The sequence below is a fragment of the Agrobacterium vaccinii genome (genome assembly GCF_021310995.1).
In the GTDB taxonomy this organism is placed as follows: domain Bacteria; phylum Pseudomonadota; class Alphaproteobacteria; order Rhizobiales; family Rhizobiaceae; genus Agrobacterium; species Agrobacterium vaccinii.
Window position 1 is genome coordinate 1,244,926 of the sequence record NZ_CP054150.1, and the last position, 115,343, is coordinate 1,360,268.

102 protein-coding genes and 1 tRNA gene (2 of these 103 only partly in view) are annotated in these 115,343 nt (G+C 58.2%); 70 read left to right on the forward strand and 33 right to left on the reverse strand.

Translation table 11 applies throughout. From position 1 onward, the window contains the following. Positions 1 to 1,713 carry the beginning of a vitamin B12-dependent ribonucleotide reductase gene (locus tag HRR99_RS06370; protein WP_233123164.1) on the reverse strand. Its footprint begins 2,088 nt before the window's first position, so the window shows 1,713 of its 3,801 coding nt (coding positions 1-1,713); the start codon lies at positions 1,711 to 1,713; its stop codon lies off the left edge, out of view. A gap of 878 nt (positions 1,714 to 2,591) precedes the next feature. On the opposite strand from HRR99_RS06370, the gene HRR99_RS06375 reads away from it, so the two are divergent. Continuing rightward, the gene (locus HRR99_RS06375; protein WP_233123165.1) at positions 2,592 to 3,458 is read left to right on the forward strand and encodes a hypothetical protein; all 867 of its coding nucleotides are present in this window, start codon (positions 2,592 to 2,594) and stop codon (positions 3,456 to 3,458) included. Positions 3,459 to 3,641: 183 nt separating this feature from the next. Continuing rightward, positions 3,642 to 4,226 (forward strand): class I SAM-dependent methyltransferase, encoded by a 585-nt coding sequence (locus HRR99_RS06380; protein WP_233123166.1) that lies wholly within the window; start codon positions 3,642 to 3,644, stop codon positions 4,224 to 4,226. A gap of 215 nt (positions 4,227 to 4,441) precedes the next feature. Here the strand turns inward: HRR99_RS06380 and gpt are convergent, their stop codons facing one another. Both gpt and HRR99_RS06390 read right to left on the reverse strand, forming a co-directional pair. After that, complete coding sequence (gene gpt / locus HRR99_RS06385) at positions 4,442 to 4,939, reverse strand: xanthine phosphoribosyltransferase (protein WP_111839032.1); 498 nt, start codon at positions 4,937 to 4,939, stop codon at positions 4,442 to 4,444. Between the two features lie 131 nt (positions 4,940 to 5,070). Further along, complete coding sequence (locus tag HRR99_RS06390) at positions 5,071 to 5,928, reverse strand: GGDEF domain-containing protein (protein WP_233123167.1); 858 nt, start codon at positions 5,926 to 5,928, stop codon at positions 5,071 to 5,073. A 569-nt stretch (positions 5,929 to 6,497) separates the two neighbouring features. Between HRR99_RS06390 and HRR99_RS06395 the strand changes: the two genes are divergently transcribed. From HRR99_RS06395 to HRR99_RS06405, 3 genes are all read left to right on the forward strand, one after another. Further along, positions 6,498 to 6,572, forward strand: a tRNA-Glu gene (locus HRR99_RS06395). Positions 6,573 to 6,730: 158 nt separating this feature from the next. Continuing rightward, positions 6,731 to 7,174 carry a VOC family protein gene (locus HRR99_RS06400; protein WP_233123168.1) on the forward strand — a complete coding sequence of 148 codons (444 nt, stop codon included), beginning with the start codon at positions 6,731 to 6,733 and terminating at the stop codon, positions 7,172 to 7,174. A 94-nt stretch (positions 7,175 to 7,268) separates the two neighbouring features. Continuing rightward, entirely contained in the window at positions 7,269 to 7,799 is a 531-nt protein-coding gene (locus HRR99_RS06405) for a lipocalin family protein (protein WP_338422840.1), read from the forward strand. Between the two features lie 41 nt (positions 7,800 to 7,840). Here the strand turns inward: HRR99_RS06405 and HRR99_RS06410 are convergent, their stop codons facing one another. After that, positions 7,841 to 9,028 carry a cystathionine beta-lyase gene (locus HRR99_RS06410; RefSeq protein ID WP_233123169.1) on the reverse strand — a complete coding sequence of 396 codons (1,188 nt, stop codon included), beginning with the start codon at positions 9,026 to 9,028 and terminating at the stop codon, positions 7,841 to 7,843. Between the two features lie 434 nt (positions 9,029 to 9,462). On the opposite strand from HRR99_RS06410, the gene HRR99_RS06415 reads away from it, so the two are divergent. The 4 genes from HRR99_RS06415 (at position 9,463) to HRR99_RS06430 (ending at position 13,777) form a co-directional block, all read left to right on the forward strand. Continuing rightward, positions 9,463 to 10,485, forward strand: coding sequence for an amino acid ABC transporter substrate-binding protein (locus HRR99_RS06415; RefSeq protein ID WP_111839036.1), 1,023 nt, complete (start codon positions 9,463 to 9,465; stop codon positions 10,483 to 10,485). Positions 10,486 to 10,640: 155 nt separating this feature from the next. Then, on the forward strand, positions 10,641 to 11,834 hold the full coding sequence (locus HRR99_RS06420) for an amino acid ABC transporter permease (RefSeq protein WP_233123170.1): 1,194 nt from the start codon (positions 10,641 to 10,643) through the stop codon (positions 11,832 to 11,834). Position 11,835: 1 nt separating this feature from the next. Next, positions 11,836 to 12,993, forward strand: coding sequence for an amino acid ABC transporter permease (locus tag HRR99_RS06425; protein WP_422387296.1), 1,158 nt, complete (start codon positions 11,836 to 11,838; stop codon positions 12,991 to 12,993). 10 nt (positions 12,994 to 13,003) lie between these two features. After that, the gene (locus tag HRR99_RS06430; RefSeq protein WP_062449574.1) at positions 13,004 to 13,777 is read left to right on the forward strand and encodes an amino acid ABC transporter ATP-binding protein; all 774 of its coding nucleotides are present in this window, start codon (positions 13,004 to 13,006) and stop codon (positions 13,775 to 13,777) included. 430 nt (positions 13,778 to 14,207) lie between these two features. Here the strand turns inward: HRR99_RS06430 and xth are convergent, their stop codons facing one another. Then, positions 14,208 to 15,005 (reverse strand): exodeoxyribonuclease III, encoded by a 798-nt coding sequence (gene xth / locus HRR99_RS06435; RefSeq protein ID WP_233123171.1) that lies wholly within the window; start codon positions 15,003 to 15,005, stop codon positions 14,208 to 14,210. A 96-nt stretch (positions 15,006 to 15,101) separates the two neighbouring features. Continuing rightward, on the reverse strand, positions 15,102 to 15,431 hold the full coding sequence (erpA, locus tag HRR99_RS06440; protein WP_233123172.1) for an iron-sulfur cluster insertion protein ErpA: 330 nt from the start codon (positions 15,429 to 15,431) through the stop codon (positions 15,102 to 15,104). A gap of 176 nt (positions 15,432 to 15,607) precedes the next feature. On the opposite strand from erpA, the gene HRR99_RS06445 reads away from it, so the two are divergent. The 13 genes from HRR99_RS06445 (at position 15,608) to HRR99_RS06505 (ending at position 31,541) form a co-directional block, all read left to right on the forward strand. Further along, on the forward strand, positions 15,608 to 16,825 hold the full coding sequence (locus tag HRR99_RS06445; protein WP_233123173.1) for a deoxyguanosinetriphosphate triphosphohydrolase: 1,218 nt from the start codon (positions 15,608 to 15,610) through the stop codon (positions 16,823 to 16,825). 72 nt (positions 16,826 to 16,897) lie between these two features. Beyond that, positions 16,898 to 18,655: an arginine--tRNA ligase gene (gene argS / locus HRR99_RS06450; protein WP_233123174.1), complete on the forward strand. Its 1,758-nt coding sequence runs from the start codon at positions 16,898 to 16,900 to the stop codon at positions 18,653 to 18,655. 66 nt (positions 18,656 to 18,721) lie between these two features. Continuing rightward, a complete protein-coding gene (locus HRR99_RS06455) occupies positions 18,722 to 21,682 on the forward strand; it encodes an SPOR domain-containing protein (RefSeq protein WP_233123175.1) in 2,961 nt (986 codons plus the stop codon). A 247-nt stretch (positions 21,683 to 21,929) separates the two neighbouring features. Next, the gene (gene nagZ, locus HRR99_RS06460; RefSeq protein WP_233123176.1) at positions 21,930 to 22,946 is read left to right on the forward strand and encodes a beta-N-acetylhexosaminidase; all 1,017 of its coding nucleotides are present in this window, start codon (positions 21,930 to 21,932) and stop codon (positions 22,944 to 22,946) included. A 51-nt stretch (positions 22,947 to 22,997) separates the two neighbouring features. Beyond that, positions 22,998 to 23,843 carry a segregation and condensation protein A gene (locus HRR99_RS06465; protein ID WP_233123177.1) on the forward strand — a complete coding sequence of 282 codons (846 nt, stop codon included), beginning with the start codon at positions 22,998 to 23,000 and terminating at the stop codon, positions 23,841 to 23,843. Next, on the forward strand, positions 23,830 to 24,564 hold the full coding sequence (gene scpB / locus HRR99_RS06470) for an SMC-Scp complex subunit ScpB (RefSeq protein ID WP_233123178.1): 735 nt from the start codon (positions 23,830 to 23,832) through the stop codon (positions 24,562 to 24,564). Before HRR99_RS06465 ends, scpB begins: the two co-directional genes overlap by 14 nt. A 157-nt stretch (positions 24,565 to 24,721) precedes the next feature. Then, entirely contained in the window at positions 24,722 to 24,958 is a 237-nt protein-coding gene (locus HRR99_RS06475) for a twin-arginine translocase TatA/TatE family subunit (RefSeq protein WP_111839046.1), read from the forward strand. A 62-nt stretch (positions 24,959 to 25,020) separates the two neighbouring features. Next, the gene (tatB, locus tag HRR99_RS06480; RefSeq protein WP_233123438.1) at positions 25,021 to 25,866 is read left to right on the forward strand and encodes a Sec-independent protein translocase protein TatB; all 846 of its coding nucleotides are present in this window, start codon (positions 25,021 to 25,023) and stop codon (positions 25,864 to 25,866) included. Beyond that, on the forward strand, positions 25,863 to 26,675 hold the full coding sequence (gene tatC, locus HRR99_RS06485; protein ID WP_111839047.1) for a twin-arginine translocase subunit TatC: 813 nt from the start codon (positions 25,863 to 25,865) through the stop codon (positions 26,673 to 26,675). Before tatB ends, tatC begins: the two co-directional genes overlap by 4 nt. A 92-nt stretch (positions 26,676 to 26,767) precedes the next feature. Then, positions 26,768 to 28,048 (forward strand): serine--tRNA ligase, encoded by a 1,281-nt coding sequence (gene serS, locus HRR99_RS06490; protein WP_233123179.1) that lies wholly within the window; start codon positions 26,768 to 26,770, stop codon positions 28,046 to 28,048. Positions 28,049 to 28,217: 169 nt separating this feature from the next. After that, positions 28,218 to 28,994: a 5'/3'-nucleotidase SurE gene (gene surE / locus HRR99_RS06495; protein WP_233123180.1), complete on the forward strand. Its 777-nt coding sequence runs from the start codon at positions 28,218 to 28,220 to the stop codon at positions 28,992 to 28,994. After that, positions 28,991 to 29,644 (forward strand): protein-L-isoaspartate(D-aspartate) O-methyltransferase, encoded by a 654-nt coding sequence (locus tag HRR99_RS06500; RefSeq protein ID WP_162694474.1) that lies wholly within the window; start codon positions 28,991 to 28,993, stop codon positions 29,642 to 29,644. Before surE ends, HRR99_RS06500 begins: the two co-directional genes overlap by 4 nt. Before the next feature lie 343 nt (positions 29,645 to 29,987). Beyond that, the gene (locus HRR99_RS06505; RefSeq protein WP_233123440.1) at positions 29,988 to 31,541 is read left to right on the forward strand and encodes a peptidoglycan DD-metalloendopeptidase family protein; all 1,554 of its coding nucleotides are present in this window, start codon (positions 29,988 to 29,990) and stop codon (positions 31,539 to 31,541) included. Positions 31,542 to 31,595: 54 nt separating this feature from the next. On the opposite strand, the gene mobB is transcribed toward HRR99_RS06505, so the two are convergent. The 5 genes from mobB to moaA all read right to left on the reverse strand — a co-directional run bounded on the left by mobB (position 31,596) and on the right by moaA (position 35,986). Further along, positions 31,596 to 32,108 (reverse strand): molybdopterin-guanine dinucleotide biosynthesis protein B, encoded by a 513-nt coding sequence (gene mobB, locus HRR99_RS06510; RefSeq protein ID WP_233123181.1) that lies wholly within the window; start codon positions 32,106 to 32,108, stop codon positions 31,596 to 31,598. Then, complete coding sequence (mobA, locus tag HRR99_RS06515) at positions 32,105 to 32,731, reverse strand: molybdenum cofactor guanylyltransferase MobA (protein ID WP_233123182.1); 627 nt, start codon at positions 32,729 to 32,731, stop codon at positions 32,105 to 32,107. The genes mobB and mobA overlap by 4 nt, the downstream gene beginning before the upstream one ends. Continuing rightward, a complete protein-coding gene (locus HRR99_RS06520; protein WP_233123183.1) occupies positions 32,731 to 33,945 on the reverse strand; it encodes a multidrug effflux MFS transporter in 1,215 nt (404 codons plus the stop codon). Before HRR99_RS06520 ends, mobA begins: the two co-directional genes overlap by 1 nt. Further along, complete coding sequence (locus tag HRR99_RS06525; RefSeq protein ID WP_111839054.1) at positions 33,942 to 34,844, reverse strand: DMT family transporter; 903 nt, start codon at positions 34,842 to 34,844, stop codon at positions 33,942 to 33,944. Before HRR99_RS06525 ends, HRR99_RS06520 begins: the two co-directional genes overlap by 4 nt. 134 nt (positions 34,845 to 34,978) lie before the next feature. Continuing rightward, a complete protein-coding gene (gene moaA, locus HRR99_RS06530; RefSeq protein ID WP_233123441.1) occupies positions 34,979 to 35,986 on the reverse strand; it encodes a GTP 3',8-cyclase MoaA in 1,008 nt (335 codons plus the stop codon). Between the two features lie 162 nt (positions 35,987 to 36,148). Here moaA and HRR99_RS06535 point away from each other — a divergent pair, with 162 nt between their 5' ends. Genes HRR99_RS06535 through HRR99_RS06545 form a run of 3 tightly spaced genes read left to right on the forward strand, consistent with a single transcriptional unit; the run spans position 36,149 to position 39,030 of the window. Beyond that, on the forward strand, positions 36,149 to 36,517 hold the full coding sequence (locus HRR99_RS06535; RefSeq protein ID WP_233123184.1) for a gamma-butyrobetaine hydroxylase family protein: 369 nt from the start codon (positions 36,149 to 36,151) through the stop codon (positions 36,515 to 36,517). Positions 36,518 to 36,556: 39 nt separating this feature from the next. Continuing rightward, the gene (locus tag HRR99_RS06540) at positions 36,557 to 38,374 is read left to right on the forward strand and encodes a monovalent cation:proton antiporter-2 (CPA2) family protein (RefSeq protein ID WP_233123185.1); all 1,818 of its coding nucleotides are present in this window, start codon (positions 36,557 to 36,559) and stop codon (positions 38,372 to 38,374) included. Between the two features lie 47 nt (positions 38,375 to 38,421). Beyond that, complete coding sequence (locus HRR99_RS06545) at positions 38,422 to 39,030, forward strand: pyridoxamine 5'-phosphate oxidase family protein (protein WP_233123186.1); 609 nt, start codon at positions 38,422 to 38,424, stop codon at positions 39,028 to 39,030. A 28-nt stretch (positions 39,031 to 39,058) separates the two neighbouring features. On the opposite strand, the gene HRR99_RS06550 is transcribed toward HRR99_RS06545, so the two are convergent. Both HRR99_RS06550 and fumC read right to left on the reverse strand, forming a co-directional pair. Then, positions 39,059 to 40,123 (reverse strand): GGDEF domain-containing protein, encoded by a 1,065-nt coding sequence (locus tag HRR99_RS06550; protein WP_233123187.1) that lies wholly within the window; start codon positions 40,121 to 40,123, stop codon positions 39,059 to 39,061. A 310-nt stretch (positions 40,124 to 40,433) separates the two neighbouring features. Continuing rightward, positions 40,434 to 41,852 (reverse strand): class II fumarate hydratase, encoded by a 1,419-nt coding sequence (fumC, locus tag HRR99_RS06555; RefSeq protein ID WP_233123188.1) that lies wholly within the window; start codon positions 41,850 to 41,852, stop codon positions 40,434 to 40,436. A 394-nt stretch (positions 41,853 to 42,246) separates the two neighbouring features. Here fumC and HRR99_RS06560 point away from each other — a divergent pair, with 394 nt between their 5' ends. The 5 genes from HRR99_RS06560 (at position 42,247) to HRR99_RS06580 (ending at position 47,946) form a co-directional block, all read left to right on the forward strand. Then, on the forward strand, positions 42,247 to 44,151 hold the full coding sequence (locus tag HRR99_RS06560; RefSeq protein WP_479683815.1) for a L,D-transpeptidase family protein: 1,905 nt from the start codon (positions 42,247 to 42,249) through the stop codon (positions 44,149 to 44,151). 194 nt (positions 44,152 to 44,345) lie between these two features. Then, a complete protein-coding gene (locus HRR99_RS06565; protein WP_045230563.1) occupies positions 44,346 to 45,275 on the forward strand; it encodes a glutaminase in 930 nt (309 codons plus the stop codon). 67 nt (positions 45,276 to 45,342) lie between these two features. Next, on the forward strand, positions 45,343 to 46,221 hold the full coding sequence (gene ttcA, locus HRR99_RS06570; protein ID WP_045230562.1) for a tRNA 2-thiocytidine(32) synthetase TtcA: 879 nt from the start codon (positions 45,343 to 45,345) through the stop codon (positions 46,219 to 46,221). Between the two features lie 48 nt (positions 46,222 to 46,269). Beyond that, complete coding sequence (locus HRR99_RS06575) at positions 46,270 to 47,097, forward strand: inositol monophosphatase family protein (RefSeq protein WP_233123189.1); 828 nt, start codon at positions 46,270 to 46,272, stop codon at positions 47,095 to 47,097. Positions 47,098 to 47,121: 24 nt separating this feature from the next. Beyond that, positions 47,122 to 47,946 carry an inositol monophosphatase family protein gene (locus HRR99_RS06580; RefSeq protein WP_233123190.1) on the forward strand — a complete coding sequence of 275 codons (825 nt, stop codon included), beginning with the start codon at positions 47,122 to 47,124 and terminating at the stop codon, positions 47,944 to 47,946. Positions 47,947 to 48,018: 72 nt separating this feature from the next. Here HRR99_RS06580 and HRR99_RS06585 read toward each other — a convergent pair whose 3' ends face one another. The 4 genes from HRR99_RS06585 to parE form a co-directional block, all read right to left on the reverse strand. After that, positions 48,019 to 49,227, reverse strand: a complete 1,209-nt coding sequence (locus HRR99_RS06585) for a multidrug effflux MFS transporter (protein ID WP_233123446.1) — start codon at positions 49,225 to 49,227, stop codon at positions 48,019 to 48,021. Between the two features lie 135 nt (positions 49,228 to 49,362). After that, positions 49,363 to 49,695 carry a Grx4 family monothiol glutaredoxin gene (gene grxD / locus HRR99_RS06590; protein ID WP_045230640.1) on the reverse strand — a complete coding sequence of 111 codons (333 nt, stop codon included), beginning with the start codon at positions 49,693 to 49,695 and terminating at the stop codon, positions 49,363 to 49,365. Between the two features lie 158 nt (positions 49,696 to 49,853). After that, positions 49,854 to 50,108 (reverse strand): BrnA antitoxin family protein, encoded by a 255-nt coding sequence (locus HRR99_RS06595; RefSeq protein WP_111839065.1) that lies wholly within the window; start codon positions 50,106 to 50,108, stop codon positions 49,854 to 49,856. A 292-nt stretch (positions 50,109 to 50,400) separates the two neighbouring features. Further along, entirely contained in the window at positions 50,401 to 52,467 is a 2,067-nt protein-coding gene (gene parE, locus HRR99_RS06600) for a DNA topoisomerase IV subunit B (protein ID WP_233123191.1), read from the reverse strand. A gap of 173 nt (positions 52,468 to 52,640) precedes the next feature. Here parE and HRR99_RS06605 point away from each other — a divergent pair, with 173 nt between their 5' ends. The 5 genes from HRR99_RS06605 (at position 52,641) to HRR99_RS06625 (ending at position 57,702) form a co-directional block, all read left to right on the forward strand. Continuing rightward, the gene (locus HRR99_RS06605; protein ID WP_233123192.1) at positions 52,641 to 53,522 is read left to right on the forward strand and encodes an alpha/beta hydrolase; all 882 of its coding nucleotides are present in this window, start codon (positions 52,641 to 52,643) and stop codon (positions 53,520 to 53,522) included. Positions 53,523 to 53,707: 185 nt separating this feature from the next. Beyond that, a complete protein-coding gene (gene tpiA, locus HRR99_RS06610) occupies positions 53,708 to 54,478 on the forward strand; it encodes a triose-phosphate isomerase (protein WP_233123193.1) in 771 nt (256 codons plus the stop codon). 118 nt (positions 54,479 to 54,596) lie between these two features. After that, positions 54,597 to 55,058, forward strand: coding sequence for a preprotein translocase subunit SecG (gene secG / locus HRR99_RS06615; RefSeq protein ID WP_111839108.1), 462 nt, complete (start codon positions 54,597 to 54,599; stop codon positions 55,056 to 55,058). Positions 55,059 to 55,214: 156 nt separating this feature from the next. Beyond that, entirely contained in the window at positions 55,215 to 56,843 is a 1,629-nt protein-coding gene (locus tag HRR99_RS06620; protein ID WP_111839069.1) for a CTP synthase, read from the forward strand. Between the two features lie 277 nt (positions 56,844 to 57,120). Next, positions 57,121 to 57,702: a DUF1349 domain-containing protein gene (locus HRR99_RS06625; protein WP_233123194.1), complete on the forward strand. Its 582-nt coding sequence runs from the start codon at positions 57,121 to 57,123 to the stop codon at positions 57,700 to 57,702. A 675-nt stretch (positions 57,703 to 58,377) separates the two neighbouring features. On the opposite strand, the gene HRR99_RS06630 is transcribed toward HRR99_RS06625, so the two are convergent. From HRR99_RS06630 to HRR99_RS06655, 6 genes are all read right to left on the reverse strand, one after another. Then, positions 58,378 to 59,595: a molybdopterin molybdotransferase MoeA gene (locus HRR99_RS06630; protein ID WP_233123447.1), complete on the reverse strand. Its 1,218-nt coding sequence runs from the start codon at positions 59,593 to 59,595 to the stop codon at positions 58,378 to 58,380. A gap of 55 nt (positions 59,596 to 59,650) precedes the next feature. Continuing rightward, positions 59,651 to 60,133 (reverse strand): cyclic pyranopterin monophosphate synthase MoaC, encoded by a 483-nt coding sequence (gene moaC / locus HRR99_RS06635; RefSeq protein WP_233123195.1) that lies wholly within the window; start codon positions 60,131 to 60,133, stop codon positions 59,651 to 59,653. Continuing rightward, positions 60,130 to 60,945, reverse strand: coding sequence for an indole-3-glycerol phosphate synthase TrpC (trpC, locus tag HRR99_RS06640; RefSeq protein WP_233123196.1), 816 nt, complete (start codon positions 60,943 to 60,945; stop codon positions 60,130 to 60,132). Before trpC ends, moaC begins: the two co-directional genes overlap by 4 nt. A gap of 9 nt (positions 60,946 to 60,954) precedes the next feature. Further along, positions 60,955 to 61,968, reverse strand: a complete 1,014-nt coding sequence (gene trpD / locus HRR99_RS06645; RefSeq protein WP_233123197.1) for an anthranilate phosphoribosyltransferase — start codon at positions 61,966 to 61,968, stop codon at positions 60,955 to 60,957. 22 nt (positions 61,969 to 61,990) lie between these two features. Continuing rightward, positions 61,991 to 63,883 (reverse strand): peptidylprolyl isomerase, encoded by a 1,893-nt coding sequence (locus tag HRR99_RS06650; protein WP_233123198.1) that lies wholly within the window; start codon positions 63,881 to 63,883, stop codon positions 61,991 to 61,993. Positions 63,884 to 64,302: 419 nt separating this feature from the next. Beyond that, positions 64,303 to 64,482: a hypothetical protein gene (locus HRR99_RS06655; protein WP_111839076.1), complete on the reverse strand. Its 180-nt coding sequence runs from the start codon at positions 64,480 to 64,482 to the stop codon at positions 64,303 to 64,305. Positions 64,483 to 64,901: 419 nt separating this feature from the next. Here HRR99_RS06655 and coaD point away from each other — a divergent pair, with 419 nt between their 5' ends. From coaD to HRR99_RS06685, 6 genes are all read left to right on the forward strand, one after another. After that, the gene (gene coaD / locus HRR99_RS06660) at positions 64,902 to 65,396 is read left to right on the forward strand and encodes a pantetheine-phosphate adenylyltransferase (protein WP_233123199.1); all 495 of its coding nucleotides are present in this window, start codon (positions 64,902 to 64,904) and stop codon (positions 65,394 to 65,396) included. A gap of 28 nt (positions 65,397 to 65,424) precedes the next feature. After that, on the forward strand, positions 65,425 to 65,994 hold the full coding sequence (locus tag HRR99_RS06665) for a peptidylprolyl isomerase (protein ID WP_045230545.1): 570 nt from the start codon (positions 65,425 to 65,427) through the stop codon (positions 65,992 to 65,994). A 35-nt stretch (positions 65,995 to 66,029) separates the two neighbouring features. Next, positions 66,030 to 66,539 (forward strand): peptidylprolyl isomerase, encoded by a 510-nt coding sequence (locus HRR99_RS06670; RefSeq protein ID WP_111839078.1) that lies wholly within the window; start codon positions 66,030 to 66,032, stop codon positions 66,537 to 66,539. A gap of 245 nt (positions 66,540 to 66,784) precedes the next feature. Next, positions 66,785 to 67,867 carry a tRNA preQ1(34) S-adenosylmethionine ribosyltransferase-isomerase QueA gene (gene queA, locus HRR99_RS06675; RefSeq protein ID WP_233123200.1) on the forward strand — a complete coding sequence of 361 codons (1,083 nt, stop codon included), beginning with the start codon at positions 66,785 to 66,787 and terminating at the stop codon, positions 67,865 to 67,867. Continuing rightward, positions 67,867 to 68,997: a tRNA guanosine(34) transglycosylase Tgt gene (tgt, locus tag HRR99_RS06680; protein WP_233123201.1), complete on the forward strand. Its 1,131-nt coding sequence runs from the start codon at positions 67,867 to 67,869 to the stop codon at positions 68,995 to 68,997. Before queA ends, tgt begins: the two co-directional genes overlap by 1 nt. A 42-nt stretch (positions 68,998 to 69,039) precedes the next feature. Beyond that, positions 69,040 to 70,185: an aminodeoxychorismate synthase component I gene (locus HRR99_RS06685; protein ID WP_233123202.1), complete on the forward strand. Its 1,146-nt coding sequence runs from the start codon at positions 69,040 to 69,042 to the stop codon at positions 70,183 to 70,185. Between the two features lie 295 nt (positions 70,186 to 70,480). Here the strand turns inward: HRR99_RS06685 and fnrN are convergent, their stop codons facing one another. Continuing rightward, entirely contained in the window at positions 70,481 to 71,206 is a 726-nt protein-coding gene (gene fnrN, locus HRR99_RS06690) for a transcriptional regulator FnrN (RefSeq protein WP_233123203.1), read from the reverse strand. A 184-nt stretch (positions 71,207 to 71,390) separates the two neighbouring features. Here fnrN and hemN point away from each other — a divergent pair, with 184 nt between their 5' ends. From hemN to HRR99_RS06735, 9 genes are all read left to right on the forward strand, one after another. Continuing rightward, positions 71,391 to 72,761: an oxygen-independent coproporphyrinogen III oxidase gene (gene hemN / locus HRR99_RS06695; protein WP_422387297.1), complete on the forward strand. Its 1,371-nt coding sequence runs from the start codon at positions 71,391 to 71,393 to the stop codon at positions 72,759 to 72,761. Positions 72,762 to 72,865: 104 nt separating this feature from the next. Further along, positions 72,866 to 73,150, forward strand: a complete 285-nt coding sequence (locus HRR99_RS06700; protein ID WP_103088466.1) for an acyl carrier protein — start codon at positions 72,866 to 72,868, stop codon at positions 73,148 to 73,150. Between the two features lie 264 nt (positions 73,151 to 73,414). After that, entirely contained in the window at positions 73,415 to 73,894 is a 480-nt protein-coding gene (locus HRR99_RS06705; protein ID WP_045230345.1) for a 3-hydroxyacyl-ACP dehydratase FabZ family protein, read from the forward strand. A gap of 406 nt (positions 73,895 to 74,300) precedes the next feature. Beyond that, complete coding sequence (locus HRR99_RS06710; RefSeq protein WP_233123205.1) at positions 74,301 to 75,497, forward strand: beta-ketoacyl-ACP synthase; 1,197 nt, start codon at positions 74,301 to 74,303, stop codon at positions 75,495 to 75,497. Between the two features lie 12 nt (positions 75,498 to 75,509). Continuing rightward, a complete protein-coding gene (locus HRR99_RS06715) occupies positions 75,510 to 76,796 on the forward strand; it encodes a beta-ketoacyl-ACP synthase (protein ID WP_233123206.1) in 1,287 nt (428 codons plus the stop codon). 53 nt (positions 76,797 to 76,849) lie between these two features. Next, a complete protein-coding gene (locus tag HRR99_RS06720; RefSeq protein ID WP_233123207.1) occupies positions 76,850 to 77,878 on the forward strand; it encodes a zinc-binding dehydrogenase in 1,029 nt (342 codons plus the stop codon). An 11-nt stretch (positions 77,879 to 77,889) separates the two neighbouring features. Continuing rightward, on the forward strand, positions 77,890 to 78,819 hold the full coding sequence (locus HRR99_RS06725; RefSeq protein ID WP_422387310.1) for a lipid A biosynthesis lauroyl acyltransferase: 930 nt from the start codon (positions 77,890 to 77,892) through the stop codon (positions 78,817 to 78,819). A gap of 338 nt (positions 78,820 to 79,157) precedes the next feature. After that, positions 79,158 to 79,850 carry a hypothetical protein gene (locus HRR99_RS06730; protein ID WP_111839084.1) on the forward strand — a complete coding sequence of 231 codons (693 nt, stop codon included), beginning with the start codon at positions 79,158 to 79,160 and terminating at the stop codon, positions 79,848 to 79,850. Positions 79,851 to 80,415: 565 nt separating this feature from the next. Then, entirely contained in the window at positions 80,416 to 81,129 is a 714-nt protein-coding gene (locus HRR99_RS06735) for a PAS domain-containing protein (RefSeq protein ID WP_233123208.1), read from the forward strand. A gap of 4 nt (positions 81,130 to 81,133) precedes the next feature. Here the strand turns inward: HRR99_RS06735 and HRR99_RS06740 are convergent, their stop codons facing one another. Next, complete coding sequence (locus HRR99_RS06740; protein WP_233123209.1) at positions 81,134 to 81,937, reverse strand: TSUP family transporter; 804 nt, start codon at positions 81,935 to 81,937, stop codon at positions 81,134 to 81,136. 195 nt (positions 81,938 to 82,132) lie between these two features. On the opposite strand from HRR99_RS06740, the gene HRR99_RS06745 reads away from it, so the two are divergent. The 8 genes from HRR99_RS06745 to ccoP all read left to right on the forward strand — a co-directional run bounded on the left by HRR99_RS06745 (position 82,133) and on the right by ccoP (position 92,657). Further along, complete coding sequence (locus HRR99_RS06745; RefSeq protein WP_233123210.1) at positions 82,133 to 83,092, forward strand: nucleoside hydrolase; 960 nt, start codon at positions 82,133 to 82,135, stop codon at positions 83,090 to 83,092. A gap of 237 nt (positions 83,093 to 83,329) precedes the next feature. Next, entirely contained in the window at positions 83,330 to 84,550 is a 1,221-nt protein-coding gene (locus HRR99_RS06750) for an LL-diaminopimelate aminotransferase (protein WP_111839087.1), read from the forward strand. Between the two features lie 64 nt (positions 84,551 to 84,614). After that, on the forward strand, positions 84,615 to 85,925 hold the full coding sequence (locus HRR99_RS06755; RefSeq protein ID WP_111839088.1) for a homoserine dehydrogenase: 1,311 nt from the start codon (positions 84,615 to 84,617) through the stop codon (positions 85,923 to 85,925). A gap of 469 nt (positions 85,926 to 86,394) precedes the next feature. Continuing rightward, a complete protein-coding gene (locus HRR99_RS06760) occupies positions 86,395 to 87,324 on the forward strand; it encodes an IS110 family RNA-guided transposase (RefSeq protein ID WP_233122183.1) in 930 nt (309 codons plus the stop codon). A 1,936-nt stretch (positions 87,325 to 89,260) separates the two neighbouring features. Then, a complete protein-coding gene (gene ccoN, locus HRR99_RS06765) occupies positions 89,261 to 90,883 on the forward strand; it encodes a cytochrome-c oxidase, cbb3-type subunit I (RefSeq protein ID WP_233123211.1) in 1,623 nt (540 codons plus the stop codon). 12 nt (positions 90,884 to 90,895) lie between these two features. Further along, positions 90,896 to 91,627, forward strand: a complete 732-nt coding sequence (gene ccoO / locus HRR99_RS06770) for a cytochrome-c oxidase, cbb3-type subunit II (protein ID WP_233123212.1) — start codon at positions 90,896 to 90,898, stop codon at positions 91,625 to 91,627. An 11-nt stretch (positions 91,628 to 91,638) separates the two neighbouring features. Continuing rightward, positions 91,639 to 91,791 carry a cbb3-type cytochrome c oxidase subunit 3 gene (locus HRR99_RS06775; protein WP_111838372.1) on the forward strand — a complete coding sequence of 51 codons (153 nt, stop codon included), beginning with the start codon at positions 91,639 to 91,641 and terminating at the stop codon, positions 91,789 to 91,791. 2 nt (positions 91,792 to 91,793) lie between these two features. Beyond that, positions 91,794 to 92,657: a cytochrome-c oxidase, cbb3-type subunit III gene (ccoP, locus tag HRR99_RS06780; RefSeq protein ID WP_233123213.1), complete on the forward strand. Its 864-nt coding sequence runs from the start codon at positions 91,794 to 91,796 to the stop codon at positions 92,655 to 92,657. Positions 92,658 to 92,810: 153 nt separating this feature from the next. Here the strand turns inward: ccoP and HRR99_RS06785 are convergent, their stop codons facing one another. Further along, positions 92,811 to 93,212: an SRPBCC family protein gene (locus HRR99_RS06785; protein ID WP_233123214.1), complete on the reverse strand. Its 402-nt coding sequence runs from the start codon at positions 93,210 to 93,212 to the stop codon at positions 92,811 to 92,813. Positions 93,213 to 93,332: 120 nt separating this feature from the next. On the opposite strand from HRR99_RS06785, the gene ccoG reads away from it, so the two are divergent. From ccoG to gndA, 5 genes are all read left to right on the forward strand, one after another. Further along, the gene (ccoG, locus tag HRR99_RS06790; RefSeq protein ID WP_233123448.1) at positions 93,333 to 94,919 is read left to right on the forward strand and encodes a cytochrome c oxidase accessory protein CcoG; all 1,587 of its coding nucleotides are present in this window, start codon (positions 93,333 to 93,335) and stop codon (positions 94,917 to 94,919) included. Beyond that, positions 94,916 to 95,416, forward strand: a complete 501-nt coding sequence (locus HRR99_RS06795; RefSeq protein WP_233123215.1) for a FixH family protein — start codon at positions 94,916 to 94,918, stop codon at positions 95,414 to 95,416. Before ccoG ends, HRR99_RS06795 begins: the two co-directional genes overlap by 4 nt. Beyond that, a complete protein-coding gene (locus tag HRR99_RS06800) occupies positions 95,413 to 97,695 on the forward strand; it encodes a cation-translocating P-type ATPase (RefSeq protein ID WP_233123216.1) in 2,283 nt (760 codons plus the stop codon). The genes HRR99_RS06795 and HRR99_RS06800 overlap by 4 nt, the downstream gene beginning before the upstream one ends. Further along, positions 97,692 to 97,847: a cbb3-type cytochrome oxidase assembly protein CcoS gene (gene ccoS / locus HRR99_RS06805; protein ID WP_112499988.1), complete on the forward strand. Its 156-nt coding sequence runs from the start codon at positions 97,692 to 97,694 to the stop codon at positions 97,845 to 97,847. The genes HRR99_RS06800 and ccoS overlap by 4 nt, the downstream gene beginning before the upstream one ends. Before the next feature lie 134 nt (positions 97,848 to 97,981). Then, positions 97,982 to 99,418 (forward strand): NADP-dependent phosphogluconate dehydrogenase, encoded by a 1,437-nt coding sequence (gene gndA, locus HRR99_RS06810; protein WP_233123217.1) that lies wholly within the window; start codon positions 97,982 to 97,984, stop codon positions 99,416 to 99,418. 32 nt (positions 99,419 to 99,450) lie between these two features. Here the strand turns inward: gndA and HRR99_RS06815 are convergent, their stop codons facing one another. Beyond that, a complete protein-coding gene (locus tag HRR99_RS06815; protein WP_233123218.1) occupies positions 99,451 to 100,512 on the reverse strand; it encodes a LacI family transcriptional regulator in 1,062 nt (353 codons plus the stop codon). Between the two features lie 443 nt (positions 100,513 to 100,955). Here HRR99_RS06815 and HRR99_RS06820 point away from each other — a divergent pair, with 443 nt between their 5' ends. The 3 genes from HRR99_RS06820 (at position 100,956) to HRR99_RS06830 (ending at position 105,051) form a co-directional block, all read left to right on the forward strand. Further along, positions 100,956 to 103,418: a beta-mannosidase gene (locus HRR99_RS06820; protein WP_422387298.1), complete on the forward strand. Its 2,463-nt coding sequence runs from the start codon at positions 100,956 to 100,958 to the stop codon at positions 103,416 to 103,418. Positions 103,419 to 103,511: 93 nt separating this feature from the next. Then, positions 103,512 to 104,546 carry an L-glyceraldehyde 3-phosphate reductase gene (gene mgrA / locus HRR99_RS06825; protein WP_233123220.1) on the forward strand — a complete coding sequence of 345 codons (1,035 nt, stop codon included), beginning with the start codon at positions 103,512 to 103,514 and terminating at the stop codon, positions 104,544 to 104,546. Positions 104,547 to 104,721: 175 nt separating this feature from the next. After that, positions 104,722 to 105,051 (forward strand): RcnB family protein, encoded by a 330-nt coding sequence (locus tag HRR99_RS06830; protein ID WP_233123221.1) that lies wholly within the window; start codon positions 104,722 to 104,724, stop codon positions 105,049 to 105,051. Between the two features lie 116 nt (positions 105,052 to 105,167). Here the strand turns inward: HRR99_RS06830 and zigA are convergent, their stop codons facing one another. Then, on the reverse strand, positions 105,168 to 106,373 hold the full coding sequence (zigA, locus tag HRR99_RS06835; protein WP_233123222.1) for a zinc metallochaperone GTPase ZigA: 1,206 nt from the start codon (positions 106,371 to 106,373) through the stop codon (positions 105,168 to 105,170). Positions 106,374 to 106,451: 78 nt separating this feature from the next. Then, positions 106,452 to 107,444 carry a zinc ABC transporter substrate-binding protein ZnuA gene (gene znuA, locus HRR99_RS06840; protein WP_233123223.1) on the reverse strand — a complete coding sequence of 331 codons (993 nt, stop codon included), beginning with the start codon at positions 107,442 to 107,444 and terminating at the stop codon, positions 106,452 to 106,454. Between the two features lie 103 nt (positions 107,445 to 107,547). Between znuA and znuC the strand changes: the two genes are divergently transcribed. The 3 genes from znuC to HRR99_RS06855 are packed head-to-tail and all read left to right on the forward strand — an operon-like array spanning position 107,548 to position 109,677. Then, positions 107,548 to 108,465: a zinc ABC transporter ATP-binding protein ZnuC gene (gene znuC, locus HRR99_RS06845; RefSeq protein ID WP_233123224.1), complete on the forward strand. Its 918-nt coding sequence runs from the start codon at positions 107,548 to 107,550 to the stop codon at positions 108,463 to 108,465. After that, complete coding sequence (znuB, locus tag HRR99_RS06850) at positions 108,458 to 109,276, forward strand: zinc ABC transporter permease subunit ZnuB (protein WP_233123225.1); 819 nt, start codon at positions 108,458 to 108,460, stop codon at positions 109,274 to 109,276. Before znuC ends, znuB begins: the two co-directional genes overlap by 8 nt. Beyond that, complete coding sequence (locus tag HRR99_RS06855; RefSeq protein WP_111838361.1) at positions 109,273 to 109,677, forward strand: Fur family transcriptional regulator; 405 nt, start codon at positions 109,273 to 109,275, stop codon at positions 109,675 to 109,677. The genes znuB and HRR99_RS06855 overlap by 4 nt, the downstream gene beginning before the upstream one ends. Here HRR99_RS06855 and HRR99_RS06860 read toward each other — a convergent pair. Next, the gene (locus tag HRR99_RS06860; RefSeq protein WP_233123226.1) at positions 109,674 to 110,201 is read right to left on the reverse strand and encodes a gamma carbonic anhydrase family protein; all 528 of its coding nucleotides are present in this window, start codon (positions 110,199 to 110,201) and stop codon (positions 109,674 to 109,676) included. The two genes, HRR99_RS06855 and HRR99_RS06860, sit on opposite strands and share 4 nt — an antisense overlap. A 15-nt stretch (positions 110,202 to 110,216) precedes the next feature. After that, positions 110,217 to 110,906 (reverse strand): fumarylacetoacetate hydrolase family protein, encoded by a 690-nt coding sequence (locus tag HRR99_RS06865; protein WP_233123227.1) that lies wholly within the window; start codon positions 110,904 to 110,906, stop codon positions 110,217 to 110,219. Between the two features lie 136 nt (positions 110,907 to 111,042). Here HRR99_RS06865 and dusA point away from each other — a divergent pair, with 136 nt between their 5' ends. Further along, positions 111,043 to 112,053 (forward strand): tRNA dihydrouridine(20/20a) synthase DusA, encoded by a 1,011-nt coding sequence (gene dusA / locus HRR99_RS06870; protein ID WP_233123228.1) that lies wholly within the window; start codon positions 111,043 to 111,045, stop codon positions 112,051 to 112,053. 25 nt (positions 112,054 to 112,078) lie between these two features. Here the strand turns inward: dusA and HRR99_RS06875 are convergent, their stop codons facing one another. Beyond that, positions 112,079 to 112,879 carry a DUF72 domain-containing protein gene (locus HRR99_RS06875; RefSeq protein WP_233123229.1) on the reverse strand — a complete coding sequence of 267 codons (801 nt, stop codon included), beginning with the start codon at positions 112,877 to 112,879 and terminating at the stop codon, positions 112,079 to 112,081. 42 nt (positions 112,880 to 112,921) lie between these two features. Then, positions 112,922 to 115,343 carry the 3' portion of an excinuclease ABC subunit UvrA gene (uvrA, locus tag HRR99_RS06880; RefSeq protein ID WP_233123230.1) on the reverse strand. 500 nt of this gene lie beyond the right edge of the window, so 2,422 of the gene's 2,922 nt are visible here — the last part of the coding sequence; its start codon lies beyond the right edge, outside the window; it ends in the stop codon at positions 112,922 to 112,924.

Consider the following 115,343-nt stretch of genomic DNA (forward strand, 5'->3'; position numbering starts at 1 on the left):
AATTGCACGGCCTTCATCGCTGTCGTAAGGAATGCCGGAGGACATCAGCAGGCCGCCGATGTTGGCGTAGCCGAGGCCGAGTGTGCGGTATTCGTAGGAGCGTTCGGCAATTTCCTTGGACGGGAACTGCGCCATCATGACGGAGACTTCGAGAACGACAGTCCACAGACGAACGGCGTGTTCGTAATCGGCAATGTCGATGTTCTTGGTCGTGGCGTCCTTGAACTGAAGCAGGTTCAGCGAGGCAAGGTTGCAGGCCGTGTCATCCAGGAACATATATTCCGAGCAAGGGTTGGATGCGCGGATGGGACCTGCGGCTGGCGATGTATGCCAGTCGTTCATGGTGGTGTTGAAGTGCAGGCCGGGGTCAGCCGATGCCCATGCGGCGTGGGAAATCTTTTCCCAGAGATCGCGGGCTTTCAGCGTCTTCATGACCTTGCCGTCCTTGCGGGCGGTGAGGTTCCAGTCGCCATTGTCTTCCACGGCGCGCAGGAAATCGTCCTTCAGCGAGACCGAGTTGTTGGAGTTCTGGCCAGACACCGTGAGGTAGGCTTCCGAATCCCAATCGGTGTCGTAGGTCTTGAACTCGATGTCCTTGTAGCCCTGCTGGGCGAACTGGATGACGCGCTTGACGTAGTTTTCAGGAACCATGTCCTTCTTGGCAGCGCGGATTTCGCGCTTCAGGGCCGGGTTCTTGGCAGGGTCGAAGCAATCGCCGTTATCGGCCTCGCAATTGACGCAGGCCTTCATGATGGCCTTCAAGTGCTTGGCGACGATCTTGGAACCGGTCACAAGAGCGGCAACCTTCTGCTCTTCGTTTACCTTCCAGTCGATGTAGGCTTCGATATCGGGGTGATCGGCATCGACGACGACCATCTTGGCCGCACGGCGGGTGGTGCCGCCGGACTTGATGGCGCCAGCTGCGCGGTCACCGATCTTGAGGAAGCTCATGAGGCCGCTTGAGCGTCCGCCGCCCGACAGCTTTTCGCCTTCGCCGCGCAGATAGGAGAAGTTGGAGCCGGTGCCGGAGCCGTATTTGAACAGGCGTGCTTCACGCACCCACAGGTCCATGATGCCGCCTTCATTGACCAGATCGTCGGCGACGGACTGGATGAAGCAGGCATGTGGCTGCGGGTGTTCGTAAGACGACTTGGACTTGGTCAGCTTGCCGGTGAAGGGGTCGACATAGAAGTGGCCCTGGCCGGGACCATCGATGCCATAGGCCCAGTGCAGGCCGGTGTTGAACCACTGTGGAGAGTTCGGTGCTACGCGCTGGGTGGCCAGCATGTAGGCAAGCTCATCCTTGAAGGCGGACGCATCTTCTTCGGTCGAGAAATATTTGCCCTTCCAGCCCCAGTAAGCCCATGTACCGGCCAGACGGTCGAAAACCTGACGCGCATCGATTTCAGAACCGTAACGCTCGTCTTCGGGAATGTCCTTCATCGCCTTTTCATCGGCAACGGAACGCCAGAGGAAGGAAGGAACGTCGTTTTCCTCGACCTTCTTCAAGCGGGCAGGAACGCCTGCCTTGCGGAAATATTTCTGCGCCAGAACGTCTGTCGCGACTTGGGAAAACTGCGCGGGAACATCGATGTCCGCCAGCCGGAAAACGATGGAGCCATCCGGGTTCTTGATCTCGCTCACGGCCTTGCGGAATTCGATTTCCGCATAGGCAGACTGGCCGGGCTTCGTGAAGCGGCGTTCGATGCGCATTGTCTTTGTTCCTCGTCCTTGGGCGCCTATGGGCAGGGCGCAAAAAATCGCTCCAGCGTCGCACGTTATCGCGCGCCGCCGGTCTGTGGTGTTGCCGGTGAAACCATCATCCGTTGGATGACGCTTCCTCTATCTCGTGGTGATTTCGGCTGCAAGCATACTATATATAGTATTAACAGTTTGTTGTCGCCATATATCCCGCATTTTGTTTTGGCAGTAAAGCCAGCTCACAGACAGCCGATTGCGCTCCACCCCCTCATGGCCGGAACGCAAGACAAACGCGTGAACTGAAACTGATGAGAACCGAAGGTGGAACACCTGATTCCGTTGCCGCCGCAACATGAGCATTACCTTGCGGATATGTGGTGATTCCGTCAAGGCCTAGTTTGCAAGCGTTTGTTAACCACAAGATATTGTGTGGGGCGGCTGTGGAAAACGGGGAAAGAAAAAGCCCCTATAAAATTCAGGCACTTGGATGAATTTTAGAAAGTTCGATGCCGACTACCTTACGTTACGGATGGCAGATTTATCGCGTTTTTTTCGTTTTTTTCGGTGTGGTGTACAAGCAACAGAACCTGATTTCCACAATTGGCGGTGCATCAGCAGATAGGCCTTTACAAACCTAAAAGGGCCGTTCGCGGGCCGGGCTTAGACCTGAAATATGGCATGCTTTCCGTTGCAAATATCGGTCGTGGGGGTTCTCATTTTTCGCGAAGACTAGGAAAATTCGCGACAGCGCGTCCGCTTTGCGCCATTTGCGGTCATTGCACGTTATCGCTACACTGCGTATTCTGCGACGGAGCAGAACTCAGGAAAACAAGTGTCGCTCTCATCGGTTATTTTACAATACACGATCAGATTTGGGTAGGTACCACTTCATGAGTTATGACTTGATGGTTTTCGAATCAAAAGATGCGCCAAAAGATAAAGAGGCGTTTCTCGATTGGTATCATGTGCAAACACAGTGGTCAGAAGGGCATTCTTACGATGACCCATCCGCAACAACAACAAATCTGTCGGCATGGTACGAGGACGTGCGCCTGAGCTTCCCGAACTTGAATGGTCCTGACGCCTACGAATTTGCAGATGACGACGACAATCCCAACGTGACTGAATATTCCATAGGCAGATCAGTGATCTACGCCAGCTTTCGATGGTCAGAGGCAGAAACTGCATATGCAGTTGTCCGAGCAATGGCTGTTAAGCACGGGGTTGGCTTTTTCAACGTTAGCGCCGAAGATGGCGAAATCTGGTTTCCGCCAACGGAGCACACGTCAGATATAACGGGGATTCTCGACTTTACATTAAGCCTGGAAGGTCAACAGGCTTTCAAGGCACCATCCCTAGCCTTGATTGAGGCTGCCGTCGATTGGCTTCAGCCTAACCGTGGAACAGGCTTTCTTCTTCTTAGCAAAGACAGCGGTGGAGATTACGCTCAAGTAGGGGGAGGGAATGAGTTTTGTGCCGTCGAATGGCGAGAGTATTCGAACGGGAGTTTCCGGCACTGGGTTGCAGGGCTCCCGGATCATGATGCTGAAACAAATATTTCAATCCCCGGAAATGGGACGTATTTCTTGGTAGAAGCGAACGAGCGACTTTCGAATGACAATGTAAAGGTGATCTTGCGCGCTTTCGCCGATGACAAACCAAAACCGCAAGATTTTGTCTGGCGGGACATCACAGTAAAATTCAACGCCGCAAGCTCCTCCAACGCTTCGAAGCCATGGTGGCAATTCTGGCGCTAGCCGTCCGTTCACATGCTTTGTCGCAAAACTCAGAGTTTCGCGGCCAATTTTTGCGACGGCCGACGTCCGCAACGGGCCAAGAGCCGTCACGTAGTAGCGGCTGCTTTGCGCCAACAGCGGCCATTGCACGTATTTTACATTTGCCGCAATTATGTCGGTCGTAGATTGGGAGGACGAACGGTCATGAACGATACGACCCTAAACTTTTACGAGGCAAACTCGGAGGAATATACGGCCGACAAAAGTGCGCCCAATCCGAGATTGTTCACCTTTCTCAACCAGTGCAAACCGAATGGTAGGGTGCTCGAATTAGGTACTGGTGGTGGCGTCGATGCTGCAGCTATCATTGAGAATGGCTTCAAGCTCGATGCCACAGACGGATCATCGGAACTTGCGGCCATCGCTTCACTTCGCATCGGACAGCCTGTCAAAACGATGTTGTTTAACGAGCTGGATGCCAATGGTATTTATGACGGGGTTTACGCCTGCGCTTCTCTGACACATGTACCTCGACACGAACTTGGTGAGGTAATCAGCAGAATTCACCGTGCGATGACTGAGAGTGCTGTGGTTTGGGCTAGTTTCAAGGCTGGTGCTAAAGAGGGTTCAGATGCGCTGGGCCGCTATTACAACTATTTTCAGCAAGATCAGTTGATATCGCTTTGGCAAGTATCAGCATCTTGGCGGAAGATTGAAGCCGAGGCTTGGACAGGCAGCGCATATGACCGCAAGCCGACTGATTGGCTCGCTATCACAGCGATGAAATGAAGTCCGCTTCGGGCCAAAAGCGGACTTTCACCTCGACGCAACCCCAATCAAATCTACAGTTTCTCGACGTCGTAGATTTCAAAGGTTCGCGACATATGAGTGCGTATAATGCGTCTCAAACACATCTACAGCGAGATGGATTTAACGCTAGAATCTAATTCGAGTTAAGGGCCACAATCAGGCAGCCCTTTCAAATCCATAAAGCGTCCGCAACCTCAGCCCGGTGCGCCCTTGGCGATGGGTTCTTGATAGGTGAAGCCGAGGTCCCAGGGGAAGTAGATCCATGTGTCCTGGCTGACTTCGGTGATGAAGGTATCGATGGTGGGGACGCCGGTGGGCTTGGCGTAGACGCAGGCAAAATGGGCTTTTGGCAGCATTTCACGCACTTCGAGCGCCGTCTTGCCGGTATCGGTCAGGTCGTCCACGACGAGGATGCCTTCGCCCTGTCTTTCCATCAGTTCCGGCGAGATGCCTTTGAGCAGCAGCGTATCGCCCTGATTGACGTAGTCATGGCGCGTGGCGATGCAGACGGTGTCGATGAGGCGGATGTTGAGTTCGCGCGAGATGATGGCTGCCGGAACGAGGCCGCCGCGGGTAATGCAGACGATGGCCTTGAACTCCTGGTTCAGGCCGGCCAGACGCCATGCAAGCGCGCGGGCATCACGGTGGAATTGATCCCAGGAGACGGGAAAGGCTTTATCGGGAAGGGACATGAGGTGTCTACCATCTGGTCAAAATTGTTGATGGCTTTGGCTAATAGCGGGAAGAAAGCGTGGAACGCAAGCAAATCACGCCATTCTTCCTGCGGTTTCTGGGGCAGGGGCCTCAAGACCCCGGCGCCTGATCAGCCATTGCTACCAAGAAACGAGCCGATGACCCGGTTGCGGCCTGCATCCTTGGCGCGGTAGAGCGCGGTATCGGCACGGCGCAGCAATTGTTGCAAACGCTCGCCTTGGCCCGCCTGTACCACGCCGAAGCTGCAGGTTATGCGACCCTTGGGCAGGGGATCGAGGTAGCTTGCCTCGAAGGCGGCGCGCAGACGTTCGGCAATGGTGAGGGCATCTTCGCCCGAGGTGCGTGGCAGGACGATGCAGAATTCCTCGCCGCCGATACGGGCCGCCAGATCATAAGGCCGCAGGGAATCTTTCACGATCTCGCCGACGATCATCAGGACGTTGTCACCGACATCATGGCCGTAATCGTCATTGATCAGCTTGAAATTATCGAGGTCGAACAGAACGATCGAGATGGGTTCTCCGGCGCGCTCCGCTTGGGACTGCATGGCAGGCACCTGCTCGCTCAGCCGACGACGGTTGGCAAGTCCGGTCAGGAAGTCTGTGGTGGCCTGATGCTTCAGCTGTTTTGCCAGTTCTTCGACCTGCGACAGCATCGACTTGGTGGCATCCGTGACGATGGCGATCTCGTCATTGCCGGTCGATTGAAGCTTTAGCACGCTCTTGTCCCGCGGATAGCGTTGCAGCGCTCCGGCCAGGTGATGCAGCGGGCGAATGAAGTGCCAGATGGAATAAAGGCACGCGGCGGTGCCGAGGAGCGTGGCCACGAGGATAAGGGTGAACACCGGCACCGGCCCGGTATCGAAGCCGAACAGCAGAAAAACGATCAGAGCGATCAGAGGGACATGCACGCTGAGAAAGGAGACGAGGAAAATCTTCGCGATCAGGGACCGCCGAAAATTCGGCATGACGGGTCTTCTTTCATTCGGCATTCTATAACCTTCTCCGGTCTTTCTCACAGTCTGTCCCATCCTTGCCGCTGGTTGGCCGCAAATGGCAACATCACAATTTTCGCCAGCCCAGCCACAATTTTTGAGCGCGCTGTAGGGCATTATTTTAGTATGAGATAAAATCTCCCGGGAAAAACAGCAATTCCGTGACCATGCCAGTAATTTTCAGTGTTTTGGTCCGGTATTTTCAATTCCAGATATCAAATCGGGCCGCATGCAGGGTTTTTCTGTGGTTTGCTACTGGGGCGAGTGCTCGAAATTCCTTCTCATGACGACAACGGGGGCCGTGCTTGCATATCCACCATGCCCAAGACTGTTTCGCCAGATTCGTTGCCTCGCAACGTATCTGTGCCCCATCCACGCACCGCCAGCAGTTTCCACAGGCAAAATAACCCTCTGTTTTGAATAGGGAATCCTTGTTTTACAGGTGCTTTGGGCTGGTCCGTCATTTTTTTGTCAAAAGGCGCATTTTCTCGCTTGCGGTATCGAAAACCTCTGACTATAAGGGCGCCACACTACAAGTGTACGCGCCCTTCGTCTATCGGTTAGGACGTCAGATTTTCATTCTGAAAAGAGGGGTTCGACTCCCCTAGGGCGTACCACTTGAGTGTTTTCCCCCCGTATTAAATCATAATCCAGACATCGCGATATCTCGTGCTCGCCACATAATGTCTCCAGGATATTGACCCCCAACTTTGCGGGTTGATTGTTTGCGTGGATCGATGAAGCTGGCCTCTGTAAGCCTCGGGAGGAGATATCAGTGACATCTAGCGTACCATTTTCACTTGTCGGGATAGATCACGTCGTTCTGTTGGTGGACGATATGGAGAAGGCGTTGCGGTTCTATCATGATGTGATGGGCTGCCGACCCGGTTATACCTATCCGGCGTTGGGCATGGAGCAGGTGTGGTGCGGTGCTTCGCTGATCGTTTTGTGGGATATCACCCATCCGGGTGGGCACAAGGCGGCGCCGCCGGTGGCGGGGGGACGAAATGTGGACCATATCTGCATCGCGACCGGGCCCTTCGAGCATGACGCGTTGCGGGCGCATCTGGAACGCCACGGCGTGGAAATCCACCGCGAGGCGTTGCATGGCGGGGCGCGGGGAATGGGGCACTCCTTCTATATATACGACCCCTTCGGCAACATGCTGGAAATCAAGGGACCGGCAGAATATCCCGACGGTCGATCTGTGACGGGCTAAGCCCGCCGCCGAACACGGTTTCATGATACCAGGCCATGCAACCGGGAAGCTGGAATGGCGTTGTTCTGAAAACAGAATTAACGGAGCATTAACCATGACCAGTTTCCTTCGCCCGCTTGCAGCCACGCTGGCGTTTTGCGGGCTGAGTGCCTGCCTTATCGAAGAAGCCAAGGCGGAGGCACCCGTGGTGCAAACGCAAATGTCGCACTATCAGGGCAAATGGCTGGAAATCGGTCGCACGCCGATGCGTCTGACGGATGGTTGCGTGGCCGGCTTTACGGTCTACTCGAAAGGCGACGCGCCAAACCAGGTGAAGGTTCAGGATGGTTGTCGCGAGGGAACGCCGCAGGGCGAGCTGAAGACGATTGAAGGCGTGGGCACGCTGACCGACGCCCGGACGACCAAGGCCAAGTTGAGGGTGCGCTATCCGCTGTTCATCACCTGGGATTACTGGGTGCTCTACCAGTCTCCCGACCGCAGCTGGTTCATCAGCGCCGATCCGAAGATGGAAAAACTATGGATTTACGCGCGCAAAGTGCCGTCCAAGCCGCAACTGGCGCGGATGGTCAAGAAGGCCAGTGAACTGGGTTACGATACAGCCAAGCTGGAATTTCCGAAGTTCTGATATAAGGGCGGCCCTGTGACATCAGAGTCGCCCTTTTCTTATCAGACTACTGCGGCGGCGGCGAAGCCTGCCTCGAGATCGCGCTTGATATCCGCCACGTCTTCCAGGCCGATTTGCAGGCGAATGACGGGGCCTTCCGTCGGGCCTTTCGCCACAGTGCGGTCGCGCAGCGAAACCGGAACGGCAAGCGACTCGTAACCGCCCCAGGAAAAGCCAAGGCCGAAGATCGAGAGAGCGTCTAGGAACGCGTGCGACGTTTCCTTGAAGCGTTCGGCATCCGACTTCAGCAAGAAGGAAAAGACGCCGCTGGAACCCTTGAAGTCGCGCTTCCAAAGATCGTGGGACGGGAAGCTGGGGAGGGCAGGGTGCAGCACTTGCGCGACATCGTCGCGGGCCTCCAGCCATTGGGCGATCTCGAGCGCGCTTTTCTGGTGATGTTCCAGCCGCACACCCATGGTGCGCATGCCGCGCAAAACCTGATAGGCATCGTCGGAGGTGACGCAGAGGCCAAGGTCGCGGTTGGCGTGATCAAGCTTTTGCCAGTGCTTTTCATTGGCTGAGACAAAGCCCATTAGCACATCGGAATGGCCTGCCGGATATTTCGTCGCTGCGTGGATGGAGACATCGACGCCGTGGTCCAGCGGCTTGAAATAGAGCGGGGTCGCCCAGGTGTTGTCCATGGTGACGACGCAGTCATGCCGATGGGCGATCTCGGACATCAGTGCCACGTCCTGCATTTCGAACGTGTTGGAGCCGGGGGCCTCCAGATGCAAAAGCCGCGTGTTGGGACGGAAAAGCGCCTCTATTCCTGCACCGATGGCCGGGTCGTAATATTCCACCTCGACACCGAACTGCTTCAGCATCGTGTTGCAGAAGCGGCGGCTTGGGTAATAGACGGAGTCGACGATGAGCGCATGGTCGCCTGCCGAGAGATAGGCCAGGAACGGCACGGTAACGGCGGCAAGACCGGAGGGCAGAAGGATGGTGCCAGCCGAACCTTCGAGGCTGTTGACCATCTCGCACAGCGCATCCGTCGTCGGTGTGCCGTGGGTGCCATAGGTGTATTTCTGGTCCTCGCTGACCAGCGTCTGCGCATTGGGAAACAGCACAGTGGAGCCGCGGGCAATGGGGGGATTGACGAAGCCGTGGTAGCTGCCGGGGTGATTGCCCAGATGGGTCAGCCGGGTATTGATGCCGGCGGTCTTGGGAAGCCCGTCCTTAGGTGTCATGCTGAAATGTCTCTCACGTGATCGAAGGCAGCAAAATGGGACGCAAAGGCTGCTGCGGTCAAGACTTCGTTATCGAAACAGGTAATGGTGTGGGAATCGTCTACCGTGTGACGAATGAGAGGTTCGTTGAGCTCTGAATGATCGCGCATTGCACGGAAGACGATCATGATGGAGAAAAATTTGGTCTACCTGCCAGACAGCTTGAGCAGTTTTTAATCAGTTTTAGCGTATTTATTAGACATTTGCCCACAAAAGGGACACTTTTTGAAAAAATCCGTTTTTTGGACACAATTCTTTGGGGTGAGGCTTGACCGTGACGGCAATTGCGATTGTGATAGATGCGCGCACCGGGAGGTGAGGCGGGGAGCAGATCGCGTACCATGAGATATGCGGCTTTCTTCAGATGACAAATAAGAAACAAAGGTTGGGAAAAAATGAAAAAGGCACTTCTGTCAGCCGCCATTGGCGCAGCAGTTTTCGGAGCTGCATCGGCTGCATCTGCCGCAACGCTTGCAGACGTAAAGTCCAAGGGCTTCGTAACCTGCGGCGTAAGCTCCGGTATTCCAGGCTTCTCCAACCCTGATGACAAGGGTGAATGGTCGGGTATCGACGTTGACTATTGCCGCGCGATCGCGTCTGCGGTTTTTGGCGATGCAACCAAGGCAAAGTTCGTACCACTGACGTCCAAGGACCGTTTCCCGGCTCTCCAGTCTGGCGAAATCGACGTTCTGACGCGTAACACGACATGGACAGTCAGCCGCGACTCGTCGCTCGGCTTCAACTTCCGCACCGTCAACTACTATGACGGTCAGGGCTTCGTCGTGAAGAAGGCTCTCAACGTCAAGTCGGCTCTCGAGCTGTCGGGCGCTGCCGTTTGCGTTCAGCAGGGCACGACCACCGAACTCAACCTTGCCGACTACTTCAAGACCAACAACCTTCAGTACAACCCGGTCGTGTTCGAAAAGGAATCCGACGCCACCTCCGCTTACGATAGCGGCCGTTGCGACGTTTACACCACCGACCAGTCCGGCCTGTACGCGATCCGTCTGAAGATGAAGACACCGGACGAAAATATCGTTCTGCCTGAAATCATCTCCAAGGAGCCGCTCGGACCTGCCGTTCGCCAGGGCGACGACCAGTGGTTCGACGTTGTCAGCTGGGCTCACTACGCGATGATCAATGCCGAAGAACTCGGTATCACATCGAAGAACGTGGACGAGCAGAAGTCTGCCGCCAACCCTGACATCAAGCGCCTTCTGGGCACTGAAGAAGGCACGAAGATCGGCACAGACCTCGGCCTGACCAACGAATGGGCCTACAACATCGTCAAGCAGGTCGGTAACTACGGCGAAGTCTTCGACCGCAACGTTGGTGCCGGTTCTCCGCTGAAGATCGAGCGCGGCCTGAACGCGTTGTGGAACAAGGGCGGCCTTCAGTACGCTCCGCCAGTTCGCTAATAGCGAATAACGGCATCTCTAAGCGGGAGGCGGGGCGAACGCTCTGCCTCCCGACTGGCTTCTGCCCGAAGCTCGAAAACGACGCTCGGGCATCATGATGCCGATGCGATAAGTTAAAAGAAGCTCGCAAAGAGCACACAGAGGGAAAGGTGCCGATGGCAGGCAAAGCGCTCCACCCGGAGTCCAGCTCAAAAAGCGCGACATCCATTATTTACGACCCGCAGGCGCGGTCGATTTTTTATCAAGTCGTTACAGTCATTCTTCTCGTGCTGTTCGTTTGGATGATTGCATCCAACACCGTTCACAATCTCCAGCGCGCCAATATTTCGTCCGGCTTCGGCTTTCTCAATGGCAGAGCGGGCTTCGATATTGGCCAGTCGCTGATTGCCTACAGCAACGACAGCACCTTCGGTCGGGCATTGGTCGTCGGTATTCTGAACACGCTTCAGGTGGCGTTTCTCGGCATCATAACCGCGTCCATCATCGGCTTTATCGTCGGTATTGCGCGGCTGTCCAACAACTGGTTGATTTCCAAGCTGGCGCAGGCCTATGTCGAAATCTTCCGCAACATCCCGCCGTTGCTGGTTATTTTCTTCTGGTACAAAGGTGTCATCACCATCCTGCCGCAGGCGCGCGATTCGCTTCAGCTGCCTCTCGGCACCGTTCTCAACAACCGCGGCTTCTTCTATCCGAAGCAGGTCTGGGGTGAGGGCTCCTGGCTCATTCCGGTGGCCTTTCTCGTCGGCGTCGTCATCACCTATTTCGTCTACCGCTGGGCCAAGGCCCGCCAGATGAAGACGGGTCAACCATTCCGCACCGGCATCGTCGGCACCGCCATCATCATCGGCCTGCCGGTTCTGGCGTTTCTGGCGATGGGCGCACCGCTGACCTTCGATTATCCGGTTGCCGGACGCTTCAACCTCAGCGGCGGATCGGTCATTGCGCCTGAATTCCTGTCGCTCTATCTGTCGCTGTCCTTCTACACCGCGTCCTTCATCGCCGAAATCGTTCGCGGTGGTATCAAGGCCGTTGCGAAGGGCCAGACGGAAGCTGCAAGTGCACTCGGTCTGCGTGGCAATAACATCACGCGGCTCATCGTCGTGCCGCAGGCCATGCGCATCATCATCCCGCCGCTGACGAGCCAGTATCTCAACCTGACCAAGAACTCCTCGCTGGCGGTCGCCGTCGGCTTCTCGGATCTCGTGGCTGTTGGCGGTACCATCCTCAACCAGACAGGGCAGGCCGTCGAGGTCGTGGCCATCTGGCTTGTGGTCTACCTTTCATTGTCGCTGACAACCGCGCTGATCATGAACTGGTTCAACGCGAAAATGGCGCTGGTGGAGAGATAATATGACAGCACATCAAATCTCCTATGTTCGCGCCAATATGGTTCAGCCGGAGCCCGCTCCTTCCAGCCAGGTGGGTATAACCCACTGGCTGAGAACCAAGCTGTTCGCCACGCCGAAAGACATCGTCTTAACCGTGCTGGCCATCGCATTCCTGGTCTACATCATCCCGCCGCTCGTGCAGTGGCTGTTCATCCATGCGACATGGACGGGCACCGACCGCACGGCCTGCCTGACGCAGGAGCAGGGCGGCGCATTGCCGAACGGGCAGTCCGGCGCATGCTGGGCCTTCGTCAATGCGAAGTTCGCGCAGTTCATGTTCGGGCGCTATCCATCGTCTGAATACTGGCGTCCGCTTCTGGTCCTGGCAGCGTTTGTCGCGCTGCTGATCCCGATGCTCATTCCTAAGGCACCGTTCAAGGGCCTGAACGCCCTACTGGTGTTCATCGTCCTGCCTGTGGTGGCCTTCTTCCTGCTGGTTGGCGGTCATTTCGGTCTGTCGCATGTCGAAACGCCGTTGTGGGGCGGATTGATGGTCACGCTGATCCTGTCGTTTTGCGGGATCGTCGTTTCCTTGCCGTTCGGCATTCTGCTGGCACTGGGCCGTCGCTCGAACATGCCGGTCATCAAGATGCTGTGCACGACCTTCATCGAGGTGATCAGAGGCATTCCGCTGATCACCATCCTGTTCTTCGCCAGCATCATGCTGCCGCTGTTCCTGCCCGATGGCTGGACCTTCGACAAGTTCCTGCGCGCACTTGTGGGCGTGGCACTGTTTGCCTCGGCCTATATGGCGGAAGTCATTCGCGGCGGCTTGCAGGCCATTCCGAAGGGACAATATGAGGGTGCGGATTCGCTCGGTCTCAACTACTGGCAGAAGACACGTCTGATCGTTCTGCCGCAGGCGCTGAAGCTCGTCATTCCCGGTATCGTCAACACCTTCATCGGCCTGTTCAAGGATACCTCGCTGGTCTATATCATTGGCATGTTCGACCTCCTGGGTATCGTCAATCTCAACCAGTCGGATGCTAACTGGTCGACACCTGTCACACCTATGACCGGCTATATTTTCGCCGGCTTCATATTCTGGATATTCTGCTTCGGCATGTCGCGGTATTCGCTGTTCATGGAACGGCATCTCGACACTGGACATAAGAAATAAGGGGAAAACAATGGCAGAAACCCAAGTCAAAAAGCTGGATGTCTCGGCGACCGACGTCGCAATCGAAATCACCGGCATGAACAAGTGGTACGGTGATTTTCACGTGCTGCGCGACATCAACCTCAAGGTCATGAAGGGCGAGCGCATCGTCGTGGCCGGTCCTTCGGGATCGGGCAAGTCCACCATGATCCGTTGCATCAACCGTCTGGAAGAGCACCAGTCAGGCAAGATCGAGGTGGATGGTATCGAACTGACCAACGACCTGAAGAAGATCGATGAAGTGCGCCGCGAAGTCGGCATGGTATTTCAGCACTTCAACCTCTTCCCGCACCTGACCATTCTGGAAAACTGCACGCTGGCACCGATCTGGGTTCGCAAGACACCCAAGAAGGAAGCCGAAGAGATCGCGATGCACTACCTCAAGCGCGTCAAGATTCCCGAGCAGGCCAACAAATATCCGGGCCAGCTTTCCGGTGGTCAGCAGCAGCGCGTGGCGATTGCCCGCTCGCTGTGCATGAAGCCGAAGATCATGCTGTTCGATGAGCCGACCTCGGCGCTCGACCCCGAAATGGTCAAGGAAGTTCTCGACACCATGGTGGGTCTTGCCGAAGACGGCATGACCATGATCTGCGTCACTCACGAAATGGGCTTCGCCCGCCAGGTCGCCAACCGCGTCATCTTCATGGACCAGGGACAGATCGTCGAACAGAACTCGCCAGCCGAATTCTTCGACAACCCGCAGCACGAGCGCACGCGCCTGTTCCTGAGCCAAATCCTGCACTAGGGATTTCGCCGAAGGGTGGCGCTGATGGCGCCGCTCTTTTGTCAGGTGTGCCGGGGTTGAGGCGAATTTCGCTTCTGATGGCCCGGCGTCGATTGCGCTACATAAGAACACCACCGGCTGAGTGTATCAGCCGGTGGTGTTTTGCTTTGTGCGTCGGGCTGATTGGATGTCGGCGTACCGCTCCAAGCTTGGCTGCTCGGGGAGCGTTGAGTCGGTGATGCCACAGAGAATGAGGCGTATGGAGGGCCGGAGCCTGTGGCAGGCAAACGGCCCTGCGCGCCGTACGGTTTAAATTAGAGGACATTCTTTCGCTTCCGTCACCGGCAGTTGGCTAGCAAGGTCCAGCCGAAGCGCGTCTGTGGACAGCAGCGGGTATAACCAGATGATGCGTCAATGGGCGGTCAACGTCGCCCGCACCATCGCCTCTTACTCACCCAACCGCATTATAATCAAAGTACCCACATACCGGCACGTGGTCGGATGGTTTTTCCCAGGCGCGGACGTGCTTTTCGATGGAGACGGACTGGAGGCGGTCGGCGGCTTGCGATGATAGCAGGAGGTGGTCGATGCGGATGCCGTTGTTCTTGGGCCAGGCGCCCGCCTGATAATCCCAGAAGGTGTAGAGACCTGCGGCATCGGTCGTGGCGCGTGTCGCTTCGGTCAGGCCGAGATTTTCCAGTCGGCGGAACGCTGCGCGGGTCTGCGGGAGGAAGAGCGCGTCGCCTTCCCAAGCGCGCGGATCGTAGCAATCGAACGGCTCTGGAATGACGTTGTAATCACCAGCGAGAATCAATGGCTCTTCGAGCAGAAGGCGGTTCTCGGCAAAGCGGCGCAGGCGTTCCATCCATGCCAGCTTGTAGGGGTATTTGACCGGATCGTCGGGCGGGTTGCCGTTGGGAAGGTAGAGCGAACAGACGCGGATGACGCCGCCTTCGACAGAAAATACGCCTTCGATGAAGCGGGCCTGCTCGTCGGCATCATCTCCCGGCAGACCGCGATTGACTTCGTCGGGTCTGATCTTCGACAGTAGGGCAACGCCGTTGAAGCCTTTTTGACCATGTGTTTCCACATGGTAGCCGAGGTCTTCTATGTCCTGGCGGGGAAAGTTCTCATCGACGGATTTGATTTCCTGGAGGCAGGCGATGTCCGGGCTCGAATCTTTCAGCCACTGGCACAGGTTTTCGATGCGCGCCTTGACGCCGTTGATGTTCCAGGTGGCAATCTTCATCGGACATTCCATGTTTTGATGGAGACCGTTTTAAACCAAGTGCTGGCGAATGCCACCCGTTTTCAATGTTTCAACAGGCGTAATAAGGGGGCAACGTCAGACCGAGAAGCTGGTGCCGCAGCCGCAGCTGGCGACTGCGTTGGGGTTCTTGATCTGGAAGGACTGGCCGAGCAGATTGTCGACGAAGTCGATCTCCGAGCCTTCCATATAGACCACCGACATGCTGTCGATCAGCACCTTGGCATCGTCTCTGGAAATGACGAGGTCGTCGTCCGTCGGTGCGCCGTCGAGGTCGAACTTGTAGGAAAAGCCGGAGCAGCCGCCGCCCTCTACGGAGACGCGCAGGGTCTGTTTGCCAGCTTCGGCGGAGACGATCTGAGCGATTCGTTTTGCTGCGGATTCGGAAAGTGTAATGGCTGTGGTCATGTCGTTTCTCCAACCGGGGTCAAGAACCGGAGAGCAATGTTTGTGTAAAGACGATTATAAACCAGTCAAATTAACGGTCTATAGCCTTGTTGCCGGGCAAGCGCGCTTTGCGGCAACCTTCAGGATAGGTATGAAGGGTAATGGAAAAGGTCAATGGCCGTAAAGCAGGATATGGAATGATAATCGATCAGCGTGCACTGGGTTTCGGAAGCGGAGAGAGGGCGGTCTATGCCACCGATCCATGGACGACGCGTGGCCGTCTGTTTCCAGAAGCCTCCAGCCTGACGCGATCCGATTTTCAGCGAGACCGGGACCGCATCGTTCACACCACCGCCTTCCGTCGCCTGAAACACAAGACGCAGGTGTTCATCAGCCCTGATGGCGACCACTACCGCACCCGGCTGACCCACACTGTCGAGGTGGCGCAGATTGCCCGTGCGCTGGCACGCGCGTTGAAGCTGGATGAGGATCTGGCGGAAGGCGTGGCGCTGGTTCACGATTTTGGCCACACGCCTTTCGGTCACACCGGCGAGGATGCGCTGGATGCGATGCTGGCACCCTATGGCGGCTTCGATCATAACGCCCAGTCTCTACGTATCGTCACCAAGCTGGAACGGCGCTACGCCGAATATGACGGCATCAACCTGACATGGGAGACGCTTGAGGGCCTCGTCAAGCACAACGGGCCGCTGCTCGACAAAGACCGGCAGGGCACCCACGGCCCCGTGCCGCTCCCCATTCTGGAATATTGCCAGCTACAGGACCTCGAAATCGGCACCTTTGCCAGCCTCGAAGCGCAGGTCGCGGCGATTGCCGATGATATCGCCTATAACACGCATGACATCGATGATGGTCTGCGCGCGGGCTATCTGACGTTCGATATGCTTGAGGAAGTGCCGTTTCTAAGTGGCCTGATGGCGGAAGTGCGGGCGAAATATCCCAAGCTGGACGACGACCGTTTTGCCCATGAAATCATGCGTCGGCAGATCACCCGCATGGTGGAGGATGTTATCGGCGTCGCGCAGCACAATCTGGCCAAGCTGAAGCCGACATCGGCTGCCGACATTCGCCATGCCGACATCACGGTCGCCGCCTTCTCGCCGGAGATGGCGCAGACGGACAAGCAGATCAAGAAGTTGCTGTTTGCGCACATTTATCGTCATGCCGATATCATGCGTATCAGAGCCGGTGCGACGCAGATTGTGACCGACCTTTTTCACCGTTACATGGAAACCCCCGCCGAAATGCAAAGCCACTACTGGGTGGACAGCATTCCGGGCATGAGCGTACCCGCAAAAGCCCGGCACGTCGGGGATTATTTGGCCGGTATGACCGACAGTTATGCACTGAAAGCCCACCAGCGGCTGTTTGACCACACTCCCGATTTACGATAGGCAGCGGCAACCGCAGACCCGGTTTCAAGATAACCGGGACGTAGATGACAGCCTTCGCGCAGGTATATGATGATGAACCTTTTTGCCGATTTCGACACCAGAATCAAAAACGCGCTTGAGACGATCGACCTCGTCAAAGCCCATCGCGATACTGTGGATTTCGGCCGCATCACCGTGGAGTCTCCGCGCGACCCGAGCCATGGCGATGTCGCAACCAATGCCGCGATGGTGCTGGCCAAGCCGCTGGGCACCAACCCGCGTGCGTTTGCCGAACTCATCGTTCCGGCACTGGAGCAGGATGAGGACGTTGACAGCGTCAATGTCGCCGGTCCCGGTTTCATCAATATTCGCGTGTCCGTGGCCTACTGGCAGCGCCTGCTGGCTGGTATGATCGAAGCGGGTGCCGACTATGGCCGCTCGACTGTGGGTGCGGGCAAGACGATCAACGTCGAATATGTCTCCGCCAACCCGACCGGCCCCATGCATGTCGGCCATTGCCGTGGCGCCGTGGTGGGCGATACGTTGGCGAATGTACTGGCCTTTGCCGGCTACGGCGTGACCAAGGAATATTACATCAACGATGCGGGCTCGCAGATCGATGTGCTGGCGCGCTCCGTTTTCCTGCGTTACCGCGAAGCGCTGGGCGAAGATGTCGGCGCCATTCCGCCGGGTCTCTATCCTGGTGATTATCTGGTGCCACTGGGCAAGACGCTGGCTGATGAATTCGGCATCAAGCTGCGGGCCATGCCGGAAGAGCAGTGGCTGCCGATCGTCAAGGACAAGGCCATCGACGCGATGATGGTGATGATTCGCGAAGATCTGGCGGCGCTCAACGTGAAGCACGATGTGTTCTATTCCGAGCGTACGCTGCATGCGGGTCATGGCGGCCCCATCCAGTCCGCGATCAACGATCTGACCTTCAAGGGCCATGTCTACAAGGGCACCCTGCCGCCACCGAAGGGTGAACTGCCGGATGATTGGGAAGACCGCGAGCAAACGCTGTTCCGCTCCACCGAAGTCGGTGACGACATGGACCGGGCGCTGATCAAGTCCGACGGTTCCTATACATACTTTGCCGCTGACGTTGCCTACTTCAAGGACAAGTATGATCGCGGGTTCGGCGAGATGATCTATGTTCTGGGTGCTGACCACGGCGGCTACGTGAAGCGTCTGGAGGCGGTTGCACGCGCTGTGTCCGAAGGAAAGTCGAAACTGACCGTTCTTTTGTGCCAGCTGGTCAAACTTTTTCGTGATGGCGAGCCTGTTAAAATGTCGAAACGCTCCGGCGATTTCGTCACTTTGCGGGATGTTGTGGATGAAGTCGGGCGCGACCCGGTGCGATTCATGATGCTCTATCGGAAGAATTCAGAGCCTCTGGACTTCGATTTTGCCAAAGTAACTGAGCAGTCCAAGGACAATCCGGTATTTTATGTGCAGTATGCACATGCCCGCTGCAAGTCTGTTTTCCGGCAGGCGAACGAGGCATTTCCAGACCTCGACGTGTCGCAGTCAACGATGCAGTCGAGTGCCGCTTTGATCAGCGATGTCAATGAGTTGCAGCTGATTGCTAAACTGGCCGAATACCCGCGCCTGATCGAATCTGCGGCGCTCAACCATGAGCCGCATCGCCTGGCATTTTACCTGTATGATCTGGCCAGTTCCTTCCATGGACATTGGAATAAAGGTAAAGATCAGCCAGAATTACGTTTTGTTAACGATAAAAACCGAGAATTAAGCGTTGCCAGACTTGGGCTGGTGAATGCTGTCGCAAACGTACTGAAATCTGGACTGTCGCTTTTAGGAGCGGACGCGCCTGACGAAATGCGATAACATCTCACCATTATTTGCTCATAATACGCTGGCAAGAGCTGTGATGCGTAGATGGTGGAACACGTAATGGTCGAAAAAAATGTCGCGTATAACCGGGACAACCGGGCAGAAGAATTCGCTGACAACGATCCCCTGGCACAATTGGCTCGTCTGGTTAGCCAAGAGGATCGTCCTTCCCACGTTGCTTCCCCGGCTGCGCCGCATCCGGGCGAACGCCGGGAGCCTGAATTCAATCTCGAAGATGAATTGCTTCGCGAATTCGCGATCTACGATTCCCCACGCTACGAACCAATAGCGCTGGATGCTGCGAACGATGTTCGATCGTCCGTTCCCGCTGACGAATTCATGCAGCGTGTCGAATCAGTGTTCGCTCGCAAGGAGCCTGAGCTTGCGCCCGTGGAGCAGTATGCGCCAGCCGATACTGAAGAATATCTGGTGGCGGAACATGCTGCCGATCATCATGCGCAATCCGATCTGCGCGATGATTTCAGCGATGACCCAGCATCCGTTGCTGCCTTGTTCGACGTTGCCCAGCGCCATGCACCGCAGCAGCCTGTTGAGCAGGCGCCCGCACCGACTGAGCAGGCTCCGGCCTATGTCGAGCCTGTTGCCTACGTCGAGCCAGAGGTTCACGTTCCCGAGCCCGTCGCTTATGTCGAACCACCAGTGGAAGAGCCTGTCTATTCCGCACCCGTTACAGATCATATCGATCCTTCTGCATCGCACCAGCCCGACTGGGAGTTGATGGCTGAGACGTCTGGCGAGGCGGCGATCGATCTGGCCAGCGAGCTGGAAATGTCCGTGGCCGAAGACGTTCCGCCGCCTGTGCAGGCAGCGCCCGCCATCGCCCGCCGCTCTTCGCTCGACTATTCGAGCCTTCGTCTTCCGCTTGCCAACTTCGGTTCGCCGCGCCCCACGCCTGTCGTTCCCAAGGTTGAGGAGCCTGTGGCGGCCCCAGCACCTGTTGCTGCGCAATTCGTAGCGCCTATGCAGGCGCCTGCTGATCACGTCGAGCCTGCGCTTCCCGTCGGTCAGAAGCTGTCGGCCATGGACGAGCTGATCTACGACGTTGCAAAATACGAAATCATTGGCCGGGAAACCCGCATTGCCGAGCCTGCTGTCAAAATTGAGCCGGAGCCGGTTGCCGCACCTGTCGTGCAGCAGCCCGTCGTTCAGAAGCGCGAAGAGCCAGTCGTTGCGCCGGTGGTTGCGGCGCAGCCCGCTGCTGCCAAGACAGAGCCTGATTTCGGCGACTTCGATGCCTTCAACGATGATGATTTCGAGTTGGCCTTGGACGATATCGATTTCGACATCGATCTCTCTGAAATTGCCAATATCGAAGTGGCAACGCCCCCCGCTGCTGCGCCGGTCGTCGCTCCGCAGCCCACGCCCGTTGCCCAGGCACCGGTTCAGCCGAAGCCTGTCGTTGTTCCCGCGCCAGCCCCTGTGGTCGTTGCGCGTCCGCAGCCGGTCGTAGCCGCGCCACCAGTCGCCCGTCAGGAGCCACCGCGCCCTGTGACGCCTGTTGTCGTTGCGCCTGCCGTGCTTGAGCCTTTGCCCTTCGATCCGTCGCAGATCGGTGAGACGGAAGACCAGCCTGAAACCATCTCCGAGATGGAAGTGCCTGAACTGCCAGTTGGCGTGTTCGAGCCGAAGCCTGTGCCGCGCCGTCAGGAAGAAGACGTCGACCTCGATACCGAACTGGCATCGCTTTTTGCACCTGCCATGACCGGCGGTCTGGATCGCAACAAGAATGCTGCCGCATCGCGCCAGCCACAGCCGACGCAGGAAGAGGTCGATGAGTTTGAACGCGCGCTAGAGCAGGATTTCCGCCGCAGCATGCAGGAGGCTGCTGAAACCCGCGCTTCCGTCGAACGCATTCCTGAAGCCGAGCTTTCACAGCCTGTCCGCTACAGCGATGACGAGCGCGGTGGTGTTCGCCGCTGGTTCGTTCCTATGGCCGCCGTTCTCGGCGTCGTGCTCGTCGGTGGCGGTACCTATGCGCTGATGTTCGGTGGCTCCTCGGGCTCTGGCTCCAACGGTGCACCTGTCATCATCTCCGCCGATAGTGAGCCGACAAAGGTCGTACCGGAAAATCCGGGCGGTCGTGTGGTGCCGAACCAGGACAAGGCGGTTTACGACCGCGTTGCCGGTGCTGCCCCTGCCGATCCAAAACAGCCGTCGCTGATTTCCAGCAACGAGCAGCCTGTGGACGTGGTTCAGCGCACGTTGATCCCCGAGCAGTTGCCGCTTGAGGGCGAAGACGAAGAAATGGATGCGATGACCTCGACGCCGGTTGGCGAGACCGAGGATCCCCGTCTGTTGTCACCGGACGAGAAGGCTAAGGCTGCTGAAAATCAGAACGGATCGCCGGTCAACGTTTCGCCGCGCAAGGTCCGCACGATGATCGTCAAGCCTGATGGCACGCTGGTTGCGCAGGAAGTTGCCGTACCGGCGGCGTCTGCCCCGAAGGCAGACACGGTCGAGGAACTCGCTGCACCGCAGGCCAACACCGTTGCTGAAGCCGCACCGGCTGTGATCCCCGCATCGCGTGTTCCTGTTGCGCCGCAACAGCCTGCCCAGCCGCAGACACCGGCTCCGGTTGCCGCGGCACCGAAGCCTGCGCAGACAGCAGCACCGATGCCAGCATCGCGCCCTGCTGCACAGCCTGCCAACGTCGTCGCGACGGTTACCAATCAGGGCAATGTTCGCCCGGCACCGCCTTCGCAGCCTGCGCAGGAAACTGCCGCTGCACCGACAGCAACGACCAATGCCTCTTCAGCCGGTGGCTATTATGTGCAGGTCGCCTCGCTGCCAAGCCAGGCCGAAGCCCAGAAGTCTTACCAGAGCCTATCCGCCAAGTTCGGCTCCGTTATCGGCGGTCGCGGCGTGGACATCAAGGCCGCAGAAATCGCCGGCAAGGGCACGTTCTACCGCGTCCGCATTCCCGCTGGCGACAAGAACGAAGCTGCAGCTTTGTGTGAGCGCCTGCGCTCTGCCGGTGGTAGCTGCCTGATTGCTCGCTGATTTAGGCCTGACAAGAATTGAAGCCGGGATAGTTCTGCTGTCCCGGCTTTATTGATGGCGGGTCTCAGCGTCTTTCCCAACCGCGACGTCATCCTCGGGCTTGTCCCGAGAATCTGACCACGTTTGATGTTGTGGTTCGTTAGATCCTCGGGACAAGCCCGAGGATGACGGTAGAGGGAGAGGCTTTGAGCCAGCACCGTTATCGCTCTCTAGACTTCCGCCGAAAATCCCAAGCAGGACCAATCCCATGACCGACACGAAAGCTATGATCCTCGGCTGTAGCGGCCTGACCCTGACCGATGACGAAATCGCGCTGTATAAGGCGGAGAGTCCGTGGGGCTTCATTCTGTTCGGTCGCAACATTGGCGATGCCGCGCAGATCACGGACCTCGTGGCTTCCATGCGCGATGCCATTGGCAATCCGAACGCACCTGTCTTGATCGATCAGGAAGGCGGGCGCGTGCAGCGTATTCGTCCTCCGATCCTGCAATCCTATCCCAATGCGCAGGCGCTGGGCGAAATCTACCTGCGGGACAAGGCGCAGGGACTGCGCGCAGCTTGGCTGATGTCGCGTTTGCATGCGTTTGACCTGACGAAGCTTGGCATCACCGTGGATTGCCTGCCGGTGCTCGATGTCCCAGTGGAAGGTGCAAGCAACGTGATCGGCAACCGCGCCTATGGGTTCGATCCGGCACTCGTGGCGGCGATGGGGCAGGCGGCGGCGGATGGATTGAAGGCGGGTGGCATGCTGCCGGTCATGAAGCACATTCCCGGCCATGGTCGCGGTCTGGTCGATTCGCACCATGAACTGCCGGTGGTCGATGTTCCCCTGGATGAACTGGATGCGCATGACTTTGTGCCCTTCCGCGCGATGAACACAGAGCTGATGGCGATGAGCGCGCATCTGGTGTTCACCGCGCTCGATGCCGACCGTCCGGCCACGACGTCACCCACCGTCATCGACGAGATCATCCGTGGACGCATCGGGTTCGATGGTCTGCTGATCTCCGACGACAGCTCCATGAATGCCCTGAAGGGGACGCTGGGAGAACGTGCGGCCAATATTGTTGCGGGTGGTTGCGATATAGTCTTGCATTGCAACGGCGTGATGGATGAAATGCTGCAGGTCGTGAAGGAAGTTCCAGTTCTCTCCGGCAAAGCTCTGGAGCGCGCACGCGCCGTCGAAGCCGGTTTCACGGTGGCAGACGGTAGCGATGAGGTTGCCTTGAGAGACGAATTCAACGCCATGCTGACGGTTGCCTAAAGGCTGCCGGGCCGGGCGTCCTGACAGACGGGTTGCCCGGTGGATGAGTGAATGGCGGCAGACAAATCGCGCGGCAGCGCGCCGATGGAAAAGCTCTGGGAGAACGTAACTCCAAAGCGCGCCACCGGCGAAGCGGCATTGATGATCGACGTTGCGGGCTTTGAAGGCCCGCTCGATCTTTTGCTGCATCTTGCCCGCACCCAGAAGGTCGATCTCTCGCGCATTTCCGTGCTGGCGCTGGCCGAGCAATATCTGATCTTTGTCGAGCAGGCGCGGCGCGTGCGAATCGAACTGGCCGCCGATTATCTCGTGATGGCCGCTTGGTTGGCCTTTCTCAAATCCAAACTGCTCATCCCGCAACAAGCCGAGGATGAGGGGCCGAGCGGCGAGGAGATGGCGGCGACGCTGGCATTCCGGCTGAAGCGGCTGGATGCCATGCGCGATGCGGCCGAGCGTCTGGTCAACCGCCACCATCTGGGCCGGGATATTTTTGCGCGCGGTGCGCCCGAACACATTCCGCACAAAAGCCGATCTTCTTTTGAAGCCAGCCTCTATGACCTGCTGAGCGCCTACGCCAATCTGCGCCAGCGGCAGGCCATCACCCAGGTCACCATCGAAAAACGGCAGGTCTGGTCGCTGGTGGATGCGCGTGAGTTGTTGACCTCCATGTTGGGCGAGATCGGCGAATGGACCGAGCTGGATCGTTATTTGCTGCAATATGTTGCCGACCCTTCCATGCGGGCCACGGCGATGGCCAGCGCCTTTGCCGCCTCGCTAGAACTGGTGCGGGAGGGTTCGCTGGAGATTCGTCAGGACGGCGCGTTCCAACCGATTTTCATGCGCAAGGGCGGGCGGCGGGGCGAGGGCTCTGCTGAAAGGGATAATGATGTCGATTGAACCCGATGAGGATGATGACGCTGCACCCGAAGCCGTCGAGGCCAGAGATGTCACCGTATCCGAGCGACAGCTGAAGGATGCCGAACGTATCGCCGAGGCCCTGGTGTTTGCGTCTGCGCAGCCCGTCCCGGAGGCGTTCATCGCGGAGCGCGTGGCGCGTGGTGTCGATGTCGGCGCTGTCATGCAGAAACTGAAATTCGCCTATAGTGAGCGGGGCGTCAACCTCGTTCAGGTGGGTGGAAACTGGGCGTTCAGAACGGCGGGCGATCTTTCCTTCGTCATCCGCATGGATGAAAAAGAGCCCAAGAAGCTTTCACGCGCCGCACTGGAAGTGCTGGCCATCATCGCCTACCACCAGCCGGTGACACGCGCCGAAATCGAGGAAATCCGCGGCGTGCAGACATCGCGAGGCACGCTCGACGTGTTGATGGAAGCGGGCTGGGTGCGGTTTCGCGGACGACGCAGAACGCCGGGACGGCCTGTCACCATGGGCACGACGGTTGATTTTCTCGATCATTTCGGACTTGAAGAGTTGCGCGATCTGCCGGGGCTGGACGAGTTAAAGGGGGCAGGGCTGCTATCGGGCCGGATACCGTCGAATTTCGGAATCCCCCTGCCATCCATGAGCGATGAGCTGACGGAAGACGAAGACCCGATCACGCAGCTTGATCTTGAGGAACTGGGTTTGCTCTCACCGAGCGGTGACGAACCGGAGAGGTGACGACCCTGATGGTGTGCGTCATCACAAAGAGTTGCCTATATCAGGCAACTGTCGGATTTATAGTGAACTATCGTTCGGTGAATAGACATTTTGGTGTTTGAAAAACCTCGACAAACGTCTTACATCGGATCAAAGCAAAATTCAGGGAGTTTGCGTTATGGGTTCTTTTAGTGTGTGGCATTGGCTGATCGTTCTGGTCATCGTGCTGGTCCTCTTCGGTCGCGGCAAGATTCCAGAATTGATGGGTGATGTCGCCAAGGGCATCAAGAGCTTCAAAAAGGGCATGGCCGACGAAGACGGGACAGCACGCCCCGCAGACCACGACACCACGCAAGAGCCGACCACCCCTGTTCATCCGCGTACGGTGGACCACAAGGCTGACGAGCTCAAGTAATCGATTTTGCAGTGCGGCGTTGAACGCCGTGCCGCGACACTGCGCGTGTCAGGAGCTTTATGATGTTTGATATCGGCTGGAGCGAGCTGCTGGTGATTGCGATCGTGCTGATCGTGGTCGTCGGTCCCAAGGACTTGCCGCCCATGATCCGGGCTTTCGGCAAGACCATGGCCGGTTTGCGCAAGATGGCGGGAGATTTCCGCACGCAGTTCGACGACGCCTTGAAAGAGGCTGACATGGACGACGTGCGCCAGACGATTTCCGATGTCCGCAATCTCAACCCCACCAATTCGCTGCGCGATGCGATGAACCCTCTGCGTCAGCTGGGCAACGATATCCGCTCCGATCTTCAAGGGGCGGCAACGCCTCCGGCATCTCCGGCCACCAGTGCACCGGCTGGCGCGCCAGCGGTCAGCCTGTCTGAGCCTGAGATGAAGCTGCCTGACGGCCCCCCGCCTACGATTGCCACAGAAGCTGCGGTAGCTGGTGGCGTTGCCACTGCGGCTCCGGCCACGGTCTCCACCGCGGCAGTTGCGCCCTCGATTTCACCTGCTGAAAAGCCGAAGACTGTGCGTAAACGTGCGCCTGCCAAGTCCGCGCAGGAAGTCGAAGCCGAAACGGTGGCTGCAAAGCCGAAGCGTGCGGCCAAGACCGTTTCCGCCAAAACGGAAGCGACGAAAACCGCCAGTGCAAAGCCCGTTGCGCCGAAAAGCAGCAAGCCCGCCGCGTTGACGGAAGCCTCTGCAAAGACATCCAAAGCGAAGGCTGCGAAGGCGACTGTCGAAGCTGGCAAGCCCATGATCGCCAAGGCCAAGGCGCTGGTCGAGAAGGCCGAAACCGAAAAGACGGCGGCGCTGACGCCCGCCAAAACAGTGAAGACGGCCAAGGCCAAAAAGGGTGAAGCATGAGTGAGGATACCGATGATAAGCCGCAGCCGCTTATCGAACACCTCATGGAACTCCGCACGCGACTGATTTGGTCGATTGGTGCTTTCTTCGTCGCCTTTCTCGGTTGCTTTGCGGTCGCCAAGCATCTCTTCAACCTGCTGGTCATTCCCTATAAGTGGGCGGTGATCTGGGCTGGGCTCGATGTCGCGAAATCGTCGCTGATCTATACCGCGCCGCAGGAATTCTTCTTCACGCAGATCAAGGTCGCCATGTTCGGCGCGCTGGTGATTTCCTTTCCAGTCATCGCCTCGCAACTCTACAAGTTCGTGGCACCCGGCCTTTACAAGAACGAGCGTGCGGCGTTTTTGCCGTTCCTGATCGCGTCGCCGCTGCTGTTTCTACTGGGCGGTGCGCTGGTCTACTTCTTTTTCACGCCCATGGTCATGTGGTTCTTCCTTGCCATGCAGCAGCTGCCGGAAGATGGCGAAGTCGCGATTTCGCTGATGCCGAAGGTGTCGGAATATCTCAGCCTCATCATGACGCTGGTTCTGTCCTTCGGTCTGGTGTTCCAGTTGCCTGTCATCACCACACTGCTCGCCCGCGTCGGCCTGTTGACCAGCCAGTGGCTGAAAGAGAAGCGCAAATTCGCGATCGTTGCGGCTTTCGTCGTCGCTGCGGTGCTGACGCCGCCCGACCCGATGTCCCAGATCGGTCTTGCGTTGCCTGCAATCATTCTCTACGAGATTTCCATACATTTGGCTCGACTCGTGGAAAAGAAGCGCGCTGAGGAAAATGCAGGCCGTGAGCTTGGAAATTCCACTGACGACTGACGGTTTCCGCCAGGTTCTTCTTCAGACGCCGGGCCCTTCGTCCCGGCGTTTTGTTTTTTTAAACATGATGCAAATTACGGTCTGGAACCACGATGCACGACATTAAATGGATACGCGAAAATCCCGAAGCTTTCGATGCAGGCCTTGCCCGTCGCAATGCCGAGCCGCAATCCGCTCATCTGATTGCGCTCGATGAAAAGCGCCGTTCCGTTATCCAGACCCTGCAAGACATGCAATCCCGCCGCAACGCCGCCTCCAAGGAAATCGGCGCAGCGATGGCGCAGAAAAATTCCGAGCTTGCCGAGAAGCTGAAAGCTGAAGTCGCCGACATCAAGGACAACATGCCGCGCCTCGAGGAAGAGGATCGTCAGGTTTCGGCTGAACTGACCGATGCCCTGTCGCGCATTCCAAACCTGCCATTCGATGACGTGCCTGTCGGCAAGGACGAACACGACAACATCGTCGCGCGTGTGGTCGGTCAGAAACCCGGCTGGAACCATGCGGCCAAGGAGCATTACGAAATCGGCGAAGCCCTCGGCTACATGGATTTCGACCGCGCAGCAAAACTGTCCGGTTCGCGCTTCACCGTGCTGACCAGCCAGATTGCGCGTCTGGAGCGGGCGCTCGGCCAGTTCATGATCGACCTACACACAAGCGAGCATGGCTACACGGAAGTGTCGTCGCCGTTGATGGTGCGCGATGAGGCGATGTATGGCACCGGCCAGCTCCCGAAATTTGCCGAGGATTTGTTCAGGACGACCGATGGTCGCTGGCTGATCCCGACTGCCGAAGTGACGCTGACGAACCTCGTTGCCGGTGAAATTCTGGAGCAGGAAAAGCTGCCGCTGCGCTTCACAGCGCTGACGCCTTCCTTCCGTTCGGAAGCGGGCTCTGCCGGTCGCGATACGCGCGGCATGCTGCGCCAGCACCAGTTCTGGAAGTGCGAACTGGTTTCGATCACGGATGCCGAAAGCGCTGTCGAAGAGCATGAGCGTATGACCGCCTGCGCAGAAGAGGTGCTCAAGCGCCTCGGACTGCATTTCCGCACCATGACGCTGTGCACCGGCGATATGGGCTTTGGCGCGCGCAAGACCTACGACCTCGAAGTATGGCTTCCTGGTCAGGATACCTACCGCGAAATCTCGTCCTGCTCGGTCTGCGGCGATTTCCAGGGGCGGCGGATGGATGCGCGTTATCGTCCCAAGGGTGAGAAGGCGACTAAGTTCGTGCACACGCTCAACGGCTCCGGCACGGCGGTCGGTCGCTGCCTGATTGCGGTTCTGGAAAACTACCTGAACGAAGACGGTTCGGTGACGATCCCGGATGTGCTGCTGCCTTACATGGGCGGCCTGACGCGGATTGAGAAGGCTTGAACACTTAACGTTCCGTCATCCCGCACTTGATGCGGGATCCAGTGCCTTGCGTCTGCAAGGCAAAAGACTCTTCTCGCCGCGCAGACGCGCGAAGGCTGGACCCCGGATCTAGTCCGGGGTGACGGAAGTGGGAGATGTTATCTAAAAAACTAAAGCGGGAGAGAGCATCATGCGGATATTGCTGACAAACGACGATGGCATTCATGCCGAAGGCTTGGCGGCGCTGGAACGCGTCGCCCGCACGCTGTCCGATGATGTCTGGATCGTGGCGCCGGAGACGGATCAGAGCGGTCTTGCCCATTCTCTGACGCTGTCAGAGCCGCTACGTCTGCGCAAGATTTCTGACAAGCATTTCGCCCTGCGTGGTACGCCCACCGATTGCGTCATCATGGGTATTCGCGAGGTGCTGCCCGGCAAGCCTGATCTTGTGCTGTCTGGCGTCAATGCTGGAGCGAACATGGCCGATGACGTGACCTATTCCGGCACCATTGCCGGTGCCATCGAGGGCACGTTGCAGGGCGTGCGTTCCATCGCGCTCAGCCAGGCCTTTGCCTATACAGGCCACGCCGAACGCATTGTGCCTTGGGAAGTGGCGGAAACGCATGCGCCCGATCTCATCCGCAAGCTTATCGAGGTCGATCTGCCCGATGGCACGTTCCTCAATCTCAATTTCCCCAACTGCGCGCCTGAAGACGTGCGAGGCGTCAGCGTCACCGAGCAGGGCAAGCTGGATTTCGGCCTGACGGTGGAGCAGCGTCAGGATGGCCGGGGCATTCCCTATTACTGGCTGCGCTTTGGTGAGCGGCTTGGCAATTTCCGTGAGGGAACGGATATCCACGCCGTCAAGGATGGCCAGATTTCGGTCACTCCGCTCAAGCTTGACCTGACGGACTATACCGTGAAGGATCGCGTGGCTGCGGCGCTTGGATTTGGAGTGAAAGATTGAAATCAGCAATGGTCGAAAGGGAAGGCTTTGCAGCCCTGGTGCTGCGGTTGAGAGCCGAGGGCATTTCCGACATCGATCTGCTGACGGCGGTTGAGCAGACGCCGCGCTCGCAGTTCGTGCCAGCGCAATTTGCGGAGGAAGCCTATTCCAGCCGCACCATTCCCATCGATTGCGGTGCCTTCATGGAAAGCGCCGATATGGTGGTCAAGGCCGTCCACCGCCTTCAGGTCAAGCCCGGTCAGCGCGTTCTGGAAATCGGCACCGGCAGCGGTTTCATGACCGCCATTCTGGGGCGACGCTCCGAGCGTGTCGTGTCCATCGATCGTTACAAGACGCTGGTGCAACTGGCACAGAACCGCATGGATGATCTCGGGCTGCGCAATGTGGTGATCAGGCAGGCGGACGGCACCAACGGTCTGGTGGGCGAGGGCACCTTCGACCGAATCATCTCCACGGCGGCCTTTACCGCCATGCCGCGCTTTTTCACCGAGCAGATCGTGTCGGGTGGCATGATGGTAGCCCCGATTATTCTGGAAGACGGTCGATGCGTCATGACCCGTTTTTCCAAGACCGGCAGCCGTTTCGAGCGGGAAGAACTGTTCGAAACGCCCTATTTGCCCATGGAAACGCACATCGCACGCTATCTCTGAGAAAATTCAATTTCGTGCACCGAAACGGAACGAAAGAAGAATTTTTACAAATTATTGATTTCAAAATATTTTCTCGTCCCACGTGCCCGTTTCTGGCTCATTTCGGGCCGCGTCATGGTTATCGAAGAGTCAAAAAATTTCCGAACGGCTTAACGTTTTAACGGCGTGGTAACACTAACGCGCTTTAATGATCTCCATCAACGCATGGTTTTCCCATCTCGGGAGAGGGGCCTTGCAGAGTGTTGTTCCAGCCGGATCGGGGTTCGATACGGCGGTTGGCGTCAGTGTAGATCGAGTCATGCGTATGAGTAATTCGCCTAAAATCGGAAAATCAATCGCAAAGATGTTCGCAGCGGCATTGCTGGCAAGCGTCGCAACGGGTTGTAGCTCGGACGCCACGCGATTTGGCGGCCTCTTCTCCAGTGGACCGGACCAAATGACGACGGCATCCATTCCCGCCCGCAATGCAGGGGGCGCTTACGGGCAGGCTCCCGTGCCGCAAGGCGATGTGAATAGCGGCCAATATGGATCGGCAGCGCCGCAGGGTGGCTATGCGAACCAGAATACGGCCATGAACCAGCCTTACCCGGCAAACAATGGCGGTTACGGTTCGGTGCAGCCATCTTCGGCACGCGCAGCGTCCTCTTCGGCAACAGTCCAGCGTTCGGAGCTTTCGGCTCCCACGCAGACGGCAAGCCGCGAACCTGCAACGCGCCGTGAGGCTGTGTCGCAGCCATTCCCGTCGGCCACCGCAAATTCAGCACCGTCAATGGCGTCGGCACGTCCGGCACCTTCTGGTGACAACCTGTCCACAGGCTCGATCAAGGCCGAGGGTAATGGTTGGCACACGGATGGCGCATCGTCGGTGACGTTGAAGTCCGGTGAGACGATTGCCACTCTTTCCAAGCGCTACGGCGTGCCTGAGAAGGCGCTTTTGCAGGCCAACGGTCTGTCCAGCGGCTCTGCCGCAAGGCCCGGTCAGTCGATCGTCATTCCGAAGTTCGGCCAGTCCCGCAATGCGGCGCGCGCCGCCTCGGGCAATATCGACCTGAGCAAGAATAACAACGGCCCGACGCCATTGCGCGGTCCAGAGCAGAACGTCGCCGTCCTGCCGTCCCAGAATGCTGCCCGTGACAAGGCTTCGGCTGAAGGCGGCAAGCTGACACCTCCCGGCGGCAAGCCGCTTCCGCCCACAGGTGGTTACAAGGTGCAGACCGGCGACAGCCTTGCAAAGATTGCCCGTGCAAACGGCGTCTCCGTTGCAGAGTTGAAGGCAGCAAACGGCATTTCCGATGGCGGCATCCGCATCGGCCAGACCCTGAAAATTCCGGGTGCTGGAACAGATGGCATCAAGACGGCATCCGTTCAGCACCAGCCAGCGGCTCAGCCAACGGCAGCAAAGCCTGCTGAAGCACCAGCGGTCGCCAAGGCTGAAATGCCGAAGGCACCGGCTGCGGAAGCCAGCGTCAGCGATGTCGAGAAGAAGTCCGACATGGCGTCTCTCGCGCCCGAATCCACAGGCATCGGCAAGTATCGCTGGCCGGTTCGTGGTGCCGTGACATCGGGCTTCGGTGAAAACGTCGAAGGCAGCCGCAATGACGGTATCAACATCTCGGTTCCCGAGGGTACGCCGATCAAGGCAGCCGAAAACGGCGTCGTCATCTATTCGGGCAATGGTCTGAAGCAACTCGGCAACACGGTTCTCATCCGTCACGACGACGGTCGGGTCACGGTTTACGGCAACGCCGCAAGCCTCGACGTGCAGCGCGGCCAGAAGGTGCAGCGCGGCCAGACGATCGCGTCTTCCGGCATGACGGGCAGCGCCAAGCGTCCACAGGTTCACTTCGAAGTCCGCAAGGACGCAACGCCGGTGAACCCATCCTCTTTCCTTGAATAGGTATTGCGTTTCAAGGATGGAAAAAGCCGGGTCAACGCCCGGCTTTTTCTCGTTTTAGGGTCTGGTGAGCCCAACCGTTCTTTCGATGAAATCGGCAACGCTTGCCGTATCATCAAGATCGAACACCGGCAGCGCGGTGTCGGTGACAGCGTGGTCGGCAGCGATGGCAACGATGTGCGGGTCATGCGGCGCAAGCGGCTCGGTCTTGGCGGCGTTCCGCCTACGGGCCTCGATCTTCGGCACCGGCTCGTATTTATAGCCCTCGATCAGCACCAGATCACACGGCGCTATGCGCGCCAGTATCTCTTCGAATGATGGCTCCGGCCCACCGCGCAGCTCGTGCATGATGGCAAAACGGGTGCCTGAAACGATGGTCACCTCATGCGCACCTGCCTGCCGGTGGCGCCAGCTATCGGCACCGACCTTGTCGATATCGAAGTCGTGATGCGCATGTTTAATGGTGGAAACGCGGTATCCACGCGCCGTAAGCTCGGTGACGATGCGGACGGCGAGGCCTGTTTTGCCGGAGTTCTTCCAGCCGGATATCCCGAATACTTTTTGGGTCATGTATCAATGCTCTTCAGAAATGCCTCCGCCGTCGCAAGCTCATCCGGCGTGTTGATATTATAGAAGGGATCGATGGGGGATGTCGCGCTTTCCACAGGCGGGAAGGTGACGCCGAGGGTTTGATGCCGGGCGAGAAAGCTTCTGATACGGCGGTTGTTGTCATCCGCCAGCCATTCCTCCAGATCATCCGCAATCGCAATGGGCCATAGCCCGAAGACCGGGTGGACGTGCCCCGATGATGCGGCGATGACGATGGCAGTTTCGCCCGTCACATATGCGGCCAGTCGTTGCGCGAGATCGGCGGGGAAGAAGGGGCTGTCGGCGGGAACCGTTAGAAAATGGGTGACATCGGGCGCTGTGCTGGCGAAGTGCCGCATGCCCGCGAGAATGCCTGCCAGCGGCCCGGCGTGTCCTTCCCTAGTATCTGGCACAAGCGGTAGATCGAACGCCTCCGCCCAGCTTTGCGATGCATTGAGCACGAGACTGGAAACCTGTGGCGCGACATGGTTGATGACATGGGCCAGCAAGGGCTTGCCGCCGAGCGGGCTCAACGCCTTGTTGGTGCCCATGCGTCTGGAAAGTCCACCCGCGAGAATGAGGCCGGGTATGTTGTGGTCTGTCATTATACGGAGCCTTGGCTGTGACGGCGTTCCTGAACGCCGGTATAGGCACTTGCGGCCAGTGCCAGTAGCGCATTCGCCAGCATGACCAGCAACAGCGGCGCGGTCCCAGATTCCTTCGATAGCAGAGAGGATGCCAGAACGGCCAGACCCGCACCGCCGCCGATGGTCAGCGCGCCACCGAGGCCAGAGGCGGAACCTGCGAGATGCGGCTGGACATTGACCATGCCCGCATTGGCGCTGGGCAAGGTCACACCGTTGCCAATTCCGATCAGCGCCAGCGGGAGGAAGAATTCATAGTGCGTGTCGAAATCGAAATAGGGCAGGGCAAGTGCTGCCAGAATGCCTGTCGTGGCTATGGCATTGCCAGCCAACATCATTTTCGTGATGCCAACGCGGCTGGCGTAACGTCCCGACAGGAAGTTGCCGAGCATGTAGCCACTGGCCATGAAGAAGAATTGCACACCCAGCATGGCCGGTGTCAGGCCGTACAGAATATTGCCGACGAAAGGCGCGCCGCCCAGGAACGAGAAGAATAGGCCCGACGAAAATGTCGAGGTCAGCGCGTAGCCCCAGAAACGTCTGGAGCGCAGCAATCGCGGCCATGCGTGGAACTGGGCGGAAAAGCTCGCCGACTTCTGGTGGTTCGTCTCGCCGAGATCGAAAAAGGCGAGCGCGAAGGCGGCGATGCCACAGCAGGCGAGCAGCGCGAAGCTGGCATGCCATGAGGAGACATCGTTGAGAAAGCCGCCAATCGTCGGGCCCACCATGGGGACGACCGACATGCCCATGGTGACATAACCGATCATCGAGGCGGCCTGATTGGCGGGCACCATGTCACGAACGATGGCACGGGCCAGTACGAAGCCGGAGGCGATGACCGCTTGCATCATGCGCCCGATCATGAAGACGGTGATGTTGGGCGCTAGTGCGCAGATGATGGTAGCAACCACCATGATGGCAATTCCGGCCAGCAGCACCGGGCGACGCCCGAACAGGTCGGACAGCGGGCCGATGACGAGTTGCAGCAGGGCCGTTGTTGCCAGATAACCGGAGACGGCAAACTGCATGACGGCATAATCCGTCTCGAAATACAGCGCCATTGCCGCAAGCGAGGGCAGGAAAATGTTCATGCTGAGCGCGGCGATGCCCGCAACGAGAACCAGCGTGGCAATATGCGGCGGTGTGGACCGGTTTAGGAAGACGACGGTGTTCATTGAATTCTCGTGGTGGTTTTCGCAATCGGTGGCTGGCGACGCCGGCTTTCCCGGTAAAATGTGTAGAGGCCCGAGGCGACGATGATGGCCGTGCCGAGCACGATAAACGAGTTCAGCTCTTCTCCGAAAACGAAGAAGCCGATGGAGAAGGCCCAGATCATGCTGGTGTAGCGGAAGGGGGCAACGAAGGCGATTTCACCGCTTCGCATGGAGAGGATAACGGCCTGATAGCCGATGACGACGAGGACGGCAGATGCGAAGAGATGCGACCACACGAAGCCATCCATCGGTTGCCAGCCGCCGAAGGGCACCACGAGTGCGGCCCCGACCAGCGTGTTGACGAAGGCCGTCGTCATCGTGACCGTCATCGACGGGATATCGCTGTACATGCGCCGCGTCAGCAGGTCGCGTCCGGCGGTGACGAAAACGGCAGCGACGACCAGCAGTGCCGCCGTGGTGAAACCTTCAGGTCCGGGTCTCAAAATGATGAGCACGCCGAGAAAGCCGACGAGAATGGCGGTCCAGCGACGCCAGCCGACAGGCTCGCGCAGGAAGATGGCGGCACCCAGCGTAACGGCGAGCGGCAGCGACTGCATGATGGCAGCGACATTAGCGAAGCCCATGGCGGCAAGAGCGCTGAGATAAAGGATCGAAGCCGATACCTCGCACAGACAGCGCAAGAGAATGATCGGGCGCAAGATCATTTTCAGCGGTCGCAGCGCACCCATACGGCGGGCGACGATATAGACGATGATGCAGGTCAGTAGGCCACGGACGAACAGGATCTGGCCGACATTGATGTAAGGTGTGACGGATTTCGTGAAGGCGTCATTGACCGTAAAACAAGCCATCGCGAGCGCCATCAGCAACGCGCCGCGCGTATTATCGGTCAATGCCATTATTCCAAATCCCAGATACGAAACGGCGCCGGTGCACGTCGTACGACTCCGCCCACTCCTCTTACAGTGAATGCGTGACACGCGGCTATTGGGATTTCAATCGAATAATATGTTGGATGGCGAATAAAGCGGCATCAGCCGCCGGTCACGCTCATATGGCGGGCAACGGCTGGGCGCTTGTGGGTACGGTCGATGATGAAGTCATGACCCTTCGGCTTGCGCAGGATGGCATCGTCGATGGCCTGGGACAAAAGTGCGTTGTCATCGGATGCACGCAGGGCCGTGCGCAGGTCGGCGGCGTCGTCCTGGCCGAGGCACATGTAGAGCGTACCGGTGCAGGTCAGGCGGACACGGTTGCAGCTCTCGCAGAAATTATGGGTCATCGGCGTGATGAAGCCCAGCCTGCCGCCGGTTTCCTTCACCGAGACATAGCGTGCGGGTCCACCGGTCTGGTAGCCAATCTCGCTCAGCGTGAACTGCTCTTCGAGCGAAGCGCGAACCTGCGATAGCGGCAGATAGCGATGGGTGCGATCTTCCTCGATCTCACCCATCGGCATTGTCTCGATGACGGTCAGGTCCATGCCGCGTTCGTGGGCAAAGCGCATCAGGTTAGGGATTTCATGCTCGTTGAAATCCTTCAATGCCACGGCGTTCAGCTTGATTTTCAAGCCTGCGGCCAGCGCGGCATCGATTCCAGCCATGACCTTGGAGAAGTCGCCCCAACGGGTAATCGTACGAAACTTTTCGGGGTCGAGCGTGTCGAGTGAAACGTTGATCCGGCGCACGCCGCAATCGTACAGTTCCGCTGCATGGGTTCCAAGCTGCGACCCGTTCGTGGTTAGCGTCAGTTCGTCCAATGTGCCGTTGCCAACGTGCTGGCCAAGGTCACGAACCAACTGCATGATGTTCTTGCGCACCAGCGGCTCACCGCCGGTAAGCCGTATCTTGCGCACACCCTTGGCGATGAAGGCGGAACAGAGCCGGTTGAGCTCTTCCAGCGTCAGAAGGTCCTTCTTCGGCAGAAACGTCATATGCTCGGACATGCAGTAGGTGCAGCGGAAGTCGCAACGGTCGGTCACGGAGACACGCAAATAGGTCACGGCGCGACCGAACGGATCGATCATCGGCGCTTTGCTTTCCATCAGAGACTTCGCTTCCGGGAGCGTGCCGAGAAAGCTGTTCAACCTTCATTTTCCTTTGCGATCTGCGGTGACATGCGCCATTTCATGCTACATGTAGTGGCTTGCCGCAACACCGGCAAGGCCATAACTGTGCGGTATATCATCTGGCAATGGAAATGAAACATGAGTGATCCCTGGCCGACCGAATTGCGGGTTTCATCCAACCGGGCGCAGTTGAACGTGACATTCGACAATGGCGCAGCCTTTCAACTGCCCGCAGAAATGCTGCGTGTTCTGTCTCCTTCCGCAGAAGTTCAGGGGCATGGGCCGGGTCAGAAAGTCACCGTTCCGGGCAAGAAGAACGTCACCATCCGCTCCGTCGTGGCAACGGGAAATTACGCCGTGCGAATCGCCTTCGACGATGGTCATGACAGTGGCATCTTCACATGGCGGTATCTGTTTGAGCTTGGCGAGACCGGAGACACACTGTTCAATGCTTATGAGCAGGAACTGAAGGAAAAAGGCTTGAGCAGAGAGCCGAAAATCCGGTAGCAGGAACCCGGGGATTTCATACAGTGACAGGGGTGACACTTGGCCGTCGAGGGAAATGCAAATGATCTGGCGCAAGTCGTCGTCCTCCTGGCGGCAGGGGTCGTCGCGGCACCGCTGTTCAAACGGATAGGGCTGGGCTCGGTTCTCGGCTATCTGGCGGCGGGCCTCGTCATTGGGCCGTTCGGCTTCGGTGCGTTTTCCGACCCGCAGGCCATCATCCACATCGCCGAACTGGGCGTGGTGATGTTCCTGTTTATCATAGGGCTGGAAATGCAGCCGTCGCGGCTGTGGTCCATGCGCAAGGACATATTCGGGCTCGGCGCGCTTCAGGTTCTGACCTGCATGGCGGGCCTGACGCTGATCGGCCTTGCGCTGGGATTTTCGCTCATCCCGTCATTTGTCGCGGGCACAGGCTTCGTTCTGACATCGACCGCCATCGTCATGCAGATGCTGCAGGAGCGCAGCAGCATGTCGACGCTCAAAGGCCAGCGCATCATTGCCATTCTGCTGTTCGAAGATCTGGCCATCGTGCCGCTTCTGGTGCTGGTCGCATTTTTGGGGGCAGGCGGCGAAACGGTGACGCTTGTCCAGCGGATGACCTCCATCGGCATCGCGCTGGCTGCCATCGTCGCGCTTGTCGTGGCGGGCCGGTATCTGCTCAACCCGTTCTTCCGGCTGCTGGCAGCATCCGGCGCAAGGGAGGTGATGACGGCTGCGGCTCTTCTCGTCGTTCTCGGATCGGCGCTGTTGATGCAGGTCAGCGGTCTTTCCATGGCGATGGGCGCGTTTCTGGCGGGCGTCCTTCTGTCAGAATCGTCTTTCCGCCACCAGCTGGAAGCGGATATCGAACCTTTCAGAGGTATTCTGCTTGGCCTCTTCTTCCTCGGGGTCGGCATGGCCATCGACCTCACGGTTATCGCCGCCAACTGGCAACTGGTGCTGATGAGCGTCGTGGCCTACATGTTCGTCAAGGCGCTGTTGATCTACTGCGTCGCGCGGGTACTGGGGACCTGCCAGCGCGAAAGCATCGAGCGTGCGGTGTTGATGGCGCAGGGCGGTGAATTCGCGTTCGTGCTCTATTCTGCTGCCGCCGCTGTCGGTATTCTGGATGCTGAGGCCAATGCCGTACTGACGGCGACCATCATCATCTCCATGATCCTGACACCGCTGATGGTCATTGCCCATGACCGCATCATGCCCGCGAAGTTGCCCGATACCGACGATCTCGATTTGCCCGAAAATGTGGATGGCAGCATTCTGATGATCGGTTTCGGTCGCTTCGGCCAGATCGTCAGCCAGCCACTTCTGGCGCGCGGCTATACGCTGTCGCTGGTCGACAAGGACGCCGACTTCGTGCGCGATGCGGCAAGCTTCGGCTTCAAGGTTTATTACGGCGATGGCTCACGCTCGGAAATTCTGCATGCGGCGGGGGCAGGGTCGGCCCGTGCCGTGCTGATCTGTGTTGATGATAAGGAAGCGGCAGTGCGCATTGCCGAAATCGTCAAACATGAATTCCCGCTGGTGCCGGTGCTGGCCCGCGCCTTCGACCGCGGACATGCGCTCGACCTCTTGAAGGCCGGTGTCGATTACCAGATCCGCGAAACCTACGAATCGGCGCTGGACTTCAGTGAGAAGGTACTGACGTCAGTGGGAGAAGACACGGAGCTTGCCGAGCGTCTGGTCGAAGAGTTCCGCGATGTCGATAAGGAGCGCTTCGCACTCGAAGTCGTCGGCGGTATCTATGCCGGTCGTTCCCTTATGCGCGGCAATTTGCAGCCCGCCGATCTCGTTGCCGCTCGCACCGCACGCGAGCGCGCGGAACGCGAAGCCCGCGAGGAGGCGGAACAGCGCGGTTAAGGGCGTGGCCAAAATCTATCCATGACGGTTTGCAGGAGAACATCATAATGAGCATCATTGGTAGCGTTGAAGAATTGAAAGCGATTTACGGCGAGCCTTCGGAGGGGTCGATCATCAAGGTCACCAGGGAACTCACGCCGGAATATCGCCTGATGATCGAAGCCGCGCCCTTTCTGGCTCTGGCCACCGTGGGCCCCGATGGCATGGACTGTTCACCGCGCGGTGACAAGGGCGGCGTCGTCAGAGTTCAGGACGCAAAGACGCTGCTGCTGCCCGACTGGCGCGGCAACAACCGCGTCGACTCGCTGCTCAACATCGTGCGTGATCCGCGTGTGGCGCTGATGTTTCTGGTGCCGGGCTCGACCACGACGATGCGCATCAACGGCAAAGCTGTGGTGTCAGCCGATCCAGCCCTTCTGGCGAGCTTTGAGATGGACGGCAAGAACCCGCGCACGGTGACCGTCGTGACCATCGATGAGGTCTATTTCCAGTGCGCCCGCGCCATCATCCGTTCCGAACTGTGGAACGTCGAAAACTTCGTCGATCCGGCATCGCTGCCAACGGCTGGTTCGCTGCTGAAAGGCGCGAAAGCCGATTTCGACCGCGATGCCTACGACCGCGCGCTGCCAGAGCGCTTCGCGAAAACCATGTGGTGAGGGAAAGGACGAGCCGGATGAAACTGGCTCAATGCTTGTAGATGAGCCAGCTCTTGCCCGAATAATTCTTCTGCATGCCGTCTTCGAAAAACACCGTGCGGTTACGACCGTTTTCCTTGGCATGGTAGAGCGCGATATCGGCGCGGGCATAAAGTTCGCCAGGGTTCTGTGCCTGTGATGCCATGGCGTAACCGATGGAAATCGTGACCTGGCCGTAGTCGATACCGGACTTGGAATGGCGAAATGGCGTCTTTTCCAGCGACATGCGAATGCGCTCGCACAGCACCTGTACTTCGTCCTGGCTGCTGCCTTCGAGAATAATGGCGAATTCTTCGCCGCCGCTGCGCGCCACGAACCCGTCCTTGCGCACATTGGCGCGGATAACCGATGCGACGCTCGCAAGAATCTTGTCGCCGACCGGATGGCCGAACGTATCGTTGACGCGCTTGAAATTATCGACATCCAGCAGCACCAGCGATGAAAACTGAAGCGCCATGGTGTTGTCGTACATGGAAGCCAGCTTGTCGTCGAAGGCGCGGCGGTTGGAAAGGCGCGTCAGCGAATCCGTGTTGGCGATGCGCTTGTATTCGTCCAGCTCAAGACGGACCTGCTGCATCTCCACGGCATGACGATCGACGTTCTTCGACGTCGTCTCGTTTTCGGCCATCTTGTTGCCGGTCGCTTCAGCCAGCATGGAAATGGCCGTGCGCAAAAGATGCGCGCTGGAATGGTTTTTATCCGCAATCCCAGCACGGGTTTCGTCCAGAATGCGATTGTAGTTTTCCAGGCATGTCTGTTCGTGCTGGAGAACGACCAGCAAACCGCTCAATTCGGAATTCAGCTTGTCGCGCGCGGCCTCCAGAAGTTGGCCATGCGTGTGATCGAAGTAGCGTGAGCCGAGCTCATCCAGCTCTTCCTGCGTGGCTCGGCTGCCCAGCGCCGCCAGTTCCCGCGTCAAGGCCGGGTTGGAGCCGATATAGGCTTCGTAGAACAGGTTATAGTTTCGCGGAATCGGAACCACGCCCATGTTTCGCATGGCAAACAAAATCTGCGCTGCGATATCTGGTCCCTTGGGCGCTGAGGGCGTCGTCATTAAGTCACTCCCGGAAATGACGTTCGTATCTTTACACTATGGTACGTCTAAACTTATTTCGGAAATCATGGATGGCAGCATCGATATGAGAACGCGCAAGCAGATGTCCCAGAAAACCCAATCTATTCCAGACGTTATTTTTATAATTAGAATCGCCTAAAACAGAAATGGTCATTTCCCATAGCATTTTGTGGGTCAAATTATAGTGGTAATTTCTTATAGGATTGTAAAATTTAAAATCGAAAAAACGATTTCCGGTCGCGTAAAAAAGAGAGGGCGGCCCGTCTGGACCGCCCTCGATGTTTTTAGATTACTTGGGGCCGATCATGTTCTCGGGGCGAACATACTGATCGAATTCCTCGTTGGTCAGATAACCGCCACCAACGGCTTCCTCGCGCAGCGTCGTGCCTTTCTTGTGGGCGGTCTTGGCAATCTTGGCGCAGGCGTCGTAGCCCAGCTTGCTGTTGAGCGCGGTGACCAGCATCAGCGAGTTTTCCACACCCTTGCGGATGTTGTCTTCACGGGCTTCGATGCCGACAACGCAATTGTCGGTGAAGGACACGGCAGCATCGCCCAGAAGCTGGACGGACTGAAGGAAGTTGTACGCCATCATCGGGTTGTAGACGTTGAGCTCGAAGTGGCCCTGAGAGCCCGCAAACGTAATCGCTGCCTGATTGCCGAAGATGTGCGCGCAAACCTGTGTCAGCGCTTCCGACTGTGTCGGGTTGACCTTGCCCGGCATGATGGACGAGCCGGGTTCGTTTTCCGGCAATGCCAGTTCGCCGAGACCAGCGCGTGGGCCGGAGCCGAGGAAGCGGATGTCGTTGGCGATCTTGAAGAGTGCGGCGGCGGCAGCATTGATGGCGCCATGGGCGAAGACCATGGAGTCATGGGCGGCGAGCGCTTCGAACTTGTTCGGCGCCGTCACGAAGGGCAGACCGGTGATCTTGGCGATCTCGTCTGCGACCTGCTCGGCAAAACCGATGGGTGCATTGAGACCAGTGCCGACGGCTGTGCCGCCCTGCGCCAGCTCGCAAAGGCCTGGAAGCGTCAGTTCGATGCGCTTGATGGCGGAAGCGACCTGCGCGGCATAGCCGGAGAATTCCTGACCCAGCGTCAGCGGCGTTGCATCCTGCGTGTGGGTGCGGCCGATCTTGATGATGTGGGCAAAGCCCTTGGCCTTGGCATCGAGTGCTGCATGCAGGTGCTTGAGGCCCGGCAGCAGGTGGTGAACGATCTGCTCTGCGCAGGCAATGTGCATGGCCGTCGGGTAAGTGTCGTTGGACGACTGGCTCATATTGACGTGGTCGTTCGGGTGAACCGGCTTCTTGGAGCCCATTTCACCACCGAGCATTTCAATCGCGCGGTTGGAGATGACTTCGTTGGCATTCATGTTGGACTGGGTGCCGGAACCGGTCTGCCAGACGACGAGCGGGAAGTGCTCATCCAGCTTGCCATCGATCACTTCCTGCGCGGCCTTGATGATGGTGTCGCCGATCTGGGCATCGAGCCCGGCCAGTGCCATGTTGGTGCGTGCTGCTGCCTGCTTGACGATGCCCAGCGCACGAACGACCGAAGCGGGTTGTTTTTCCCAGCCGATCTTGAAGTTTCCGAGCGAACGCTGTGCCTGTGCGCCCCAGTAACGGTCGCTTGCAACGTCGATTGGGCCAAATGTATCGGTTTCGGTGCGTGTGGATGTCATCAGTCCTGCCTCTCCTGTGCGGTCCATGGGCAGGACGGCTTTTCCGCCGGGCCTGCGCGGGCAGACATATAAAGCGATAGCGCAATCATGGAAAGCCTGTCGTGCGGTGTAGTGTCATATTTCGCAACTGTTTTGCACGTTCTGCCGCAGGGTTCGAAAGTCGGCGGGCGTGGCTTTTGGGTCACGTGCTTCGCAACCGCAATATTTTGACAGATGTTAAAAGACACTGTCGAAAACTTGTTTGCGCAATGCCAAGAAATTAAAGAGAAATTTAACTATTCTCGCCAAACGTGGCACCCATGCCAAAGCGGTATTTTACCGTGATGGGACCTCGTGTCTGGCACTGGATTGGCGTTCGTGCGTTTCTTTTCAAAACAAGGCCAATCAGCTAGACAGACACATACTCTTTACATGCGCCCCAATGATTGATGGCGCGGACGCGGCGAGGACTAAATTGAAGATCACATCGGGAAAAACATCAACGGCGCTGATCCTGGCTCTCGGTCTTTCTGTTTCGGCAGGCATGCCGGGCACGGCGGGAGCCGTTACGCTTATGGACCTTTTGCGCGGCGGACCGGGCAAGGTCGAGCGTGAGCGTCAGGACCGCGGTCTGCCCGGTGTGGCGCAGCAGCGCACCATGCCAGCCACCCGCGATGTCGATCCAGAGCCGCTGCCGCGCGTCTCCGGTCCTCGCTATTATACCTACAAGGCCGATGGCACCCGTGCTGTCGATACGTCCAAGTTCGCCGCAGGACTGGCAGGCGTGAAGCTCTCTGCAACGCCTGAAATCGCCAAGGCGCTGGAAGGCTATTACAATGAAGGCGGCAAGCCTTTGTGGGTGGAAAATGGTGATCTGAGCCCTCGCGCCAGCGCTGTTCTCGCTTTCTTCGAAACCGTTGGAGACAGCGGCCTGAACCCAGCCGATTACAGCATCTCTGCGCCATCGCAGGACGTGACGGCCAGCATCACGAGCGAGCCGCAGGCGCCGGTGCAAAATGTCGCCCTGGCCGAAGAGCAGACGGTTTCGCCTGCCATGATGCAGTTCGAACTGGCGCTTTCGGCCAAGGTTCTCGCTTACGTGCAGGACACGACGCGTGGTCGCGTCGATCCCAACAAGCTTTCAGGTTATCACGACTTCAAGCGCAAGACGGTCAATCTTGCACCGGTGCTGAAGCTTGTTGGCCTCAGCCCTGACGTTGCCGCCTATCTGCGCAGCCGCGAACCTTCCAACCCTGAATATCAGGGCCTGAAGGCCGAGCTTGCAAAGCTACGCGACACGGACAAGGACGGCTCCCACAAGATCGTCGTGCCCGCAGACCTTGTTCTGAAGCCCGGTGAAAACAACCCTGACATGGCAACCGTCGTCAAGGCTATCGAGCATCGCTCGTCCGCCTCGTTGAAGACCGGCCATGCGACGACGCTGGCGGGCTATCAGCAGACACCCGAATACACGCCCGACCTCGTTGACCTCGTCAAGGCATTCCAGAGCGAGAACGGCCTCAAGGCTGATGGCGTGATCGGTCGTGCAACCGTGCGCGCCATGACCGGTGATAGCAACGAAGCCAAGATTGCCAAGCTGGAAGTTGCGATGGAGCAGGTTCGCTGGCTGCCAGCTGATCTGGGCGATCGCTTCGTCTTCATCAACCAGCCAGCTTTCATGGCCCTTTACCACAATGAAGGCGTCGAAGATTTCGGCATGAAGGTGGTTATCGGTTCCAAGACGAACCAGACCTATTTCTTCCAGGATGAAATCCAGACCGTGGAATTCAACCCTTACTGGGGCGTACCGCAGTCGATCATCATCAACGAGATGCTGCCGAAGCTGCGCAACGATCCGTCCTATCTGGATCGCCTGGGCTACGAAGTGTCCGTCAACGGACGCGCCGTGTCGTCTTCCAGCGTCAACTGGTATGGCTCCACCAACGCCGTGTCCGTGCGCCAGCCGCCAAGCAGCGACAATGCGCTGGGCGATCTGAAAATCCTGTTCCCGAACGCGCATGCCATCTACATGCACGATACGCCATCCAAGAGCTTCTTCAGCCGCGATATGCGCGCGCTGAGCCATGGCTGTATCCGTCTTGTTGACCCACGCCGCATGGCAGCAGCAGTGCTCGGTACGACGCTCGATAACGTCAACAAGCAGATTGCCGCTGGCCAGAACCGTGCCGTGACTGTGCCGACGAAAATCCCTGTCTACGTGGCCTACTTCACGGCATGGCCTGACAAGGACGGAAAGGTGCAGTATTTCGACGACGTCTATGACCGCGACAGCTACGTCATGAAGGCCTTCGATACGACGACGAAGGCGCGGGCTTCTTCGATCTAACGGCGTTTGGTTTGTTCGTCGCGAATGCTCGCGACAGGGCCGCACACCTCTCTTCCGTCATCCTCGGGCTTGTCCCGAGGATCTGACCACATAGGATTTTGGGGTGAGTTGAATCCTCGGGAAAAGCCCGAGGATAAAGTTGAGGTTAAGTGCGCCATCGTCGTCATGGCGCTTTTTCTTTAAGTGGGCAGGGCATGCAGGACATTCAGGCGGTCATCGATTCCATCTGCGAAAAAATGCAGCCGCGTCTGGGTGAGGGCAAGGTTGCCGACTATATTCCGCAGCTTGCCAAGGTCGATCCAAAACAATTCGGCATTGCCGTCACCACAGTAGAAGGCGAAACCTTCGTAGCTGGCGATGCGCGGACGCCGTTTTCCATCCAGAGTATTTCCAAGGTCTTCATGCTCACGCTGGCGCTGGGCAAGACCGGCGAGAGCGTCTGGAGGCGAGTGGGCCGTGAACCCTCCGGTTCGGCCTTCAATTCCATCGTGCAGTTGGAGCGCGAAGCGGGCATTCCGCGCAATCCCTTCGTCAACGCAGGTGCCATCGTTATTACAGACATGGTTCTGGCTGGTCACCAGCCGCGAGAGGCGATCGGTGAACTGCTGCGTTTCATCCGCTATCTCGCCGATGACGATACGATTTCCATCGACAATTCCGTGGCGAAGTCCGAGCAAACGAGTGGCTACAGAAATTTCGCGCTGGCCAATTTCATGAGCAGCTTCGGCAATCTGCACCACCCCGTCGACCATACGCTGGGCGTCTATTTTCACCAGTGCGCCATTTCCATGAACTGCGTGCAGCTGGCGCGGGCAGGGCTGTTTCTGGCAAACCGTGGCCGTAACCCGATTACCGGCCATTCGGTGGTTTCGGAAAAACGCGCGCGCCGTATCAACGCGCTGATGTTGACCTGCGGACACTATGACGGCTCTGGCGATTTCGCCTATCACGTCGGTCTGCCAGGCAAGAGCGGCGTGGGCGGTGGCATTCTGGTGGTGGCGCCGGGCAAGGCGTCGATTGCCGTGTGGTCTCCGGGTCTCAACGAAGTCGGCAACTCTGCGCTTGGCTCCGATGCGCTGGAAATGCTGGCCAATGAAATGGGCTGGTCCGTATTCGGGGCTTGATCTTCAAGGCATATGCGGGCATTCCCTGATACCGGACGCTGTGGCGTCGGGAACAAACGAGATTGCCATGACCATTTCCGCAGATATCGATGACATGCCCGAAGGCGTGGAGCCCGAAGGGCAGGGTGGCGCGCACCCCCTGTTTGCCAATGCACCCGGTTCGGTCTCGTTCAACAAGCTGCGCAAGCGGCTGTTGCGCAATGTGCGTCAGGCCTTCGATGATTTCGGCATGCTGAACGGACAGAAGCGCTGGCTTGTCGGTCTGTCCGGCGGCAAGGACAGCTACGGCCTGCTGGCACTGCTGATGGACCTCAAGTGGCGCGGCCTGCTGCCGGTTGACCTGATCGCCTGTAATCTCGATCAGGGCCAGCCGAACTTTCCCAAGCACATTCTGCCGGAATATCTGACCCGGATCGGCATGCCGCACCGCATCGAATATCGCGACACCTATTCGATCGTGAAGGAAAAGGTCCCCGCTGGCGGTACCTATTGCTCGCTCTGTTCGCGATTGCGCCGTGGCAATCTCTACCGCATCGCCCGTGAAGAAGGCTGCGATGCGCTGGTGCTCGGTCACCACCGCGAGGACATTCTCGAAACCTTCTTCATGAACCTCTTCCACGGCGGACGCCTGGCCGCGATGCCAGCCAAGCTGATGAATGACGAAGGCGACCTGATGGTGCTGCGCCCCTTGGCCTATTGCGCCGAGGAGGACATGTCGAAGTTCGCGACCGCGATGGATTTCCCGATCATTCCCTGCGATCTCTGCGGTTCGCAGGACGGCCTTCAGCGCAACGCCATGAAAGACATGCTGGCCGACATGGAGCGGAAAATGCCGGGCCGCAAGGATGTGATGTTGCGCGCCATGGCGCACGTCAACCCGTCCCATCTGCTCGATACCAAGCTCTTCGATTTCGCAGGCCTGACTGTCACCGATCCGTCATGCTAGGAGCTTAGAGCGTGGAGGCTTTCTCTCCCATCTTTTAGAAGAACCTTCATGACACTTTCAGATACCGATCTAGATTTCCTGATTTCGACCGTTGCAGATGCTGGCGTCAACGAGATCATGCCCCGCTTTCGCAATCTCAGCGCCTCCGACATTTCCCAGAAGACCTCGGTTGTCGATCTCGTGACCGAGGCCGATATTCTTGCGGAAAAGCGCATCACCGCCGCTTTGCTCTCACGTTTCGCCAAAGCCCACATCGTTGGTGAAGAGGCCTATGACGCTGACCACTCGGTCATTCCGGCGCTGACCAGTGCGGACCTCGCCTTCGTGATCGATCCCATCGACGGCACATTCAACTACGCCTCGGGCTTTCCCGCCTTCGGAACGCTGCTTGCCGTGACTGTCAAAGGCGAGACGGTCGCGGGCATCATTCATGACCCCGTTATGGGTGACACGATTGTCGCCGTCAAAGGGGCAGGGGCAACGCTGAAGCGCAAGAACGGCAGCGAGGCCAAGTTGCGGGTCGCGCAGAGTGTTTCGCTGTCCGAAATGGTCGGCATCTTCTCCTGGGGCCACAGCTTCGAAGAGCGCCGCCCTGTTATCGCGGCCAACATGACGAAGGCCAAGATGGCGCTTTCGCTGAACTGTTCGGCGCATGAATACTGGCTTGTCACCACCGGTAAGCTGCATTTCATTGGCCATGAAAAGCTGATGCCGTGGGACCATCTGGCGGGCGTGCTGGCCCATCAGGAAGCGGGCGGCTACACCGCAAAATTCGATGGCACACCCTACCGCCCCGGTGACCTGACGGGCGGTATTTTATCTGCACCGGATAAGGAAAGCTGGAAAATGCTTCGCCGCGAAATCGTCGGCCTTTGATTAGACACGCAAAAAGGAATTGATATGACCGTTGAACTCGATATCGCATCTCTCGCCAACGCGCTGCAGGAAGCCGCCGCTCTGGAAATCATGCCAAGGTTTCGCAATCTGGGCGAAGACGATGTGCGGGTGAAGACGGAAGCCATCGACCTCGTGACGGAAGCGGATGAGGCGGCAGAGCGCCTGATCCGTGCCCGCGTCGCCGAATTCATGCCGGATGCGCTGTTCATCGGCGAGGAAGCGGTTGCCAGTGATCCCGAACTGCTGACCAAGCTTGGCGATGCCGATCTGGCCGTGGTGGTGGACCCCATCGACGGCACCTTCAACTTCGCAGCCGGACTGCCGCTGTTTGGCGTGATGCTTAGCGTCATCTCGAAGGGAGAGACGGTTGCGGGCATCATCTACGATCCGCTCGGCAATGACTGGACCATCGCCGAAAAAGGTTCCGGCGCATGGATGTGCAGCGCTGACGGCTCACAGTCGCAGATGAATGTCGTTCCGGCCCCTGAGCTTTCGCAGATGATCGGCATCGCCAACACAGGCTATTTCGATGGCGAGGTTCGCCGCACACTGTTGGGCAATCTGGCCGATGTGCGCCTGTTCACCAGCTACCGCTGCGCCGCGCACGAATACCGCATCTTCGCGGGTGGTCACATGCACTTCCTGATGTACAACAAGCTGATGCCATGGGACCACTTGGCAGGCACGCTGATCTCGCAGGAAGCCGGCGCTTACGCGGCGCACTTCGATGGTTCGCCCTATCTGCCGAGCCATGTCAGCGGTGGCCTGCTGCTTGCGCCCGACAAGGAAACGTGGACCCTGCTGCGCGAAAAGATCTTCACGGTCTGAACTCTTACCTCATCAAATGCAAAAGGCGTGGATGTTACCATCCGCGCCTTTTGTGTTTTCGATAGTTGGAGATCAGTGAGTGGGCTTGTTCTGCGGCTGAAACAGCACGCCCTTTTCACCGATCAGTACGAAGACGAGGCCGAGAACCGAGACCACGAAGAAGCCTGCCACCATGGGCAGGGCCGTTCCGTTGAAAGCCTGGCCGATGGCCGCGCCGATCAGCGAGCCGCCAATCGTGCTCATGAAGCCAATGACCGATGACGCCGTGCCCGCCACGTGGCCGAGCGGCTCCATGGCCAGCGAGTTGAAGTTCGAACCGATCAGGCCGAACTGGAACATCGCCAGCGCAAACATCAGAATGAACAGGAAGAACGGCATCGGTTGCGGGCCGACGATTTGCAGCACAAGCCAGACGAGGGTGATGCAGATAAATCCGATCAGCGAGCCATGCGACAGCTTTCTCATGCCGAAGCGCCCAACGAGACGGGAGTTGAGGAACGACGACAGCGCCATGAACAGCGCCACGCCCGCAAAGGCCGCCGCAAACCAGGGGCCCAGCCCGTAAATGCCCTTATAGACCTGCTCTGCCGAATTGATGAAACCGAACAGCGCGCCGAAGATGATCGTGCTCGCAATCGTGTAGCAAAGCGCGACCCGGTTGGTCAGAACGATCTTGAAGCCCGCCAGAACGGACGAAACGGTGAGGGGCCGCACGTCTTCGGCATGCAGCGTTTCCGGCAGACGCAGATACATCCAGACAGTGACGATAGCAGCAATACCGGCCATGAAGCCGAAAATCAGGTGCCAGTCGCCGAAGAACAGCACGATCTGTCCCGTGCCGGGCGCGATGACGGGAACGACCATGAACACCATCATGATCAGTGACATGACTTCCGCCATCTGCCTGCCGCCGTAGATATCGCGGACGATAGAGATGGTGATGACGCGCGTGGCCGCAGAGCCGATACCCTGAATGAAGCGCAAAACGAGAAGTCCCGCAAAGGACGGCACGAAGATAACGGCAATGGACGAGATGATGTAGATGCCCAGGCCGAACAGCATGGGTTTGCGACGTCCGAAGCGGTCTGCAATCGGGCCATAGAAGAGTTGCGAAATGCCAAAGCCGATCAGATAGGCGGAGATGACATATTGGCGATGGTTTTCATTGTCGACACCCAGCGATGCGCCGATTTCCTGCAAGCCCGGCAACATGATGTCGATAGCCAGCGCATTCAGCGCCATCAGCGCCGCTGCCAGCGCGATGAATTCCGTCCGCCCCATGGCGACGGCGCGCGTCGATTCCGATTGTGAAGGATGTGTCACAGAATTTGTCCCAAAAGAACGGCAAAGGCGTTGCTTGGGGCAACGCCTAGACAAGTTTTTAAAAGTAGGGGGGCCGGGGCATCCCGGCCGGAATCACGCCGCGCGGACGCTGATACCCTGTTCCTGAAGTTGTTCCTGAAGCTCGCCCGACTGGAACATCTCTCTCACGATGTCACAGCCGCCAAGAAACTCGCCCTTGATGTAGAGCTGAGGAATGGTCGGCCAGTTGGAGTAATCCTTGATACCCTGGCGCAGATCGGCATCCGCAAGAACGTTGATGCCCTTATATTCCACACCCAGGTAGTCGAGAATCTGTACGACCTGCCCGGAAAAACCACACTGCGGAAACTGCGGTGTGCCCTTGAGGAAGAGAACGATATCGTTACCCTTCACTTCGCCGTCGATCATGTCGTGAATGCCGCTCATGGCCATTTCCTTTCACACGCGGTTCAAGGCCGCTGCTTCGTTTGTTCTTAGATAACATGGTGGCGGATGATTTCCAGCCATGAACGGCAAAAAATCGAATGCGGTTGCGCATATCGGCTATGTGCCGACCGATATTCGGGATGGCCGCTTGAGTTGGGTCAGAGACCGGCGGCTTTCTTCAGCACTTCGTCAATGCGCGCCTGCCAGCCGGGGCCAGTTGCCTTGTAGTGTTCCACGACCTCCGGGCTCAGGCGAATGGAAAGAGCAATTTTCGTTGGCGTCTTTTGCGGGCCACGGGTTTTTGGGAAAAAGGCAGCAACATCGGCTGGCAAATGTGAGGCGGGTTTTGCACGCCCAAAATCTTCGTCTGTCCATTCCGGGTTGTCAGCGTCAATGACTGTTTTGTTTGACATAACGGTAGCACTACCAATGGTGGATTTAACTTGCAGACACTATCATTGCGGAAAACCTCGAGCAATGTGGCCTTGTGCCATCGGTGACGCAAAATTTGCGCCGCGACCTAAAAGTTCTCCTCATTCCTGTGCTTGTCACAGGAATCCAGTCGTCGCGCGTCTGCGCGGCGAAAAGACTCATCTCAGCCCAAGGACTTGGGCTGACTGGATTCCTGTGACAAGCACAGGAATGAGGGCGAGACGAAGTCGCGGAGCAGAAGACTAACGCCGATCATAAGACGCGTCTTTGTCTTCAAATATCCAAATTCTCCGCAAACGCAGACCGATCCTGAATGAACCGGAAGCGCGCCTCAGGCTTCGTGCCCATCAGGTTGTCAACCGCTTCGCGGGTGCCCTCGAAATCCACGTCATCGATTTCCACGCGCAGCAACGTACGCTTGGAGGGGTCCATGGTCGTTTCTTTCAACTGTGCGGGCATCATTTCGCCAAGGCCCTTGAAGCGGCCGATTTCGACCTTCTTGCCTTTGAAGACGGTTTCCATCAGCTCGGCACGGTGAGCGTCGTCGCGGGCGTAGACCGTTTTCGCACCCTGACGGATGACATAGAGCGGAGGCACGGCCAGATAGAGGTGGCTGCCGCGGATGAGTTCCGGCATTTCCTGATAGAAGAAGGTGATCAGCAGCGAAGCGATATGCGCGCCATCGACGTCGGCATCTGTCATGATGACGATGCGCTCGTAGCGCAAATCCTCATCGCGATACTTGGTGCGTGTCCCACAGCCCAGCGCCTGTATGAGATCAGCGATCTGCTGGTTGGCAGAGAGCTTTTCGCGGCTGGCACTGCCGACGTTGAGGATCTTGCCTCGCAGCGGTAGAATGGCCTGATTGGCGCGGTTGCGCGCCTGCTTGGCCGAACCGCCAGCCGAATCACCCTCGACGATGAAAAGCTCGGCGCCCTCAGCCGTGTTCTGCGAGCAATCCGCCAGCTTGCCGGGCAGGCGAAGCTTGCGAACGGCGGTCTTGCGGTTGACTTCTTTTTCCTTGCGGCGACGAAGGCGTTCTTCGCAGCGCTCGATAACCCAGTCCAGCAACTTCGCTGCTTCGTTCGGATTACCAGCAAGGTAGTGGTCGAACGGATCACGCAGCGCGTTTTCAACGATGCGCTGGGCTTCCACTGTCGCCAGCTTATCCTTCGTCTGACCGACGAACTCAGGTTCGCGAATGAAGACGGAGAGCATGCCGACAGCCGAAATCATCACGTCATCGGTGGTGATTTCACGGGCGCGCTTGTTCTGCGTCAACTCGGCGTAGTTCTTGAGCCCCTTGGTCAGCGCGATGCGAAGACCGGCTTCGTGCGTGCCGCCTTCGGGCGTGGGAATGGTGTTGCAATAGGAATGCAACTGCGCATCGCCGCCATACCAGGTGACGGCCCATTCCATGGCACCGTGACCGCCGGTCTTTTCCGTCTTGCCGGAAAAAATTTCCCTCGTGACAGTGAATTCCTTGCCGAGCGTCGCAGCCAGATAATCCTTCAGACCGCCGGGGAAGTGGAAGACAGCCTTTTCAGGAATGTCACCATCCGGGGGCACCATGCCGGGATCGCAGCTCCAGCGGATCTCGACGCCGCCGAAGAGATAGGCTTTCGAGCGCGCCATGCGGAAAATGCGCGCCGGTTCGAACTTTGCGTGGTCACCGAAGATTTGCGGATCGGGATGGAAGCGGACGCGGGTGCCGCGACGATTGTGCACATCGCCAAGCTCCTCAAGCCCGCCCATGGGCACGCCGCGCGAAAAGCGCTGGCGGTAGAGCTTGCGATTGCGCGCGACTTCCACTTCCAGCAGGTCCGATAGCGCATTGACCACGGACACGCCGACGCCGTGCAGACCGCCCGATGTTTCATAGGCCTTGCCATCGAACTTGCCGCCCGCATGCAGCTTGGTCATGATGACTTCGAGCGTGGACTTGCCCGGCACCTGCGGATGGTTTTCCACGGGAATACCGCGACCGTTATCGCTTACGGTCAGAAAGCCTTCTGCATCCAAGTGAACTTCGATGAAATTGGCGTGGCCCGCAACGGCTTCGTCCATGGAGTTGTCGATGACTTCGGCAAACAGATGGTGCAGCGCTTTTTCATCCGTGCCGCCGATATACATGCCGGGGCGCATGCGCACGGGCTCCAGCCCCTCCAGCACGCGGATGGACGAAGCGCCATATTCCTGCTCGGACGAAGTTGTCGCAGCCATTGGTTTTGGCGCGCTGGCAGCAGCTTTCACCACTGGCGCAGGTTTTGCTACAGCAGACTCTGGCTCCTGTGGCTTGGGTGCGGATTGGCTTGAAAAGAGATCGTTGCTATCGTCCATTGTGCCCAGTTCAATCAGAATTTGGCCATGCGAGCAGGTTTATGATTTGCCACTGTTGGCAACGCATATTTGCTACTCAAGCACGGATGATCGGTTTTCGCGTCGTCCAAGGATTGCGCCGCGCTTGTCCGGATGGCAAGTGTTGTGGCCGAATTGAATGGGTTCCTCAAGGCATGTCCACAGCTATCTTCACCTTTTGTACTCTTTTTTGCCTGTCTGTTGCGATCGTGCCAGCCTCGGCGCAAAGCACCAGCGGGCCGCTGAAACCCTTCAAGGACGAGCTGTTTTCCAGCCAGACGGTACTGTCCACCAGCGATAATGGCGCATCTGAAGTCATCGATTATCAGGAAATGCGCGACATCAACGGGCGTGACGAAACGCCGGAGCGCCGTGTGAAGCGGCAATATGTCGATCTCGCGCCCAAGAAATTCCAGGCGCTGGAAACGATCTCGGTCGGGGGCAGGGCGCTGGACGTTGGTCGCGTGGGTGCCGCTTCCGGTCAGGCTTTCACCCTCATCTTCATCCACGGACGCGGCGGCGACCGCAGGCTGGGCATGAACGACTATACATTCGGCGGCAACTTCAACCGTCTGAAGAACCTCGCTGTTGCTAATGGCGGCACCTATTATGCGCCGAGCGTGAAAAGTTTCGATGAAAAGGGCGTGGCCGATGTCGCAGCCCTGATTTCAGATGCAAAGGCAAAATCCGGTGGGCGTCCCGTCATCCTCGCCTGCGCCTCCATGGGCAGTTTCATCTGCTACGGCATCAGCCGCGACAGCAAAGCGGTATCCGATCTGAAGGGCATGGCCATCCTTGGCGGCGCGGTCGATCCCGATTTTCCCAAAAGCGCGTTTGCGAAGGCCAAAAAGCCTCTCTGGTTTACGCATGGCAGCGAAGACAAGGTGTATTCGGCAGACCAGCAAGCCACGATGTTCCGCTCTTTGCTGAAGGCCGGGCAGCCGGTTCGCTTCACGCTGTATAAGAGCGGAACCCATGGAACGCCTGTGCGGATGACCGACTGGCGCTCCGTCTTGAACTTCCTGATCGCGCGTTGAGACGGAAAATAGTGTCTGACACCGAAAGCGAACGAAAAATAGCGATTTCGCGCAAGGTTTTCCCCGCAAATCGTTCTTTTTTGTACCAAATCTCGACCGTACGTTTTAAGAGGGACGGGTAATCTGATGTTGTGGCGCTTTCTGTTGAAGCGAGCGCCTATCAAGCAAAGAGGAATGGATCGCTTATGACCCCTGATGTTCGCCCGCTCGTCGCTGGAAACTGGAAGATGAACGGAACGCGCGAGTCGCTTGATCAGATCAAAGTGATGGCCGAAGGTGTCAAAGGTTCCCTTTCAGAAAAGGTGGATGCGCTGATCTGCCCGCCCTCGACGCTTCTTTATGTGGCAACGGCGCTGTGCGATGACAGCCCGCTGAAAATCGGCGCGCAGGATTGCCACCAGAACGCGTCGGGTGCCCACACGGGCGATATTTCCGCTGAAATGATTGCCGATTGCTTCGGCACACACGTCATCGTCGGCCACTCGGAGCGCCGCACCGACCACGCCGAGACCGACCATCTGGTGCGCGCCAAGGCATCCGCTGCACACGCCGCAGACCTCGTTGCCATCGTCTGCATCGGTGAGACGGTGGATGAGCGCAAGTCCGGCCAGACGCTGGATATTCTCAAGCGCCAGCTGGCCGGTTCCCTGCCGGATGAGGCGACTGCCGCAGATACTGTGATCGCCTACGAACCCGTATGGGCCATCGGCACCGGCCTGACGCCGACCACGCAGGACGTTCGCGAGGCTCATGCCTTCATGCGTGATGAACTGGTCAAGCGTTTCGGCGAAGAAGGCAAGGGCATGCGCATTCTCTATGGCGGCTCCGTCAAGCCGGGCAATGCGCTGGAATTGATGGGTGTCGAGAATGTCGATGGCGCGCTGATCGGCGGTGCCAGCTTGAAAGCATCCGACTTCCTGTCCATCTATGCGGCATACGAGAAATTGACGGCTTGATTTTTTAGGTAAAGCAACCCGGCTTTCGTCTCGCAGGGGCTTGGAATACGCTTTCGCCTCATGTAAAGAGCCGCAAACTTCTTCATTGTGCTCCTGATGGGGCATGGAATGGATTGTCATGCAGAACGTACTGATTGTTATTCATCTCATGATCGTGCTGGCGCTCGTCGGCGTGGTTCTGATCCAGCGTTCCGAAGGCGGTGGCCTTGGTATCGGTGGTGGCTCGGGCTTCATGTCCGCTCGCGGTACGGCAAATGCCCTGACGCGCACCACGGCCATCCTCGCGGCACTGTTTTTCGCAACGTCCCTCGGCCTTGGTCTTCTGACCCGCTACGAAGCGCGCCCGACCGATATTCTGGACCGTATTCCCGCCACGCAAGGGCAGGGTAACGGCATTCTGGATACGCTTGGCCCATCGTCTGGCGCACCGGCAACGCAGGCTCCGGCTGAAGGTGGCGTGCCATCCTCCAGCAACGGCGCTGCCGCTCCTGCCACAGGCACGGCACCTGCTCCGGCTCCCGCCACTCCGGCCCCTGCGACACCGGCTCCGGCCAACAACGCAGTCCCAACCGGCCAGTAAAACCGGTTCAATCCTATCACTCCGGCAGGCCAAAAGCCTGCCGGTTTTCTTTTGTTCACATTCCGGCCAAGCGTAGCCCTTCATCAACAGATGAATGTGGGCGTTCAGAAATTTGGGCTGGCGGAATCACTCTTTTAAAGGTAAGCGGTAAATCCCATGGCGCGATATGTATTCATCACAGGCGGCGTGGTCTCCTCACTTGGTAAGGGCATTGCGGCCGCAGCACTCGGAGCGTTGTTGCAATCCCGTGGTTACCGGGTGCGGCTTCGCAAACTTGACCCCTATCTCAATGTCGATCCCGGCACCATGAGCCCCACCCAGCACGGTGAGGTATTCGTGACCGATGACGGCGCGGAGACCGACCTCGATCTTGGTCACTACGAACGCTTCACGGGGCGCTCGGCCACCAAGACCGACAACATTACCACGGGTCGCATCTACAAGAACATCATCGACAAGGAACGCCGCGGCGATTATCTCGGCGCCACTGTTCAGGTCATTCCGCATGTCACGAACGAAATCAAGAATTTCGTGACCGAAGGCAATGAGGAATACGACTTCGTCATCTGCGAAATCGGCGGTACGGTGGGTGACATCGAAGCCATGCCGTTCATGGAAGCCATCCGTCAGGCCAAGAACGACCTGCCACGCGGCACGGCGATCTTCGTGCACCTCACGCTGATGCCTTACATTCCAGCAGCCGGTGAACTGAAGACCAAGCCGACGCAGCACTCCGTCAAGGAATTGCAGGCGCTGGGTATTCACCCCGATATTCTTCTGGTGCGTGCAGACCGGGAAATCCCTGAGGCCGAACGCCGCAAGCTTTCGCTGTTCTGCAACGTGCGCCCATCCGCCGTAATCCAGGCGCTGGATGTGGCCAATATCTATGACGTTCCGATCGCCTACCACAAGGAAGGTCTCGACAGCGAAGTGCTGGCCGCCTTCGGCATCGAGCCTGCGCCAAAGCCGCGTCTTGAGCAGTGGGAAGAGGTCTGCAACCGCATCCACACTCCGGAAGGCGAAGTGACCATTGCCATCGTCGGCAAATATACCGGCCTGAAGGATGCGTATAAGTCGCTGATCGAGGCCCTGCATCACGGTGGCTTTGCCAACCGCGTCAAGGTCAAGCTGGAGTGGATCGAGTCGGAAGTCTTCGAAAAGGAAGATCCGGCACCTTATCTCGAAAAGGTCGACGCTATCCTCGTTCCCGGCGGTTTCGGCGAGCGCGGCTCCGAAGGCAAGATCCGTGCGGCTCAATACGCTCGCGAGCGTCAGGTGCCCTATTTCGGCATCTGCTTCGGCATGCAGATGGCCGTCGTGGAAGCGGCCCGCAATCTGGCCGGTATCGAGGCGGCCTCATCCACCGAATTCGGCACGACATCCGAGCCGGTCGTCGGCCTGATGACCGAATGGGTGAAGGGCAACGAGCTCGAAAAGCGCAACGCAGCCGGCGATCTCGGCGGCACGATGCGCCTGGGCGCCTACAAGGCGTCGCTCAAGAAAGACACCAAGATCGCCGAAATCTACGGCTCCACGGACATTTCCGAGCGCCACCGCCATCGCTACGAAGTCAACGTAGACTACAAGGACCGCCTCGAAAACTGCGGCCTCGTCTTCTCCGGCATGTCCCCGGACGGAGTTCTGCCGGAAACGGTGGAATACCCCGATCACCCATGGTTCATCGGCGTGCAGTACCACCCCGAACTCAAAAGCCGCCCCCTCGACCCGCACCCGCTGTTCGCGAGCTTCATTGAGGCCGCGCTGGAGCGGAGCCGGTTGGTTTGAGACAATAGAAAAAGATAAGGCCGCAGTGATGCGGCCTTTTGGTTTTAAATCTGCTTGCACCCGCTGCGGACGGCCGCTTCAAGCGACGTTGTCTTACCTGGGGCCGAGAGCGGTCCTTCCGTTTTCCGATTTCCCAGCGACCTGCATGTCCGCAATGACGGCGCCAAGCGGAAGACGCCTTTCAGACCTTGTCTGTTGGCAGCAATTGGGCTCTCTAGGAAGTACCGCTTTACGAGAGATGCGGCTAAGTAAGCGCTAGTTGTCATAGGAGAAGCCCTTGCAGAGTCTTAAATATGGACGGTGGCTCAATGAGCCCACAAAAGCAAATTCTTCTGCTAACGAACTTTCCGTAACGACGGACGCCAACACGGATTTTTGGCGCGAGACACACTATGGCTTTGTGCGCGACAGCGGCCACTTCTACGCATTCCAGACCGGTTGCGATTTCACCGCCCAAGTTCGAGTCCAAGCGCATTTTGAACATCTTTACGACCAGGCTGGCCTCATGATCAGGCTCGACGAAAGACGGTGGGTCAAGACCGGGATCGAGTTCTCCGACGGATATGGCTTGCTCGGCAGTGTGTTGACTGATGAAGCCTCCGACTGGGCAACGGGGCGATATGAGGGCAACCCATCAGATTTCTGGATAAGGGTGACCGTCCAGAGCGGCGTTCTAAGAATACAAGCTTCAGGCGATGGGCAGACTTGGCCACTGGTCCGCCTTTGCCCATTCCCAGAAGCGGATCATTATCTAGTTGGCCCAATGTGCTGCACTCCCGAACGTGCAGGCTTGGAGGTAAGATTTAGTGAGTGGCAATTGGGGTCGGCTTTGGGTAAAGACCTCCACGACCTGACGTAACTGCCAATGCGCTTTAAAGAGAAGTCGCAGCGTCGGCTTCTCGCACAGAGGCTAGGAGAGTTTGTCGGGAATGATGACCGCTTTCACGAACCGCAAACGAAGGCGTGTACGGCCGGTATGAAGGCACAAAACTGGCTTCAGAGTTTCAGATAGGAATTTGCGGTTAGAGCCAAGTGCTGTCTTTAGCTGCACGGCAACAACTGACATTTGAAGTTGGTGTCCGTCAATACGTAAGCACAATCTCAAACTCGCCACTCCGACCAACATGATACGGTGCACAACTCTCAATGGCTCGCATTATTGCGTCTTGAGCGTCATAAAGCCTCTGGTCTGAGTCACGTCCTTTGACTTCAACTAGCGTCACCGCTCCGTCATGCGTAAGAGCGATTCGTACCGGTACTGAAACCGGCGCTCCGTCATTCCCCCGTTCCATGCACCGCTGCACTTCTTTTGCGAGCCTAATGCTTTCTTCGCTTGCTTGCGAGCACCCCGCAAACGCAGTGACGACTACGAGAATTACACTTTGCAACAGTTTCAAATGTTTGCTCCACTGTCCCTCTACAACCAGAATGGTTAGAAGCCGCCGATAATTACCACACCAGTTCAACGGTGTTTAGGATTGGCGTTGAAACGACAGCTCTTGCCAAAATTGGGCAGTACCAATCTATTTGTGCGTTACCGCAACCGCACCACCAAACACTCCCCACCAGCCTCCAACTCTTCCGCAAACGGCGCGCGCACGATCAAACAATCCGACTCCGCCATGATCTTCATCATCGACGAATCCTGCTTGGTGAAGGCCTCGACAACCGGCTGACCATCTTCGTGGCCAACGATGCGCGCACGCAGATAATCCTGCCTCTGGTCGTTGGACTTCAGCGTCGTGGCGGTCCTGGCTTTGGCTTCGCGAGACGTGATCTGGCGGTGGCTGAGTTTTTGGATGAGGGGTTCCAGAAACAGCAGGCTGCAAACGAGGCTGGCGACGGGGTTGCCGGGGAGGCCTAGCACCTGCATGGCGCCTATGGAGCCGACCATCAGCGGTTTGCCGGGGCGCATCGCGATGCGCCAGAAGTCGAGCGTCATGCCCTGCGCCTTCAACGCGGACTGAACGAGATCGTGGTCACCAACCGAGGCTCCACCCAGCGTGACAAGGACGTCGGCCTTGGCGGCGATGGCTTTGTCGATTGCGGCGCGGATAAGGGCTTCGTCGTCGGTCACAATGCCGAGGTCGAGAACGTCGGCGCCTGCTTTGCGTGCCAGTGCTGAAACGCCGAAGGTGTTGGAGGCGATGATCTGCGCTGCGTTGGGCGTGCCACCGGGGGCAACCAGTTCGTCGCCCGTTGCGAGGATAGCGATCAGCGGTTTGCGGAAGACGCTGAGCGTCGCGTGGTTCATGGCGGCGACAAGGGTGATGTCGGTGAAGCTCATCTCCGTTCCGGCCTTCAGGCCCGTTTCGCCCTCGATAAAATCCTGTCCGCGTGGCCTGATGTGCCTGCCTGCGGTCACCGCAAATGTTGTGCGGATTTTGCCGGGCTCCAACACCTCGGCGTCTTCCTGAATGAGAACGGCATCCGCCCCCGCTGGCACAATGGCACCGGTAAAAATGCGCACGGCTTGGCCTTCGCCAACGACGCCGTCAAAGGCGTGACCGGCGGCTGATTCGCCGATGACATCGAGCACGGCACCGATCTGCGGCGCATCGGCAGCGCGCAGGGCGTAACCATCCATAGCGGATGCATCGAAAGGTGGTTGGGTAAGTCGGGCGGTGAGGTCTTGGGACAGCACGCGGCCATCGGCTTGATCGAGCGTGACGGTTTCCGTGCCGGTCACCGGAATGGCTGCGGCCAGCAAGCGCGCCTGTGCGTCTGCAACGGGCAAGAGGGCAGGTTTCATCATGGGTCCTCTCGCATGTCTTGTGCTGTCGGTTTGCGCCGTAGCGCTGCTTATCTCACAGTTTGAAATGCCCGGATTTGCCGCCGCTCTTTTCCAGAAGGCGGATCGAGCCGATTTCCATGGTCTTGTCGGCGGCCTTGGCCATATCGTAAATGGTCAGGCACGCCACGGAAACCGCGGTCAGTGCTTCCATCTCCACGCCGGTCTTGCCGGTCAGTTTCACGGTCGCCTCCACGCGCAGGCCGGGCAGGGCGTCGTCTTCTGTAATATCCACGACGATCTTGGTCAGAATCAGCGGATGGCACAGCGGTATGAGATTGGGCGTCTGCTTGGCGGCCATGATGCCCGCCAGCCGCGCCGTGCCGATGACATCGCCCTTCTTGGCGTTGCCGTCACGGATCAGAACCAGCGTTTCCGGCTTCATCTTCACATAGCCTTCGGCCACCGCAACGCGCGTGGTCTCGGCCTTGTCGCCAACATCGACCATATGGGCCTCGCCGGAGGCGCCGATATGAGTGAGTTTGGGCTCGGTGCTCATTCCGCTGCCATGATGTCGTTGCGGCCCGTCAGCAGCATGCGTGTGGCGGCGGTAACGTCGTCCTTGCGCATCAGGCTTTCGCCAACCAGGAAGGTGGTGATGCCGGATGCCTGAAGGCGCGTGCAATCCTCGAAGGTGAAGACGCCGCTTTCGCCCACCAGCAGCTTGTCCTGCGGCACCAGCTTCGCCAACCGTTCGCTGACATCGAGGCTGACCTCGAAGGTGCGCAGGTTGCGGTTGTTGATGCCCAGCAGCGGCGAGGCGAGCTTCAGCGCGCGCTCGGTTTCTTCCTCGTCATGCACTTCAACCAGCACATCCATGCCCAGCGAGAACGCCTCGTCCTCAAGACGTTTCGCCTCGTCATCGGAAAGCGATGCCATGATGAGAAGAATGCAGTCTGCACCCCAGGCGCGGGCTTCATGCACCTGATAGGTTTCGAACATGAAATCCTTGCGCAGTGCGGGCAGGGCGCAGGCGTTGCGGGCGTTTGTCAGAAAATCCGGGGCGCCTTGAAAGCTTGGCGTGTCCGTCAGCACGGACAGGCAGGCCGCACCACCAGCTTCGTAGGCCTTGGCCAGCGCGGGCGGATCGAAATCCGGGCGGATGAGGCCTTTCGAAGGGCTGGCTTTCTTGATCTCGGCAATCAGGCCGAAGGTGCCGTTGTCCTGTCGACGCTTGAGCGCCTGATAGAAACCGCGCGGTGCGGTCTGGTCGGCAGCCATGGCTTTCAGATCAGCAAGGGACACCTTTGCCTTGGCAGCAGCGATTTCCTCGCGCTTATAGGCTTCGATCTTTGTCAGAATATCGCTCATGATAGTGCCTTACTCTTCGTTCGATACGGCAACCAGCCGGTCCAGCGCCGTAGCGGCCCGGCCATCGTCCAGCGCAGAAGCTGCCAGCTTCATGCCATCGGCCAGCGTCTCGGCCTTGCCCGCAACAACCAGCGAGGCTGCGGCATTGCACAGCGAAATATCGCGATAGGGATTTTTACGACCGCCCAGCACCTCGCGCAGGGCTGCCGCATTGACCACGCCATCACCGCCCTTGAGGTCATCGATCCCAGCTGCGTCCACGCCGAAATCTTTCGGCGTCAGCTCAAATGTTCTGATCTTGCCGTCTTCCAGCGCGGCCACATGGGTGGTGCCGGTGGTGGTGATTTCATCCAGACCGCTGCCATGCACGACCCACACACTTTCCGAACCCAGATCGCGCAGCACTTCGGCCAGCGGCACCAGCCAGTGCGGGGCAAATACGCCGAGAAGCTGTTTCTTTGCGCCTGCTGGGTTGGAGAGCGGGCCAAGCAGATTGAAAATCGTGCGTGTGCCCAGTTCCACCCTGGTCGGGTTGACATGGCGCATGGAGGAGTGGTGGCGCTGCGCGAACATGAAGCCGAGACCGGCTTCGCCGATGCAGCGGCTGATCAGCTCCGGTTCGATATCGAGCTTGACGCCGAGAACGGAGAGCGCATCTGCCGTGCCGGATTTGGAGCTGAGCGCGCGGTTGCCGTGCTTTGCCACCGGAACGCCCGTGCCTGCCACGATGATGGAGGCCAGCGTGGATATGTTATAGGTCCCAAGGCCATCGCCGCCCGTGCCCACTATATCGATGGCATCGGCAGGCGCGGTGACGGGCAGCATGCGCGCGCGCATGGAGGACACGGCACCGACGATTTCATCCACCGTTTCGCCACGCACCCGCAGGGCCATGAGAAAGGCACCGATCTGCGATGGCGTCGCCTCGCCGGACATCAGCACGTCGAAGGCCTGCCGCGCTTCTTCGCGGTTCAGGCTTTCGCCATTGGCCACCTTCGCAATCAGCGGCTTCAATTCAGCCATGTCGTCACGTCCCCTGGATGGATTAAAAGGCGGTCATGGCCTGGTCTGCGGCAGCCTGATTGATGGTCACACCATAGTCATTCTGAAGGCGGTTGACCATTTGATCCAGCATGTCGTCACCGGCAGCAGTCGCCATTGCGGTGACCTGCTGGTCGTTGTTGTCGAGTGCGTCTGATGGCGTTGTGGTGTTGACCTCAGTCACCTTAAACAGCACGCGGCTGGAACCATCCGTATCGGGAGCCGTGCCGACAAGACCCTGTGCGCCTGCAAACACGGCGGAAACGGCCTGCTGACCGAGAACCGCGTCTTCGCTCGTGCGGCGAAGACCCATCTTCGTTTCCACGGCCAGTCCCATCTCACCGGCGATTGCGGCCAGCGTTTCGCCCTTGTCGGCGCGCGCTTTCAGTTCTTCTGCCTTGGCGGCAAGGGCTGTGCGCTGCTGTTCGGCAGTCCAGTCTGCAACGACCTGTTCCTTGACTTCGGCCAGTGTGCGGTCACGAGGAGGCGTGATCTGCTGGAGGTCGAACCAGACATAACCATCGCGACCGATATTGACGGCTGGCGCATCGCCACCCTGTTCGGCCTTGAACACTTCGGTCACCAGCGCTGGCGTCGGCAGACCTTCGACGGCATTGCCCCTTTCATCTTCGCCATTGGCGTCGATGGAATTGACGGTCACAGGCTTCAGCTTGAGTTGCGTTGCCGCATCCGACAGGGAGGAGCCGCCGCCACGCAGGTCTTCGTAGCGGTCGTGAACATTGTTCAGCTCTTCAGCGGCATTGGCGGTTGCCAGATTGGTGCGAATTTCTTCCTTCGCCTCATCCAGCGTCTTCATGCTTTCGTTCTTGATGCCCGTCACGCGCAGGATAACCGGGCCGAAAGCGCCATCGACAACCGGCGAAACACCGCCATCTTTCTGAATGGCGAAAGCGGCCTCGGCAATCGACTGGTCGGGAATGGTGTCCTTGGTGAACTCGCCAAGGGTCACGTCGGCGGGCTGCTTGCCCTGATCCTTCACGACCTGGTCGTAAGTGGTGGTGCCAGCCCGAATCTGCGTGGCGGCTGCCTCTGCCATTTCCTTGTCGGCAAATGTCAACTGTTCGATGGTGCGGCGACCAGCGGTGCGGAAGTTGTCCTTATGGCCTTCGTAATACTCCGAAATCTGCTGGTCCGTGATCGTGGTCTGGTCCGCGATGTCGGATGGCTCGAGCTTCACATAGGTGAACTTGCGATACTCAGGGGCGCGGTACTTCGCCTTGTTGGCTTCGAACCATGGCGCCAGCACGTCATCGCCAGGGGCTTTGACCGGGTCGATATTGGCGTTGGACAGCAGCACGTATTCGATGGAGCGCTGTTCATCACGGTACTGCTTCAATGCATCGACCAGAACCTGCGGTGGCTTGAAGCCATCCGAGATGGCGTCGACGATCTGGCCACGCACGGCAACCTTGCTGCGCTCCTTGACGTAATCGTCTTCATTGAAACCGGCGCCACGCAGACGCTGGCTGAACAGCGCGCGGTCGAACTGACCGCTCGGCGATTTGAAGGCAGGATCTTCGGCGATCAGCGTCGCGAGGCGATCTTCCGAAAGGCCGAGGTTCATTTTCGAGGCAAGCTCGTCCAGTGCCGCACCGGCGGAAAGCTGGCTGAAAACCTGGCGATCAATGCCGAAGGCCTTGGCCTGCTCCGTCGTCAGCCGGGTGCCGAACTGGCGACCGACATCGGCAAGCTGTCGCTGATAGGCAAAGCGGAACTCGTTCGGCGTCACCGTCTGGTCACCCACCGTCATCACGGCATGCGAACTGGTGGTTACCAGAGAGGCGGAAACGCCCCACACGCCGAAGGACAAGACGAGGAGGAGAAGAAGAATCTTGGCCGCCAAAGTACGAGAAGCATTTCTCAGGGAATCGAGCATCGCTATGCAAACCTCACAATATCGCCCGTTACGCCGGGTCTATGGGGCTTCCTTAAATCAATCCACCTTGAAATTGAAGGCTAAATTCTGCTCAAAAGCGCCTGATCGCAAACGAAGGCGTGAGCAATCGCGTTTGCTGGCGGGTTTGATGGTGCGGCAGGTAGAAAGGCACAAAAAAACCGCCTCTGAAAGGGCGGCTCTTTGCGTCCGGGCAGTTACGCCCGGCTGGTGAAGTAATTGACGCTTAAAATGACTTGCTGCGCGCAAGCATCTCTCTGAAGTGCTCGTCTTCTTTCTGCGACTCCGTAACTGCGGAGATGACCGAGGCCACGAACATTGCGCTGATGAGGGCCGCAAGCAAAGTCAGAAAGGTAAGCATAGCATAACTCCAGAGTTACGTATTTATTACTCCCGCTGGATCAATAGTAATTCATATATTGAGTGCGGGATGTGAGCTGTGGGAAGTCAGGGCCGTTCTGTTCCGGCTTTTGACCGTAAAGGCTGAACGTCGTTGCTACCATCGCGATAACCAACATTGTCCAGGCAGTGCTGATCACGCCGATTTTCGCCGAAGTAGACTGTTTTTCTCTGATAAACATGTGTCCGTTCCTTTACCTGCGATCTGAACGCGCGATACCTGATCCAGTTCCGCGTTATTGTTAAAAATCGATTAGCATCGCGCCTCTGAAGCGTTGTTGAATGCTTCATTCATCTGGCGTTCAGAAAACCGGCAGTGCACGTCAATCCATGAAGACATATTCGACGACAAAGGATGTCGCGATTGTCAGGGCTATCATGAATGCCAGCATGTCCGTCTCCGAGTGGCCAAAGTGACCGTTTGCGATGCGATGAGACGTTTATAGAGATATGCTTTGAAGCCGCGCTGAATGGCGCGTTCATATGAAGTTCACAGTATTATTGAGGCTGTGCGGCAAAAAGCCTGCCACGTCGAGGTCTTGCGAAGACCTGTCTTACATGACAAAAGGCGGCACAACTAACGTTAAATATCGAGAACGGTATGACGACTGCCTTTTATCCCGGATCTTTCGATCCCATGACCAACGGACACTTGGATGTACTGATCCAGTCGTTGAACGTGGCGTCGCAGGTTATCGTCGCAGTCGGCATTCATCCCGGCAAGGCGCCCATGTTCAGCTTCGAGGAGCGTGCCGAACTTATCCGCCTTTCTTTGACGGAAGCATTGCCGGATGCAGCGGATCGGCTGCGGGTCGTTTCCTTTGGCAATCTGGTGGTGGATGCCGCCCGCGAACACGGGGCGAAACTTCTCGTTCGCGGCCTGCGGGATGGCACCGATCTGGATTATGAAATGCAGATGGCGGGCATGAACCGGCAGATGGCGCCCGATATTCAGACCGTTTTTCTACCCGCCGGCACGGCATCGCGGCCCATTACCGCCACATTGGTTCGTCAGATCGCCGCAATGGGCGGTAATGTGGAGACGTTCGTGCCGAAAGCCGTGTTGTACGCCCTCAACAGCAAGCTGAAACGCTAGTCTCAGCCAATATTCTGGAGCCAATCCGATGAAACTGCTTCGATTTGCCTTTGCAGGCGCCCTGTTCGTCAGCGCCATCGCCGCCAGCACCTTTGCTTCGGCTGCGGAATTCCTCACCATCCAGCTGAAGGACGGCCCTGTGGTCATCCAGCTTATGCCGGAAGTCGCGCCCAAGCATGTCGCGCAGATCAAGGCGCTGGCCGAGAAGGGTGCCTACGACAACGTCGCTTTCCACCGCGTCATTCCAGGCTTCATGGCCCAGACGGGTGATGTGCAGTACGGCAATATGAGCAAATCCTTCAATGCCCAGCGTGCAGGCACAGGCGGCTCCGACCTGCCGGATTTGCCAGCCGAGTTCTCCAAGACACCGTTCGAGCGCGGCACGGTCGGCATGGCCCGTTCGCAGGACCCCAACTCCGCCAACTCGCAGTTCTTCATCATGTTCGATCAGGGCTCGTTCCTGAACGGCCAATATACCGTGGTCGGCAAGGTTGTGTCCGGCATGGAATTTGTGGACAAGATCAAGAAGGGCAAAGGCGGCAACGGTGAAGTTTCCGATCCTGACCGCATGGTCAAAGTCACCGTTGGCAAGAAATAAAACCGGGCGCATGCCCACGTAAAAGGAGAGATACCATGGCCGAGATCAAAGATCCCGAAAACACCCTCATCATGGAAACAACGACTGGCAAGGTCGTGATCCAGCTTCTGCCGGAAGTGGCTCCCGGCCACGTTGCCCGCATCAAGGAACTGGTGTCCGAGCAGGCTTACGACGGCGTTGTGTTCCACCGCGTCATCACCGATTTCATGGCGCAGACCGGCGACGTGAAGTTCGGCAAGAAGGGCGCAGAAAGCTTCAACCCTTCACGCGCTGGCATGGGCGGTTCCGAAAAGCCTGACCTTCAGGCCGAATTTTCCGCTATCCCGCACGTGCGCGGCACCTGCTCCATGGCCCGTTCGCAGAGCCCGAACTCTGCCAACTCGCAGTTCTTCATCTGCTTTACAGACAGCCCATGGCTGAACAAGCAGTACACGGTCTGGGGCCAGGTCATCGAAGGCATGGAAGCCATCGACAAGATCAAGCGCGGCGAGCCCGTGAAAGACCCCGATTCCATCGTCTCCATCCGCCTTGCTTCTGCGGCCTGAGCATAGGATATAAACACTTGGCCCGCCTCGCAGGCAACTGCGGGGCGGGTTTTGATATTCTGGTGCCGTTGCTCCCTCATTCCTGTGCTCGTCACAGGAATCCAGCCAGCCCAAGTCCTTGGGCTGAAAAGAGTCTTCCTGCCGCGCAGACGCGCGCCAACTGGATTCCTGTGACAAGCACAGGAATGAGGGAAGACGAGAGCGGAGCATCTGAATCATTACTTAGGAACTCTCAGAGCCCCATCATGCGTGTAGACCTGTTCGACTTCGACCTTCCCGACGACAACATCGCGCTTCGCCCGGCAAGCCCGCGTGACAGTGCGCGTCTGCTCGTGGTCGATCCGAATGCAGGCAGCATGACGGACCATAATGTCTTCGATCTCCCCAGCTTCCTGAAACCGGGCGATGCGCTCGTCTTCAACGACACCCGCGTCATTCCCGCCCAGCTTGAGGGCGTGCGCCTTCGCGAGGGTGCGCCGGAAACGGCTGTTTCCGCCACGCTCCACATGCGCGCAGATGCCAGCCGCTGGAAGGCATTCGCGCGTCCCGGCAAGCGCATCAAGCAAGGCGACCGCATACGCTTCGGTTACGAGCGTGACAATGCCTGCGGTTTGGCTTTTCTGGAAGCGACCGTCGAGGAGAAGGGCGAGGAGGGCGAAATTACGCTCCTGTTCGATGTCTCCGGCCCGGTGCTGGACGAGGCCATCGCCTCCGTCGGCCACATTCCTTTGCCACCCTATATCGCCGCCAAGCGCCCAGAAGACGCGCAGGACCAGATGGATTACCAGACGATCTACGCCCGCGAAAAAGGCGCCGTCGCCGCACCCACCGCCGGTCTGCACTTCACGCCCGCTCTCTTCGAAGCCCTGGATGCCGCCGGTATCGAGCGGCATTTCGTAACGTTGCATGTGGGCGCTGGCACGTTTCTGCCCGTCAAGGCGGATGATACGGAGGAGCACAAGATGCACTTCGAAATCGGCACTGTATCAGAGGAAACGGCGGCCAAACTGAATGCCGTCAAGGCGAGGGGCGGGCGCATCGTCTGCGTCGGCACCACCTCGCTGCGGCTGATCGAAAGTGCGGCGCGCGACGATGGCCAGATAGCGCCGTGGTCCGGTGCAACCGGCATCTTCATCACCCCCGGCTACCGCTTCAAGGCCGTCGATATCCTGATGACCAATTTTCACCTGCCGAAATCCACGCTGTTCATGCTGGTTTCGGCTTTCTGCGGGCTGGAAACTATGCGCGAGGCCTACAGGCACGCCATCGAAACCGGTTACCGTTTCTATTCCTATGGCGATTCCAGCCTCCTTTTTCGGAAGACCTGATGCAAGAGAACTTCACCTTCACCCTCAAAGCAACCAGCGATGGCGCGCGTCTTGGCGAAGTGGCCATGCCACGCGGCACCATCCGCACGCCTGCCTTCATGCCAGTTGGCACCGTCGGAACCGTCAAGGCCATGTATCTGGATCAGGTGCGTGACCTCGGCGCCGACGTCATTCTGGGCAATACCTATCACCTGATGCTGCGCCCCGGCCCGGAGCGCGTTCAGCGTCTCGGCGGTCTGCATGAGCTGATCCGCTGGCCGCACCCGATTCTGACCGACAGCGGCGGGTTCCAGGTCATGTCGCTGTCCGGTCTGCGCAAGCTGGATGAAAAGGGTGTGACCTTCAAAAGCCATGTGGATGGCTCGCTGCACCACATGTCGCCGGAACGCTCCGTCGAAATTCAGGGCATGCTCGATTCGGACATTCAGATGCAGCTGGACGAATGCATTGCGCTGCCTGCCGAGCGCAAGGAAATCGAGCGCGCCATGGAAATGTCGCTGCGCTGGGCCGAGCGGTGCCGCGTTGCTTTCGGCGAGCAGCCTGGTAAGGCCATGTTCGGCATCGTACAGGGTGGTGATCAGCCGGATTTGCGCATTCGCTCCGCCGAAGGGCTGAAGCAGCTCGATCTCAAGGGTTACGCCGTGGGTGGCCTTGCCGTGGGCGAGCCGCAGGAGGTGATGCTGAGCATGCTTGACATTACATTGCCTGCGCTACCGACCGAAAAGCCGCGCTACCTGATGGGCGTTGGCACGCCAGACGATATCCTGAAATCGGTCGCACGCGGCATCGATATGTTCGACTGCGTCATGCCCACGCGCTCGGGCCGCCATGGTCTGGCCTTCACCCGTCGTGGTCGCGTCAACATTCGCAATGCGCGCCACGCCGAAGACATGCGCCCGCTGGACGAGCAGTCCAACTGCCCGGCATCGCGCGATTACTCCCGCGCCTACCTGCATCATCTGGCTCGCTCCAACGAAGCGCTCGGCGGCATGCTGCTCTCCTGGCACAATCTGGCCTATTATCAGGAACTGATGCAGGGCATCCGCAAATCCATCGAAGAAGGCCGCTTTGCCGATTTCTATGCGGAAACCATTGAAATGTGGGCGAAAGGCGATATCGATCGCATCTGATATCGTTTCCTTTTGAAACGAGCGCCAGCCGGATCGACTGCATTGCCAACCGCGCCCTATGTTCTCTTCCGCGATGATACGACCGGTTCGGTGACGCTGTTCACCGAACCGGAAGAGATCATCGTTGCGTATGAGCCTGATGAGTTCCCGGTCGCACTGGAGCGCATGCAGCAGGCGCGCGATGACGGCAAATATCTCGCTGGCTACATGTCCTATGAGGCAGGCTATCTCTTCGAGAAAAAGCTGGCGCCGCTCGCAGACGTCAAACGCGATGTCCCGCTTCTCTGCTTCGGCGTCTTCACGTCACCGTCGGGTGATATCGCCACGCCTCCCGCAGCCTTGATGCCTGTCGATGATTTTCTGAGCGATATCAAACCCGCCTGGACGCTGGCGCAGTACCGCGAACAGTTCGGCAAGCTGCATCAGCATTTGCGACAGGGCGATTGTTATCAGGCCAATCTGACGATGCCGATCCATGCGCGTTGGCACGGCGATGCGTTCACCGCATTCTGGTCGCTGATCGAGCGCCAGCCAGTCAAATACGGCGTGCTGATCGATCTCGGCGGCCCCGTCATCCTCTCCCGCTCTCCCGAACTGTTTTTCTCGGTCAAGGATGGCTGGATCGAAACGCACCCCATGAAGGGCACCATCCGGCGCGGCAATTCACCCGCTGAAGACGCGGCCTTGATCGAGAGCATGTCGCAGGATGAAAAGACGCTCGCCGAAAACCGCATGATCGTGGACCTGCTGCGCAACGACATATCGCGCATCACGCAGGTCGGCACGCTGGACGTGCCCCGTCTCTTCGAAATCGAGACCTATCCCACTGTTCACCAGATGGTCAGCCATATCAGCGCCAGGCTTCTGCCTGATCTCTCCATCGCCGATATTTTCGCAGCCCTGTTTCCTTGCGGCTCGATAACGGGTGCACCGAAAATGCGGGCGATGGAAATACTCAGCGATCTGGAGATAGGCCCGCGCAATGCCTATTGCGGCGCCATCGGCCTAATATCACCAACCGGAGACATGCGCTTCTCGGTCGCCATTCGCACCATCACCCTGTTCGAAACCGGCGCCGCCACCTTCAACGTCGGCGGCGGCATCGTGTTCGATTCGACTGCGGATGCCGAGTACGACGAGTGCCTGTTGAAAGCGAAGTTCGCGACGGGCGAGAGGCGGCTGGTTTAGGTGACAACCATTGCCGTCATCCTTGAGCTTGTCCGACTGCTGTCCGGTTTAAATTGGAGGAAGTTTTGGCGGAAATACTTTCACTTCCGTCACCCCGGCCTTGAGCCGGGGTCCAGCCGACGCGCGTCTGCGCGTCGAGAGAAGTTCCTTCAGCCCAAGGACTTGGGCTGACTGGATACCGCATCAAGTGCGGCATGACGGATTTGGGTGAGGTGCTCTTGCCACTCCATAAGGAGCCCGACGATGACGGCAAGTGATAGCCCAACCGTCTTCTGATCGAACATAAACCCTTCCGTCAATCGTTCCCCGCCGCCATATTCAACCCATCCATATCCGGCACAGTAATGTGCCTGTTATTCTCGATCCGTATCACGCCGTCCTTGCGCAGCTTGGTCATCTGGCGGCTGACGGTCTCTATCGTCAGACCTAGAAAATCCGCGATATCGGCGCGCGAGAGCGGCAGGTCGAAGCAGGAGTGGTCGTCGCTTTCGGGGTCGATGTGGGTGGCGATGAGGTAGAGGAAGCTTGCAACTTTTTCCTGTGCGGATTTGCGGCCCAGCGTCAGCATCCAGTCGCGCGCTTCGTCCAGTTCCTTCAGCGACTGGCTGTGCAGCCTGCGCTCCATGCCGGGCACGTCTCCCGCCATCCGGTCCACGACGCGGCGCGGGAACAGGCAGATTTCCACATCCGTGGCCGCTTCCGCTGTCATGTTGCTTTCCGCCACGAAGGGACGACCGAGGAAGTCGGGCGCAAATTGCAGGCCGACGATTTGCTGGCGGCCATCCGACATCATCTTGGACAGCTTCACCACGCCTTTGAGAATGTTGGCATAATAGGGAACGACTTCACCCTGGCCGAGCAGTTCGTGACCGAGCTCGATTTTCTTGCGGCTGGAATGACGGCTGAGTTCGATAAGCTGATCCGGCTGCAAGACACCGCACAAACCCCCGTGCCGTGCTTCGCAGGCGCGGCAGACAACCGGAATGTCCGAGTTGTGAATGTTTCGCTGTAAGGTGTCCATAGTGCAGTTCCGATCGCAACCGCCGTAGCGGAAGCGCGCCATCAACTGACTGATGTGCCCGTTCCCCGCCCTGGCAAGCCGTAATCCCCCACGGCTTTTGATAGGCAATCTTTATGCCCTGACTTGATCGAAGTCAAAGTTGCAAACTGTCGCAGCCTGTATCCGTTAGTCGCATAATTGATACATGCTAAGAGGGCATTCTGCTGTGACCGAGCATCTCATCCGCAAATATTCCACCGCCGTCCCGCGCTACACCAGCTATCCCACCGCGCCGCACTTTCACGAGGGAATCGACTCGAGCGTCTACGTCTCGTGGCTGGACATGCTGGGGGCGGACAACCGCATCTCGCTCTATGTGCATATTCCCTATTGCGACAGGCTGTGCTGGTTCTGTGCGTGCCACACCAAGCACACCCTGAAGTACGAGCCGATCGCAGCCTATCTGAAATCTCTGCACCGCGAGATTGAGTCGGTGAGCCAGCATGTGTCGCGCTCGGCGAAGGTCACGGCGGTGCATTTCGGCGGCGGCTCGCCGACCATGGTCAAGCCTGATGACCTGATTGCGCTGATGGACTGTCTGCGTGCCGCATTCTCCTTTGCGCCTGATGTCGAAATCAGCGTCGAGATGGACCCCAACGATCTGGATGAAGGACGCTACGATGCGCTCGCCGCCATCGGCATGACGCGCGCGAGCCTTGGCGTGCAGGATTTCGATCCGAAAGTACAAAAGACCATCAACCGGATCCAGACCTTCGAGCAGACGAAATCCGTTGTCGAAGCCGTGCGGGCGAGGGGCGTGCACTCGGTCAATTGCGATATTCTCTACGGCCTGCCGTTTCAGACGTTGGAGACGCTGAAAGATACGGTCGACAAGATCATTTCCCTCAGTCCAGACCGCATCGCCCTGTTTGGCTATGCCCATGTGCCGTGGATGAAGAAACACCAGACGATGATTCCCGAGGCGGCACTGCCGGATGTGTCCGAACGCTATCGCCAGATGACCATGGCCGGGCAAATGCTGATGGCTGCTGGTTACGTCGCCATCGGCATTGATCATTTCGCAAGGCCCAACGACACACTGGCTTTGGCCATGAAGGACGGCGCTTTGAAGCGCAATTTTCAGGGCTACACGGATGACAGCGCTGATGCTCTGATCGGGCTGGGCGCCTCATCCATTGGCAAGTTGCCGCAGGGCTATGTGCAGAACATGCCCGCGACAGGTGAATATGAACGCATGGCCGATAGTGGTGAACTCTGTGTAGTGCGCGGTATCGCGCTGTCGCAGGAAGACCGCGTCCGTGCCTTCGTAATCGAGCGCATCATGTGCGATTTCGCCCTCGATCTCACGGCCCTCGCGAAGCTTTTCGGCCCGGCAGCAGCGCTTGCCATTGCCGAGGCAAAGCAGTTTGCCGCTGGCGAGCGGGACGGGCTGGTGGCCATGGAGGAGGGCGTCTTCAGGTTGACGGAGGCGGGCAAGCCCTTCGCCAGAAGCATCGCCGCCACCTTCGATACCTATCTTTCCAGCGGTCGCGGGCGCCATTCGGTTGCTGTTTAGGCAACACTTTGCCCTGAAAATTCAATGATGCTTCACGAAGCCATTGGCTTTTTTGCGCAAGTTGCCTATGTGGTGCCTCATACATTAAAGACACACGAAGGATTATGGGCGTGACAGCTACATTCGACAAGGTTGCAGACATTATCGCTGATACCAGCGAAATCGACCGCGAAACCATTACGCCGGAAAGCCACACGATCGACGATCTGGGCATCGACAGCCTCGACTTCCTCGACATCGTTTTCGCGATCGACAAGGAATTCGGCATCAAGATCCCGCTCGAGCAGTGGACGCAGGAAGTCAACGAAGGCAAGGTTTCGACCGAAGAATACTTCGTTTTGAAAAACCTCTGCGCGAAGATCGACGAGCTGAAGGCCGCCAAGGGCTGATTTGTCGGGTTCGCCATGAGGCGGGCCGCACAGCCGATGAGGCCCGCCAAACCCTCCGTCATGCTCGGGCTTGTCCCGAGCATCTGCAACCGATCGACTGTTGCGACGTGGTTGGATCCTCGGGACAAGCCCGAGGATGACGGGGAGGGTGACACGGCTTTCTTACCAAGACACGCCCGCCGATGAGGCGGGTTTCTGTTTTTTGCCTCTGCTGTAAAGCAATCCCAAACCCATCCGCATCCTCGAACTTCTTACGGACGGAACATGCTTCTAGAATATTTCCAGATGGTTGATAGCATCGAGTCCATCGACAGGTCCGCCCGCATTCTCAAGGCGCGCTCCGTCGTGCCCGCCCAGAGCCCTGTTTTCGAAGGCCACTTTCCCGGCATGCCCTTGGTACCCGGCGTTTTGCTCATCGAGACCATGGCGCAGGCATCCGGCATGCTGGTTCTCGCCATGACCGATTTCGCCGCCATGCCCTTCCTGATGACCGTCGATGGCGCCAAGATGCGCACCTTTGTCGAGCCCAATGCGGTGCTCGATATCGAGGCCTATCTGGAGCATGACGGTTCCGGCTTTGCCGTGACCAAGGCCAAGATCACGTCTGAGGGCAAGAAGGTGTGCGATGCGCAGTTGAAGCTGCGGACCATGCCGTTTAGCGAGATACCGCTCGGCCCCATTGTGAAGAAGCGCGCCGAAGAGGTTGGGCTTATGGCGGCGATTGCGGCGGATACGTCGGTTTAAGCCGTAGAGAGAGAGTCATAAGGGCGCGATGGTGGGTGTGGTTTACCCCCTCTGTCCTGCCGGACATCTCCCCCACAAGGAGGGAGATCGGCAAGACGCATGCTCTCAAGCTTATTCGAAGCCTTAGAGATGGGCGAGAGGTATCCACGAGTCGATCTCCCCACCTGTGGGGGAGATGTCCGGCAGGACAGAGGGGGTAAGCCACACCCACCATCCTATCCTACACAAAAAGCCCAGATTTTCACCATGAACCTCTGAAAATCCATGCATTGCAGCGCGTCTTTGACCCTTCGCCATTGCAAAGCCGCATCGTGAGCATTATTCCGCATGGCACATACGGTCATTGGACCGCTTTTTGATGGCTGGCTCGGATCATGCGGTTGGGAACAGCGACGAAGGATGATGGATGATGAAGTCTGACAATGATGTGGTGATTACCGGGGTCGGTATCGTGACCTGTCATGGTGTCGGTATCGACGCCCATATTGCGCTGCTGTCGGCAGGCGCTGCACCTGACGCAATCGTCGAAACCGAGAAGTTCGCGCCGTACCCCATTCATCCGCTGCCGGAGATCGACTGGTCGAACCAGATTGGCCGCAAGGATCAGCGTCAGATGGAAAACTGGCAGCGCCTCGGCGTCTTCGCCGCCGGTCTGGCGCTGGATGATGCGGGCCTGAAGACGGACGCAGAAGCCTGCGGCACCATGGACATGATTGTCGCCGCCGGTGGTGGCGAGCGCGATATCAATGTCGATACGCTGATTGTCGACGAAGGCCTGAAGCGCAACGATCGCGAAGTCATGCTCAACGAAAAGCTGACGACCGAGCTGCGCCCGACGCTGTTTCTGGCACAGCTCTCCAACCTCATGGCGGGCAATATTTCCATCGTCCACAAGGTGACCGGCTCGTCGCGCACCTTCATGGGTGAAGAGGCGGCTGGTATCTCTGCCGTCGAGACGGCGTTCTACCGCATCCGCTCCGGCGAATCGAGCCACGCACTTGTCGGCGGTGCCTTCGCTGCCGAACGCCCCGACATGACGCTGCTGTTCGAAGCCATCGGCGCGCATGCGCAGGGTGAATGGCAGCCGCTGTGGTCGCGTGTGGACGGCGAGGGCGGTGGCATGATCACCGGCTCCGTCGGCGCGTTCCTCGTTCTCGAATCACGCAAGCGCGCAGAAGCACGCGGCGCAAAGATTTACGCCCGCATCGACGCGATCGAAGGTGATCGTGGCGCGCGAGACGATGCCAAGCTGGAAGCCCGGCTGGAGCGCCTTCTTGCGCCTGCAAAGGATGACGCGACAACGGTCGTTTTCTCCGGAGCCAGCGGCTACGATGCCGTGACGGGTCGCGAGAAGGACGTGCTGGCAAAGATGCTGCCGACATCTGCCATTCGCGGCTTCGGCGGTGTCACCGGCCATGGACTTGAAGCGCAGTTCCCACTTGGCCTCGCGCTTGCGGCACTTGCACTGCAAAGCGGGGCGAAGGTTCCTGCCTTCGACACTTCTGTCGAAAAGCCGATGACTTCTGCCGCCATGCAGGCCGTCGTCACCACCGTTGGCCATGTTCGCGGCGAAGGCGTTGCCGTGCTTTCCACAGATGCTTGAGGAGTAGACACCATGGCGTCCAGCAATTTCAAGGATCACCTCGGTCGTCCCATCGTCGCCGTTACCGGCATGGGCATCATCACGTCATTGGGCCAGGGGCTCGATGATAACTGGGCGGCGTTGACGTCAGGCAAATCGGGCATCCACAAGATCACCCGCTTCCCGACCGACAACCTGTCCACCAAGATTTGCGGCACGGTGGATTTCATCGAGATACCCAAGCCCAATTCCGTCGAACGCTCCTTCGCCTTTGCGCGTGAAACCACCATCGAAGCCTTGGCGCAAGCCGGTCTTTCCGGTGATTTCAACGGCCCGCTGTTTCTGGCCGCACCACCCATCGAGCCGGAATGGAGCGCCCGTTTCGAACTTGGCGACCGTTCTCCACCCGCTGCAAAGCCGGGCGACGCCTATGACCGTTTCATGGCGGCACTGCGGGAACGCCCCGATGCGGCGTTCCACGAGGCAGCCCTGTTCGGCGCCATCTCGGAGCGTCTCGCAGATCGTTTCGGCACACGCGGCTTGCCCGTTACCCTGTCCACGGCCTGTGCGTCGGGTGCCACGGCCATTCAGCTTGGTGTCGAAGCCATCCGTCAGGGCCGCACGGACCGTGCGCTGACGGTTGCGACCGATGGTTCGGTCAGTGCCGAAGCCCTTATTCGCTTTTCGCTTCTGTCGGCTCTCTCCACCCAGAACGACCCGCCGGAAAAGGCCTCCAAGCCCTTCAGCAAGGATCGCGATGGCTTCGTGATTGCCGAAGGTGCCGCAACGCTGGTGCTGGAATCGCTGGAAGCTGCCGTCGCCCGTGGCGCGAAAATTCTCGGCATCATCAAGGGCGCTGGCGAAAAGGCCGATAGCTTCCACCGCACGCGCTCCTCGCCAGATGGTGGCCCGGCGATTGCGACGATCCGCGCGGCGCTGGCCGATGCTGGTGTTGCCGAAGGCGATATCAACTACATCAACGCCCACGGCACCTCGACGCCTGAGAACGACAAGATGGAATATGGCTCCATGCTCGCCGTCTTTGGCGAGGGGCTGAAATCCATTCCCGTCTCGTCCAACAAGTCGATGATTGGCCATACGCTGACGGCAGCGGGTGCGGTGGAAGCGGTGTTTTCGCTGCAAACCATGCTGACCGGCACCGTGCCGCCGACCATCAACTATACCAACCCCGACCCGACAATTGCGCTGGATGTGGTGCCGAATGTGAAGCGCGATGCGGAGGTTACCGCCGTGCTGTCCAACTCCTTCGGCTTCGGCGGCCAGAACGCAAGCCTTGTCATGACGCGGGAACCGGCTTAATCGGTTTCCCAAATCGAAAACAATAAGAACGCCTCCAGGCGAAGGACTTCATTATGCGCGCCTTGCAACTCGTTGATGATCGTAAACTTGAAAGAGTGGACCTGCCCGATCCGGAAGCTCCGGCACCCGGTGAAGTCACGCTCCGGGTCAAGGCCGTGGCCCTGAACCACATCGATGTGTGGGGCTGGCGCGGTATGGCATTTGCCAAGCGCAAGATGCCGCTCACCATCGGCGCGGAAGCATCCGGTATTGTCGAGGCCATCGGGCCCGGCGTATCCAACGTTCTGCCCGGCCAGCTCGTGTCCATCTATGGCGCGCGCACCTGCGGTCGCTGCCACCACTGCGTGGCCGGTCGCGATAATCTGTGCGAAAACGTCGCCGGTGTTCACGGCTTTCATCTGGATGGCTTTGCGCAGGAAAAGATCAATATTCCCGCCCGCCAGCTCGTTCTGGCCCCGCCGGGCATCGATGCCGTTGCGGCGGCCCTCGCACCCGTCACCTTCGGCACCGTTGAGCACATGCTGTTCGACAACGCCAAGCTCCAGCCGGGCGAAACCATCCTCATTCACGCTGGCGGTTCCGGCATCGGTTCGGCGGCCATCCAGCTTGCCAAGAAAATGGGCTGCACCGTCATCACGACCGTCGGTTCCGATGACAAGATCGAGCGCGCCAAGGCGCTGGGCGCAGACCACGTCATCAACTACCGCGTCGACCGCTTCGAAGGCGTCGTGCGCAAACTGACAAAGAAGAAGGGCGTCGATGTCGTGTTCGAACACGTCGGCAAGGACACCTGGGCAGGCTCCATGTTCTGCTTGAAGCGTGGCGGTCGCCTGGTCACCTGCGGCTCCACATCCGGCGTTTCCTCGGAAATCAACCTGATGATGCTGTTCCAGCAGCAGTTGAAGCTGCTCGGCTCCTTCGGCTGCCGCATGGAAAACATGGCCGATGCCATGCAGAAAATGGCGCGGGGCCTTGTGCATCCGGTCATCGATACCGAAGTAACCTTCGATACGATCGAGATGGCGCTGGAGCGGATGGAAAGCCGTCAAGTCTTCGGCAAAATCGTTCTGCGGATGGATTGACCCTTTTGAAAATGTTTATAACGCGCATTGTCCTGGCGTTCGAGAACTTTCGCCAGTGGCTGAATGCGACGATTGCGTTTAGCGTGCTGAACCTGCTGAAGCTGTTGCCGGCCGATCCGGCCATCAATTTTGCGGACAGGATGGCGCGCAAGATCGGACCGAAGACGCCGCGCCATAAGCTCATGCTGTTCAATCTGGCGCGCGCCTATCCCGAGAAGTCGGAAGAGGAGCGTCTCGAGATTGCCCTGGATAGCTGGGGCAATATGGGCCGCCTTGCTGCCGAATACGTCTTTCTGGACCGCCTGTTCGATTTCGATCCTGAAAACAGCAAGCCGGGCAGGGTGGAAGTCATCGGCACGGAGACCTTTCTGGAACTGCGCGACAATCCGCGTCCCTTCATCGTCTTTACCGCCCATTCCGGCAACTTCGAGCTGCTGCCCGTCGCAGGATCGGCCTTTGGCCTCGATGTGACGGTGCTGTTCCGTCCGCCGAACAACCCTTACGTGGCAAAGCGCATCTTCGATTTCCGCAAGGAGCGTATGGGCAACCTCGTGCCGTCGCATGCCGGTTCGTCATTTGCACTGGCGCGTCAGCTGGAAAAGGGCGGCGGCATCGGCGTTCTCGTGGACCAGAAATTCCGCAAGGGCCTGCCCACCAAATTCTTCGGCAACGACGTGCTGACCAACCCGCTTTTGGCGAAACTGGTTCGTCAGTTCGGTTGCGATGTGTTTCCGGCCCGCTGCATTCGTCTGCCGGACAATCGCTATCGTCTGGAAATCGAACCGAAGGTCGAGATACCCTTGAACGAAAAGGGCGCTGTCGATGTTCAGAAGACCGCGCAGCTTCTCAACGACAAGGTGGAGAGCTGGGTGCGGGAATATCCCGGCCAGTGGCTGTGGTACCACGACCGCTGGCATATCAAAAATCAGGTCGAAGACTAAACATCTGACGTTGCTTTTTTGCCGTCAACATGCGTTTAGAACAAATGTTTAAAGCGTCTGATCTGAACCTGCGTTCAGGGCATACGCTTTAGAATAGGCACCTTCGAGGTAATGGTTTGCGATAACATCTCAAGATTGTGAATGTATATTGTTCTTCACAATTTCTGGGATTTGTTAAAGCCATGCTGCGTGTGTTAATTTATCTTGTGTTTGTAATGGCGGTGCTGTTTCTCGTTACGTCATTTTTTACGGTGATACCATATAACGAGTCTCGTGCCGCTGGGCCGGAGTGTTTTTGAAAGTGCGAATGGCGCGCTGTCATCCGGGGGGGAATCGAGTTGAAAACTTTGATTGACTTGTTCTGGCAACGATATTCTGAGCTGAAAGGCGCCGTTGATCGCAACGACGCGCAGAAAATCACGTTGCTGGATCGTGAGCTCGATCCGCTGCTGGAAAGTATCACCAGCCGCAAGACGAAGAGTTCCGCCGAGGTTCTCGAACAGTTCCGCTTTGCCATCGATCTCTTGAACGAAGAGGCCGAGGACACCGGCTGCGTACAGCGCAACTCGGAACTGCTGCGCAAGCTCGTGGACCGCTACATCGGCGCAGGCCTGCCCTATGACGGCGCCACGCCTGATGGCGAATCGGCATCGTGGAGCCCCTATGTCATTCTCGATGAGGACAGGCTTGACGATCTCGACGAGCGTGTCTTCGTGGTGTCTCCCGGTTATCGCATCAATTACACCAACGCCATCAATGCGCTCTGCTATGAGGCAAAGACAAACGATCTCGTCGGTCGCCACATCGCCGAATTCATCGGCATCCACCACTTCCAGCAGGCCCTGAAGGAAAAGCTCGACGCCTGCTTCAAGGGTCAGCCTGCGAAATATACCTATGCCGAAGACATAGATGGACGCACCGTCGTTCGCTCCTATGAAATGTCACCCTGCTATTCGCCGTCCTACAAACTTGTTGGCGCGATCATCATCGTCAAGGAACTGGCAGATCGCCGCCACCGCGCTGTCGCTTGAGCGTCGATCCGGCCTATGTCTTTTGACATAGCGGTTTGGCGCGACGACCTGGATATTCTGGCGCAAACGACATCCGGTTAAAGGCGAATTCGTTCTAATATCTTGTTGGCTGTATCTTTGATCTTTCTTGCCATGACTGTGCTTGAAGCCTGGAATTGACGATTATCAATATAAAAACGGGTCATCCGAGGTTGGATCGACCCGGTGGCGATCTATCCCACTGGTTTGGGAGTAGTCCGCTTCGGATATTCAGTTCGACCTATAATAAATTTAAATTATGCATTTCTGATCGACAGGTGAAATCTAGTGTATTGACCGAGTCAGGGTTTTTCGTGTTCAATTTGCTAATGCAACCGAGGGTCTAACTCTCGGAGACTTGTATCGCCAATGCGCTGTTGCTGCCTTATGTTGCGGCTGCCTTCGCACTGTCGGTCTGGTCGAAATCGAATCAAAGAGCGTGCGGCGGCAACGGCTCTGGAAGGAAGGACTTTTCCGTATCGCGCGGTATCGGTCTTACGATCATGCTGATGCATCGGGAAGTGTGTGTGACAGAATGGAGGCTCTCTTGCTCGGGCTCTTCGATACGTTTTCGCTGAAGTGCGACCAGCTGAAGCAGGCCGTGGCCGATGGTCACGATGATCTCGTGCGCATCCTCGACAGCGAGCTCGAGCCGATCATCGCGGATATTCTGTCTTATCGGGCAGAGACCAGCGAGGAAGCGCATATGCAGTTGCAGTTCCTCAACGGCCTCATTCGTGAGGAAGCGGAGGACAGATCGAGCGTGATGCGCCGAAGTGCTGCCATGTCGATGTTGATCGACCGGTATTTCAAGGCAGCAAAGGAAGCAGGCGACACATTGAAGCCGCCGCCACGCAAGCCGGAAAACCGTCCGACTTTCCTCGTGCAGGAGCAACCCTTGTTGAACGAAGCGGTCCTTGACAGCCTGCCGGACCGGGTCGGCGTCATCACGCGGGATTATCGCTATCTCTACGCCAACCACGCCAATGCCGCGTTTCTCGGTCGCACGCCGCTGTCCATGGTCGGATGCCATGTGTCCGAATTCATTGGCGAGGAAAGCTTCAAGGCAATGGCAAAGCCCGCTTTCGACAAATGCTTTGGCGGCGCGATGGTCGATTACCTGCATCGCGGTCGGCGCAACAGCGAGGATTTCACCACGCGTTGCCGCATGACGCCGTTGCGCGGGTCCGGCAAGGAGATCATCGGCGCCGTGATCGTCCTTCAAAACGTCGGCGAAATGGCCAGCCTCGAAATCGGCTGATCGTTCAGCCGCCGAAAAGGCTTCCGATAAAGGCGGTAATGGTGGTGAAAGCGCCGGAGTCGGCCAAGAGCTTCGTCGCCATCGCAAGGCACGACATCACCAGCAGCGGACGAATGATCTTGGCACCGTTGCTCATGGCAAGCCGTGAGCCGACCTGCGCGCCTAGAAACTGCCCCAACCCCATGATCAGGCCGAGTTTCCACAGGATTGCGCCGCTCAGCGTGAACACCAGAAAGCTGCCGAAGTTCGAGCCGAAGTTGAGTAGCTTGGTATGGGCCGTCGCCTTCAGCATGCCGAAACCCGCAAGCCCCACGAAGGCCAGCATATAGAACGATCCCGCGCCGGGTCCGAACACGCCGTCATAAAACCCGACCAGCGGCACGATGGTCAGCCCGAAGACGAATGGCGTGACGCGCTGGTGGCTGTCCAGATCGTTGAGATTGGGCTTGAAGGCGAAATAGAGCGCAATCGCGATCAGCAGAAACGGCATGATGGCCCGCAACGTGTCCGGCGGCACGAAGGATGCGGTCAACGCGCCGAAAATACCGCCGATGAACGCCATCGCCGCCATCGGAAACTGCTTCTTCAGATCGACATGGCCTCGGCGTGCATAGGCGATCGTCGCCGAGGCCGAGCCGAACTGCGCCTGCAGCTTGTTGGTGCCCAGCGCTTCCAGCGGCGGAACACCCAGAATGAGCATCGCGGGAATGGCGATCAGCCCTCCACCACCGGCAATTGAATCCACGAAACCGGCAAAAACGGCGGCGAAAAACAGGATGACAAAGACTTGGAGAGCAAGGTCGTGCACGGGAAGATTCCAGAGGGGCTGTGATGATGGCTGCTTCTGGCACCGAAGCCTGCGCCGCGCAATGATTTTCCTGCCCTGCGCAGGCGCCTCTTTCCCGCGCAGAGCCATTGCGTCGATAGCGCGTCCGTTTATGGTGCGCTCGCTGAATCGCCATCATCTGTGCGATTCTGCCGCTGACGAATTCGAGGACATGGCATGCACAAGGTAATTTTCGACACGGACCCCGGCATTGATGACGCAATGGCGCTGCTGTTTTTGCAACGGCACCCGCAGATCGACCTCATCGGCGTCACCACCGTCTTCGGCAATGCGCCCATCGATATCACCACCCGCAATGCGCTGTTCCTCAAGCAGCAGTGGGCCATGACGGCACCCGTCGCCAGGGGCGCTGGCGTCACCTTTGATCCGTCGCGGCCAGAGGGCCATTTCCCCACTTTCATTCACGGCGAAGACGGCCTCGGCAATATCGGCGTTCCCGATACCATCGACCTGCCTCTCGATCCGCGCGCGGCCCATCACTTCATCATCGATACCGTGAAAGCCAATCCGGGCGAAGTGACGCTGATCGCCGTGGGGCGCATGACCAACCTTGCGCTGGCGCTGCGCGAAGACCCCGATATCGCCGCTCTGGTCAAGCAGGTCATCGTCATGGGTGGCGCTTTCGATATCAACGGCAATGTCAGCCCGGCAGCCGAAGCCAATATTCATGGCGATCCTGAAGCCGCCGATCTCGTCTTCACTGCGCCTTGGCGCGTGGTTGTCGTCGGCCTGGATGTCACCACCCGCACGGTCATGACATCGAAATTCATGGACGAAATGGCGAAGGAGGGCGGGGCACCCGTCCAGCTTTTGTCAGACCTGTCGCAGTTCTACATCGAGTTCTACAACACGCGCACCGGCGATGGCATGGTGGTGCATGACGCCTGCGCCTGCGTCTATCTCACCAACCCCGAGCTTTTCGAAACCCGCAGCGGCGCGGTTCGCGTGGTCTGCGGCGGCATTGCCGATGGCCAGACGATCCAGAAGCCCGATGGCGTCGGCTTTCCGCCGGGCAAATGGGACGGTCATCCAAGCCAGCTCGTCTGCACCGATATCCAGCCTGAACGTGTGCTTTCGGTCATCAAGGCCGCAATAGTGAACGGTCAGCCCGGCTGATTGGCCGGTCGCGCTGTCAAACGCGGGCAACTGCCTTGCATTTTCGAAAAAACTCGCGTTATGCAAGTCGCGTGCTGGCCGCAACTGCTTCGTGCGTTTGCGAAAACCCATTCGTGTTTTGCAGTGCATGCGCTACACTCATCGATACAGGTCCGATTTGTTCGTGTCGGCTGTGTCTGAACCGAACAACGAACGTATGTGAGCCGGGTCGTCTGGTTCATTTCCACGAGGAAAGAGATGGAAGAGTTTCACAAGGTCAAGCGTCTGCCGCAGTATGTTTTCGAACAGGTGAACCGTTTGAAAGCCAGCGCGCGAGCGGGTGGTGCCGATATCATCGACCTTGGCATGGGCAATCCCGACCTTCCAACCCCCAAGGCCATCGTCGACAAGCTGTGCGAAGTCGTTCAGGACCCGCGCACGCACCGTTATTCCTCGTCCAAGGGTATTCCCGGCCTTCGCCGTGCGCAGGCGGCCTATTACGCCCGCCGCTTCGGCGTCAAGCTGAACCCGGATACGCAGGTCGTGGCCACCCTCGGCTCCAAGGAAGGCTTCGCCAACATGGCGCAGGCCATCACCGCACCGGGTGATGTCATCCTTTGCCCCAACCCGACCTATCCGATCCACGCCTTCGGCTTCCTCATGGCAGGCGGCGTCATCCGCTCCATGAATGTCGAGCCCGACGAAACCTTTTTCGGTCCGCTGGAGCGCGCCGTGCGCCACTCCATCCCGAAGCCGTTGGCGCTGATCATCAACTATCCGTCGAACCCCACGGCCCACGTCGCGTCGCTGGATTTCTACAAGGACGTCATTGCATTCGCCAAGAAGCATGACCTCATCGTGCTCTCGGACCTTGCCTATTCGGAAATCTACTTCGACGACAAGAACCCGCCACCGTCCGTTCTGGAAGTGCAGGGCGCCATGGATGTCGCCGTGGAGTTCACCTCCATGTCCAAGACGTTCTCCATGCCCGGCTGGCGTATGGGCTTTGCCGTCGGCAACGAGCGTCTCATCAGCGCGCTGACGCGGGTCAAATCCTATCTGGATTACGGCGCCTTCACGCCCATCCAGGTCGCCGCCACCCACGCGCTGAATGGCGATGGCACCGACATCGCCGAAGTGCGCAGCGTCTACCGCCGCCGTCGTGACGTGATGGTCGATACGTTCGGCAAGGCTGGTTTCGAAGTGCCACCGCCTGCCGCCACCATGTTTGCCTGGGCGAAAATTCCGGAAAAATTCCGCCATCTCGGCTCTTTGGAGTTCTCCAAGCTCTTGGTCGAAAAGGCCGATATTGCGGTCGCACCGGGCGTCGGTTTCGGGGAAATGGGCGATGATTATGTCCGCCTGGCCCTCGTCGAAAACGAGCACAGAATTCGTCAGGCCGCGCGCAATTTGAAGCGCTTCCTGTCGACTGCGGACGATACGTTGCACAATGTCGTTTCGCTCAACGCCCACCGTTAAGGGCATCAAACCGGGTGGCCGTCTCAGGCCACCTCTCAATTTTTAGCAAATCAGGAATATACCCATGGCAGATTCATTGAGAATCGGCATAGCGGGACTCGGCACTGTCGGCTCTTCGCTCGTGCGCATCCTCCAGCAGAGAAGCAAGGAACTTGCGATTACCTGCGGACGCGCAATTGAGATTATTGCCGTCAGCGCACGCGATCGGTCGCGTGATCGCGGTGTCGATCTCTCGGGTATGACCTGGTTCGATACGCCTGAAGAACTGGCTGAAAAAGCCGATATCGATGTCTTCGTGGAACTGGTCGGCGGTGCCTCCGGTCAGGCCGAAAAGTCGGTGCGCGCGGCCCTTTCACGTGGTCTCCATGTGGTGACAGCCAACAAGGCGCTGCTGGCAAAGCATGGCGTCGAACTTGCCGTACTGGCAGAAGACAAGGGCGCATTGCTCAACTTCGAAGCGGCCGTGGCCGGTGGCATTCCCATCATCAAGGCGCTGCGTGAATCGCTCACCGGCAACCACGTGTCGCGCATCTACGGCATCATGAACGGCACCTGCAATTACATCCTGACCAAGATGGAAAAGGAAGGCCTTTCCTTCGAGGCCTGCCTGAAGGAAGCCCAGCGTCTGGGTTATGCCGAGGCCGATCCCGCTTTCGATATCGAGGGCAACGATACCGCCCACAAGCTGGCCATCCTCACCACGCTGGCCTTCGGCGCCAAGATTTCGGCCGATGATATCTACCTCGAAGGCATCACCAACATTTCCATCGAGGACATTCAGGCTGCCGCCGATCTCGGTTACCGCATCAAGCTCCTCGGCGTGGCGCAGGTTACCGAATCGGGCATCGAACAGCGCGTGCATCCCACCATGGTGCCGCTGGATTCGGTCATCGCGCAGGTGGATGGCGTCACCAATGCCGTGGCCGTTGAATCCGACATTCTCGGTGAACTGCTGATGGTCGGCCCCGGCGCAGGCGGCAACGCCACGGCGTCTGCCGTGCTAGGCGATATCGCCGACATTGCCAAAAGCCGCCCCGGCGCCCAAAAAGTGCCAGCCCTCGGCCGCCCGGCAAAATCCCTGACCGAATACCGTCGCGCCAAGATGAAAAGCCACGAAGGCGGCTACTTCATCCGCCTCACGGTCAAGGACAAGGCCGGCGTCTTCGCCTCCATCGCCACCCGCATGGCAGAAAACAACATCTCGCTGGAATCCATCGTCCAGCACTCCCGAGTCCCCAGCGAAGGCGGCGCCCAGAACATCATCCTGGTCACCCACGCCACCATGGAAGACGCCATTCGCAAGGCCGTCAAAGCTATCAAAAGCGAAAAATACCTCGTCAGCGAACCCCAGGTCATCCGCATCGAACGGACGTAACGGGCAGGGCGCCTATTCGTGGGCGCCCGCTAGACGCAATGCGCGTCCTACGGATCGATCTCCCCTTTGTGGGAGATAATGGGCAGGTTGAGGGGTAAGTCCACTCGCAATGGCACCGGAATGACCGATGGTTTGACGTAGGCGCAGGCGTCGCACCCCTCACCTGAAAACCCTATGAATTGGCATCGCTCATCATGATTTTTTGACCGTTTCGGTAGACCCGGGATGATCGGGAGGCATAACCCGCCTGTCATGATGAACAGAGCCAGCCGCTCACCCCCCTTGTAACTTCCCTTCACCGTCATTTGGGTGTGTACTGCCCGGTGCGGTGGCGGATGTGAGACCGAAGCCCCTTAGGGACACTAAGCCCGTGGCAGAGCCCGGTCGTGCATCCGCCGTTCCATCGAACCCGAACAGTCGCCAGGGCCGCTTGCGCACGCAAAGCCCGCTTAGGCAAGGATGGGATAAGATGGATATAATCGTTGGTATAGATGTCTCCAAGGATAGCCTCGACGTTGCGGTTTCACCCTCAGGTACAAGCTTTTTCGTCGGGAACGACCATGACGGCATCGAAGAGCTGGTGAAGCGCCTCAAGGCGGAAAAGGTTGATCTCGTGGCCGTGGAGGCGACGGGCGGCTTCGAAACGCTGGCGGTGGCAAAGCTTGCGGCGTGCGACATCTGCGTGATCGTCGTCAACCCGGCGCAGGTCCGGGCCTATGCCAACGCCATCGGTCGGCGTGCCAAGACCGATGCGATCGATGCAGCCCTGATTGCCGCTTTCGTCGTGGCGACGAAACCGCAGATCCGGTCGCTGCCCGATGCGCAAACCCAGGCGTTATCGGCCCTTGTCGATCGCAGACGGCAGATCGTTCAGATGATCGTGGCCGAAGAGAACCGGTTGCGGATGGCGTTGGACAAGACCACCCACAAAAGCATCAAACGGTTGTTGGCTGCGCTCAACCGCGAGAAGGACAGCATTGACACGGATATGGATGAGCATATCCGCAAGTCCCCCTTGTGGCGTGTGCGCGAAGCACTGCTGACCTCGGTTCCAGGTGTCGGGCGGGCCACGGCACGCACGCTTCTGGCCGAAATGCCGGAACTTGGCAGCCTCAACCGCCGACAGATCGCATCCCTTGCGGGACTGGCACCATGGACGCGGCAATCGGGCAAGTGGAAAGGCAAGAGCTTCATCGGTGGCGGGCGCTCCAAGGTGCGGGCGGTGCTGTTCATGGCAGCACTGGTCGCATCTCGCCACAACCCGTTGCTCAAGGAATTCCGCGATCGTCTCGTGGCATCCGGCAAGCCCAAGATCGTCGCCATCGTGGCCACCATGCGCAAGCTACTCACCATCCTCAACGCCATCATCCGGGAGAATAAACCATGGCAAAACGCTTGACTGCCAAGACAGTCGCTCTGTCCTGCCGGACATCTCCCCCTCAAGGGGGGAGATCGGCAAGAGGCACGATCACCGCTCCAATTGCAGCCGCCTGAGATTTGGCGCTGGCAATACACGTAGCTGCCCTATGCAACGCTCAAGATGACCGGCAAGCCCGCGCCCAGCCGATCTCCCCACCTGAGGGGGAGATGCCCGGCAGGGCAGAGGGGGGTAAACCCCACCCTCCGACCTCACGATACACTCCCCAAAACATCAAAGACAAAAATACTTCCCAGCCGAATCAACAGCTTAAAAGAAATCCAACAAAAAACACCAAAATTCCCCCCGCAACTTTCTCAATGACGCGCGAATCACCCGCACAATCTCCCCGTTCCGCCCTCGGATACACCGCAAGGCGTTGCGGCGAGGCGGGACCGGCGCTGGTGGCAAGGAGGTTACGCATCCTCTTTGTCATCGGGGTCGAGCAGCGATCTCCCCGGTGGGACGGGAGAAAGGTGGCGGCGGTTTCGGACCGGCTGTCGCAGCCTTTCCAATGTCCGGACCGGCCTGGCATGTCTGCGCCCCAAAACACCGTTTCGGGTTTTGTGGCGGGTCATGGCGGTCCGGTTTGCCAGCCACCGGGCGTACCGACAGCTCATCGGCACCGGGTCGAACGCGACCGCAGGGGCTTGAAGCGAAAGTCAGGCGGTACACAGGAACACGCTGCATCTGCCCCGCACTGTTGCGAAACAGCGCGGACGGACCGCAAGGTTACCATCGGCGAATGTGCCCAGTGGCCACCTTGCGGAGAACGGATCGATGGCTGCGGGCGCTTCGTCAGAATGAAGCCTCCCATCCTCGAAGGCAGATGTGGCCGAACTGGCAGGCGACAGCTTCGGCAACGAAGCCGCCGTCACCCGGGTGGGTAAGGCCGGACCTTGATTTGTCCGACCGTTCCAACGGCGAGGACCCCTTGCCCTCCGGGATATGCCAGCCATGGCAAGAGGATCGCTGTTCGGCCAAAAGAGCCGAACGGGGCGCTGCGAGGTGCCATTTTATAGACTACCCAACGAGGCAACTTACAGCGCCCCGTCCGAAATACCCATGGCCGCGAATGGTTATGGACACTGAGAGAAGGTCAAGCCACGGGCAGGTGCTGCCGCGTGAACGGCGAAGCTTGCGTGAGGGGTGGCCAGGGTTTTTGATAGCGATGGGATTTGGAGGGTGTGGCTGGGTGCAACGCAGCAACCCTCACCATTGTGAGATTGCCAAAGAAGTTGCCACGCAAAGGGCACAACAGAGCAACCCTCATCCTGAGGTGCCCCACAGGGGCCTCGAAGGACGAGGGTTGCGGGCTTGGGGCAGAGTGCGCGGCGGATGCTTCGAGGCCTTGCCCTTCGGCCAAAGCACCTCAGCATGAGGGCGGAGGGTGAGGTTGCCCTCTCCAATACCGGACAAACGCGGAATGCGAGCAGGTACGAGGAATGCTTGGCGATGATGCAAGCCGCAACGCAGCAACCCTCACCACCATGAGAGCCGAAGGAGGTGCCACGCAAAGGGCCGCAACGCAGCAACCCTCATCCTGAGGTGCCCCGCAGGGGCCTCGAAGGACGGGGGGTGCGGGCTTGGGGCAGGAGTACGCGGCGGATGCTTCGAGGGTCGCTTCGCTCCCACCTCAGCATGAGGTTGGTGGGTGAGGTGACCGGCTGCACTGAGCAAGGGAGGAGGCCGTGGTGCCCCCTAAAATACGCCGTGGTGCCCCCTAAAATACAAAGCTCGATTACGCCGCCCACCCTCCCATCACGTAAACTCCATCCCCAACTCCCCGACTTGATCCAAATCAAGGCCACTTGCCCATCTCAGTGGCAAAGCAGCAGACGACGCGAAAGCACGTTTGCCACTTTCTGCTGGCCCATGCCGCGCGTCGTAACTGCGATGACGTTGGGGGAAACCAACAATGAACTCTGTTTTAGGAACTGCGATGGTGGCCGTGGGGGCTTTCCTCGCGCTGCTCGGGGCGGCCTTCGCTCACGATGATCTTTTTGCTGCCCATATGTGGATATTGTTTTTCCTGCTCGTAACCGGCACCGCGCTGATGTTGCGCCGCGCGTCCTTTGCGCCGGTGAAGCCGATCTCGAGAGAGCAGCGCGAATCCGAATATTTCGACGAAGTCATACGATACGGTGTGATTGCCACGGTGTTCTGGGGCGTCGTCGGGTTTCTGGTGGGCGTCACCATCGCCCTGCAACTGGCCTTTCCGGATTTGAATATCGAGCCATGGTTCAACTTCGGTCGTGTTCGCCCACTGCACACATCCGCAGTCATTTTCGCCTTTGGCGGCAATGCGCTGATAGCGACGTCTTTCTATGTCGTTCAGCGGACATCGCGCGCGCGGCTGTTCGGCGGTGATCTCGGCTGGTTCGTGTTCTGGGGCTACAATCTGTTCATCGTCATGGCCGCCACCGGGTATCTGCTGGGCATCACCCAGAGCAAGGAATATGCGGAGCCGGAATGGTATGTCGATATCTGGCTCACCATCGTCTGGGTCGCCTATCTCGTCACCTTCCTTGGCACGATCCTGAAGCGCAAGGAGCCGCACATCTACGTGGCGAACTGGTTCTACCTCGGCTTCATCGTCACCATTGCCATGCTGCATGTGGTCAACAATCTGGCCGTGCCCGTCTCGTTTCTCGGCGTGAAAAGCTACTCGGCCTTCTCCGGCGTGCAGGATGCGCTGACGCAGTGGTGGTATGGCCACAACGCCGTCGGCTTCTTCCTGACGGCTGGCTTCCTGGGCATGATGTACTACTTCATCCCCAAGCAGGTGAACCGCCCTGTTTATTCCTACCGGCTGTCGATCATCCACTTCTGGGCGCTGATCTTCATGTATATCTGGGCAGGTCCTCACCACCTGCATTACACCGCGCTGCCCGACTGGGCGCAGACGCTGGGCATGGTATTTTCCATCATGCTGTGGATGCCGTCGTGGGGTGGCATGATCAATGGCCTTATGACGCTGTCGGGCGCCTGGGACAAGATCCGTACCGATCCGATCGTGCGCATGATGGTCATGGCGGTTGCCTTCTATGGCATGGCGACCTTCGAGGGGCCGATGATGTCCATCAAGGCCGTCAATTCGCTCAGCCACTATACCGACTGGACCATCGGTCACGTGCATTCCGGCGCTCTCGGCTGGAACGGCATGATCACCTTCGGTGCGATCTATTACCTGACGCCGAAGCTCTGGGGACGTGAGCGACTCTATAGCTTGCGCATGGTCAACTGGCACTTCTGGCTCGCCACGCTCGGTATCGTCGTCTACGCCGCCGTCATGTGGGTGGCAGGTATCCAGCAGGGTCTGATGTGGCGCGAATATGATGCGCAGGGCTTCCTGGTCTACTCGTTTGCCGAAACGGTCGCCGCACTCTTCCCATACTACGTGCTGCGTGCGCTGGGCGGGGCGCTGTTCCTCGGGGGCGCGCTGATCATGGCCTACAACGTCACCATGACAATTCTCGGCTACCAGCGCGACGAGGCGGGCTTCAAGAGCGCTACGCCTAAGCTGCAGCCAGCGGAATAAGGAGAACCAACCATGTCCATTCTTGACAAACATGGCGTCATCGAACGAAACGCCACCTTGCTTCTCGTTGGTTCTCTCGTCGTCGTCGCCATCGGCGGCATCGTCGAGATCGCGCCGCTGTTCTACCTCGAAAACACCATCGAGAAAGTCGAGGGCATGCGCCCATACGCGCCGCTGGAGTTGGCCGGTCGTAACATCTATATCCGCGAAGGCTGTTACGTCTGTCACAGCCAGATGATCCGGCCTTTCCGTGATGAGGTCGAGCGTTACGGCCATTACAGCCTTGCAGCGGAAAGCATGTACGACCATCCGTTCCAGTGGGGCTCCAAACGCACGGGACCGGATCTGGCCCGCGTTGGTGGTCGCTACTCCAACGAGTGGCACGTTCAGCACCTGAGCGAACCAAGGGCCGTGGTGCCGGAATCCGTGATGCCGAGTTACGCCTTCCTCAAGACGACACCGCTCAAGGTTCCCGATGCGTCCATGGAGCTGAAGGCCAACCGCGCCGTTGGTGTGCCCTATAGCGACGAGATGATCGAAAACGCGGCAGCCGATTTGAAAGCGCAGGCCGATCCCAACGCGGATACGACAGCGCTGGAGGCTCGTTACCCGAAGGCCAAGATTGGTGATTTCGATGGCGACCCGACCAAGGTCACCGAAATGGATGCGCTGGTCGCCTATCTGCAAATGCTCGGCACGCTGGTCGATTTCTCGACCTATGACGATGCCGCCGGTTATCGCTGAGGAGAAACGCCATGGAAACCTACACCGCCATGCGCCACTTCGCCGATAGCTGGGGCCTGCTTGTCATGACCCTGTTTTTCGCAGGTGTCGTCGTCTTCACGCTGCGACCCGGCTCCAAGACATCAGCCGACGATGCCGCCAGCATTCCGCTCAGGGAGGACTGATCATGTCCGATAAACACATTGACGATATCAGCGGCGTCGAGACCACCGGTCACGAGTGGGATGGCATCCGCGAGTTGAACAACCCCATGCCGCGCTGGTGGGTGTGGACATTCTACGCCACTATCGTCTGGGCCATCGGCTATACCATCGCCTATCCCGCATGGCCGTTGATCAGCGGTTCCACGAAAGGCCTTATTGGCTGGCACAGCCGTGCTGATTTCGTGGCTGAAACTGCCGATGCGAAATCGGCGCAGACTGTTTACCTGGAGAAGATCGCCTCGTCTTCGCTGGAGGACATTCAAAAGGACGGCGAACTCATGCAGTTCGCTGTCGCCGGTGGTGCAGCAGCCTTCAAGATCAACTGCATCCAGTGCCACGGTTCAGGCGCGGAAGGCGGTAACGGCTATCCAAACCTAAACGACGACGATTGGCTGTGGGGCGGTAATGTCAACGACATCCATACCACGATTACCCACGGTATTCGTTTTGCGGAAGATGCCGACACACGCATCTCGGAAATGCCAGCCTTTGGTGAAATGCTGAAACCAGAGGAAATTCGTGAAGTCGCCGCCTATGTCGTCAGCCTGACGGGAACCCCGCGCGATGCGTCCATGGTACAGCCAGGCGCGCAGCTCTTTGCTGACAATTGCGCCTCCTGCCATGGTGACGATGCCAAGGGGAACCGCGATATGGGCGCCCCGAACCTTGCCGACGCCATCTGGCTCAAATCACACGGTGAGGATGGGATTATCGCCCAGATACGTGCACCCAAGCATGGTGTGATGCCCGCCTGGGGAGAGCGCCTTGGCGATACGACGGTCAAGCAGCTGACGCTGTTTGTGCACTCGTTGGGTGGTGGGGAATAGGGGGAGGCGTTACCAAGTTAAAAGCGCCGCTCCGATGTTCCCCCGACGTCATGCTCGGGCGTGTCCCGAGCATCTGCTACGTAACAATTTTGGAGACGTGATTGGATCCTCGGGACAAGCCCGAGGATGACGACGGTGAGGTCTAAGCCTGACTCACTTACCCTCCAAAATCTCCTTCAACGTCTTCAAATCCGCAAGTACCGCTGCGGCATCGCGCTCAAATTCGGCATCGCTCATGCCAGCTAGCTTCAGCACCGTGAATGCCACCTCCGCGCCATCGCCATTGGGCGTAACGCGCAGCGCATTATGAACCTCCAGCCCGTCTGGCATGGTGACGATATGGTCGATCACGCCGAGGTCGTTCGGTGTAGTGAATTTCACTTTGACGTCACCAAGCGGGCCAGATGCAATCCATACATCGCCGCCCTGCTTGAGCCCGCTGGCCAGCCCGGCTGCCCATTCAGGCATTCGCGACGCATCAGACGCGTAGGCGTAGACCTCTCGCCACGGACGTCTGATCGAGATGTGGACGATGCGTGCGGTCATGACTGTCATTTTTGCCTCCTTGCAACACGCGTTTCCGGCTGCGCCACTTTGTCCTCACTTGACCTAAGTCAAGGATGATTGCCCGGCGAAGTGCCAAAACGCAAAGGAAGAAACCGGACATGCATGACCATGAACATATACACGGCGGATAAAAATGGCGATGGCGCGGATGCGGTTCAAAGACTGAATGCCGAGCCTGTCAATTCCGCAAAGGTCCGACAGCCACTTTATGAAGCGCGCAGGAAGATCTTTCCCAAACGTGCAGAGGGCCGGTTTCGACAGTTCAAATGGATCGTCATGCTCATCACGCTCGGCATCTATTACTTGACGCCATGGATCAGGTGGGATCGTGGACTCTACGCGCCGGATCAGGCGGTTCTGATCGATATCGCCAGCCGCCGTTTCTACTTCTTCTTCATCGAGATATGGCCGCAGGAATTCTTCTACGTTGCAGGGCTGCTGGTCATGGCGGGCTTTGGTTTGTTCCTGCTGACCTCCGCCGTCGGGCGCGCATGGTGCGGATATACCTGTCCGCAGACAGTGTGGGTCGATCTGTTTCTCGTCGTCGAGCGCTTTATCGAAGGCGATAGAAACGCCCGGATGAAGCTGGATGCCGGTCCGTGGACATTGACGAAAATTCGCAAGCGCGTGGTCAAGCACGCAATCTGGCTCATCATCGGGGTTCTCACCGGCGGCGCGTGGATCTTCTACTTTGCCGATGCCCCGACGCTGGCCATGCAGTTTCTGACCGGCGATGCCGCGATGATCGCCTATTACACCGTGGCGACCCTGACGGCGACGACCTATATTCTCGGCGGGCTGATGCGCGAGCAGGTCTGCACCTATATGTGCCCATGGCCGCGCATTCAGGGTGCGATGCTGGATGAACATTCGCTTGTCGTGACCTATAATGACTGGCGTGGAGAACCACGTTCGCGCCACGCCAAGAAGGCCATGGCCGCCGGTGAACCCGTTGGTGATTGCGTGGATTGCAGTGCCTGCGTCGCTGTCTGTCCCATGGGGATTGATATCAGAGACGGGCAGCAGATGGAGTGCATTACCTGCGCGCTGTGCATCGATGCCTGCGATGGCGTGATGGACAAGCTGTCGAAGCCACGCGGCCTTATCGCCTATGCGACGCTTGCCGAATACGAATCGAACATGGCGCTGGCGACGGGTGACGGCGCGTACGCGATACGTCCATCGAATGTCCGCAAACCGGACGGACGCTTCGTGGATGCCGTCAGGCACTTCGACTGGCGCATCATATTTCGCCCACGCACCGTGTTTTATCTCACTGTCTGGTGCCTGGTGGGTGTCGTCATGCTCGTGACGCTGGCGACGCGGGAGCGGCTGTCGGTCAACGTGCTGCATGATCGCAACCCGCAATATGTGATGGAATCGGACGGCTCGATCCGCAACGGCTACACCGTTCGCCTGCTGAACATGATCGCCCAGCCACGCAAAATCACACTGTCGCTTGAAGGGCTTCCAGACGCGGTCATGAAAATCAATGGCATCTCCGACACGCCCGCCCGCACATTCACCATTGATGTGAAACCAGACGAAGTCACCAGCCTGCGGGTGTTCGTCACGATGCCGAACGGCACCGCTTACCGAGCATCCGAAGATTTTCAATTCACAGCGGTCGATGACCAATATTCCGAAACCGCACACTACAAGGCCATCTTCAACGGGCCGGGAGCGAAGAAATGAGCGCTGAACACCGCGAAAAGCCGGGCTTCACCTTCACCGGCTGGCACATGCTGACCATCATGCTCCTGTTCTTCGGCACAATCATTTCGGTGAATGTGACGATGGCCTGGAATGCGGTGACGAGCTGGAGCGGGCTGGTGGTGCAAAACACCTACGTCGCCAGCCAGCAGTTTAACGGCAAGGCGGAAGCGGCCAAGGCCCGCGCAGCCAGCGGCATTGTCGGCAAGCTTCATATCGATGGAAATGTGGTGACCTACGACGTGTCGCACCCTCAGAGGGGAGCCATCGATACCGACACCGTCACGCTTAATTTTCGTCGCCCGGTTGGTGAGCATCAGGACTTCACGCTGCCGCTGGCGAAGCAGACGATCAATCTGTTCAGCGCCCAGCACGAACTGGCCGCTGGTGACTGGATTGTCGAAGCCACGGCTTTGAAGGACGGAAAAATCATCGTGCATGAGGGCACCCGGATCGATGTGGCGGGAGGCGTGAGATGAGCTGCTGCGCGCCCGGAACCGAGATTACGCTTGAACAGGCGGCGCTGAAAAAGGCCCTGCCGTCCTCGGAAGAGCTGATGCTGTCCAGCCGGGATTTGGGGCAGGGGTTGCGGCAGACCGATCTTGCCGTGCCCGGCGTCTATTGCGGTGCCTGCATCGTCACCCTCGAGGCGGCTTTGACCATCATGCCGCAGGTGGAGCGCGCCCGCGTTAACCTGTCCTCGAAACGCATTTCCATTGTCTGGAAAGAGGAGGTCGATGGTATCAAAACCAATCCGGCCGATCTGGCGCAGGCGGTGGCATCGACAGGTTACGAGACGCATCTGTTCGGATCGGGTCAGGACACGGCGGACGAGATGCGCAATCAGCTGATCCGCGCTGTCGGGCTGACCGGCTTTGCCGCCGTCAACATCATGCTGCTGTCGATTTCCGTCTGGTCTGGCGCGGATTCTTCCACGCGTGACATGTTCCACTGGCTTTCGGCGCTGATTGCCGCACCGGCGCTGATCTATGGTGGCCGCTTCTTCTATCAATCGGCGTATAATGCGCTGAGGCATCGCCGTACGAACATGGATGTCCCAATCGCGCTGGCCATTACCCTTTCCTACAGTGTCTCGATCTGGGAGACGATTCACAACGGCGAACATGCTTGGTTCGATGCGACGGTATCGCTACTGTTTTTCCTATTGATCGGCCGCACGCTGGACCATGTGATGCGCGACAAGGCGCGGTCTGCCATTGCCGGACTGGCACGACTGTCACCCCGTGGTGCGACCGTTCTTCTGGATGACGGCATCAGGGAATATCGGGCAGTGGCCGAGATCGTGCCGGGCGACCGCATTGCGATTGCTGCTGGCGACCGGGTGCCCGTGGATGGCCGCGTTATCAGCGGGAACAGCGATCTGGACGTATCCATTGCCAATGGTGAAAGCGCACCGCGCGTGGTGCGGGCGGGAGATGATATTCAGGCCGGAACGCTCAATCTGACCGGGCCGCTCATCATGGAAGCGACGGCGCTGTCTCGCGACTCCTTCCTGTCCGAAATTATCGGCCTGATGGAAGCGGCTGAAGGGGGCAGGGCGCGTTATCGCCGTCTTGCCGACCGCGCCGCGCAATACTATTCGCCAGTGGTCCACCTTCTGGCCCTAACAGCCTTCGTGGCCTGGGGTGTCTTTGGTGGAGACTGGAAGCAGGCGATGTTGATTGCCATTGCTGTGCTGATTATTACCTGCCCCTGCGCGCTGGGCATTGCCGTGCCCGTGGTGCAAGTGGTTGCGGCCGGTCGGCTGTTCAAACACGGCATCATGGTCAAGGATGGTTCCGCCATGGAAAGGTTGGCAGAGGCCGACACTGCGCTGTTCGACAAGACAGGTACCTTGACGCTGGGTCAACCACGGCTGGTGAACGCATCGAACATTGATCCTGAAACGATGGCTATCGCCGCCGGTATCGCTGCAAACTCACGCCATCCGTTGTCGCAGACGCTGCACCGCGCGGTTCGCGCGCCATTGCCTGTCTTTACCGATGTAACGGAAATTCCCGGCTCGGGCATCGAGGCAACGTCTTCCTCCGGCACCTACCGCCTCGGCAACAGACGTTTTGCCTGTGATGCGCGGGACCAGACGAGCGATTTGCGTTCCACCTCTGAAGTCGTCCTGTCGCTGGACGGTCGAGAGCTCGCGAGTTTTCGGTTCGAAGACACGATACGTCCGGGTGCCGCAGCGACGATTGCACAGTTGTCGGAAGCAGGATTTTCCGCTGAGATCGTCTCTGGCGACCGACCAACCGCAGTCGCCGTGCTGGCGCAGCGTATTGGTATTGCCGTCTGGAATGGTGCGTTGACGCCTGCGGAAAAAGCAGCGCGTTGCGTGGCGCTGGCGGCGGAAGGGCGCAAGGTTTTGATGGTGGGGGATGGCATCAACGACGCACCGGCGCTGGCCGCCGCGCATGTCTCGATGGCACCGGCCACGGCGGCGGACATCGGCAGGCAGGCGGCTGACTTCGTGTTCATGCGCACCGATCTGCGCTCGGTCGCTTTTGCGGTCGATACGTCGCGCAATGCAGGCCGGTTGATCCGGCAGAATTTTGCGCTGGCAATCGGTTACAACATCATCGCGGTGCCGATTGCGCTTGCCGGCTACGCCACGCCGATGATTGCCGCCATCGCCATGTCGACATCGTCGATCATCGTGGTCGTCAACGCCCTGCGGCTCAATGGTGCGGATCAGTCGGACGTGAATGACGTCGAAAGCAAAACCCCGGAGATGAGCTTCGCATGAACATGCTGATCTTCCTCATACCGGTCGCGCTTCTGCTGGGGGCTCTGGGCCTTTTCGCCTTCATGTGGTCGCTGAAGAGCGGCCAGTATGACGATATGGATGGTGCCGCATGGCGGGCGCTGGATGATGGAGATGACAGGCCCGGCCTTTGATCCTTGCTATGGGGCGCCGTCTGAAAAGCTGACTTGCGTCATCAAAATATAATCGTTTCAGTTCGCGCTAGCCTTGCCGTTTTCACATTAGAGTGCCACAACATCGCCGTTAAAAGCAATTTGGAGATACATCCGTGGAACAGGCAGAAATCGGTTTGATCGGTCTTGGCGTAATGGGGTCCAACCTCGCGCTCAACATCGCAGAAAAAGGCAACAAGATTGCTGTTTTCAACCGAACCCCGGAAGTCACGAAGAAATTTTACGCAGATGCTGGCGAGTTGCAGGGCCAGATCATTCCTTGCGAAACCATCGAAGAGTTCGTCGCAGCCATCCGCCCGCCGCGCCCCATTATCATCATGATCAAGGCCGGTGAGCCGGTCGATCAGCAGATGGAAATTCTAAAGCCTTACCTCGAAAAGGGCGACATCATGATCGATGCCGGAAATGCGAATTTCCGCGATACGATCCGCCGCTTCGAAACCCTTGAGGATACCGACCTGACCTTTATCGGCATGGGTGTATCCGGTGGTGAAGAAGGCGCGCGCCACGGCCCTTCCATCATGGTCGGCGGCACGGAAGAAAGCTGGAAGCGCGTCGAAAAGGTTCTCACATCCATCTCCGCCAAGTACGACAGTGATCCATGCGTAGCGTGGCTCGGCAATGACGGCGCAGGCCACTTCGTCAAGACCATCCATAACGGCATCGAATATGCCGACATGCAGATGATTGCCGAAATCTATGGCATTTTGCGTGATGGCCTGAACCTCAGCGCCGCCGAAATCGCCGATGTCTTCGGTGAGTGGAACAAGGGTCGCCTGAACTCCTACCTCATCGAAATCACCGAAAAGGTTCTGCGCGCAGCAGACCCGATCACCGGCAAGCCGATGGTCGATCTCATTCTTGACAAGGCCGGCCAGAAGGGCACAGGCAAGTGGTCGGTCATTGAAGCGCAGAACATGGGCGTTGCCGCCACGGCCATCGAAGCCGCTGTTGCAGCCCGCATCCTGTCGTCGCAGAAGACCGAGCGCGAATCGGCTGAAACCATTCTCGGCCTGCCGAAGGCGCTGCCTGCGCCTGCTGACAAAAAGGCATTCATCGCTGATCTGGAAAGTGCACTGCTGGCAGCAAAGATTGGCGCCTATGCGCAGGGCTTTGCCGTGATGGCGGCTGCGTCCAAGGAATTCGGCTGGGATCTGCCGATGCCGACCATCGCCCGCATCTGGCGCGCAGGCTGCATCATCCGTTCGCAGTTCCTGGATGAAATCACATCGGCCTTCACCAAGGACCCGCATGTTGCCAACCTGATCGTGACGCCAGCCTTTTCGCAGATGGTGAAAGACACGGATGCTCCGCTTCGTCGCGTGGTCTCGCATGCCGTTCTCTCCGGCTTGCCGGTTCCGGCGCTCGCGTCTGCCCTCGGTTATTTCGATGCCTACCGCCGTGCCCGTGGCAGCGCCAATCTCATTCAGGCGCAGCGCGACTTTTTCGGCGCACATGGTTTCGAGCGCACCGACGGTGTGGACAAGCCGCACGGCCCGTGGGGCAGCGGTCTCGACATCTTCGGAAAGTAAAACAGGAAGGCCCGCGTCAAGCGGGCCTTCTGCTATGCGCTGAATTTTGGAGCGCGGCTGGACCAGACCGGTTGGCTGAGGGTCTGTAACCCATCCACCGATTTTCCATCGATACGCGCCAGCAGCGCCTTGGCCAATTCACGGCCCGCCAGCTTGATATCCTCGTTCACCGTGTGGATTTCCGGGCGCAGCCAGTTCAGGAAGTCTGCCGACTGCTTGGACACGACGTCGATATCCGTGCCGACCTTCTTGCCGGTTTCTTCGACGCCCGCGACGAAGGCGATGGTGGACGTGCCGCTGATCGAAACGAGCCCGTCGGGATAATCCGCTTGGCTCATCAGCGTCCGGCTGACCTCCTTGATCTGGTCTAGGGGTGTGTCGTTGCTGATGATGCCATGCAGCGGAAATTCACTGAGCCCGAAATCTTTGAGGCCCCGCTCGATCCCACGCCGGGCAAAATCATGATACGAAAACTGTGTCGGTGGCAGAAGCACGGCGATGCGCTTTCGCCCGCACTGCGCCAGCCGCTTCACTGCCTCATAGGCGTAGGCCTCATTATCGAAGTCATGATAGGGATGCTCGATGCCCATGTCGGTACGCCCGTGGGTCGCGAAGGGCATGTTGCGCTCCGTCATGAAGCGAACACGCGGGTCATCCGGCTGCAACTTCGAAATGATCACGCCATCGGCTGACCCCGTATCGAGAATGTACCGGATCGGAATCATCGGGTCTTTGGCGTGGGTGTGTGGCGTGACCACGAGATGGTACTGCGTGTTGGAAAGCACTTCGGTAATGCCGAACACCAGTTGTGTGGTGAACCCCATCAGCTCTTCGTCAACACTCAGAACCAGAGCGATGACGTTGGTCTTGCCAGTCCGCAGACGCACGCCCGCGCGGTTCGGTTGATAGCCGATCTGCTGGGCAACCTGACGCACCCGCTCCTTGGTCTCTGCGCCGATATCGGGAGCATCTTTCAGAGCACGCGAGACGGTGGTGATACCAAGCCCGGTCATGTAGGCAATCGTCTTGAGTGTCGGGCGCTCGTAGCCGGGAAGCTTCTGTCCGCTCGTTTCAGATTTTATGCTGTTATTCATGTCGACACTCACCATACATCGCTGGCTCATATGGTAGTTGGCTTTTCTAGGATTGCAAAGCATGGAGACTATGGGTGACGACATGTAGGTGAGAAAAACTGCAACGATGTAGTTTCGAAGTGGGTATTCTTGACGCTGAGCGCGTTAGATGCGGATTTTTATCCGTGATAATTTGAAGAACGATCATACAAAAATCGTTAGAAACGCGAATTAAAAAACTGGAATAATGAACTGATATATTTGAATAATGATATTTTTTTCGTCAAAAGTTATCACTGCCAAAACAATCTTTCCGCCAACCCGTGACGGTCGGAAAATTTTCCGGTAACGTTGCCATCAGGAGGATATCTGTCGTTTCTTGGAAGCCATCCGAGTGTCGGTTGGTCACCCATTTGAAGCGCTATCTCACTGTTCTCCATTGGCTGCAAATCGAATGACAGGGCATGAGCATGACATCCTCCTACGCAAGCGACGTTGTAATCGACCTCTCGGGGGAATGGACACTTGCGACGGATGACGGAGAGCATGCCACCACGATCACAATTCCAGGCGATGTGCACACGGCGTTGCGAAGAGCGGAGATCATTCCCGACCCCTATTTCGGGCGCAACGAGAATGACGTGCAGTGGGTGGCGCACCGCGACTGGGTGATAGAGCGCCGCTTTTACGTCGATCATGCCGATGCGGACTGGTATCTGGACATCGATTATCTCGATACGGTCGCCGTTGTGTTCGTCAACGATACGCCTGTACTTTCCGCCGACAATTGCTTCCGCCGCTATCGCCCTGATGTCTCCAACGCGCTAGTGCAGGGCGAGAACGTCATTCGAATTCGTTTCCATTCCAGCATCAAGGCGGGCGCCGAACGGCAGGCCGCTCAGCCGTTTTACGTGCCTTACCACCCCGGCAACTCTCCCATCCCGCATGGCAATATGCTACGCAAGCCGCAATGCCACTTTGGCTGGGACTGGAACATCGCGCTGGCGCCGCTCGGGCTCTATGGCACTATCGCGCTGCGGCGTCTGGATACGGCGCGGATCGAACATCTCACGACCACGCAGCACCACGTCGATGGCGGGGTGGAACTGCATGTGGAACTGACGCTCCATGCGAAAGCCGCCGCCAGCCTGCCCATCCATCTTTCGCTGGGTGAAGAACGGCTGCGGCTAGACTGCGGCGTCGGTGCTGGAGAAACTGTGGTCCGGCATGTTTTCTTCGTTGAAGACCCGAAGCTGTGGTGGCCAGCGGGCAGCGGCGAGCAATCGCTTTACACGCTGACTGTCGAGCTACCGGATGAAACCGTGACGCGGCAGATCGGTTTTCGAACCGTGGAACTGCTGACGGATAAGGACGAGGCGGGGAGCCGCTTTGCATTCCGCATCAACGGGCGCGAGATTTTCTGCCGTGGCGCGAACTGGATTCCCGCCGATGCACTGCATTCGCTCAGCAGCCGCGAAAAGACCGAGGACCTTTTGTCCTCTGCGGTCGAAGCCAATATGAACATGATCCGCGTCTGGGGCGGTGGCTTTTATGAGCAGGACTGGTTTTACGACCTCTGCGACCGGATGGGTCTCATGGTGTGGCAAGACTTCATGTTTGCCTGCAATCTCTACCCCTGCACCGACGACTTTCTGGACAATGTGGAGCATGAGGTTACCTATCAGGTCAAGCGCCTGTCCTCGCATCCGTCCATCGCGCTTTGGTGCGGTGACAATGAGCTTGTCGGTGCGCTCACATGGTTCGATCAATCCCGCGACAATCGCGACCGTTATCTGGTCGCCTATGACCGGCTGAACCGGACAATCGAGAAAGCGCTGAAGAAGGCCGCACCATCAGCGCTATGGTGGCCCTCTAGCCCGGCATCCGGTTATATGGACTACGGCGATGCCTGGCATTCGGACGGTTCAGGCGACATGCACTATTGGTCCGTCTGGCACGAGAACAAATCCTTCGACAATTACCGTGCGGTCAAGCCGCGCTTCTGCTCGGAATTCGGCTTCCAGTCCTACACCTCAATGCCGGTCATCGGCACCTATGCCGACGAAAAGGACATGAATATCTCGTCGCCGGTGATCGAACTGCATCAGAAGAATGCGGGTGGCAACGAGCGTATCGCGGGCACCATGTTCCGCTATTTCCGGTTTCCGAAGGACTTCCCGAACTTCGTCTATATCAGCCAGGTTCAGCAGGCACTCGCCATCAAGACGGCGGTGGAATATTGGCGCTCGCTGAAACCACACTGCATGGGCACACTCTATTGGCAGCTCAACGACACATGGCCGGTCGCATCCTGGTCCAGCCTTGATTATGGCGGCAGCTGGAAAGCGCTGCATTACGCGGCCCGCCGTTTCTTCCAGCCTGTTACGGTTTCGGCCATTCCGTCCGAAGACGGCAAGACCGTGAGCTTTTCCACCGTCAACGACACGGCGGAGGCGGTGGACATCGATATGAACATTTTCGCGCTCTCGACCGATGGAGTTCGCACCCCACTCAAATCGGCCAGCGGAAGCTGCGGGCCGGACGCAGCGGTTACCATGGCGGAAGTCGATCTTGGACAACTGCCTGCGGGTGCGCTGCTGTCGTGGAATTTCATTGCGTCCAACGGCATGACGGGTGAGGGCCACCATGTGCTCGATACCTACAAGGCACTGGATCTGCAGCCATCCGGCCTAGACCTCTCGGTCAGCAAGCTTGACGACGGACAGTTCGAAATCGAGGTCACCGCCAGTGGCCTTGCGCTGTTCGTGATGATCGAAGCTGATATGGAGGGCAGGTATTCCGACAATCTCTTCGACCTTGCGGCTGGAGAAACGCGGCGTATCGTGTTTTCACCGAAGTATACGGCAACGACGTCGCGTCCGAACTTCTGGATTTTCGACCTCTTTTCGTCTCAATCGCGAGGTTGAAACGGGGCCGACTTGTCTTTAGCTTCACCACCAACAGAACCAGAGCCTTCACATTTTCACGAAGGCTGAAATCCATCATAGGGAGGAATATCCATGGCTTGGCAACCCGCTGAGAACCGTTACGCGTCCATGAAATACAATCACTGCGGCAAGACGGGACTGAAGCTTCCGGCGATTTCGCTGGGCCTCTGGCACAATTTCGGCAATGACACGCCACATGCAACGAAGCAGGCGATTTGCCGCAAGGCATTCGATCTCGGCATCACCCATTTCGATCTTGCCAACAATTACGGCCCGCCTCCCGGCAGCGCGGAAACGGCATTCGGCGAAATCCTGAGAACGGATTTCGCGGGCTATCGCGATGAGTTGGTGATCTCTTCCAAGGCTGGTTACAACATGTGGCCCGGTCCATACGGCGAATGGGGCAGCCGCAAGTATCTGATTTCTTCTTGCGACCAGAGCCTGAAGCGCATGGGTCTGGATTACGTCGATATTTTCTATTCACACCGCTTCGACCCAGATACGCCGCTTGAAGAGACCTGCGGCGCGCTTGACCACATCGTAAGGTCGGGCAGGGCACTTTATGTCGGGATTTCCTCCTACAATTCCCAGCGTACGCGTGAGGCTGCGGCGATCCTGAAAGAGCTGGGTACGCCTTGCATCATTCATCAGCCCAGCTACTCGATGATCAATCGCTGGATCGAAGAAGACGGTCTTGTGGATACGCTGGAAGAACTCGGCATCGGCTCCATCGTTTTCTCGCCGCTGGCGCAGGGCATGCTAACAGCGAAATATCTTGGCGGCGTGCCGGATGCCAGCCGCGCCAGCCAGGGCAAGTCGCTGAACCCCGCCTTCCTCAATGAACGCAACATCGAGAACATTCGCGGGCTCAACGCCATTGCCGAACGCCGCGGACAGACCCTGGCGCAAATGGCCATTGCCTGGGTGTTGAGAGGTGGCCGCATTACCACCGCGCTCATCGGTGCCAGCCGCCCAGAACAGGTGGAAGATTGCGTAAAGGCGCTGGATAAACTCGATTTCACCGCCGAAGAACTGGCCGAAATCGATCGTTTCGCAAAGGACGCGGATATCAACCTCTGGGCCAAATCCGCGGAACGGGCGAAGTGAAATAGAAGCCGCCCCGACACAATCCGGGGCGGCTTTTCCACCAAATACTAAATATGAACTTTAAGTGATCGATCTAAATTGCTGCGATCATTACGGATTTGTAATTTCCGAATTCAGTTTCCGTTCATTGTTGTGACGATATGGTCTGTTCATCACTTCACGAAAGGAAACACCGATGAAAAAGTTCTTCTCCATTCTTCTTGCCGCCACTGTTCTTGCTGCGCCAATGGCGGCGCAAGCGCAGAGCCGCCATGACGACCGCCCCGGCCACCGGACGATGGAACGGACGGTCACCACCAAGAAGGTGATTATTAAGAAGCATCGTTGGGACCGTGGTCAGCGCCTAGCGGCGAAGGATCGCCGTCACTTTGTTGATCGCCGCGATTATCGTCGCCATAACCTGAGAGAGCCCGGTCGTGGCCAGCGTTGGGTGCGCGTCGACAATCAGTATCTGCTGATTAACGCCGTGAACGGCCTCATTATCGGCCTGTCCAACGCGCGCTAAATCACCCGAAACTTGCTCCTGCGGCCATGGATCATATCCATGGCCGCAGTCGTTTCCGGGGATCGCTTCGTCCGTCACGGCAGTGCATTGAAAACGTGAGGCTGGTGTGTCTATCGTCATGCGGCCTGTCTGTTCCAATCGGGGAAGGGGTCGGTAAGGGAACGCCAGGCCTTCGGCGCAAAGGTCGCCGCGTCGATAAGGCACGCATCCAGCGCCAATCGGAGTTCGGCTTCACTCATTGGGTCGGCGCCGATGAACACGATTTCCTGTCGCCGGTCTCCCCATGTGTCATCCATGTAGGGCGCCAGCATGCGTGCAAAGCCCGGGTCTTCCGGCCAGTGCTGCTTAGGGACGGATGACCACCACAGTCCCATCTTACCCGTTTTTACCAAGGCACCTGCCTGACTGATCTCTCCGACATGATCAGGTCGTGTTGCGAGCCAGAAGAAACCTTTGGCGCGGATCACGCCCGGCCAATCCCGGTTGATGAAGGCGTGAAAACGGGCGGGGTCGAATGGACGCTTTGCGCGGTAGACAAAGGAGCGGATGCCGTATTCTTCCGTTTCCGGGATGTGACCCTTGAAGCCGTGCAACTCCTTGAACCACAAGGGATGTGTCTCCGCCTCCGCGAAATCGAAGAGTCCTGTGCCCAGAACCGTCTTCAGATCGACCTTGCCCTGATCAGTCTCGATGAGTTTTGCATCCGGGTTGAGGCCGACGACGATCTTTCTTGCAGCATCGCGCTCAGCAGCCGTGGCGGTGGATACCTTGTTCAGCACGACCACGTTTGCAAATTCGATCTGCTCAACCAGCAGGTCCACCAAGGTCCTGCTGTCGCCATCTCCCGCCGTCTCGCCACGGTCGGCCAGAAAGTCTGCCGAGCCATAATCTTTCAGCAAATTGGCGCAATCCACCACCGTCACCATTGTATCGAGCTTGGCAACGTCGGAAAGGCTCTGGCCATTCTCATCACGAAAATCGAAGGTAGCGGCCACGGGCAGGGGCTCAGCGATGCCCGTTGATTCAATCAGCAGATAATCGAACCTGTCCTGCTCGGCCAATTGCCTGACTTCATTCAAAAGATCATCCCGTAGCGTACAACAGATGCAGCCATTGGTCATTTCGACAAGCTGTTCCTGAGTGCGGGAAAGATTGGCGCCGCCATCGCGGATCAGCGCCGCATCGATGTTGACCTCGCTCATATCGTTGACGATCACCGCAACGCGCAGTCCCTCACGATTCCCGAGGATATGATTGAGAAGCGTGGTTTTTCCAGCGCCCAGAAATCCAGACAGAACGGTAACGGGCAATTTCCCAGTCATAATGGCACTCCATTGTAATAGTATTACATGTATGGGCACAATGAAGGGCGGCGTAAGCCACCCTCCTCAAAGTCGATCTCAGGACAGGCAATCTTTCAGCGATGTCGCGATGCCACGCATGAGCTTGAAGTACAGATCAGGACCGGCATCCAGCGTGCCAGCTTCCGGGTCGAGCGTGCCCGACTTCGCATTCGTGCCTTCAATGACGACATTGACCAGCTTCGGCTCGAACTGCGGTTCTGCGAAGACGCAGGTCGCGTTCAGTTCCTTTACCTTGGCATGAATCTGCTTGATGCGGTCAGCACCCGGAATGGTCTCCGGGCTGACCGTAATCGAACCGGCTGTCTTCACGCCGTAGCGATGTTCGAAATATTGGTAGGCATCATGGAATACGACGAAGGGTTTGTCCTTGATGGGGGCAACGGTCGCTGTAATCTCAGCATCCAGCGCGTCGAGCTTATCCACCAGTTTCAGGGTATTGTCCTGATAGGTTTTCGCATTGCCGGGATCGGCGGTGATCAAGGTCTTCTCGATTTCGACGGCCATGGCTTTCGCATTGGTCGGATCGAGCCACAAGTGCATGTCATACTCACCCTCATCGTGATCATGGCCGTCATCGTGGCTGTGATCATGAGCATGCTCTTCTTCATGCTTGTGATCGTCACCCTCTGCATGGTCATGGCCTTCGTGCTCACCATGGTCGTGCGCCTCGAATGGGCCACCCTCACGAAACGGCAGCTTCTCGACGCCCTTCGCCTCGTCGAGCTCGACGACCGTAGCCTTGCCAGCCAGCGAATGAAGTGGCTTCTCCAGAAATTTCTCAAGGCCATCACCCACCCAGAAGACAACATCCGCGCCTTCGATAGCTCGCGCGTTGGATGGCTTCAGCGAATAGGTATGGGGAGACGCGCCGCCTTCCACGATCAATGCCGGTTCGCCGACACCCTGCATGATGGCCGCGACGAGAGAATGAATAGGTTTGATAGAAACCACCACATTCGGCGCGGCCATGGCGTTGGACGATGCGATCATGGCTGCGGAGGCGAGAAGAAGGGTGGCGATTGTTTTCATGCGGTATGCTCCACTTGTATGGATATGTTATGTTATTACATATGTTGCGTAACGCTATAACGTATGCGATAGCCATGTGCAACACCGACAAACGGAAAAATACATGCTTCACTCTCCGGTCAAAACCGACGGAAAACTGGTCTCTCTTTCCAACGCTGGCGTGCAGCGCGCGGGGCGCTGGCTGGTGCGTGGCGTGGAGTTTTCCGTGGGCAGAGGCGAGATCGTCACGCTGATCGGCCCCAACGGATCCGGCAAATCCACCAGCGCGAAAATGGCGACCGGTGTGCTGAAGCCAGATGAAGGACATGTCGAGCGCATCGCCGGGTTGAAGGTCGGCTATGTGCCGCAGAAGCTTTCCGTTGACTGGACCATGCCGCTGACCGTTCGGCGGTTGATGACGCTGACCGGACAATTGCCCGCCCGCGAAATCGACGCCGCACTCGACGCAACCGGCATTTTGCATCTGGCCAGGGCCGAAGTGCAGCATCTCTCGGGCGGCGAATTTCAGCGTGCATTGCTGGCGCGGGCCGTGGCCCGCAAACCGGATTTGCTTGTGCTGGACGAGCCCGTGCAGGGCGTAGATTTTTCCGGTGAAATCGCGCTTTATGACCTCATCAAAACCATTCGCAACACCACCGGCTGCGGCATTTTGCTGATATCGCATGATTTGCATGTCGTGATGGCGGAAACCGATACCGTCATCTGCCTGAACGGCCACGTTTGCTGCCGCGGCACACCGCAGGTCGTCAGCCAGAGTCCTGAATATATGCGTCTGTTCGGTGGCGCAGCCGGACGTGGACTTGCCGTTTACAGCCATGATCACGACCATACGCATCTGCCCGATGGACGCGTACAACATGCCGATGGATCCGTGACGGACCATTGCCATCCGCACGACGGGCACCACCACGAACCCCACGACCATGCGCATCAGGACGACTGCGGCTGCGGCCATGATCACGACGATGGGCACCATCATGCCGGGCACGCGGCTCATGCACCGGGAGCAAAGCATGTTTGACGATTTCTTCGTGCGGGCCATGGTTGCGGGAATCGGTGTCGCTCTAATGGCGGGGCCGCTGGGCTGTTTCGTCGTCTGGCGGCGTATGGCCTATTTCGGTGATACGATGGCACATTCGGCGTTGCTCGGCGTGGCGATTTCGCTGCTGTTCCAGATCAATCTGATCGTCAGTGTCTTTATCGTCGCGTCCCTGGTGTCGCTGATCCTGTTGTTTCTGCAAAGGCGCCAGGCCCTGTCTGCCGATGCCCTGCTGGGCATTCTTTCGCATTCGGCGCTTGCCTTCGGGCTCGTCATCGTCGCCTTCATGACCTGGGTCCGCATCGATCTCGTGGCGTTCTTGTTCGGGGATATCCTGGCGGTCACTGTGTTGGATATCCAGCTGATATGGGGTGGTGGCGTGGTGGTTCTGCTCGCGATTGCTTATTTGTGGAAACCGCTGCTCGCTTCCACAGTCAATGCCGAGCTGGCGGAGGCCGAGGGCATGCGGCCAGAGCGGTCGAAACTGTTGTTCATGCTGCTGATGGCCCTCGTCATTGCCATCGCCATGAAAATCGTCGGCATCATGCTGATCACGTCGCTGCTCATCATTCCGGCAGCAACGGCGCGTCGCTTTTCGTCCACGCCGGAAGTCATGGCCGTTTTGGCATCACTCATCGGTGCGGTCGCGGTCTTTGGCGGGTTGATGGGCTCGCTGCATTACGATACGCCGTCAGGACCATCCATCGTCGTTGCAGCCGTGCTGCTGTTCATTTTCAGTCTCTTGCCAGCGCCCAAATTTGCGCGAAATGCAGAGCAGGGAGGTCGCCCATGACCAGTTTAAACCTCACGCGCAACCAGTCTCTGGTTTACGATGCGCTCACGCGTTCGCAGGCGCCGCTCAGTGCTTACGTCATTCTCGACAAATTGCGGGACAGCGGTTTTCGTGCGCCTTTGCAGGTCTATCGCGCGCTGGAGAAGCTTATCGAACTCGGTATCGTGCACCGGTTGGAGAGCCTCAACGCTTTCGTTGCATGCTCGCACACGCAAACGGATTGCTGCACGCACCACCACGGCACGGTCGCATTCGCCATTTGCAACGCCTGCGGTCAGGTCACGGAATTTCATGATCACCAGATCGATCATCGTCTGGGTGATTGGGTCAAGAACCAGAAGTTCAAGGCGGAAAAAACCACGATCGAAATACGTGGACTTTGCGAAGCCTGCGCCGCCTAGAGCGGCTGCAAATCTCTGGCAAAGCGCCGCCAGTTCTCGACATACTTGGCGGCGGATGTCTTGAGGGACTGAACCGCCGCATCATCAAGAGTGCGGATGGCCCGCGCCGGTGACCCGACGATCAGAGAATTGTCGGGAAATTCCTTTCCTTCGGTAACCAGCGCATTCGCGCCGATAAGGCAGTTCTTGCCGATCTTCGCGCCGTTCAGCACCGTGGCACCCATGCCGACCAGTGTGTTGTCGCCGATGGTACAGCCATGAATGATGGCGTGGTGGCCAATGGTGCAGCCTTCGCCAATCGTAGCCGGAAAGCCGGGATCGCTGTGCACCATCACACCTTCCTGAATATTGGTGCCGCGTCCAACGGTGATCGGCTCATTATCGCCGCGCAACGTGGCGCCGAACCAAATGCCGACATCCTCGCCGATGGTGACAGACCCGATGATATTGGCATCGGGCGCGACCCAGTAGCTGTCGGGGGCAGGGGTTTGCGGCGCACGTTCGCCCAGACGATAAAGGGGCATGGCCTGTCCTCTACGTTATACGACTTTAACGGACAGCGTGCCGACGCCATCAACACCACACGTCATGACGTCACCCTTGACGATGGGGCCGACACCAGCGGGCGTGCCAGTCATGATCACATCGCCAGCAGCCAGCGTGAAAAGCTTGGACAGTTCGGCGATGATCTCAGCCGTCTTCCAGATCATCTGGTCGAGATCGCCGGACTGCTTTCGCTCGCCGTTGACGTCCAACCAGACAGCACCTTTGTCAGGGTGGCCGATTTTCGAGGCGGGAACGAGGGGCGAAACGGGGGCGGAAGCCTCGAAAGCCTTGGCACCTTCCCATGAACGGCCCATCTTCTTCAGGGTGTCCTGCATATCACGGCGCGTCATATCGATGCCGACAGCATAGCCCCAGACATGTGCGAGCGCGTTGTCCACCGCAATGTCGGAGCCGCCACTTTTCAGCGCAACGACGCATTCAACTTCGAAATGAACGTTCGAAGACAGTGCCGGATAGGGAAAATCCTGACCCGTCGGCAAAAGGTTTTCAGCGTTTTTCTGGAAAAAGAACGGAGGTTCGCGCGATGGATCGTGACCCATTTCGATGGCGTGGTCCGCATAGTTCCGCCCCACGCAATACACCCGGCGGACCGGAAAAGTCTCGCTGCTGCCTTCAACGGGCAACAGGACGGATGGTGGAACGGGAATAACGGTCGCGGACATGGTGAGCTCCTGATTTCTGTCTTCGGTTGTCCCGCGATTCTGCCTGGAATTCCAGTTCAAAAAACACTGGCGTGGGAAAACTGGCATTATCCCGCGCATTGCGATAGAAGCCGGACGTTAAGAGGTTTCACGAGACATGTACCAAAAAGCACGCGCCAATGGCGGCAAAATCTTCGCAGTCGCACCGATGATCGACTGGACCGACACGCGATGCCGTTTTCTGCACCGGCAGCTATCCAGCCATGCGCTGCTCTACACCGAAATGATCGTGGCGGACGCGATTATCCACGGGCAGCGGGAAAAGCTGCTAGGCTATCATGTGCAGGAGCATCCGGTCGCCCTTCAGCTTGGCGGGTCCGATCCGGCAAAGCTGTCGGAGGCTGTGCGGATTGCTGCAGACTTCGGTTACGACGAAATTAATCTCAACGTCGGCTGCCCATCGGACAGGGTTCAATCAGGCACATTCGGTGCATGCCTCATGCGCGAGCCGGAAACGGTTGCGCGCTGCGTGTCCGCGATGAAATCTGTCGCCACCGTGCCGGTGACTGTAAAGTGCCGTATCGGTGTCGATGATCAGGACCCGGAAATCGTGCTGCCTGATTTCATCGCCCGCGTGGTGGCAGAGGGCGCCGACGCAGTCTGGGTCCACGCCCGAAAAGCATGGCTTCAGGGGCTGTCGCCAAAGGAAAACAGAGACGTGCCGCCGCTGGACTACGACCTCGTCTACCGGATGAAGCAGCGAAATCCCGACGTTTTTATCGGCATCAACGGTGGAATCACCGATCTCGATCAGGCCGAAGAGCATCTGAAACACATGGACGGGGTGATGCTTGGCCGCGCTGCCTATCACAACACCTCCATCCTCGCGGATGTCGATCACCGCATTTACGGCGCGCCGGAAAGCGTGCCTGACTGGCTGGCGCTGCGAGATAAAATGATGGATTACGCAGCCGACTACATCGCCAATGGCGGTCGTCTCAACCACGTCACCCGTCACATGGTAGGGCTGTTTCAGGGATTGCCCGGTGCGCGCAGATTCCGCCAGATTCTGTCGAGTGACTCGACCCGCGCAGGTGCTGGCCCGGAAGTGATCGCGGCGGCCTTTTCCGCCATCAATTTCGATGCGCAGGAGCCCCTGGCAGGATAGCGACACGTCGTGTGTCGCACCAATATCAAACCAATGTTTGCAGCATCTTAGCGCCATTGGGAGCATTGACCTTGCCGCCCGTGATAAAAAAGGCAAAGACATCGCGTGGCTTTTTCTCTGCTTTTCGATCCGGCGCGATCAGCGGAAGGTCATCCGGTACCGAACCTCCAGCATAGGTCTTCAAGCGTTCGCCCCAGGCTTTTACATCCTTCTCAGGATAGCAGGTTTCGATGTCGTCCTCGCCTTTTTGCAGGCGGCAATAGACGAAGTCAGCCGTCACATCCGGCAACATCGGATAGTCGTGGTGGTCGGCGCAGACGACTGCGACCTTGTGTTTTGCCAGGAGCTCGATGAATTCTGGAACCTGAAAGCTCGGATTGCGGACCTCCACGACATGCTGCAACGCCAGTCCGTCCTGCTTTTCCGGCAGGAGTGCCAGAAAGCGAGCGAAGTCTTCCGGCTCGAATTTCTTGGTCGGCGCAAATTGCCACAGGATCGGGCCTAGATGATCGCCCAGCTCCGTCAGGCCTTGTGTGAGAAATTTCGCCATCGATTCACCCGCCTCGGCCAGCACCTTGCGGTTCGTCACGAAGCGGCTGGCTTTGAGCGAGAAAATGAAGCCATCTGGTACTTCCGACGCCCATTTCGCGAATGTCTCAGGCTTCTGACTACCGTAGTATGTGCCGTTGACCTCGATAGCGGCCAACTGACTGCTGGCGTGTTCGAGCTGACGTCGCTTCGGCATCTTCTCAGGATAGAATGTGCCTTCCCAAGGCTCGAAGGTCCAGCCGCCAATGCCGGTGCGGATCGTGCCAGTCTTGCTCATTCTTCTCTCCCGTAAATGCCTGATCCCGGTGCAGAGGGCGCGTTACTCCGCTGCCTCAATCTTTCGGTCGGAACGACGCTCCAGCAGTTCTTTCAGGAAATGACCGGTATAGGAGCGCTTCTCCTTGACGATCTGTTCCGGCGTGCCGGTTGCCACGATCTCACCGCCGCCGGTACCGCCTTCGGGACCGATATCGATAACCCAATCCGCAGTCTTGATGACTTCGAGATTATGTTCGATGACGACGACGGAGTTGCCCTGATTGACCAGTTCATGCAGCATTTCCAAGAGCTTGTTGACGTCGTGGAAATGCAGGCCGGTTGTCGGCTCGTCGAGAATATAGAGCGTGCGGCCCGTTGAACGCTTGGATAGCTCCTTCGCCAACTTCACGCGCTGCGCTTCACCACCCGACAGGGTGTTGGCCTGCTGCCCAACCTTGATGTAGCCAAGTCCGACGTCGAATAGCGACTGCAGCTTGTCACGCACGGCAGGCACAGCCGCGAAGAACTCCACACCTTCTTCGACCGTCATATCCAGAACGTCGGCGATGGATTTGGACTTGAAAGTCACATCGAGTGTTTCACGATTGTAGCGCTTGCCGTGGCAAACGTCACAGGTGACGTAAACGTCAGGCAAGAAGTGCATCTCGATCTTGATGACGCCATCACCCTGACAGGCTTCGCATCTACCACCCTTTACGTTGAAGGAGAAGCGGCCCGGCGCATAACCACGCGCCTTGGATTCCGGCAATCCAGCAAACCAGTCGCGGATTGGCGTGAAGGCGCCAGTGTAGGTGGCCGGGTTGGAGCGCGGTGTGCGACCGATGGGTGACTGATCGATATCGATGACCTTGTCGATAAATTCGAAGCCATCGATGCGGTCATGTTCGGCGGGAATTTCGCGTGCGCCCATGACGCGTCGCGCCGCGGATTTATACAGCGTCTCAATCAGGAATGTCGACTTTCCGCCGCCCGAAACGCCAGTCACCGCAGTGAAGACGCCAAGCGGGACGGAGGCGGTGACATTCTTCAAATTGTTGCCGCGTGCACCGACGACCTTGACTTCCTTACCCTTCTTGGCCTTGCGGCGCTCACTGGGAACCGCCACGCCAAGTTCGCCGGAAAGATACTTGCCGGTCAGCGATTTCGGGTTGGCCATCACCTGCTGCGGCGTACCTTCGGCAATCACCTCACCACCGTGAATACCAGCGGCGGGACCGATATCGACAACGTAATCCGCCGTCATGATCGCGTCTTCATCATGCTCGACAACTATGACGGTGTTGCCGATATCGCGAAGATGTTTCAGCGTTTCCAGCAGACGTGCGTTGTCACGCTGGTGCAGGCCGATCGATGGCTCGTCGAGAACGTAGAGAACGCCTGTCAGACCAGAGCCGATTTGCGAGGCGAGGCGAATACGCTGGCTCTCACCACCGGACAGGGTGCCGGAATTTCGCGACAGGCTCAAATAATCCAGCCCGACATCGTTGAGGAAGCGCAGGCGTTCGCGGATTTCCTTCAGGATACGAACGGCGATCTCATTCTGTTTGGCATTGAGCGATTCCGGCAAAACCTCGAACCAGTCGCGTGCTACGCGGATCGACATTTCCGTGACCTGGCCGATGTGCAGCTTGTTGATCTTCACCGCCAGGGCTTCCGGCTTCAGGCGATACCCGGCGCAGGCCGGGCAGGGTGCTGCCGACATGTAGCGTTCGATCTCTTCACGCGCCCATGCGCTATCAGTCTCTTTCCAGCGGCGCTCGAGGTTTGGAACGATGCCTTCGAAGTTCTTGACCGTCTTATAGGAGCGAGCGCCGTCCTGATATTCGAACTCGACCTTGTCGTCAGTACCGTGAAGAATGGCCTTTTTCGCGGCATCCGTCAGGTCGTTCCAGCGGCTCGAAAGCTTGAAACCGAAGGCTTTGCCAAGGGCTTCCAGCGTTTGATTATAATAGGGTGACGATGATTTTGCCCAAGGTGCCACGGCCCCATCTTTCAACGTGCGGGCAGGCTCCGGCACGATGAGTGCAATATCGACTTTCTGCTGCGAGCCAAGGCCATCGCAAGTGGGGCAAGCACCGAACGGATTATTGAAGGAAAACAAGCGCGGCTCGATCTCGGAGATCGTGAAGCCCGATACGGGGCAGGCAAACTTTTCCGAGAAAAGCACCCGCTCATGGGTTTCGTTGAGCGACTTATTGGCCGATCCACCCGCCGATGTTTCCTCTGGCGGCAGGGGCTTGTCGGCAAATTCTGCAACAGCCAGACCGTCTGCGAGTTTCAGGCAGGTTTCGAGACTGTCCGCCAAACGCGCTGCCATATCTGGCCGCACAACGGCGCGGTCCACGACGACATCGATATCGTGCTTGTATTTCTTGTCCAGCGCCGGGACATCGGCAATTTCGTAGAATTGGCCATCCACCTTTACGCGCTGGAAGCCCTTCTTCATCAGTTCGGCCAGCTCT

Coding starts and splice junctions, on each gene's coding strand:
- tpiA (WP_233123193.1), top strand. CDS start 53,708: ATGACCCCTGATGTTCGCCCGCTCGTCGCTGGAAACTGGAAGATGAAC.
- trpC (WP_233123196.1), bottom strand. CDS start 60,945: ATGAGCGATATTCTGACAAAGATCGAAGCCTATAAGCGCGAGGAAATC.
- scpB (WP_233123178.1), top strand. CDS start 23,830: ATGATGTCGATTGAACCCGATGAGGATGATGACGCTGCACCCGAAGCC.
- ccoN (WP_233123211.1), top strand. CDS start 89,261: ATGAACTCTGTTTTAGGAACTGCGATGGTGGCCGTGGGGGCTTTCCTC.
- HRR99_RS06545 (WP_233123186.1), top strand. CDS start 38,422: ATGAGCATCATTGGTAGCGTTGAAGAATTGAAAGCGATTTACGGCGAG.
- HRR99_RS06855 (WP_111838361.1), top strand. CDS start 109,273: ATGACCAGTTTAAACCTCACGCGCAACCAGTCTCTGGTTTACGATGCG.
- HRR99_RS06535 (WP_233123184.1), top strand. CDS start 36,149: ATGAGTGATCCCTGGCCGACCGAATTGCGGGTTTCATCCAACCGGGCG.
- HRR99_RS06420 (WP_233123170.1), top strand. CDS start 10,641: ATGGCAGGCAAAGCGCTCCACCCGGAGTCCAGCTCAAAAAGCGCGACA.
- HRR99_RS06785 (WP_233123214.1), bottom strand. CDS start 93,212: ATGACAGTCATGACCGCACGCATCGTCCACATCTCGATCAGACGTCCG.
- ccoO (WP_233123212.1), top strand. CDS start 90,896: ATGTCCATTCTTGACAAACATGGCGTCATCGAACGAAACGCCACCTTG.
- HRR99_RS06565 (WP_045230563.1), top strand. CDS start 44,346: ATGCAGGACATTCAGGCGGTCATCGATTCCATCTGCGAAAAAATGCAG.
- HRR99_RS06465 (WP_233123177.1), top strand. CDS start 22,998: ATGGCGGCAGACAAATCGCGCGGCAGCGCGCCGATGGAAAAGCTCTGG.
- HRR99_RS06375 (WP_233123165.1), top strand. CDS start 2,592: ATGAGTTATGACTTGATGGTTTTCGAATCAAAAGATGCGCCAAAAGAT.
- HRR99_RS06755 (WP_111839088.1), top strand. CDS start 84,615: ATGGCAGATTCATTGAGAATCGGCATAGCGGGACTCGGCACTGTCGGC.
- HRR99_RS06390 (WP_233123167.1), bottom strand. CDS start 5,928: ATGCCGAATTTTCGGCGGTCCCTGATCGCGAAGATTTTCCTCGTCTCC.
- HRR99_RS06445 (WP_233123173.1), top strand. CDS start 15,608: ATGATAATCGATCAGCGTGCACTGGGTTTCGGAAGCGGAGAGAGGGCG.
- HRR99_RS06525 (WP_111839054.1), bottom strand. CDS start 34,844: ATGGCATTGACCGATAATACGCGCGGCGCGTTGCTGATGGCGCTCGCG.
- HRR99_RS06380 (WP_233123166.1), top strand. CDS start 3,642: ATGAACGATACGACCCTAAACTTTTACGAGGCAAACTCGGAGGAATAT.
- HRR99_RS06775 (WP_111838372.1), top strand. CDS start 91,639: ATGGAAACCTACACCGCCATGCGCCACTTCGCCGATAGCTGGGGCCTG.
- moaC (WP_233123195.1), bottom strand. CDS start 60,133: ATGAGCACCGAGCCCAAACTCACTCATATCGGCGCCTCCGGCGAGGCC.
- HRR99_RS06630 (WP_233123447.1), bottom strand. CDS start 59,595: ATGAAACCTGCCCTCTTGCCCGTTGCAGACGCACAGGCGCGCTTGCTG.
- zigA (WP_233123222.1), bottom strand. CDS start 106,373: ATGACTGGGAAATTGCCCGTTACCGTTCTGTCTGGATTTCTGGGCGCT.
- tatB (WP_233123438.1), top strand. CDS start 25,021: ATGTTTGATATCGGCTGGAGCGAGCTGCTGGTGATTGCGATCGTGCTG.
- serS (WP_233123179.1), top strand. CDS start 26,768: ATGCACGACATTAAATGGATACGCGAAAATCCCGAAGCTTTCGATGCA.
- HRR99_RS06650 (WP_233123198.1), bottom strand. CDS start 63,883: ATGCTCGATTCCCTGAGAAATGCTTCTCGTACTTTGGCGGCCAAGATT.
- HRR99_RS06860 (WP_233123226.1), bottom strand. CDS start 110,201: ATGCCCCTTTATCGTCTGGGCGAACGTGCGCCGCAAACCCCTGCCCCC.
- HRR99_RS06560 (WP_479683815.1), top strand. CDS start 42,247: ATGATTGATGGCGCGGACGCGGCGAGGACTAAATTGAAGATCACATCG.
- moaA (WP_233123441.1), bottom strand. CDS start 35,986: ATGGAAAGCAAAGCGCCGATGATCGATCCGTTCGGTCGCGCCGTGACC.
- HRR99_RS06795 (WP_233123215.1), top strand. CDS start 94,916: ATGAGCGCTGAACACCGCGAAAAGCCGGGCTTCACCTTCACCGGCTGG.
- HRR99_RS06425 (WP_422387296.1), top strand. CDS start 11,836: ATGACAGCACATCAAATCTCCTATGTTCGCGCCAATATGGTTCAGCCG.
- HRR99_RS06745 (WP_233123210.1), top strand. CDS start 82,133: ATGCACAAGGTAATTTTCGACACGGACCCCGGCATTGATGACGCAATG.
- queA (WP_233123200.1), top strand. CDS start 66,785: ATGCGTGTAGACCTGTTCGACTTCGACCTTCCCGACGACAACATCGCG.
- HRR99_RS06430 (WP_062449574.1), top strand. CDS start 13,004: ATGGCAGAAACCCAAGTCAAAAAGCTGGATGTCTCGGCGACCGACGTC.
- xth (WP_233123171.1), bottom strand. CDS start 15,005: ATGAAGATTGCCACCTGGAACATCAACGGCGTCAAGGCGCGCATCGAA.
- secG (WP_111839108.1), top strand. CDS start 54,597: ATGCAGAACGTACTGATTGTTATTCATCTCATGATCGTGCTGGCGCTC.
- HRR99_RS06830 (WP_233123221.1), top strand. CDS start 104,722: ATGAAAAAGTTCTTCTCCATTCTTCTTGCCGCCACTGTTCTTGCTGCG.
- HRR99_RS06665 (WP_045230545.1), top strand. CDS start 65,425: ATGAAACTGCTTCGATTTGCCTTTGCAGGCGCCCTGTTCGTCAGCGCC.
- HRR99_RS06865 (WP_233123227.1), bottom strand. CDS start 110,906: ATGTCCGCGACCGTTATTCCCGTTCCACCATCCGTCCTGTTGCCCGTT.
- znuC (WP_233123224.1), top strand. CDS start 107,548: ATGCTTCACTCTCCGGTCAAAACCGACGGAAAACTGGTCTCTCTTTCC.
- grxD (WP_045230640.1), bottom strand. CDS start 49,695: ATGAGCGGCATTCACGACATGATCGACGGCGAAGTGAAGGGTAACGAT.
- HRR99_RS06875 (WP_233123229.1), bottom strand. CDS start 112,879: ATGAGCAAGACTGGCACGATCCGCACCGGCATTGGCGGCTGGACCTTC.
- ccoG (WP_233123448.1), top strand. CDS start 93,333: ATGAACATATACACGGCGGATAAAAATGGCGATGGCGCGGATGCGGTT.
- surE (WP_233123180.1), top strand. CDS start 28,218: ATGCGGATATTGCTGACAAACGACGATGGCATTCATGCCGAAGGCTTG.
- HRR99_RS06700 (WP_103088466.1), top strand. CDS start 72,866: ATGGGCGTGACAGCTACATTCGACAAGGTTGCAGACATTATCGCTGAT.
- HRR99_RS06455 (WP_233123175.1), top strand. CDS start 18,722: ATGGTCGAAAAAAATGTCGCGTATAACCGGGACAACCGGGCAGAAGAA.
- HRR99_RS06725 (WP_422387310.1), top strand. CDS start 77,890: ATGTTTATAACGCGCATTGTCCTGGCGTTCGAGAACTTTCGCCAGTGG.
- HRR99_RS06415 (WP_111839036.1), top strand. CDS start 9,463: ATGAAAAAGGCACTTCTGTCAGCCGCCATTGGCGCAGCAGTTTTCGGA.
- coaD (WP_233123199.1), top strand. CDS start 64,902: ATGACGACTGCCTTTTATCCCGGATCTTTCGATCCCATGACCAACGGA.
- nagZ (WP_233123176.1), top strand. CDS start 21,930: ATGACCGACACGAAAGCTATGATCCTCGGCTGTAGCGGCCTGACCCTG.
- HRR99_RS06585 (WP_233123446.1), bottom strand. CDS start 49,227: ATGGGGCGGACGGAATTCATCGCGCTGGCAGCGGCGCTGATGGCGCTG.
- mobA (WP_233123182.1), bottom strand. CDS start 32,731: ATGACAGACCACAACATACCCGGCCTCATTCTCGCGGGTGGACTTTCC.
- fnrN (WP_233123203.1), bottom strand. CDS start 71,206: ATGGACACCTTACAGCGAAACATTCACAACTCGGACATTCCGGTTGTC.
- HRR99_RS06505 (WP_233123440.1), top strand. CDS start 29,988: ATGTTCGCAGCGGCATTGCTGGCAAGCGTCGCAACGGGTTGTAGCTCG.
- HRR99_RS06815 (WP_233123218.1), bottom strand. CDS start 100,512: ATGAATAACAGCATAAAATCTGAAACGAGCGGACAGAAGCTTCCCGGC.
- znuB (WP_233123225.1), top strand. CDS start 108,458: ATGTTTGACGATTTCTTCGTGCGGGCCATGGTTGCGGGAATCGGTGTC.
- fumC (WP_233123188.1), bottom strand. CDS start 41,852: ATGGACCGCACAGGAGAGGCAGGACTGATGACATCCACACGCACCGAA.
- trpD (WP_233123197.1), bottom strand. CDS start 61,968: ATGGCTGAATTGAAGCCGCTGATTGCGAAGGTGGCCAATGGCGAAAGC.
- HRR99_RS06575 (WP_233123189.1), top strand. CDS start 46,270: ATGACACTTTCAGATACCGATCTAGATTTCCTGATTTCGACCGTTGCA.
- HRR99_RS06820 (WP_422387298.1), top strand. CDS start 100,956: ATGAGCATGACATCCTCCTACGCAAGCGACGTTGTAATCGACCTCTCG.
- parE (WP_233123191.1), bottom strand. CDS start 52,467: ATGGACGATAGCAACGATCTCTTTTCAAGCCAATCCGCACCCAAGCCA.
- tatC (WP_111839047.1), top strand. CDS start 25,863: ATGAGTGAGGATACCGATGATAAGCCGCAGCCGCTTATCGAACACCTC.
- HRR99_RS06670 (WP_111839078.1), top strand. CDS start 66,030: ATGGCCGAGATCAAAGATCCCGAAAACACCCTCATCATGGAAACAACG.
- tgt (WP_233123201.1), top strand. CDS start 67,867: ATGCAAGAGAACTTCACCTTCACCCTCAAAGCAACCAGCGATGGCGCG.
- gpt (WP_111839032.1), bottom strand. CDS start 4,939: ATGTCCCTTCCCGATAAAGCCTTTCCCGTCTCCTGGGATCAATTCCAC.
- dusA (WP_233123228.1), top strand. CDS start 111,043: ATGTACCAAAAAGCACGCGCCAATGGCGGCAAAATCTTCGCAGTCGCA.
- HRR99_RS06760 (WP_233122183.1), top strand. CDS start 86,395: ATGGATATAATCGTTGGTATAGATGTCTCCAAGGATAGCCTCGACGTT.
- mgrA (WP_233123220.1), top strand. CDS start 103,512: ATGGCTTGGCAACCCGCTGAGAACCGTTACGCGTCCATGAAATACAAT.
- HRR99_RS06405 (WP_338422840.1), top strand. CDS start 7,269: ATGACCAGTTTCCTTCGCCCGCTTGCAGCCACGCTGGCGTTTTGCGGG.
- HRR99_RS06605 (WP_233123192.1), top strand. CDS start 52,641: ATGTCCACAGCTATCTTCACCTTTTGTACTCTTTTTTGCCTGTCTGTT.
- HRR99_RS06410 (WP_233123169.1), bottom strand. CDS start 9,028: ATGACACCTAAGGACGGGCTTCCCAAGACCGCCGGCATCAATACCCGG.
- HRR99_RS06580 (WP_233123190.1), top strand. CDS start 47,122: ATGACCGTTGAACTCGATATCGCATCTCTCGCCAACGCGCTGCAGGAA.
- HRR99_RS06720 (WP_233123207.1), top strand. CDS start 76,850: ATGCGCGCCTTGCAACTCGTTGATGATCGTAAACTTGAAAGAGTGGAC.
- HRR99_RS06620 (WP_111839069.1), top strand. CDS start 55,215: ATGGCGCGATATGTATTCATCACAGGCGGCGTGGTCTCCTCACTTGGT.
- HRR99_RS06655 (WP_111839076.1), bottom strand. CDS start 64,482: ATGTTTATCAGAGAAAAACAGTCTACTTCGGCGAAAATCGGCGTGATC.
- argS (WP_233123174.1), top strand. CDS start 16,898: ATGAACCTTTTTGCCGATTTCGACACCAGAATCAAAAACGCGCTTGAG.
- HRR99_RS06800 (WP_233123216.1), top strand. CDS start 95,413: ATGAGCTGCTGCGCGCCCGGAACCGAGATTACGCTTGAACAGGCGGCG.
- HRR99_RS06750 (WP_111839087.1), top strand. CDS start 83,330: ATGGAAGAGTTTCACAAGGTCAAGCGTCTGCCGCAGTATGTTTTCGAA.
- HRR99_RS06520 (WP_233123183.1), bottom strand. CDS start 33,945: ATGAACACCGTCGTCTTCCTAAACCGGTCCACACCGCCGCATATTGCC.
- ttcA (WP_045230562.1), top strand. CDS start 45,343: ATGACCATTTCCGCAGATATCGATGACATGCCCGAAGGCGTGGAGCCC.
- ccoP (WP_233123213.1), top strand. CDS start 91,794: ATGTCCGATAAACACATTGACGATATCAGCGGCGTCGAGACCACCGGT.
- znuA (WP_233123223.1), bottom strand. CDS start 107,444: ATGAAAACAATCGCCACCCTTCTTCTCGCCTCCGCAGCCATGATCGCA.
- hemN (WP_422387297.1), top strand. CDS start 71,391: ATGCTAAGAGGGCATTCTGCTGTGACCGAGCATCTCATCCGCAAATAT.
- HRR99_RS06710 (WP_233123205.1), top strand. CDS start 74,301: ATGATGAAGTCTGACAATGATGTGGTGATTACCGGGGTCGGTATCGTG.
- HRR99_RS06475 (WP_111839046.1), top strand. CDS start 24,722: ATGGGTTCTTTTAGTGTGTGGCATTGGCTGATCGTTCTGGTCATCGTG.
- erpA (WP_233123172.1), bottom strand. CDS start 15,431: ATGACCACAGCCATTACACTTTCCGAATCCGCAGCAAAACGAATCGCT.
- HRR99_RS06715 (WP_233123206.1), top strand. CDS start 75,510: ATGGCGTCCAGCAATTTCAAGGATCACCTCGGTCGTCCCATCGTCGCC.
- HRR99_RS06705 (WP_045230345.1), top strand. CDS start 73,415: ATGCTTCTAGAATATTTCCAGATGGTTGATAGCATCGAGTCCATCGAC.
- ccoS (WP_112499988.1), top strand. CDS start 97,692: ATGAACATGCTGATCTTCCTCATACCGGTCGCGCTTCTGCTGGGGGCT.
- HRR99_RS06595 (WP_111839065.1), bottom strand. CDS start 50,108: ATGTCAAACAAAACAGTCATTGACGCTGACAACCCGGAATGGACAGAC.
- mobB (WP_233123181.1), bottom strand. CDS start 32,108: ATGACCCAAAAAGTATTCGGGATATCCGGCTGGAAGAACTCCGGCAAA.
- HRR99_RS06550 (WP_233123187.1), bottom strand. CDS start 40,123: ATGACGACGCCCTCAGCGCCCAAGGGACCAGATATCGCAGCGCAGATT.